The 112,293-nt window shown below is 69.1% G+C and carries 104 protein-coding genes, 1 tRNA gene, 1 pseudogene and 1 riboswitch (2 of these 107 only partly in view); of the genes and pseudogenes, 51 read left to right on the forward strand and 55 right to left on the reverse strand.

Annotation, left to right across the window (positions count from 1 at the left end; translation table 11 throughout):
- Positions 1-836, forward strand: the 3' portion of a protein-coding gene (locus MWN33_RS10485) for a glycoside hydrolase family 17 protein (protein ID WP_247200449.1). 790 nt of this gene lie to the left of the window's left edge; 836 of the gene's 1,626 nt are visible here — the last part of the coding sequence; the start codon falls outside the window, past its left edge; the stop codon is at positions 834-836.
- On the opposite strand, the gene MWN33_RS10490 is transcribed toward MWN33_RS10485, so the two are convergent.
- Positions 796-1,176, reverse strand: a complete 381-nt coding sequence (locus tag MWN33_RS10490) for a hypothetical protein (RefSeq protein ID WP_247200450.1) — start codon at positions 1,174-1,176, stop codon at positions 796-798. The two genes, MWN33_RS10485 and MWN33_RS10490, sit on opposite strands and share 41 nt — an antisense overlap.
- A gap of 60 nt (positions 1,177-1,236) precedes the next feature.
- Positions 1,237-2,187 carry a DMT family transporter gene (locus MWN33_RS10495; RefSeq protein ID WP_247200451.1) on the reverse strand — a complete coding sequence of 317 codons (951 nt, stop codon included), beginning with the start codon at positions 2,185-2,187 and terminating at the stop codon, positions 1,237-1,239.
- 171 nt (positions 2,188-2,358) lie between these two features.
- On the opposite strand from MWN33_RS10495, the gene glmU reads away from it, so the two are divergent.
- Together glmU and glmS are read left to right on the forward strand one after the other, a co-directional pair.
- Positions 2,359-3,708 carry a bifunctional UDP-N-acetylglucosamine diphosphorylase/glucosamine-1-phosphate N-acetyltransferase GlmU gene (gene glmU, locus MWN33_RS10500; RefSeq protein WP_247200452.1) on the forward strand — a complete coding sequence of 450 codons (1,350 nt, stop codon included), beginning with the start codon at positions 2,359-2,361 and terminating at the stop codon, positions 3,706-3,708.
- A gap of 129 nt (positions 3,709-3,837) precedes the next feature.
- On the forward strand, positions 3,838-5,661 hold the full coding sequence (gene glmS / locus MWN33_RS10505; RefSeq protein ID WP_247200453.1) for a glutamine--fructose-6-phosphate transaminase (isomerizing): 1,824 nt from the start codon (positions 3,838-3,840) through the stop codon (positions 5,659-5,661).
- Between the two features lie 140 nt (positions 5,662-5,801).
- On the opposite strand, the gene queF is transcribed toward glmS, so the two are convergent.
- A complete protein-coding gene (gene queF, locus MWN33_RS10510; protein ID WP_247200454.1) occupies positions 5,802-6,260 on the reverse strand; it encodes a preQ(1) synthase in 459 nt (152 codons plus the stop codon).
- 149 nt (positions 6,261-6,409) lie between these two features.
- On the opposite strand from queF, the gene eno reads away from it, so the two are divergent.
- The 10 genes from eno (at position 6,410) to MWN33_RS10560 (ending at position 16,089) form a co-directional block, all read left to right on the forward strand.
- On the forward strand, positions 6,410-7,693 hold the full coding sequence (eno, locus tag MWN33_RS10515) for a phosphopyruvate hydratase (protein ID WP_247200455.1): 1,284 nt from the start codon (positions 6,410-6,412) through the stop codon (positions 7,691-7,693).
- Positions 7,694-7,878: 185 nt separating this feature from the next.
- Positions 7,879-8,211 (forward strand): FtsB family cell division protein, encoded by a 333-nt coding sequence (locus MWN33_RS10520; protein WP_247200456.1) that lies wholly within the window; start codon positions 7,879-7,881, stop codon positions 8,209-8,211.
- A gap of 244 nt (positions 8,212-8,455) precedes the next feature.
- Entirely contained in the window at positions 8,456-9,529 is a 1,074-nt protein-coding gene (gene pdhA, locus MWN33_RS10525) for a pyruvate dehydrogenase (acetyl-transferring) E1 component subunit alpha (RefSeq protein ID WP_281493732.1), read from the forward strand.
- 17 nt (positions 9,530-9,546) lie between these two features.
- On the forward strand, positions 9,547-9,843 hold the full coding sequence (locus MWN33_RS10530) for a hypothetical protein (RefSeq protein WP_247200457.1): 297 nt from the start codon (positions 9,547-9,549) through the stop codon (positions 9,841-9,843).
- A 40-nt stretch (positions 9,844-9,883) separates the two neighbouring features.
- On the forward strand, positions 9,884-11,299 hold the full coding sequence (locus MWN33_RS10535) for a pyruvate dehydrogenase complex E1 component subunit beta (RefSeq protein ID WP_247200458.1): 1,416 nt from the start codon (positions 9,884-9,886) through the stop codon (positions 11,297-11,299).
- A gap of 15 nt (positions 11,300-11,314) precedes the next feature.
- Positions 11,315-12,700: a pyruvate dehydrogenase complex dihydrolipoamide acetyltransferase gene (locus MWN33_RS10540; RefSeq protein WP_247200459.1), complete on the forward strand. Its 1,386-nt coding sequence runs from the start codon at positions 11,315-11,317 to the stop codon at positions 12,698-12,700.
- Between the two features lie 9 nt (positions 12,701-12,709).
- A complete protein-coding gene (gene lpdA / locus MWN33_RS10545; protein ID WP_247200460.1) occupies positions 12,710-14,125 on the forward strand; it encodes a dihydrolipoyl dehydrogenase in 1,416 nt (471 codons plus the stop codon).
- An 86-nt stretch (positions 14,126-14,211) separates the two neighbouring features.
- Positions 14,212-14,460 (forward strand): GlsB/YeaQ/YmgE family stress response membrane protein, encoded by a 249-nt coding sequence (locus MWN33_RS10550; protein ID WP_247200461.1) that lies wholly within the window; start codon positions 14,212-14,214, stop codon positions 14,458-14,460.
- A 144-nt stretch (positions 14,461-14,604) separates the two neighbouring features.
- A complete protein-coding gene (gene lipA / locus MWN33_RS10555) occupies positions 14,605-15,606 on the forward strand; it encodes a lipoyl synthase (RefSeq protein WP_247200462.1) in 1,002 nt (333 codons plus the stop codon).
- Positions 15,607-15,609: 3 nt separating this feature from the next.
- Positions 15,610-16,089 carry a type II toxin-antitoxin system RatA family toxin gene (locus MWN33_RS10560; RefSeq protein WP_247200463.1) on the forward strand — a complete coding sequence of 160 codons (480 nt, stop codon included), beginning with the start codon at positions 15,610-15,612 and terminating at the stop codon, positions 16,087-16,089.
- Between the two features lie 172 nt (positions 16,090-16,261).
- On the opposite strand, the pseudogene MWN33_RS10565 reads toward MWN33_RS10560, so the two are convergent.
- A pseudogene (locus MWN33_RS10565) lies at positions 16,262-16,759 on the reverse strand (CinA family protein); the annotation flags it as partial.
- A 15-nt stretch (positions 16,760-16,774) separates the two neighbouring features.
- Complete coding sequence (locus MWN33_RS10570; RefSeq protein WP_247200465.1) at positions 16,775-17,956, reverse strand: bifunctional 2-C-methyl-D-erythritol 4-phosphate cytidylyltransferase/2-C-methyl-D-erythritol 2,4-cyclodiphosphate synthase; 1,182 nt, start codon at positions 17,954-17,956, stop codon at positions 16,775-16,777.
- Between the two features lie 188 nt (positions 17,957-18,144).
- On the opposite strand from MWN33_RS10570, the gene dusB reads away from it, so the two are divergent.
- From dusB to hflX, 10 genes are all read left to right on the forward strand, one after another.
- Complete coding sequence (gene dusB, locus MWN33_RS10575; RefSeq protein WP_247200466.1) at positions 18,145-19,176, forward strand: tRNA dihydrouridine synthase DusB; 1,032 nt, start codon at positions 18,145-18,147, stop codon at positions 19,174-19,176.
- Positions 19,173-20,303 carry a two-component system sensor histidine kinase NtrB gene (locus MWN33_RS10580; protein ID WP_247200467.1) on the forward strand — a complete coding sequence of 377 codons (1,131 nt, stop codon included), beginning with the start codon at positions 19,173-19,175 and terminating at the stop codon, positions 20,301-20,303. The genes dusB and MWN33_RS10580 overlap by 4 nt, the downstream gene beginning before the upstream one ends.
- A gap of 8 nt (positions 20,304-20,311) precedes the next feature.
- On the forward strand, positions 20,312-21,757 hold the full coding sequence (ntrC, locus tag MWN33_RS10585) for a nitrogen regulation protein NR(I) (RefSeq protein ID WP_247200468.1): 1,446 nt from the start codon (positions 20,312-20,314) through the stop codon (positions 21,755-21,757).
- 147 nt (positions 21,758-21,904) lie between these two features.
- The gene (locus MWN33_RS10590; protein ID WP_247200469.1) at positions 21,905-24,187 is read left to right on the forward strand and encodes a sensor histidine kinase NtrY-like; all 2,283 of its coding nucleotides are present in this window, start codon (positions 21,905-21,907) and stop codon (positions 24,185-24,187) included.
- A gap of 14 nt (positions 24,188-24,201) precedes the next feature.
- The gene (gene ntrX / locus MWN33_RS10595; protein ID WP_247200470.1) at positions 24,202-25,569 is read left to right on the forward strand and encodes a nitrogen assimilation response regulator NtrX; all 1,368 of its coding nucleotides are present in this window, start codon (positions 24,202-24,204) and stop codon (positions 25,567-25,569) included.
- Between the two features lie 135 nt (positions 25,570-25,704).
- Positions 25,705-27,081, forward strand: coding sequence for a Trk system potassium transporter TrkA (gene trkA / locus MWN33_RS10600; RefSeq protein ID WP_247200471.1), 1,377 nt, complete (start codon positions 25,705-25,707; stop codon positions 27,079-27,081).
- A 13-nt stretch (positions 27,082-27,094) separates the two neighbouring features.
- Positions 27,095-28,546, forward strand: a complete 1,452-nt coding sequence (locus tag MWN33_RS10605; protein ID WP_247200472.1) for a TrkH family potassium uptake protein — start codon at positions 27,095-27,097, stop codon at positions 28,544-28,546.
- A 21-nt stretch (positions 28,547-28,567) separates the two neighbouring features.
- Positions 28,568-29,428: a D-amino-acid transaminase gene (locus tag MWN33_RS10610; protein ID WP_247200473.1), complete on the forward strand. Its 861-nt coding sequence runs from the start codon at positions 28,568-28,570 to the stop codon at positions 29,426-29,428.
- 221 nt (positions 29,429-29,649) lie between these two features.
- Positions 29,650-29,901 (forward strand): RNA chaperone Hfq, encoded by a 252-nt coding sequence (hfq, locus tag MWN33_RS10615; protein WP_013166585.1) that lies wholly within the window; start codon positions 29,650-29,652, stop codon positions 29,899-29,901.
- The gene (gene hflX, locus MWN33_RS10620) at positions 29,898-31,286 is read left to right on the forward strand and encodes a GTPase HflX (RefSeq protein ID WP_247200775.1); all 1,389 of its coding nucleotides are present in this window, start codon (positions 29,898-29,900) and stop codon (positions 31,284-31,286) included. Before hfq ends, hflX begins: the two co-directional genes overlap by 4 nt.
- A gap of 142 nt (positions 31,287-31,428) precedes the next feature.
- Here hflX and mazG read toward each other — a convergent pair whose 3' ends face one another.
- The 12 genes from mazG to MWN33_RS10680 form a co-directional block, all read right to left on the reverse strand.
- Positions 31,429-32,265, reverse strand: coding sequence for a nucleoside triphosphate pyrophosphohydrolase (gene mazG, locus MWN33_RS10625; RefSeq protein WP_247200474.1), 837 nt, complete (start codon positions 32,263-32,265; stop codon positions 31,429-31,431).
- A 95-nt stretch (positions 32,266-32,360) separates the two neighbouring features.
- A complete protein-coding gene (locus MWN33_RS10630; protein ID WP_247200475.1) occupies positions 32,361-33,161 on the reverse strand; it encodes an MBL fold metallo-hydrolase in 801 nt (266 codons plus the stop codon).
- A 17-nt stretch (positions 33,162-33,178) separates the two neighbouring features.
- The gene (locus tag MWN33_RS10635) at positions 33,179-33,952 is read right to left on the reverse strand and encodes a TatD family hydrolase (protein ID WP_247200476.1); all 774 of its coding nucleotides are present in this window, start codon (positions 33,950-33,952) and stop codon (positions 33,179-33,181) included.
- Positions 33,949-35,505: a methionine--tRNA ligase gene (gene metG, locus MWN33_RS10640; protein WP_247200477.1), complete on the reverse strand. Its 1,557-nt coding sequence runs from the start codon at positions 35,503-35,505 to the stop codon at positions 33,949-33,951. Before metG ends, MWN33_RS10635 begins: the two co-directional genes overlap by 4 nt.
- 36 nt (positions 35,506-35,541) lie before the next feature.
- The gene (locus MWN33_RS10645; RefSeq protein ID WP_247200478.1) at positions 35,542-36,576 is read right to left on the reverse strand and encodes a DNA polymerase III subunit delta'; all 1,035 of its coding nucleotides are present in this window, start codon (positions 36,574-36,576) and stop codon (positions 35,542-35,544) included.
- Positions 36,573-37,295 (reverse strand): dTMP kinase, encoded by a 723-nt coding sequence (gene tmk, locus MWN33_RS10650; RefSeq protein WP_247200479.1) that lies wholly within the window; start codon positions 37,293-37,295, stop codon positions 36,573-36,575. Before tmk ends, MWN33_RS10645 begins: the two co-directional genes overlap by 4 nt.
- A 2-nt stretch (positions 37,296-37,297) precedes the next feature.
- A complete protein-coding gene (locus MWN33_RS10655) occupies positions 37,298-38,518 on the reverse strand; it encodes a D-alanyl-D-alanine carboxypeptidase family protein (protein WP_247200480.1) in 1,221 nt (406 codons plus the stop codon).
- 124 nt (positions 38,519-38,642) lie between these two features.
- Positions 38,643-39,704 (reverse strand): septal ring lytic transglycosylase RlpA family protein, encoded by a 1,062-nt coding sequence (locus MWN33_RS10660; RefSeq protein ID WP_247200481.1) that lies wholly within the window; start codon positions 39,702-39,704, stop codon positions 38,643-38,645.
- 308 nt (positions 39,705-40,012) lie between these two features.
- Entirely contained in the window at positions 40,013-40,690 is a 678-nt protein-coding gene (locus tag MWN33_RS10665; RefSeq protein ID WP_247200482.1) for an energy-coupling factor ABC transporter permease, read from the reverse strand.
- A gap of 36 nt (positions 40,691-40,726) precedes the next feature.
- Positions 40,727-40,958: riboswitch (cobalamin riboswitch) on the reverse strand.
- A 78-nt stretch (positions 40,959-41,036) separates the two neighbouring features.
- Entirely contained in the window at positions 41,037-41,699 is a 663-nt protein-coding gene (locus tag MWN33_RS10670; RefSeq protein WP_247200483.1) for a response regulator transcription factor, read from the reverse strand.
- Positions 41,696-43,156: an ATP-binding protein gene (locus tag MWN33_RS10675; protein ID WP_247200484.1), complete on the reverse strand. Its 1,461-nt coding sequence runs from the start codon at positions 43,154-43,156 to the stop codon at positions 41,696-41,698. The genes MWN33_RS10670 and MWN33_RS10675 overlap by 4 nt, the downstream gene beginning before the upstream one ends.
- The gene (locus tag MWN33_RS10680; protein WP_247200485.1) at positions 43,153-43,707 is read right to left on the reverse strand and encodes a hypothetical protein; all 555 of its coding nucleotides are present in this window, start codon (positions 43,705-43,707) and stop codon (positions 43,153-43,155) included. The genes MWN33_RS10675 and MWN33_RS10680 overlap by 4 nt, the downstream gene beginning before the upstream one ends.
- A 452-nt stretch (positions 43,708-44,159) precedes the next feature.
- Between MWN33_RS10680 and MWN33_RS10685 the strand changes: the two genes are divergently transcribed.
- The 12 genes from MWN33_RS10685 (at position 44,160) to MWN33_RS10740 (ending at position 55,476) form a co-directional block, all read left to right on the forward strand.
- Entirely contained in the window at positions 44,160-46,064 is a 1,905-nt protein-coding gene (locus MWN33_RS10685) for a methanol/ethanol family PQQ-dependent dehydrogenase (protein WP_247200486.1), read from the forward strand.
- A 160-nt stretch (positions 46,065-46,224) separates the two neighbouring features.
- On the forward strand, positions 46,225-47,172 hold the full coding sequence (gene moxJ / locus MWN33_RS10690) for a methanol oxidation system protein MoxJ (protein ID WP_247200487.1): 948 nt from the start codon (positions 46,225-46,227) through the stop codon (positions 47,170-47,172).
- An 84-nt stretch (positions 47,173-47,256) separates the two neighbouring features.
- Complete coding sequence (gene moxG / locus MWN33_RS10695; RefSeq protein ID WP_247200488.1) at positions 47,257-47,850, forward strand: cytochrome c(L), periplasmic; 594 nt, start codon at positions 47,257-47,259, stop codon at positions 47,848-47,850.
- Positions 47,851-47,894: 44 nt separating this feature from the next.
- Positions 47,895-48,212 (forward strand): methanol dehydrogenase [cytochrome c] subunit, encoded by a 318-nt coding sequence (locus MWN33_RS10700; RefSeq protein WP_425531991.1) that lies wholly within the window; start codon positions 47,895-47,897, stop codon positions 48,210-48,212.
- A gap of 266 nt (positions 48,213-48,478) precedes the next feature.
- On the forward strand, positions 48,479-49,510 hold the full coding sequence (locus tag MWN33_RS10705; RefSeq protein WP_247200489.1) for an AAA family ATPase: 1,032 nt from the start codon (positions 48,479-48,481) through the stop codon (positions 49,508-49,510).
- Entirely contained in the window at positions 49,507-50,373 is an 867-nt protein-coding gene (locus tag MWN33_RS10710) for a DUF58 domain-containing protein (protein WP_247200490.1), read from the forward strand. Before MWN33_RS10705 ends, MWN33_RS10710 begins: the two co-directional genes overlap by 4 nt.
- Positions 50,374-51,291: a nonribosomal peptide synthetase MxaA gene (locus tag MWN33_RS10715; RefSeq protein ID WP_247200491.1), complete on the forward strand. Its 918-nt coding sequence runs from the start codon at positions 50,374-50,376 to the stop codon at positions 51,289-51,291.
- On the forward strand, positions 51,288-52,376 hold the full coding sequence (locus MWN33_RS10720) for a vWA domain-containing protein (protein ID WP_247200492.1): 1,089 nt from the start codon (positions 51,288-51,290) through the stop codon (positions 52,374-52,376). The genes MWN33_RS10715 and MWN33_RS10720 overlap by 4 nt, the downstream gene beginning before the upstream one ends.
- Positions 52,373-52,933 (forward strand): hypothetical protein, encoded by a 561-nt coding sequence (locus MWN33_RS10725; protein ID WP_247200493.1) that lies wholly within the window; start codon positions 52,373-52,375, stop codon positions 52,931-52,933. The genes MWN33_RS10720 and MWN33_RS10725 overlap by 4 nt, the downstream gene beginning before the upstream one ends.
- Positions 52,930-53,943 (forward strand): VWA domain-containing protein, encoded by a 1,014-nt coding sequence (locus MWN33_RS10730; protein ID WP_247200494.1) that lies wholly within the window; start codon positions 52,930-52,932, stop codon positions 53,941-53,943. The genes MWN33_RS10725 and MWN33_RS10730 overlap by 4 nt, the downstream gene beginning before the upstream one ends.
- 13 nt (positions 53,944-53,956) lie before the next feature.
- Complete coding sequence (locus MWN33_RS10735) at positions 53,957-54,496, forward strand: SRPBCC family protein (RefSeq protein WP_247200495.1); 540 nt, start codon at positions 53,957-53,959, stop codon at positions 54,494-54,496.
- The gene (locus MWN33_RS10740) at positions 54,493-55,476 is read left to right on the forward strand and encodes a YncE family protein (RefSeq protein ID WP_247200496.1); all 984 of its coding nucleotides are present in this window, start codon (positions 54,493-54,495) and stop codon (positions 55,474-55,476) included. Before MWN33_RS10735 ends, MWN33_RS10740 begins: the two co-directional genes overlap by 4 nt.
- 15 nt (positions 55,477-55,491) lie before the next feature.
- Here the strand turns inward: MWN33_RS10740 and MWN33_RS10745 are convergent, their stop codons facing one another.
- Positions 55,492-56,406: an SRPBCC family protein gene (locus MWN33_RS10745; protein WP_247200497.1), complete on the reverse strand. Its 915-nt coding sequence runs from the start codon at positions 56,404-56,406 to the stop codon at positions 55,492-55,494.
- Positions 56,403-56,744, reverse strand: coding sequence for an ArsR/SmtB family transcription factor (locus MWN33_RS10750; protein WP_247200498.1), 342 nt, complete (start codon positions 56,742-56,744; stop codon positions 56,403-56,405). The genes MWN33_RS10745 and MWN33_RS10750 overlap by 4 nt, the downstream gene beginning before the upstream one ends.
- 209 nt (positions 56,745-56,953) lie before the next feature.
- On the opposite strand from MWN33_RS10750, the gene MWN33_RS10755 reads away from it, so the two are divergent.
- Together MWN33_RS10755 and MWN33_RS10760 are read left to right on the forward strand one after the other, a co-directional pair.
- A complete protein-coding gene (locus MWN33_RS10755) occupies positions 56,954-57,664 on the forward strand; it encodes a L,D-transpeptidase (RefSeq protein WP_247200499.1) in 711 nt (236 codons plus the stop codon).
- Between the two features lie 51 nt (positions 57,665-57,715).
- Positions 57,716-58,312, forward strand: a complete 597-nt coding sequence (locus MWN33_RS10760) for an IMPACT family protein (RefSeq protein WP_247200500.1) — start codon at positions 57,716-57,718, stop codon at positions 58,310-58,312.
- A 59-nt stretch (positions 58,313-58,371) separates the two neighbouring features.
- On the opposite strand, the gene MWN33_RS10765 is transcribed toward MWN33_RS10760, so the two are convergent.
- The 8 genes from MWN33_RS10765 to MWN33_RS10800 all read right to left on the reverse strand — a co-directional run bounded on the left by MWN33_RS10765 (position 58,372) and on the right by MWN33_RS10800 (position 64,798).
- Positions 58,372-58,461: transfer RNA gene (locus MWN33_RS10765), tRNA-Ser, on the reverse strand.
- Positions 58,462-58,564: 103 nt separating this feature from the next.
- On the reverse strand, positions 58,565-59,617 hold the full coding sequence (arsB, locus tag MWN33_RS10770; RefSeq protein ID WP_247200501.1) for an ACR3 family arsenite efflux transporter: 1,053 nt from the start codon (positions 59,615-59,617) through the stop codon (positions 58,565-58,567).
- Positions 59,618-59,625: 8 nt separating this feature from the next.
- Positions 59,626-60,453, reverse strand: a complete 828-nt coding sequence (gene arsC / locus MWN33_RS10775; protein ID WP_247200785.1) for an arsenate reductase (glutaredoxin) — start codon at positions 60,451-60,453, stop codon at positions 59,626-59,628.
- Positions 60,454-60,458: 5 nt separating this feature from the next.
- Positions 60,459-61,001 (reverse strand): arsenate reductase ArsC, encoded by a 543-nt coding sequence (locus MWN33_RS10780; RefSeq protein WP_247200502.1) that lies wholly within the window; start codon positions 60,999-61,001, stop codon positions 60,459-60,461.
- The gene (locus tag MWN33_RS10785; RefSeq protein WP_247200503.1) at positions 60,994-61,359 is read right to left on the reverse strand and encodes an ArsR/SmtB family transcription factor; all 366 of its coding nucleotides are present in this window, start codon (positions 61,357-61,359) and stop codon (positions 60,994-60,996) included. The genes MWN33_RS10780 and MWN33_RS10785 overlap by 8 nt, the downstream gene beginning before the upstream one ends.
- Positions 61,360-61,418: 59 nt before the next feature.
- On the reverse strand, positions 61,419-62,654 hold the full coding sequence (locus MWN33_RS10790; RefSeq protein WP_247200504.1) for an SAM-dependent methyltransferase: 1,236 nt from the start codon (positions 62,652-62,654) through the stop codon (positions 61,419-61,421).
- Positions 62,655-62,666: 12 nt separating this feature from the next.
- Positions 62,667-63,452, reverse strand: coding sequence for a DUF1365 domain-containing protein (locus MWN33_RS10795; protein ID WP_247200505.1), 786 nt, complete (start codon positions 63,450-63,452; stop codon positions 62,667-62,669).
- Positions 63,449-64,798: an NAD(P)/FAD-dependent oxidoreductase gene (locus MWN33_RS10800; RefSeq protein WP_247200506.1), complete on the reverse strand. Its 1,350-nt coding sequence runs from the start codon at positions 64,796-64,798 to the stop codon at positions 63,449-63,451. The genes MWN33_RS10795 and MWN33_RS10800 overlap by 4 nt, the downstream gene beginning before the upstream one ends.
- Before the next feature lie 209 nt (positions 64,799-65,007).
- Here MWN33_RS10800 and MWN33_RS10805 point away from each other — a divergent pair, with 209 nt between their 5' ends.
- From MWN33_RS10805 to MWN33_RS10815, 3 genes are read left to right on the forward strand one after another with little or no spacing between them, the layout of a single operon-like run.
- Positions 65,008-65,574 carry a sigma-70 family RNA polymerase sigma factor gene (locus MWN33_RS10805; RefSeq protein ID WP_247200507.1) on the forward strand — a complete coding sequence of 189 codons (567 nt, stop codon included), beginning with the start codon at positions 65,008-65,010 and terminating at the stop codon, positions 65,572-65,574.
- Positions 65,571-66,233: a ChrR family anti-sigma-E factor gene (locus MWN33_RS10810; RefSeq protein WP_247200508.1), complete on the forward strand. Its 663-nt coding sequence runs from the start codon at positions 65,571-65,573 to the stop codon at positions 66,231-66,233. Before MWN33_RS10805 ends, MWN33_RS10810 begins: the two co-directional genes overlap by 4 nt.
- A gap of 7 nt (positions 66,234-66,240) precedes the next feature.
- Complete coding sequence (locus MWN33_RS10815) at positions 66,241-67,050, forward strand: DUF1295 domain-containing protein (RefSeq protein WP_247200509.1); 810 nt, start codon at positions 66,241-66,243, stop codon at positions 67,048-67,050.
- Positions 67,051-67,054: 4 nt separating this feature from the next.
- On the opposite strand, the gene MWN33_RS10820 is transcribed toward MWN33_RS10815, so the two are convergent.
- From MWN33_RS10820 to MWN33_RS10845, 6 genes are all read right to left on the reverse strand, one after another.
- Positions 67,055-67,465 carry a DUF2177 family protein gene (locus MWN33_RS10820; protein WP_247200510.1) on the reverse strand — a complete coding sequence of 137 codons (411 nt, stop codon included), beginning with the start codon at positions 67,463-67,465 and terminating at the stop codon, positions 67,055-67,057.
- Positions 67,466-67,544: 79 nt separating this feature from the next.
- Positions 67,545-69,800 (reverse strand): GSCFA domain-containing protein, encoded by a 2,256-nt coding sequence (locus MWN33_RS10825; RefSeq protein ID WP_247200511.1) that lies wholly within the window; start codon positions 69,798-69,800, stop codon positions 67,545-67,547.
- A gap of 3 nt (positions 69,801-69,803) precedes the next feature.
- Positions 69,804-70,553, reverse strand: a complete 750-nt coding sequence (locus MWN33_RS10830; RefSeq protein WP_247200512.1) for a hypothetical protein — start codon at positions 70,551-70,553, stop codon at positions 69,804-69,806.
- On the reverse strand, positions 70,550-72,748 hold the full coding sequence (locus MWN33_RS10835) for a glycosyltransferase family protein (RefSeq protein ID WP_247200513.1): 2,199 nt from the start codon (positions 72,746-72,748) through the stop codon (positions 70,550-70,552). Before MWN33_RS10835 ends, MWN33_RS10830 begins: the two co-directional genes overlap by 4 nt.
- Entirely contained in the window at positions 72,748-74,262 is a 1,515-nt protein-coding gene (locus MWN33_RS10840; RefSeq protein WP_247200514.1) for a hypothetical protein, read from the reverse strand. The genes MWN33_RS10835 and MWN33_RS10840 overlap by 1 nt, the downstream gene beginning before the upstream one ends.
- Positions 74,259-76,694 carry a hypothetical protein gene (locus MWN33_RS10845; protein ID WP_247200515.1) on the reverse strand — a complete coding sequence of 812 codons (2,436 nt, stop codon included), beginning with the start codon at positions 76,692-76,694 and terminating at the stop codon, positions 74,259-74,261. The genes MWN33_RS10840 and MWN33_RS10845 overlap by 4 nt, the downstream gene beginning before the upstream one ends.
- A gap of 219 nt (positions 76,695-76,913) precedes the next feature.
- Here MWN33_RS10845 and MWN33_RS10850 point away from each other — a divergent pair, with 219 nt between their 5' ends.
- Positions 76,914-77,621, forward strand: a complete 708-nt coding sequence (locus tag MWN33_RS10850) for a glycosyltransferase (RefSeq protein WP_247200516.1) — start codon at positions 76,914-76,916, stop codon at positions 77,619-77,621.
- Between the two features lie 24 nt (positions 77,622-77,645).
- Entirely contained in the window at positions 77,646-77,999 is a 354-nt protein-coding gene (locus MWN33_RS10855) for a hypothetical protein (protein WP_247200517.1), read from the forward strand.
- A gap of 229 nt (positions 78,000-78,228) precedes the next feature.
- On the opposite strand, the gene MWN33_RS10860 is transcribed toward MWN33_RS10855, so the two are convergent.
- From MWN33_RS10860 to MWN33_RS10870, 3 genes are all read right to left on the reverse strand, one after another.
- Positions 78,229-78,954, reverse strand: a complete 726-nt coding sequence (locus MWN33_RS10860) for an endonuclease/exonuclease/phosphatase family protein (RefSeq protein ID WP_247200518.1) — start codon at positions 78,952-78,954, stop codon at positions 78,229-78,231.
- Positions 78,951-81,122 (reverse strand): VTT domain-containing protein, encoded by a 2,172-nt coding sequence (locus MWN33_RS10865; protein WP_247200519.1) that lies wholly within the window; start codon positions 81,120-81,122, stop codon positions 78,951-78,953. The genes MWN33_RS10860 and MWN33_RS10865 overlap by 4 nt, the downstream gene beginning before the upstream one ends.
- Positions 81,123-81,225: 103 nt before the next feature.
- Positions 81,226-81,534: a hypothetical protein gene (locus MWN33_RS10870; protein ID WP_247200520.1), complete on the reverse strand. Its 309-nt coding sequence runs from the start codon at positions 81,532-81,534 to the stop codon at positions 81,226-81,228.
- Between the two features lie 139 nt (positions 81,535-81,673).
- Between MWN33_RS10870 and ku (MWN33_RS10875) the strand changes: the two genes are divergently transcribed.
- Positions 81,674-82,486 (forward strand): non-homologous end joining protein Ku, encoded by an 813-nt coding sequence (gene ku / locus MWN33_RS10875; protein WP_247200521.1) that lies wholly within the window; start codon positions 81,674-81,676, stop codon positions 82,484-82,486.
- A 9-nt stretch (positions 82,487-82,495) separates the two neighbouring features.
- Here ku (MWN33_RS10875) and MWN33_RS10880 read toward each other — a convergent pair whose 3' ends face one another.
- The 4 genes from MWN33_RS10880 to MWN33_RS10895 all read right to left on the reverse strand — a co-directional run bounded on the left by MWN33_RS10880 (position 82,496) and on the right by MWN33_RS10895 (position 87,250).
- Entirely contained in the window at positions 82,496-83,032 is a 537-nt protein-coding gene (locus tag MWN33_RS10880; RefSeq protein WP_247200522.1) for an MgtC/SapB family protein, read from the reverse strand.
- 6 nt (positions 83,033-83,038) lie between these two features.
- Complete coding sequence (gene ligD, locus MWN33_RS10885; protein ID WP_247200523.1) at positions 83,039-85,636, reverse strand: DNA ligase D; 2,598 nt, start codon at positions 85,634-85,636, stop codon at positions 83,039-83,041.
- A 3-nt stretch (positions 85,637-85,639) separates the two neighbouring features.
- Positions 85,640-86,551 (reverse strand): non-homologous end joining protein Ku, encoded by a 912-nt coding sequence (ku, locus tag MWN33_RS10890; protein WP_247200524.1) that lies wholly within the window; start codon positions 86,549-86,551, stop codon positions 85,640-85,642.
- A 135-nt stretch (positions 86,552-86,686) separates the two neighbouring features.
- Entirely contained in the window at positions 86,687-87,250 is a 564-nt protein-coding gene (locus MWN33_RS10895; RefSeq protein ID WP_247200525.1) for a type 1 glutamine amidotransferase domain-containing protein, read from the reverse strand.
- A 359-nt stretch (positions 87,251-87,609) separates the two neighbouring features.
- On the opposite strand from MWN33_RS10895, the gene MWN33_RS10900 reads away from it, so the two are divergent.
- Positions 87,610-88,398 (forward strand): alpha/beta hydrolase, encoded by a 789-nt coding sequence (locus tag MWN33_RS10900; protein WP_425531992.1) that lies wholly within the window; start codon positions 87,610-87,612, stop codon positions 88,396-88,398.
- Positions 88,399-88,440: 42 nt separating this feature from the next.
- Here the strand turns inward: MWN33_RS10900 and cydC are convergent, their stop codons facing one another.
- From cydC to MWN33_RS10920, 4 genes are all read right to left on the reverse strand, one after another.
- Positions 88,441-90,129: a thiol reductant ABC exporter subunit CydC gene (cydC, locus tag MWN33_RS10905; RefSeq protein ID WP_247200526.1), complete on the reverse strand. Its 1,689-nt coding sequence runs from the start codon at positions 90,127-90,129 to the stop codon at positions 88,441-88,443.
- A complete protein-coding gene (gene cydD / locus MWN33_RS10910; protein ID WP_247200527.1) occupies positions 90,126-91,826 on the reverse strand; it encodes a thiol reductant ABC exporter subunit CydD in 1,701 nt (566 codons plus the stop codon). The genes cydC and cydD overlap by 4 nt, the downstream gene beginning before the upstream one ends.
- A gap of 111 nt (positions 91,827-91,937) precedes the next feature.
- Entirely contained in the window at positions 91,938-92,705 is a 768-nt protein-coding gene (locus MWN33_RS10915; RefSeq protein WP_247200528.1) for a hypothetical protein, read from the reverse strand.
- Positions 92,706-92,823: 118 nt separating this feature from the next.
- On the reverse strand, positions 92,824-93,099 hold the full coding sequence (locus tag MWN33_RS10920) for a hypothetical protein (protein ID WP_247200529.1): 276 nt from the start codon (positions 93,097-93,099) through the stop codon (positions 92,824-92,826).
- A 552-nt stretch (positions 93,100-93,651) separates the two neighbouring features.
- On the opposite strand from MWN33_RS10920, the gene MWN33_RS10925 reads away from it, so the two are divergent.
- The 3 genes from MWN33_RS10925 to rimO all read left to right on the forward strand — a co-directional run bounded on the left by MWN33_RS10925 (position 93,652) and on the right by rimO (position 96,170).
- A complete protein-coding gene (locus MWN33_RS10925) occupies positions 93,652-94,221 on the forward strand; it encodes a hypothetical protein (protein WP_247200530.1) in 570 nt (189 codons plus the stop codon).
- Between the two features lie 149 nt (positions 94,222-94,370).
- Positions 94,371-94,700, forward strand: coding sequence for a heme-degrading protein HmuQ (hmuQ, locus tag MWN33_RS10930; RefSeq protein ID WP_247200531.1), 330 nt, complete (start codon positions 94,371-94,373; stop codon positions 94,698-94,700).
- A 111-nt stretch (positions 94,701-94,811) separates the two neighbouring features.
- The gene (gene rimO / locus MWN33_RS10935) at positions 94,812-96,170 is read left to right on the forward strand and encodes a 30S ribosomal protein S12 methylthiotransferase RimO (RefSeq protein ID WP_247200532.1); all 1,359 of its coding nucleotides are present in this window, start codon (positions 94,812-94,814) and stop codon (positions 96,168-96,170) included.
- A gap of 225 nt (positions 96,171-96,395) precedes the next feature.
- Here rimO and MWN33_RS10940 read toward each other — a convergent pair whose 3' ends face one another.
- The 8 genes from MWN33_RS10940 to MWN33_RS10975 form a co-directional block, all read right to left on the reverse strand.
- Positions 96,396-97,613: an ArgE/DapE family deacylase gene (locus tag MWN33_RS10940; RefSeq protein ID WP_247200533.1), complete on the reverse strand. Its 1,218-nt coding sequence runs from the start codon at positions 97,611-97,613 to the stop codon at positions 96,396-96,398.
- Complete coding sequence (locus MWN33_RS10945; RefSeq protein WP_247200534.1) at positions 97,610-98,890, reverse strand: allantoate amidohydrolase; 1,281 nt, start codon at positions 98,888-98,890, stop codon at positions 97,610-97,612. The genes MWN33_RS10940 and MWN33_RS10945 overlap by 4 nt, the downstream gene beginning before the upstream one ends.
- Before the next feature lie 147 nt (positions 98,891-99,037).
- Positions 99,038-100,120, reverse strand: a complete 1,083-nt coding sequence (locus MWN33_RS10950; RefSeq protein ID WP_247200535.1) for a BMP family ABC transporter substrate-binding protein — start codon at positions 100,118-100,120, stop codon at positions 99,038-99,040.
- A 96-nt stretch (positions 100,121-100,216) separates the two neighbouring features.
- Entirely contained in the window at positions 100,217-101,140 is a 924-nt protein-coding gene (locus tag MWN33_RS10955; protein WP_247200536.1) for an ABC transporter permease, read from the reverse strand.
- Positions 101,133-102,209, reverse strand: coding sequence for an ABC transporter permease (locus MWN33_RS10960; RefSeq protein ID WP_247200537.1), 1,077 nt, complete (start codon positions 102,207-102,209; stop codon positions 101,133-101,135). Before MWN33_RS10960 ends, MWN33_RS10955 begins: the two co-directional genes overlap by 8 nt.
- Positions 102,199-103,797: an ABC transporter ATP-binding protein gene (locus tag MWN33_RS10965; protein WP_247200538.1), complete on the reverse strand. Its 1,599-nt coding sequence runs from the start codon at positions 103,795-103,797 to the stop codon at positions 102,199-102,201. Before MWN33_RS10965 ends, MWN33_RS10960 begins: the two co-directional genes overlap by 11 nt.
- A 217-nt stretch (positions 103,798-104,014) precedes the next feature.
- Entirely contained in the window at positions 104,015-104,992 is a 978-nt protein-coding gene (locus MWN33_RS10970) for a quinone oxidoreductase family protein (protein ID WP_247200539.1), read from the reverse strand.
- A 22-nt stretch (positions 104,993-105,014) separates the two neighbouring features.
- A complete protein-coding gene (locus MWN33_RS10975; RefSeq protein WP_247200540.1) occupies positions 105,015-105,749 on the reverse strand; it encodes a CDP-alcohol phosphatidyltransferase family protein in 735 nt (244 codons plus the stop codon).
- Positions 105,750-105,916: 167 nt separating this feature from the next.
- On the opposite strand from MWN33_RS10975, the gene MWN33_RS10980 reads away from it, so the two are divergent.
- A complete protein-coding gene (locus MWN33_RS10980; RefSeq protein ID WP_247200541.1) occupies positions 105,917-107,149 on the forward strand; it encodes a UbiH/UbiF family hydroxylase in 1,233 nt (410 codons plus the stop codon).
- A gap of 3 nt (positions 107,150-107,152) precedes the next feature.
- Here MWN33_RS10980 and MWN33_RS10985 read toward each other — a convergent pair whose 3' ends face one another.
- On the reverse strand, positions 107,153-108,115 hold the full coding sequence (locus tag MWN33_RS10985; RefSeq protein ID WP_247200542.1) for an AEC family transporter: 963 nt from the start codon (positions 108,113-108,115) through the stop codon (positions 107,153-107,155).
- Positions 108,116-108,291: 176 nt separating this feature from the next.
- Here MWN33_RS10985 and hspQ point away from each other — a divergent pair, with 176 nt between their 5' ends.
- A complete protein-coding gene (gene hspQ / locus MWN33_RS10990) occupies positions 108,292-108,624 on the forward strand; it encodes a heat shock protein HspQ (RefSeq protein ID WP_247200543.1) in 333 nt (110 codons plus the stop codon).
- Between the two features lie 78 nt (positions 108,625-108,702).
- On the opposite strand, the gene MWN33_RS10995 is transcribed toward hspQ, so the two are convergent.
- Entirely contained in the window at positions 108,703-109,455 is a 753-nt protein-coding gene (locus MWN33_RS10995; protein WP_247200544.1) for an invasion associated locus B family protein, read from the reverse strand.
- Between the two features lie 350 nt (positions 109,456-109,805).
- Here MWN33_RS10995 and MWN33_RS11000 point away from each other — a divergent pair, with 350 nt between their 5' ends.
- Positions 109,806-111,506, forward strand: coding sequence for an extracellular solute-binding protein (locus tag MWN33_RS11000; protein ID WP_247200545.1), 1,701 nt, complete (start codon positions 109,806-109,808; stop codon positions 111,504-111,506).
- 149 nt (positions 111,507-111,655) lie between these two features.
- The gene (locus tag MWN33_RS11005) at positions 111,656-111,967 is read left to right on the forward strand and encodes a hypothetical protein (RefSeq protein ID WP_247200546.1); all 312 of its coding nucleotides are present in this window, start codon (positions 111,656-111,658) and stop codon (positions 111,965-111,967) included.
- A 24-nt stretch (positions 111,968-111,991) separates the two neighbouring features.
- Here the strand turns inward: MWN33_RS11005 and mfd are convergent, their stop codons facing one another.
- On the reverse strand, positions 111,992-112,293 hold the final stretch of the coding sequence (gene mfd, locus MWN33_RS11010; RefSeq protein WP_247200547.1) for a transcription-repair coupling factor. The gene runs 3,211 nt beyond the window's last position; 302 of the gene's 3,513 nt are visible here — the last part of the coding sequence; its start codon lies beyond the right edge, outside the window — the gene reads right to left on this strand; it ends in the stop codon at positions 111,992-111,994.

Genomic DNA, 112,293 nt, shown 5'->3' on the forward strand with positions numbered 1-112,293 from the left:
CGCTCGCCAAGGAGAAGGGTTACCGCCTCAACGTCATCGAGGCCTTCGACCAGCCGTGGAAGCGCCAGCTCGAAGGCACGGTGGGTGGGCACTGGGGCTTCCTCGACGCCTATACCCGCGAATTCAAGTTCGCCTGGGGCGAGGCGGTCTCCGACCATCCGCTGTGGAAATGGCAGGCGGGCATCGGCGCGGTTTTCGCCGGCCTCGTCTTCGCCGCCGCCGGGCTCGCCGGTCGCCGGGCGGGGACGCCTCCGGCCGGCGGGCGCGACTGGGCGGCGGTGGCCGGCGTCGCGCTGGCTTCAGGGCTGATGTACGGGCGGATGCTTGCCAGCGTGCCGGTGGAGAGCCTCGGCGTCGGCGGCTGGATCCGTGGCGGCTCCCTGATCGCTCTGGCGACGGCGGTGCCGCTCGCGAGCGCGGTCGCCATCGGCGCGCGGGCGCGGCTGGTGACGCTGACGCTGGCGCTCAACCCCGCCTCGACGCCGGGCGCGACGCGGCTGGAGCGCTTCTACGCCTTGCTGCTCGCCCTGTCGGTGGTGCTGGCGGCACAGGTCGCGCTCGGGCTCGTCTTCGATCCCCGCTACAAGGATTTCCAGTTCGCCGGCCTGACACCCATCGTCGCCGGCTTCGCCTTTCAGTCGCTGGTGGCGGCGGCGTGGCGCGCGCGCACCGACCGGCATGCCGAGGCCATCGCGGCGGCGGTGTTCCTCGCCAGCGGTCTCTATGTCGTCGTCAACGAGACGCTGGCGAACTGGCAGGGGCTGTGGACCGGCACGCTGTTCGTCGTGCTCGGCCTCACTCTGTGGCGCCTCGCCACGGCCGGGCGAAAGATATGAGCAGCAGCCCGCCGGCAAGTCCCGCGAGATTGTTGTTGTAAAAGACAAGACCCATGCCGGTCGCCATCAGGGCGAGGGTGAACAGGACGAGCGAGGGCCGCAGCACCTGCAGCGCCGCCGTCGCCACCGCCACGATGCCGAAGATCGACTGGCCGAACAGGGTGATGACCAGCGCCCGCGTCTCGCAGGTGGCGGTCTCAACGCCCCGGCAGGCGAGGCCGACCGCCGACTGCTCCAGCAGCGCGTAGCGCACATAGATCGCCCAGCCGAGCGCGAAGGCGCCGAGCGCGATGATAACGTTGGCGGCGCGGGCGCCGGGCAGGAAGCTGCGTCTGGCCAAGGAGACTGTCCCCGTTTCGGCGGTGGTCGGCGCCATCCATGCCATGGCGCTCCGGGTTCATCAATGCGCGGGGCGCGGGCGGCGTTCCGGCCGGGTCGCGAGGATGACGCCGCCGAGGATCAGCACGAAGCCGACGAAATGGTAGAGGTGCAGCTCCTCGCCGAGCAGGACGACGGCCATCAGCACGCCGTAGACCGGCATGATGTAGAGAAAGGTCGCCGTCACCGGCGCGCCCGCCACCTTCACGCAGTACTGGTAGAGCCCGAAAGCCAGCACCGAGGGCGAGATGGCCAGGAAGACGATGGCGCTCCACGCCTGCCAGCCGGTGGGAAAGGCCGCGCCGGAAGCCGTCTCCCACAGGGCGAGCGGCGCCAGCAGCGCCGTGCCGGCCACCGCATTGGCGGCGAAGGTCGGCAGCGGGCCCATCTGGTTCAGCGGCCCGTCGCGCAGCATCAGCGAATAGGCCGCCCATGAGGTGGCGGCGACGAGGATGCCGAGGTCGCCGCTGTTGAAATGCAGGCCGAGCAGCCGGCCCGGCTCGCCATGCACCGTGATGAGAGCGATGCCGGCGAAGCCCGCCACCGTGCCGACCAGCCGGATCGCCGGCAGCCGGCGACGTGCCAGCAGCGCGTCGAACACCACGATCATGATGGTCGATGTGGTGTAGATCAGCGTCGCATTGGTGGCGGAGGTGCTTTCCAGCGCGACGTAGACATTACCGCCGCACAGCACCATGCCGAGCGTGCCGAGCAGCAGGATGCGGCGCCATTCCTGCTTCAGCAGCCGGCGGAAACGGATGAGCGTCGCCAGCGTGAAAGGCAGCAGGATCGCCACCGCGATGAACCAGCGCCAGAAGGCCAGCGACCAGGGCGGCACCACGCCGGCGACCGCCCGCCCGATGATGAGGTTGGTCGAGAAGAACAGCGGCATCGACAGCAGTGCCGCCAGCGCGCGCGGGTCGCGGGCGAGGGAGAGCGGCGCGGGGGGAGTCGTGGGGGCGGGGGCGTCCATGGCCGCTTTCTGATACACGCTTCGCGCATGGCCGTCGCCGGGCTCCGACGCACTCTTTCGTCGATCCCCGAGGCAGGCTAGATACCGCCGGGCGCGGCCAGCGCGCCTCTGCCGCAATCCGGCCGAATCCGCCGTTTCTGCTGCCTCTACCGCCGAGCCCGGAGTTTCTTCATGCGCCAGCTTCTCGTCATCGTCCTCGCGGCCGGCGAGGGCACCCGCATGCTGTCCGACCTGCCCAAGGTGCTGCATCAGGTCGCCGGCCGCCCCATGGTCTCCCATGTCCTCGATGCCGCGAGGGGGGCCGGCGCGGCGCAGATCGCCGTGGTCATCGGGCCCGACCACGAGCAAGTGGCGGCCGAGGTGAAGCGGGTGGCGCCAGGCGCAGAGGTGTTCGTGCAGGAGCAGCGGCGCGGCACCGCCCACGCCGTGCTGAGCGCGCGGGAGGCGCTGGCGCGCGGCTATGACGATGTGGTGGTGATGTATGGCGATACCCCGCTGGTGCGCGCCGAGACGCTCGACAGGCTGCGCGCGCCGCTCGCCGAGGGCGCGGCGGTCTCCGTGCTCGGCTTCCGCCCGGAGAGTCCGGCGGGTTACGGCCGGCTGCTGACCGAAGGCGGCGAACTCGTCGCGATCCGCGAGGAGAAGGAGGCGAGTGCTGCCGAGCGGGAGATCGGCCTGTGCAATGGCGGGCTGATGGCGCTCGACGGGAAGGCCGCACTCGACCTGCTCGACCGCATCGGCGACGCCAATGCCAAGCGCGAATTCTATCTCACCGATGCGGTGGAGATCGCCCGTGCGCTCGGCCGGACGGCTGCCGCCTGCGAGGCACCGACGGAGGAGGTGGTCGGCGTCAACAGCCGCGCGCAGCTCGCCGAGGCCGAGGCGATCCTGCAGCAGCGCCTGCGCCAGCGCGCCCTGGACGCGGGCGTGACACTGGTCGCCCCGCAGACCGTCTTCCTCTCGTCCGACACGAGATTCGGCCGCGATGTCGTTGTGGAACCAAATGTTTTCTTCGGTCCTAAAGTCCGCGTCGAGGACGGCGCCACCATCCGCGCCTTCAGCCATGTCGAGGGGGCCCATGTCGGGCCGGGCGCCATCGTCGGCCCCTTCGCGCGGCTGCGGCCGGGTGCCGAGCTCGGGCAGGGCGTGCATGTCGGCAACTTCGTGGAGATCAAGGCCTCCGACCTCGCGGCGGGGGTGAAGGTGAACCACCTCACCTATGTCGGGGATTCGAGCGTCGGCGCGAACACCAATATCGGTGCCGGTACCATCACCTGCAATTACGACGGCTACCGCAAGCACCGCACCACCATCGGCGCCAATGCCTTCGTGGGCACCAACAGCCTGCTGGTGGCGCCGGTGACCGTCGGCGATGGCGCCTATCTCGCCACCGGCTCGGTCATCACCGAGGACGTGCCGGCGGACGCGCTCGCCATCGGCCGCGCGCGGCAGGTCAACAAGCCGGGCCTTGCCGCGCGGTTGCGGGCGCGCCTTTCCGCCGGCGTTACGCCGAAGAAGTAGCCGCCCCGAAAATGACCCGTTTGGGCCGATACGAAGCGACATCCGAATTGATTTCGGTACGAAGGTGACGCCCGGTTAAACCGGCAGTCGTAGCCTTGCGGATCGTCGCTTCACGGAAGGGCCCGGCTCATGTGTGGAATCATTGGCATCGTCGGCACCGCGCCGGTGGCCGACCGGCTGGTCGAGTCGCTGCGCCGGCTGGAATATCGCGGCTATGATTCCGCCGGCATCGCCACGCTGGAAGACGGGCATCTGGCGCGCCGCCGCGCGCAGGGCAAGCTGCGCAACCTCGAAGCCGTGCTGCGCGAGGCCCCGCTCTGCGGGCACAGCGGCATCGGCCACACGCGCTGGGCGACGCATGGCCGCCCCAGCGTCGCCAACGCCCATCCTCACGCCACCACCGAGGTGGCGGTGGTCCATAACGGCATCATCGAGAATTTCCGCGAGCTGCGCGACGAGCTGCTGGAAGGCGGCGCCAATTTCGAGAGCGAGACCGACACCGAAGTGGTCGCCCATCTCGTCACCCGCGAGATGCGCGGCGGGCTCGGCCCGGTCGATGCGGTGGCGGCGACGCTGCCCCGTCTTCAGGGCGCCTTCGCGCTCGCCTTCCTGTTCGACGGCGAAGAGAACCTGCTGATCGGCGCCCGCAAGGGCTCGCCTCTCGCCATCGGTTACGGCCATGGCGAGATGTATCTCGGCTCCGACGCCATCGCGCTCGCCCCCTTCACCGACACCATCGCCTATCTCGACGATGGCGACTGGGCGGTGCTGAACCGTGCTGGCGCGCAGATCCGCAACTCGGCGAACGCGCTGGTCGAACGCGCCGCGCAGAAGACCACGGCGTCCACCTTCCTGGTCGAGAAGGGCAATTTCCGCCACTTCATGGCCAAGGAGATGCATGAGCAGCCCGAGGTCGTCGCCCACACGCTGGCGCATTACCTCGACATGGCGAGCGAGACGGTGCAGCTCCCCGCGCTGCCCTTCGATTTTGCGAAGCTCGACCGCATCTCCATCGCCGCCTGCGGCACCGCCTATTATGCCGGCCTCGTCGCCAAATACTGGTTCGAGCGCTATGCCGGCCTGTCGGTGGAGATCGACGTCGCCTCCGAGTTCCGCTACCGCGAGGCGCCGATGCCGGCCAACGGGCTCGCCATCGTCATCTCGCAGTCCGGCGAGACCGCCGACACGCTGGCCTCGCTGCGCTATGCGGGCGAGCAGAAGCAGCATCTCCTCGCCGTGGTGAACGTGCCCACCTCCACCATCGCCCGCGAGGCCGAGGTGGTGCTGCCGACGCTGGCCGGCCCGGAGATCGGCGTCGCCTCCACCAAGGCGTTCACCTGCCAGCTCGCCACGCTTGCCGCTATCGCGGTCGCCGCCGGGCGGGCGCGCGGCGTGCTCTCGGCGGAGCAGGAGCGCGCGCTGGTCCATGCGCTGGTCGAGGTGCCGCGCCTGATGAACCAGGCGCTGGCGCACGGGCCGGAGATCGAGCAACTCGCCCGCTCCATCGCCAAGACTCAGGACGTGCTCTATCTCGGCCGCGGTACGTCCTATCCGCTGGCGCTGGAAGGCGCGCTCAAGCTGAAGGAAATCTCCTACATCCATGCCGAGGGCTACGCCGCCGGCGAGCTCAAGCACGGCCCCATCGCGCTCATCGACGAAAAGATGCCGGTGGTGGTGATCGCCCCGCACGACGCGGTGTTCGAGAAGACCATGTCCAACATGCAGGAAGTCGCCGCGCGCGGCGGCCGCATCATCCTGCTGACCGACGAGACGGGCGCGAAGAGCGCGGCGCTGGAGACCGAGGCGACGCTGGTGCTGCCGGACATGAACCCCTTCGTCGCGCCGCTCGTCTACGCGATCCCGGTGCAGCTCCTCGCCTATCACACGGCGGTGGTGATGGGCACCGACGTCGACCAGCCGCGCAACCTCGCCAAATCCGTCACGGTGGAGTAGGGCGCCAAGCGAGGCGTCATCATCAAGCGCTGTCATCCTGGCCGCAGCAAAGCGAAGAGCCGGGATCGCGTGCTAATCTCGTTCCGGAAAGCGATCCCGGATCGATGCTGCCGGCCCGTCCGGGATGACAGCGACAGTGCTCACCCTCGCCCGCGATAGGTCGGCACGCCCTGGTCGGGCAGCCAGATGCCGTCGGGCGGCGAGCCGCTCTGCCAGAACACGTCGATGGGAATGCCGCCGCGCGGATACCAGTAGCCGCCGATGCGCAGCCAGTGCGGCTCCAGCAGCGCATGCAGCCGCCGTCCGATGGCCACCGTGCAGTCCTCGTGGAAGGCGCCGTGGTTGCGGAAGCTGCCGAGATAGAGTTTCAGCGACTTCGATTCGACCAGCCAGCCTTTCGGCACGTAGTCGATCACCAGATGGGCGAAGTCCGGCTGGCCGGTCTCGGGGCACAGCGAGGTGAATTCGGGCGCCGTGAATCGCGCGACGTAGAGCGTGTCGTCGTGAGGGTTGGGCACGCGGTCGAGCACCGCCTCCTCCGGCGAGGCGGGAAGGCGGGCGGCGCGGCCGAGCTGGAGCGGGCCGTCGGTGTGGTTCATGCGCGGTCTCCTAGCTAAGTCCGCCTCTGTCGCATCTTCGGCGTGCCGGCGGGGAGGGCGTTATGTCGCTGGCACCTCTTTCGCATGTCACATGGCCGGAGTAGAAGCGCCTCCGACCATCCTGGCCGAGTAGAGCATTGGGGAAACGTATGACCGCCATCGTCGATATCATCGGGCGTGAAATCCTGGACAGCCGCGGCAACCCGACCGTCGAGGTCGAGGTCGTGCTGGAAGACGGCTCCAAGGGCCGTGCGGCCGTTCCCTCGGGCGCCTCGACCGGCGCGCATGAGGCCGTGGAGCTGCGCGACGGCGACAAGAGCCGCTATCTCGGCAAGGGCGTGCTGAAGGCGATCGATGCGGTGAACGGCGAGATATTCGACGCCATCGGCGGCGTCGACGCCGAGGACCAGGCGGCCATCGACCAGATCCTCATCGAGCTCGACGGCACCCCCAACAAGGCCCGCCTCGGCGCCAACGCCATCCTCGGCGTTTCGCTGGCGCTCGCCAAGGCCGCCGCCGCCGCCCGCGACCTGCCGCTCTACAAATATGTCGGCGGCGTCAATGCCCGCGTGCTGCCGGTGCCGATGATGAACATCGTCAATGGCGGCGCCCATGCCGACAACCCGATCGACTTCCAGGAATTCATGATCCTGCCGATCGGCGCCCCGACCTTCGCGGAAGCCCTGCGCACCGGCGCGGAGATCTTCCACACGCTGAAGAAGGCGCTCAAGGACGCCGGCCACAACACCAATGTGGGCGACGAGGGCGGCTTCGCCCCCAACCTGCCTTCCGCCGACGCTTCGCTCGCCTTCGTGGTGAAGGCCATCGAGGCGGCCGGCTACAAGCCCGGCGAGGATGTCGCCATCGGCCTCGACTGCGCCTCTACCGAGTTCTTCAAGAACGGCAAGTACGACTATGAGGGCGAGGGCGTCGTTCGCGACATCGAGACCCAGGTGAAGTACCTCGCCGATCTCGTCGCCCGCTATCCCATCGTCACCATCGAGGACGGCATGGCCGAGGACGACTGGGAGGGCTGGAAGCTGCTCACCGACACCATCGGCTCGAAGTGCCAGCTCGTCGGCGACGACCTGTTCGTGACCAATGTCACGCGCCTGTCGGCCGGCATCAAGCAGGGCGTGGCGAACTCGATCCTCGTCAAGGTGAACCAGATCGGCTCGCTGACCGAGACGCTCAACGCCGTCGAACTCGCCCACAAGGCCGGCTACACCGCCGTCATGTCGCACCGTTCGGGCGAGACCGAGGATTCGACCATCGCCGACCTCGCGGTGGCGACGAATTGCGGGCAGATCAAGACCGGCTCGCTGGCCCGCTCGGACCGCACCGCCAAGTACAACCAGCTTCTGCGCATCGAGCAGGAACTCGGCCCGCAGGCGATCTACGCCGGCCGCGCGGCGCTGAAGGCGCTCGGCTGAGGCTTCGCACGCACCTCGCACGCGCGGCGCTGCCGTCCATCGTCGATCCCCGGGCTGGTCCCGGGGATTTTCGTTTCAAGCCTCCGGTGGTGCAGCGCAAAATCTTTCCAGCGTCGGGCAAAATTTCCGTCCGCGCCAAACACGGTTAACCGGGCCTCAACCGGGCGGCCTCTAGTCTCGCGGGCATGATCATTCGCACCCGCTGGCGCTCCATCCTCCAGACCGTCACCCTGCATCTCGGGGCGGCGGCGCTCATCGGCTATTTCGCCTTCCAGGGCTATAACGGCCAGTACGGCCTGCTCGCCCGGCGCTCCTTCGAGCAGCAGCACGCGGAGTTGACGCAGGAGCGCGACAAGCTGCGCGCCCAGCGCGTGGCTCTGGAATCGAAGGTGAAGCTCCTCTCGCCCGAGCTGATCGACGCCGATATGCTCGACGAGCAGGCCCGCGCGCTGCTGAACCTCGTCAATCCCAAGGATTTGGTGCTGCTGCGCGTGCCTGCGGCGCCGCAGGCGCAGTGACGCGCAAAAATCGCCGTGATCGTGAATCTCTGGCATGCCAGAGCCGTGCGGATCGGAAATGACGGTATTCCAGACGCTTAACTGATTTTAAGTTAAACAATGCTTTGAACCGAAAACAAGTTCAGAAGCAGAAACCATTGCGCTGACAACATGTTGTGCGGCGCAGCATTGCGTTCCGTGCGTAGCGCGATGCCCCAAGGTGCGTTATGAAGCTCGGCATAAAGTCCCGAGCTGAGGATGCGCCATGGTAGTAGCCGCGAAGAAACCGGCCGTCGCAAAAGCCGCCACCCCGAAGGCTCCCGTGAAGGCCGCGGCCAAGAGCCCTGCGCGCCGTTCGGAGAAGACGGGCGCGGTTGCCGAGTTCTCCAAGGAGGAGGAGCTCGACGCCTACCGCAAGATGCTGGAGATTCGCCGCTTCGAGGAAAAGGCCGGTCAGCTCTACGGCATGGGCCTGATCGGCGGCTTCTGCCACCTCTATATCGGCCAGGAAGCCGTCGTCGTCGGCATGCAGGCCGCGCTGCGCGAAGGCGATCAGGTCATCACCGGCTATCGCGACCACGGCCACATGCTGGCCACCGGCATGGACCCCAAGGGCGTCATGGCCGAGCTCACCGGCCGCCGCGGAGGCTACTCCAAGGGCAAGGGCGGCTCGATGCACATGTTCAGCACCGAGAAGGGCTTCTATGGCGGCCACGGCATCGTCGGCGCGCAGGTCTCGCTCGGCACCGGCCTCGCCTTCGCCAACCGCTACCGCGACAACGGCAATGTTTCGCTGACCTATTTCGGCGACGGCGCGGCCAATCAGGGCCAGGTCTATGAGAGCTTCAACATGGCGGAGCTGTGGAAGCTGCCCGTCGTGTTCATCATCGAGAACAACAAATACGCGATGGGCACCGCGGTGAACCGCGCCTCGGCCCAGACCGACTTCTCCAAGCGTGGCGCCTCGTTCAACATTCCGGGCGAGCAGGTCGACGGCATGGATGTGCGGGCGGTGACGGCGGCGGGCGCACGTGCCGTCGAGTTCGCACGCTCGGGCAAGGGTCCGTACATCCTCGAAATGCTCACCTACCGCTATCGCGGGCACTCCATGTCGGACCCGGCCAAGTACCGGTCCAAGGAGGAGGTGCAGAAGATGCGTACCGAGCACGATCCCATCGAGCAGGTGCGCGCCCGTCTTCTGGAGAAGAAGTGGGCGAGCGAGGACGAGCTGAAGGCGATCGACGCCGAAATCCGCGACCGGATGAACGCGGCGGCCGACTTCGCCAGCGCCGACCCGGAACCCGACGTCGCCGAGCTCTACACCGACGTGCTGCGCTGAGCGGCGGGGCGCGGGACATGCTCGTCGAGTTCTTCTGGGTCGCGATCGTCGCCGGTGGTTCGGCGGCGGTCGTGCTGTGGGTGCTCGCGGCCCGGCTTGCGCTCGGCGTGGTCCGCGCCCGCGGCGGCGGCCTGCTCGACGGGGTGCGCGTGCTGCTGTGGCCCTTCGGGGCGCGTCAGGCCGGCGCCTCCACGGAAACGGCGATCCTCCTCAACAAGATGATGGTCGCCTGCTTCATTGCCCTTCTCATCGCCATCGCCTCGATGGCCGTCTACAGCAACCTGACATTCGTGCCCCCGGTACGGGTGCAGTGACGCGCGATTTTTGACGCACGTTTCTTTGGGGAACGCCGCCATGCCGACCGAAGTTCTGATGCCTGCCCTGTCTCCGACCATGGAGAAGGGCAACCTCGCCAAGTGGCTCAAGAAAGAGGGCGACCAGGTCAAGTCCGGCGACGTCATCGCCGAGATCGAGACCGACAAGGCGACGATGGAGGTCGAGGCCATCGACGAGGGCACCCTCGGCAAGATCCTCGTGCCCGAGGGCACGCAGGACGTTGCGGTGAACACGCCGATAGCCGTCATTCTCGCCGATGGCGAGGACGCGAGCGCGGCTGCCGCGCCGAGCCCGAAGGCCGCCGAATCCGCCCCGCCGGCTGCCGCCGCCCCGGTCGAGCCTTCGCCGGTCACGGCCTCCGCCCCGGCGACCCCGGCGGTGATCAATTCCGCCGTCGCCAATCCGCCGCAGCCGGAGGTGATGCCCGAGGCCGACGTTCCCGAAGGCACCGAATTCGTCAACCAGACCATGCGCGAGGCGCTGCGCGACGCCATGGCCGAGGAGATGCGCCGCGACGGCGATGTCTTCGTCATGGGCGAGGAAGTCGCGGAGTATCAGGGCGCCTACAAGATCACGCAGGGCCTGCTGCAGGAATTCGGCGCGCGCCGCGTGATCGACACGCCGATCACCGAGCACGGCTTCGCCGGTGTCGGCGTCGGCGCGGCCTTCACCGGCCTCAAGCCCATCGTCGAGTTCATGACCTTCAACTTCGCCATGCAGGCGATTGACCAGATCATCAACTCGGCCGCCAAGACGCTCTACATGTCGGGCGGGCAGGTGCACTCCTCCATCGTGTTCCGCGGGCCCAACGGCGCCGCCGCGCGCGTGGCCGCCCAGCACAGCCAGGACTTCACCGCCTGGTACAGCCACATCCCCGGCCTCAAGGTCGTCGCGCCCTATACGGCGGCCGACGCCAAGGGCCTGCTGAAGTCCGCCATCCGCGACCCCAACCCGATCATCTTCCTTGAGAACGAGATCCTGTACGGGCACGCCTCCCCGGTGCCGAAGCTCGACGACTACACGGTGCCGATCGGCAAGGCGAAGATCGCCCGGCCGGGCAAGGACGTGACCATCGTCGCGTGGTCCATCGGCATGAACTACGCGCTGAAGGGCGCCGAGGAACTCGCCAAGCTCGGCATCGAGGCGGAGGTGATCGACCTGCGCACCATCCGTCCGCTCGATATCGAGACGGTCATCGCGTCGGTGAAGAAGACCGGCCGTGCGGTCACGGTGGAGGAGGGCTGGAGCCAGTCCGGCGTCGGCGCCGAGATCGTCGCCCAGCTCGTCGAGAAGGCGTTCGACTATCTCGACGCCCCGGTGCTGCGGGTGACCGGCAAGGACGTGCCGATGCCCTACGCCGCCAACCTCGAAAAGCTGGCCTTGCCGTCGGTGCAGGACGTCGTCGACGCCGCACGGGCCGTGACCTATCGCTGAGGCCGGAGAAGCGCCATGTCCATCGAGATCCTGATGCCGGCCCTGTCTCCGACCATGGAGAAGGGCAACCTCGCCAAGTGGCTGAAGAAGGAGGGCGACAAGGTCGCCCCCGGCGACGTCATCGCCGAAATCGAGACCGACAAGGCGACGATGGAGGTCGAGGCCATCGACGAGGGCACGCTGGCGAAGATCGTGGTGCCGGAAGGCACCGCTGACGTGCCGGTGAACCAGATCATCGCCGTGCTCGCCACCGATGGCGAGGACGTGAAGGCGGTGGCCTCCGGTTCCGGCACCGCGCCCGCCAAGGCGGAGGCTCCGAAGTCGGAAGCTCCGAAGGCGGAGCCCGTTCCCGCTCCGGCAGCCGCTCCCGCTCCCGCAGCGGCGCCCGTGGCCGCTCCGGCACCGGCGGCGCCTGCCGCCGCTCCCGCCGCGTCTCATGGCGCGCGCGTCTTCGCCTCGCCGCTCGCGCGCCGTCTCGCCCGGGACAAGGGCGTCGACCTCGCCTCGGTGAAGGGTTCCGGCCCGCATGGCCGCGTCGTTGCCGCCGATGTCGAGGCGGCTCCTGCCGGTGGCGCCGCCAGGGCGCCGGCCGCGACGGCCTCGGCTCCCGCCGCAGCGCCCGTCGTTGCTGCCGCTGCGCCCGCTCCCTCCGCCGGCGCGGTGCTGGAACAGGCTAGGGCCTTCTACGAGCCGGGCACCTACGAGGAGGTCCCGCTCGACGCCATGCGCCGCGTGATCGCCCAGCGCATGACCGAGGCCCGGCAGACCGTGCCGACCTTCTACCTCACCGTCGACTGCGACGTGGATGCCCTGCTCAAGCTGCGCGAGGAGCTGAACAAGGCCGCGCCCGAGAAGGACGGCAAGCCCATCTATAAGCTCTCGGTGAACGACTTCGTCATCAAGGCCTATGCGCTGGCCTTCCAGCAGGTGCCGGACGCCAACATGGTGTGGGGCGGAGACCGCTACCTCAAGCTGAAGCACTCCGACATCGGTGTCGCGGTGGCCATTGACGGCGGCAAGGGCCTTCTGACCCCGATCATCCGCAAGGCCGAGACCAAGACGCTGTCGGCGATCTCCAACGAGACCCGCGACTTCGCCGCTCGGGCCCGCAACAAGAAGCTGATGCCGCACGAGTACCAGGGCGGCTCCTCGGCGATCTCGAATCTGGGCATGTTCGGCATCAAGGACTTCACGGCGATCATCAACCCGCCGCACGCCACCATCCTTGCGGTGGGCACCAGCGAGCCGCGCGCGGTGGTGAAGAAGGGCGAGCTGGTGGTCGCCACCATCATGACCGTCACCATCTCCTGCGACCACCGGGTGATGGACGGCGCCATGGGCGCGCAGCTCATCGGCGCCTTCAAGGCGATCATCGAAAAGCCGATGTCGATGCTGGTCTGAGGAACGGTCATGGCGAACGAATACGACGTCCTCATCATTGGCTCGGGTCCCGGCGGCTATGTCGGGGCGATCCGCGCCGCCCAGCTCGGCCTCAAGGTCGGCGTCATCGAGCGTTCCTATGTCGGCGGCATCTGCCCGAACTGGGGCTGCATCCCGGCCAAGGCGCTGCTGCGCTCGGCCGAGATCATCCACTATATCGAGCACGCCAAGGATTACGGCCTGATCGCCGAGAAGACCGGCGTCGACATCGCCGGCGTGGTGAAGCGCTCGCGCGGCATCGCGGCGCAGATGAGCAACGGCGTCGGCTTTCTGCTGAAGAAGAACAAGGTCGACGTGATCTGGGGGCAGGCGACCATCACCGCGCCCGGCAAGGTCTCGGTCGCCGCCAGCGAGGGCGCGCCCAAGGGCGCGCTGCCGGCCGGCGAGTACACCGCCAAGAACATCGTCATTGCCACCGGCGCCCGCCCGCGCGCGCTGCCCGGCATCGAGCCGGACAAGAAGCTCATCTGGACCTATTTCGAGGCGCTGGCGCCCGCCAGCGTGCCGAAGTCGCTGCTCATCATGGGATCGGGTGCCATCGGCGTCGAGTTCGCCTCCTTCTACAAGGCGATGGGCTCGGACGTGACGATCATCGAGCTGCTGCCGCAGATCCTCCCCGTCGAGGACGAGGAGATCGCCGATCACGCCCGCAAGCGCTTCGAGAAGCAGGGCATCAAGATCCTCACCGGCGCCAAGGTCTCCAAGGTCGTGAAGGGCGCCGACAACGTGACCGCGATGGTGGAGACGGCGGACGGCAAGAGCCAGACGCTGACCGCCGACCGGCTCATCTCGGCTGTGGGCGTTGTCGGCAACATCGAGAATCTAGGCCTGGAGAAGCTCGGCGTGAAGACCGATCGCGGCTGCGTCGTCATCGACGGGCTGTGCCGCACCAACGTGCCGGGCATCTGGGCCATCGGCGACGTCGCCGGCCCGCCGATGCTTGCCCACAAGGCCGAGCACGAGGGCGTCATCGCCGCCGAGGCTATCGCCGGCAAGCATGCCCACCCGATGGACAAGCTGATGATCCCCGGCTGCACCTATTGCATGCCGCAGGTCGCCTCCGTCGGCCTCACCGAGAAGAAGGCGAAGGAAGCCGGCTACGAGATCAAGGTCGGCCGCTTCCCCTTCATCGGCAACGGCAAGGCGGTGGCGCTGGGCGAGGCCGAGGGCATGGTGAAAACCATCTTCGATGCCAAGACCGGCCGCCTGCTCGGCGCGCATCTGGTCGGTGCGGAAGTCACCGAGCTGATTCAGGGCTTCGTGCTGGCGATGAATCTGGAAACCACCGAGGAAGAGCTGATCAACGCCGTCTTCCCGCATCCCACGGTTTCTGAGACGATGCATGAAAGCGTGCTGGCGGCCTACGGGCGCGCCATCCACATCTGAGGCCGGCGGCTGCGCGCGCCCCGGCCTTGCCGGTCGGGGCGGGGCTCGCCACATCTGTGCGGCGATCCTTTTTCGGGGGAAATGGCATGACGGGCGTCGGGTTTTTCGCAGCGATCATCATCGGCATCCTCGCCGGCTGGATCGCCGAGCGCACCATGGGGCGCAGCCACGGGCTGCTCACCAATCTCATCGTCGGCGTGATCGGCTCCTTCCTCGGCGCGGCGCTGTTCTCCACGCTCGGCATCAGCGTTCAGGCCGGCTGGATCGGCAGCCTGATCGTCTCCTCCGTCGGCGCCATCGTGCTGCTGTTCCTGCTCGGCCTGTTCCGTCGCTGACGCAGGGGCGCCCTGCGCCGGCGCCGGTCGACGGCGCTCGCAGGCTCGACTAGGTAAGGAACGGTCGTCAGGGGGCTGACGGGCAGGGCGGCCGCTCTCGCGGGTTCTGCCGCATCGAGGGGCCTCGGCCCGGGAAAGTCGTCAATGGTCGTCGTTCTCAACACGCTTAATCGCGCGCTCGAAAAGCCCCGCCACCCGGAAAAGGTGAAGCGGGCGGAAACGCCCGTGCTGAAGAAGCCGGACTGGATCCGCGTGCGCGCCCCAGGCACGCCGGGCTGGCAGGAAACCGCCGATATCGTGCGCGCCAACGGCCTCGTTACCGTGTGCGAGGAGGCGAGCTGCCCGAACATTGGCGAGTGCTGGCAGAAGAAGCACGCGACCTTCATGATCATGGGCGACACCTGCACGCGCGCCTGTGCTTTCTGCAATGTGCGCACCGGCATGCCCGGCCCGCTCGATAGGAACGAGCCGCAAAAGGTCGCCGACGCGGTGGCGAAGCTGGGGCTGGAGCACGTCGTCGTCACCTCGGTCGACCGCGACGATCTCGCCGACGGCGGCGCCGAGCATTTCGCGCGCACCATCCGCGCCATCCGGGCGACCAGCCCGAAGACCACCATCGAGATCCTGACGCCGGACTTCCTGCGCAAGGAAGGCGCGCTCGAAGTGGTCGTGGAGGCGCGGCCGGACGTGTTCAACCACAATCTGGAATGCGTGCCCTCGCTGTATCTCAAGGTCCGCCCGGGTGCGCGCTACTTCCATTCGCTGCGCCTGCTGCAGCGGGTGAAGGAGCTCGACCCCACCATCTTCACCAAGTCCGGAATCATGGTCGGGCTCGGCGAGGAGCGGAACGAGGTGCTCCAGCTCATGGACGACCTCCGCTCGGCGGAGATCGACTTCATGACCATCGGCCAGTACCTGCAGCCGACACGCAAGCACCATCCCGTGATGGCCTTCGTCACGCCGGAGGAGTTCAAGTCCTACGAGACCATCGCTTATGCCAAGGGCTTCCTGATGGTCTCGTCGAGCCCGCTGACGCGCTCTTCGCACCATGCCGGCGAGGACTTCGCCCGGCTGCGGGCGGCACGCGAGGCGAAGCTGGGCACCGGCACCGGCACCGGGCCGGCGGCCGCCGCGCTAATCGCCTGAGCGATGCCGTCCTTCCGCAGCAAGCGGCGCGTCCGGCACTCGGCGGCGCAGATGTTCGACCTGGTGGCGGATGTCGAGCGCTACCCGGAATTCGTGCCGCTCTGCGAGAGCCTGAACGTGCGCCGGCGCGTCGCCAGCGGGGAGGGGGTGGACATCCTCGTCGCCGATATGAGCGTCGCCTACAAGATGTTCCGCGAGAGCTTCACCAGCCGGGTGACGCTGGACCGGCCGCGCCTTGGCATCGTGGTCGAATATCTCGACGGGCCGTTCAGCCGGCTGGAGAACCGCTGGAACTTCCGCCGGCTGGACGAGGCGTCCTGCGAGGTCGAGTTCTTCATCTCCTACGAATTCCGCTCGCGCACGCTCGGCCTCCTGATGGGCGCGATGTTCGACGCCGCCTTCCGCCGCTTCGCCGAAGCCTTCGAGAAGCGGGCGGACGAGGTCTACGGCACGGGCGAGTACCCGCTCGCGCCGGCGGGGTGAGGGCGCGCGTCCCGGACCAGCGACGCCGTAGGCGGAGCGCCGATCCGGGACCCAGGGAGAGAATCCGCCGGAGGCGCTTCAAGGAACATATCCGGTGGCTTCGCCGAGTCTTGCGCCGGGTCCCGGCTCGGCGCTGCGTCTGCACGCAGCTTGTCCGGGACACGGAGGGCTATCCGGCCGCCAGTTCGGCCAGCATGGCCAGCGCCGTGAGCACGGAAAGCCGGCGGACGCCCGCACGATCCTGACCGGCGAAGACTTCGCGGCGCACGATGATTTTCCCGGACGCGGCTGCGGCGGCGAAATGCACGAGGCCCACCGGCTTCGACGCCGAGCCGCCGCCGGGCCCGGCGATGCCGGTGATCGCGACGCCCAGCGAGGTGCCGGCGACGCGCAGCAGGCCGGCCGCCATCTCACGGGCTGTCTCCTCGCTCACCGCGCCATGCGTGTCGAGCGTCGCCGCCGCGACGCCGAGCATCTCGCGCTTGGCGGCGTTGGAATAGGTGACGAAGCCGCGATCCAGCACGTCGGAGGAGCCGGCGATGTCGGTCAGCGCGCCGGCGACGAGGCCGCCGGTGCAGGATTCGGCGGTCGCGACGGTGAGGCCGCGCGCGCGGCACAGGTCCAGCACGCGGATGGCCTGAAGGTCGATGGCGTCGGCATGCTCGCTCATCGCGATTCTCCCGTGTCAGTCGATCCAGGGCAGGCGGACGGTGGCGGCGGCGAGCGCCGCGATGCCCTCGCGCCGGCCGGTGAAGCCGAGCCGCTCGCTGGTCGTCGCCTTGACGCTGATGCGCGCCATTGGAAGCTCGACGATTTCGGCGAGCCTCGCGCGCATCGCCTCGCGGTGCGGGCCGATCTTCGGCGCCTCGCAGACCACGGTGGCGTCGAGATGGGCGATGCGCCCGCCGGCCGCCCGCACAAGGCCTGCCGCATGGGCGAGGAAACGGTCGGAAGAGGCGCCCTTCCATTGCGGGTCGGAGGGCGGGAAATGGAAGCCGATATCGGCGCTGCCGATGGTGCCGAGCAGCGCATCGGTCAGCGCGTGCAGAACCACGTCGGCATCGGAATGCCCGGCGAGACCTTGCTCAAAAGGGATTTTCACGCCGCCGAGCATCACATGGTCGCCTGGCCCGAAGGCATGCACGTCGTAGCCGGTGGCGGTCCGCACATCGGCGAGTTCGGCCAGCAGGGCGGCGGTGCGTTCGGCGGTCACGAAATCCTCCGGCGTGGTCAGCTTGATGTTGGCGGGATCGCCGGGAAAGCTCGCCACGCGGTGCCCGGCGGCCTCGGCGACAGCCGCGTCGTCGGTCAGCTCTCCGTGCGCCTGCGCGCGATGGGCGGCGAGGATGAGCTCGTAGCGGAACGACTGCGGCGTCTGCACGCCGCGTATGCGGTCGCGGTCCGGTCCGCTGCCGAGGAATCCGGGCTCCGTGACCTCCTTGAGCGTGTCGACCAGCGCCAGCGCGGGGATCGCCGCGCCATGCGCGGCGGCGGCGGCGATGGCGTCGGCAACGAGGCGCGCGCTGACGAAGGGGCGGGCGGCGTCGTGGATCAGCACGAGATCGGGCGGATCGCCGGCCAGCGCCTCCAGCCCCGCCCGCACCGAGGCCTGCCGGCTCGCGCCGCCGGCAACCGGTGTCAGCACGCCCGCCAGCCCTTGGATGGCGCAGGCACAGAGTTCGGCGTGCTCGGGGGAGATCACCGGCTGCACGAAACGTATGCCGGGTTGGCCGAGGAAGCGCTCCAGCGTGCGGCGCAGCACGGTCTGCCCGCCTATGCTACGGTACTGCTTGGGCCGGCCCTCGCCGGCCCTCTGGCCCCGCCCTGCCGCGACCACGATCACATCCGTGCGCATCTGCGTCCGCATCCGCTCCTCTGCCTGATTGCCGCTTGCGCAACGCAGGCTTGCCCCGCGGCCCCGTTTAGCGCAAAAGCGGAGCCCTATTGCAAAAGATTTGGCATAAGCCATTCGGAAGGGTTGCTGACGGTCGCGGCGTGGCTATTATATAGGCACAGCCGGTCGGGCTCATTTAATGTGCATCGAGTGATCACCGCTTGACCCTTTCTTCCGCCTCACCTGCCAGCCTCCGCATCGGCGCCGTCACGGTGCCCGGCACGGTCGTGCTCGCACCGATGGCCGGCATTACCGATGCACCGCTGCGGCGCATGGCGCTGCGCTATGGGGCGGCGCTCGCCGTCTCCGAAATGGTGGCCTCCGACGCGCTGGCGCGCGGCCATGAGGAGACCGTGCTGCGCGCGGAAGGCGAGGGGGTGGCGATCCACGCCGTCCAGCTTGCCGGCAACCAGCCCGCCTCGATGGCGCGCGCGGCAAAGATGGCCGAAACCGCCGGCGCCCACATCATCGACATCAATATGGGTTGCCCCGCCAAGCGGGTGACGACGGGCCTTGCCGGCTCGGCGCTGCTGCGCGACCTGGACCTTGCCACTGCCATCGTCGAATCGGTGGTGGGCGCGGTCTCCGTGCCGGTGACGCTGAAGACCCGGCTCGGCTGGGACGATGCGGCGACCGTGGCGCCGGAACTCGCCCGCCGCGCCGAGGCGATCGGCGTACAGCTCGTCACCATCCACGGCCGCACGCGCTGCCAGTTCTACACCGGCCGCGCCGACTGGGCGGCGATCCGCGCGGTGAAGCAGGCGGTGCGCATCCCCGTGCTCGCCAATGGCGATCTGGTGGAGGCGGAGGACGCCCCCGCCATGCTCGCCGCTTCCGGCGCCGACGGGCTGATGATCGGGCGCGGCGCGCAGGGTCGGCCGTGGTTTCCCGGACAGGTGCAGGCGCGCCTCGCGGGCGGGCTCACCCCGGCCGATCCGCCGCTCGACGAACAGCGCGACGTACTGCTCGAACTCTATGGGGGCTGGCTTGGCCATTACGGGCGTGAGCTCGGCATGCGCTGCGCCCGCAAGCATATCGGCTGGTCGTTGGCCGCTGCGGCGGTGACGGCTGGGCGCCCGCCAGAGGACGCGAGGGGCTGGCGCCAGCGCCTCCTCACCCTCGACGAGCCCGCTCAGGTCGCGCGGGGCATCCGCGACGCATTCGACGAATTCGCATGGAGAGCCGCGGCATGAACTCCGTCCCCTCGCAACGTCCCGGTCCGCGCGACAGCAGCGCGACCGCCGAGGCCGTGGTGAACGCGCTGCCGCATCCGGTCATCACGGTGGCGGGCGACGACCGCATGGTCGACGCCAATGTCGCCGCCGAAGCCTTCTTCGAGGCCTCGCTCGCGGTGCTGACGCGCCATCGCTTGCAGGAGTTCGTGCCCTTCGGCAGCCCGATCCTTTCGCTCGTCGAGCAGGTGCGCACGCGCGGCGCGGCGGTCAACGAGTATCGCGTCGACTTAGGCACGCCGCGCAATGGCGGCGAGCGCATCGTGGACATCCACGTGGCGCCGCTGTCGGAAGCGCCCGGCCATGTCGTGATCATGCTTCAGGAGCGCACCATCGCCGACAAGATGGACCGCCAGCTCACCCATCGCGGCGCGGCGCGCTCGGTGACGGCGCTGGCCTCCATGCTGGCGCACGAGATTAAGAACCCGCTCTCCGGCATTCGCGGCGCGGCGCAGCTCCTCGAACTCTCCGCCAGCGACGACGACCGCTCGCTTACCCGGCTGATCACCGAGGAGGCGGACCGCATCGTCAAGCTGGTCGACCGCATGGAGGTGTTCTCCGACGAGCGGCCCATCGAGCGCGAGCCGGTGAACATCCATGCCGTGCTGGAGCATGTGCGCACGCTCGCCTCCACGGGCTTCGCGCGCAACATCCGCTTCGTCGAGGAATATGACCCCTCGCTGCCGCCGGTGCTCGCCAATCGCGACCAGCTCATCCAGGTGTTCCTCAACCTCGTGAAGAACGCCGCCGAGGCGGTCGGCGATTCGCCGGACGGCGAGATCCAGCTCACCACCGCCTTCCGCCCGGGCGTGCGCCTGATGGTGCCGGGCGCACCGGCGCGGGTGAGCCTGCCGCTGGAATTCTGCGTGAAGGACAACGGTCCCGGCGTGCCCGAGGACCTGATGCCCCATCTGTTCGATCCCTTCGTCACCACCAAGCCGACCGGCACCGGCCTCGGCCTCGCGCTGGTCGCGAAGATCGTCGGCGACCACGGCGGCATCATCGAATGCGACAGCCAGCCCCGCCGCACGACCTTCCGTGTCCTCATGCCCATGTATCGCGCCAACCGCGGTAACGAGAAGAGTTGAGAGCCGCCATGCCGACGGGAAGCATTCTGGTCGCCGATGACGATGCCGCCATCCGCACCGTACTCAATCAGGCGCTGTCACGGGCGGGCTACGAGGTGCGCTCCTGCGGCAACGCGGCCACCCTCTGGCGCTGGGTGAGCCAGGGCGACGGCGATCTCGTCATCACCGACGTGGTGATGCCGGACGAGAACGCCTTCGACCTGCTGCCGCGCATCAAGAAGGTGCGCCCGGACCTGCCGGTCATCGTCATGAGCGCGCAGAACACCTTCATGACGGCGATCCGCGCCTCGGAGAAGGGCGCCTACGAGTATCTGCCCAAGCCCTTCGACCTGAAGGAGCTGATCTCCATCGTCGGGCGGGCCCTGTCCGAGCCGAAGAAGCCGGAGAACGCGCTCAAGACGCTCGGCGAGGACGGCGACAACATTCCCCTCGTCGGCCGCTCGCCGGCGATGCAGGACATCTACCGCGTGCTGGCGCGGCTGATGCAGACCGACCTCACCGTGATGATCGCCGGCGAGAGCGGCACCGGCAAGGAGCTGGTCGCCCGCGCGCTGCACGACTACGGCAAGCGCCGCAACGGGCCGTTCGTCGCCATCAACATGGCGGCGATCCCGCGCGACCTCATCGAATCCGAGCTGTTCGGCCATGAGAAGGGCGCCTTCACCGGCGCCAATGCCCGCTCGGCCGGCCGCTTCGAGCAGGCCGAGGGCGGCACGCTGTTCCTCGACGAGATCGGCGACATGCCGATGGAGGCGCAGACCCGCCTGCTGCGCGTGCTCCAGCAGGGCGAATACACCACGGTCGGCGGGCGCACCGCCATCAAGACCGACGTGCGCATCGTCGCCGCCACCAACAAGGACCTGCGCATCCTCATCCAGCAGGGCCTGTTCCGCGAGGACCTGTTCTTCCGCCTCAACGTCGTGCCGCTGCGCCTGCCGCCGCTGCGCGAGCGCACCGAGGACGTGCCGGACCTCGCCCGGCACTTCTTCCTGCAGGCCGAGCGCGAGGGGCTGCCGCGCAAGCAGATCGACGCCGCCGCTCTTGACCGGCTCAAGCGCTACCGTTGGCCGGGCAATGTGCGCGAGCTGGAGAACCTGATCCGCCGCCTCGCCGCGCTCTACCCGCAGGAGGTGATCACCGCCTCCATCATTGAGGCGGAACTGTCCACGCCGGTCGCCACCAATGCGCCGGAGGAGACGGGTCAGGACGAAACGCTGTCGTCGTCGGTGGAGCGGCATCTCAACGCCTATTTCGGTGGCTTCGGCGAGAACCTGCCGCCGCCCGGCCTCTACCACCGCATCCTGAAGGATGTGGAATACCCGCTGCTCTCCGCCGCGCTGGCGGCCACGCGCGGCAACCAGATCAAGGCGGCGGAGCTGCTCGGCCTCAATCGCAATACGCTGCGCAAGAAGATCCGCGACCTCGATATCCAGATCATCCGCACCAGCCGCTGAGGCGGGCGCCGGTGCACGGGTGACGGGCGGAAGCGGGAGTCCTCGCGAATAAAGGCGGGGGCGGCTCGCCAATGTCACATTTTTGCACCAGTGTCATATCACTGCATCAGAAGGCGCGCCGATTCCCGGCCGCCGTCACGGTGACGGATGAGCGACGCTTCCACCCCCGATACCACGCGGACCGCCGGCAGGGACGATACGGTCGACCTCGGCGCGATGGGCTTTCGCTTCTCGCTGTGGGGGCTGGCGCCGCTCGCGGTGCTGCTGGCGCTGCTCATGGCGCTGGCCAGCTTCATCATCCTGATCGGCATCACCCCGCTGGTGCCCTCGCAGGACGTCGTGGTCGTCGTCCTGTGCCTCAACGGCGTGATGTCGCTGGTGCTCGTCGGCATCATCGGCCGCGAGGTCTGGCGCATCGTCAAGGCGCGGCGGCGGGGCAGGGCGGCGGCGCGGCTGCATGTGCGAATCGTCGGGCTGTTCGGCATCGTCGCGGTGGTGCCGGCGCTGCTGGTCGCCGTGCTCGCCAGCATCACGCTCGACAAGGGCCTCGACCGCTGGTTCTCGGTGCGCACCCGCGCCATCGTGGACAACGCCGTCTCGGTCGCCCAGACCTATGTGCGCGAGCACGCCTATTCGATCCGCGGCGACATTCTCGGCATGTCGCGCGACCTCCAGCGTATTCGCCCGCTCTGGGACCAGGACCGCAGCCGCTTCCGTCAGGCGATGACCGCGCAGGCGGTGGTGCGCGGCCTTCCGGCGGCGATGATCATCGACCGCGACCTCAAGATCATCGACCGCTCGACCGTGCGGGTCGGGCGCGAATTCGTGGTGCCGGCCAATCTGGCGCTGAAGGACGCGACCGACGAGCAGCCGCTGATCTACCTGCCGGGCGACGCCGATTACGTCGGCGCTGTCATTCCCCTGAAGGATTTCGGCGACCTCTACCTCTATGTCGCGCGCTCGGTCGATCCGCGCGTCATCGAGTATCTGAAGGAGACTCAGGCCGCCGTCGTCGACTACCGCAATCTGGAACAGCAGCGCGTCGGCGTTCAGGTCGCCTTTGCCGTGCTCTACGCGGTGATCTCGCTCACCGTGCTGCTGTGCGCGGTCTGGCTCGGCATCCATTTCGCCAACCGGCTGGTTGCCCCTATCCGCCGGCTGATCGGCGCGGCCGATCTCGTCGCCGCCGGCAATCTCTTCGTCGAGGTGCCGGTGCGCCGTTCCGAGGGCGACCTGTCGAGCCTTGCCGAGACCTTCAACAAGATGACGCAGGAGCTGCGCACCCAGCGCGACGACCTCGTGCAGGCGCGCGACCAGATCGACACCCGCCGCCGCTTCACCGAGGCGGTGCTGTCGGGCGTCGGCGCCGGCGTGGTCGGCCTCGATTCGCTCGGGCGTATCTCCATCATCAACCGCCCGGCCGAGCGCCTGCTCGGGGTGAGCGAGGCGGAGGTGCACGGCAGCGAATTCGGTACCGTGGTGCCGGAAGTCGCGCCGCTGCTGGCGCAAGCGATGGAGGCCGGCGAGCGCAGCGTGCAGGCCAACACCACGCTGAGCCGCAACGGTCGCGACCGGGTGATCGCGGTGCGCGTCACCACCGAGCAGTCGCGCGAGGCCGAGCACGGCTGGGTGGTGACGCTGGACGACATCACCGAGCTGGTCGTCGCCCAGCGCACCTCGGCCTGGGCGGACGTGGCGCGGCGTATCGCGCATGAGATCAAGAACCCGCTCACCCCGATCCAGCTTTCCGCCGAGCGCCTGCGCCGCCGCTACGGCAAGGTCATCGAGAACGACCGCGAGGTGTTCGACCAGTGCACGGAGACGATCATCCGGCAGGTCGGCGACATCGGGCGGATGGTGGACGAGTTCTCCTCCTTCGCTCGCATGCCCAAGCCCGTTTCCGAGGCGCAGGACATCGGCGAGACGGTGCGGCAGGTCGTCTTCCTCATGCGGGTCGGCAATCCCGACATCGCCATCGCCTTCGAGGTGCCGGAGGCGCCGCTGGTCGCCCGCTTCGACCGGCGCCTCATCTCGCAGGCGCTGACCAACATCATCAAGAACGCCACCGAGGCGCTCGGTGCGGTGCCGCCCGAGGAACGCGCCGAGCCGCCGCGCATCCGCGTCGCGGTGACGGCGGACGAGCGCATGGTGACGATCGACGTCATCGACAACGGCAAGGGCCTGCCCACCGAGAACCGGGCGCGGCTGCTGGAGCCCTATGTCACGACCCGCGAGAAGGGCACCGGGCTCGGCCTCGCGATTGTCGGAAAGATCATGGAAGAGCACGGCGGCGGGATAGAGCTCGACGACGCGCCCGATGGGCGCGGCGCGTGGATCCGCCTGCGCTTCGCGCGCGACGGCGGCCCCACCGCCACCAATGACGGCAAAGGCAGCGGCAACGGCGATGCCGTCGTCCGCCAGGTCGGCTGAAGGAGAACAGAACGATGGCGACCGACATCCTGATCGTCGACGACGAGGCCGATATTCGCGGCCTTGTGGCCGGCATATTGGAGGATGAGGGCTACGGCGCCCGCACCGCCAAGGACAGCGACGAGGCGCGCGCCGCCATCGAGGCGCGCCGGCCGCATCTGGTCTTCCTCGACATCTGGCTGGAGCGTTCCAAGCTCGACGGGCTGCAGCTCCTGGAAATCATCAAGCGCGACCACCCGGACGTGCCTGTCGTGATGATCTCCGGCCACGGCACCATCGAGACGGCGGTCGCCGCCATCAAGCAGGGCGCCTACGACTTCATCGAGAAGCCCTTCAACTCCGACCGGCTGATCCTTGTTGCTGAGCGGGCACTGGAGACGCTGCGCCTCAAGCGCGAGGTCCGCGACCTCAAGCAGCGCGCGCCGGTGGCGCAGGCACTGGTCGGACGCTCCTCGGTGATGAACCAGCTGCGCCAGTCTGTCGAACGCGTGGCGCCGACCAACAGTCGCATCATGATCGTGGGACCCTCGGGCTCCGGCAAGGAACTGACGGCGCGGATGATCCACGGCGCCTCGGCCCGCGCCAACGGCCCCTTCGTCGTCATCAACGCCGCCGCCATCACGCCCGAGCGCATGGAGGTCGAGCTGTTCGGCGTCGAAAGCGCGGACGGGCAGGGCGGGCAGGTCGGCGCGCTGGAGGAGGCGCATGGCGGCACGCTCTTCATCGACGAGATCGCCGACATGCCGCGCGAGACCCAGAACCGCATCCTGCGCGTGCTGGTCGACCAGAACTTCCTGCGGGTGGGCGGGGCGACCCGCGTCTCGGTGGACGTGCGCATCATCTCCTCGACCGCGCGCAATCTGGAGAAGGAGATCGCCGAGGGACGCTTCCGCGAGGACCTGTACCACCGCCTCGGCGTGGTGCCGATCCGGGTGCCGCCGCTCGCCGAGCGCCGTGAGGACGTGCCGGAACTGGTGGAGTTCTTCCTCGACCATATCTCGCAGGCGACGGGCCTCGCCCGCCGGCGCATCGCCGACGACGCGCTCGCGGTGCTGCAGTCGCACGACTGGCCGGGCAATGTCCGCCAGCTCCGCAACAATATCGAGCGCCTGCTCATCCTCGCCTCCGGCGAGGCGGACGTGCCGGTGACGGCGGACATGCTGCCGCCGGACGTCGGCTCGCTGGTGCCCAGTCTGCCGAGCGGCAATGGCGGCGAGCATCTGATGGGCCTGCCGCTGCGCGACGCGCGCGAGGTGTTCGAGCGCGAATATCTGGTGGCGCAGATCAGCCGTTTCGGCGGCAACATCTCGCGCACCGCCGAGTTCGTCGGCATGGAACGCTCGGCGCTGCACCGCAAGCTGAAGGCGCTCGGCATCGGCTGAGCGCCCGCGCAGGAAGATGTGTGGCGCGGGCGGGCCGGGCCGCTGCGGCGCGCCGGGAACCTGCTATAGAGTGACTCGGCATCACAGAAGCGGGGCGGCGCGGCCCCGTGCCGGGCGGGTTCGAGCGGGGTCGTCATGAAGGTCGTGATTTGCGGGGCGGGTCAGGTGGGCTTCGGCATTGCCGAGCGGCTTGCCGCCGAGCAGAACGACGTTTCCATCATCGACACTTCGCCGCGCCTCATCCAGGCCGTGACCGACACGCTGGACGTGCGCGGCTTCGTCGGCCACGGCTCGCATCCCGACGTGCTGGCCCGGGCGGGGCTGGAGGCGGCGGACATGCTGATCGCCGTCACCCTGCACGACGAGGTCAACATGGTGGCCTGCCAGGTCGGCCATGCGCTGTTCGACGTGCCGACCAAGATCGCGCGCGTGCGGGCGCAGAGCTACCTCCAGGGCCACTGGCGGGACATGTTCTCGCGCGACCACCTGCCGATCGACGTGGTGATCTCGCCGGAGCTGGAAGTCGGCGAGATGGTGCTGCGCCGCCTCTCCCTGCCGGGCGCGGTCGACACGGTGAGTTTCGCCGACAGCAATGTCGTTGTCGTGGGCGTGCGCTGCCAGGAGGACTGCCCGGTCCTCGATACGCCGCTGCGCCAGCTCACCGACCTGTTCCCCGACCTTCAGGCCGTAGTCGTCGCGGTGAACCGCAAGGGTCGCACCTTCGTGCCGCGCTCGACGGATTCGCTCATCGCCGGCGACCTCGCCTATTTCGTTGCCCATAACGATCAGGTGAGCCGCACGCTGACCATCTTCGGCCATGACGAGCCGCCGGCGCAGCGCATCGTCATCGGCGGCGGCGGCAATATCGGCCTTTATGTCGCCCGCGAGCTGGAGCAGCGCAACCCGAAGGCGCGGGTGAAGCTGATCGAGGACAATGCGGCCCGCGCCGAGGAGATCGCGCAGGAACTCTCGCGCACTGTGGTGCTGCGCGGCAGCGCGCTCGACCGTGGCATATTGGAGGAGGCGGCCGTCGGCGATGCCGACACGGTGATCGCCGTCACCAATGACGACCGGGTGAACATCCTCTCCTGCCTGCTGTCGCGCGAGCTCGGCGCCAAGCGCATGCTCTCGCTGCTCAACGACCCCGCCTATCCCGCCTTCGCACGGGGACTGGGCATCGACGCTTATGTGAACCCACGCCAGATCACCGTTTCCAAGATCCTGCAATATGTCCGCAAGGGCCGTATACGCGGCGTGCACTCGCTGCTGAACGGCGCCGGCGAAGTGATCGAGGCGGAAGCGCTGGAGACCTCGCCGCTGGTCGGTAAGCCGCTGAAGCAGCTCGACCTTTTCGACGGCATGCGCATCGGCGCGGTGATCCGGGCGGGCAGGGTGCTGCTGCCGCGCGGCGACACCGTGATCCAGGCCCGCGACCGGGTGGTGATGTTCGCGCTCGCCGACAAGGTGAAGCGGGTCGAGCAGCTCTTCCGCGTGAGCCTCGAATTCTTCTGAGGGGCGCGCACAGATGATAGCGGTCGCCCGCCACAGTGCGATCACCGCCGGCCTGATGGCGTTCTTCCTTCTGATCGCCTCGCTGGTGGCGCTGTTCCGCAACGAGGCGGGCGCCGATGTCTTTTTCGCCACGGCGCTGATGACGGTGTTCGGCGCGGGCGCCGTGCATCTGGCGGTGCGCAATCGGGGAGGGCGGCTGGAGCGCCGCGCCGCCTATGGGCTGCTTGTCGTCATCTGGTTCGGCGTGCCGACCATCGCCGCCTTCCCGATCGCCGCCACCACCACGCTCGGGCCGATGAATGCCTGGCTGGAGGCGGTCTCCGCCTTCACCACGACCGGCGCGGTGCAGATCCATGACCTGGAGACGGTGCCCCGCGCGACGCTCGGCTGGCTGCTGACGTTGCAATGGGGCGGTGGCCTGCTGACACTGGTCGGCTTCATCGCCGTGCTGGGCCCGGCCGGGATCGGTGGCCTGCCGGATCGCTCCGCCCGCGCCAACCTGCTCGGCGTGACCGAGCAGACCGCGCTCGACGACGGGCTGCGGCTGGCGCTGCCGGTCTATCTCGGCGCGACGCTTGTGTGCACGGCATTGCTCTTCGCGCTCGGCGTCAGGATGTTCGACGCGCTCGGGCTGGCCGGTGCGGCGCTCTCCACCGGCGGGCTGCTGCCCGACCCGGACGGCATCGCCGCCTATGGCCATTTCGCCGTCAAGGCGGTGCTGATCGTCTTCATGCTGGTCGGCGGCACCAGCATATTGTGGCACCGCATGCTGCTCGGCCGCCGCTTCCGCATGGCGTTCGGCCAGTATGAGAACTTCGCGCTGGTCGCGCTGAGCCTCGTGCTCGGCATCGCCGCGGCGGCCATCGGCTTCCGCACGCCGCACAGCACCCTCTCGCTGCCGCTGGCGCTGGAGGACGGGCTGTTCACCGCCGTCTCGCTTGTCACCACCACCGGCATCGAGCCGCATGGCGGCGCCTTCGCCAGCCTGCCGCTGACGGCGGTGATCGCTATCGTCTTCATCGGCGGCGCCAGCTTCTCCACCGCCGGCGGCATCAAGATCTATCGCGCGGGAACGATGGTGCTGCAGAGCTATCTGGAGCTGGAGCGGCTCGTGCACCCCCACGCGGTGCACCCGCGCCGGCTCGGCCAGCAGAGCGTGACGCTGCAGATGATGAAGGCGATCTGGATCATGTTCGGCGTCGCCTGCTCGACCATCGCCGGACTGACGGTCGCCATCGCACCGGCGATGCCGAGCTTCGAGGCCGCCTTCGTCGCCATCGTCGCGGCGCTGAGTAATGTCGGGCCGGTCTATGCCGCCGCGTGGCAGCCGGAGGCGGCGGCGTGGCCGGACTGGGGCACGCTGCCGGCCTATGCCCAGCTTATACTCGCGGTGGCCATGATTCTCGGCCGGCTGGAGATCCTCGTGATGCTGGGTCTGGCCAATTTCGCGCTATGGCGGCGGTGACGCCGCAGGAACGGACCCGACATGTCGCGCATCGCCTATGTGAACGGACTTTATGTGCCGCATGCCGACGCCGTCGTGCATGTGGAGGATCGCGGCTACCAGTTCGCCGACGGCGTGTATGAGGTCTGCGAGGTGCGGGGCGGCCATATGGTCGACGAGCGCCGCCACATGGAGCGTCTCGTGCGCTCGCTCGACGCCATCCACATTGCCATGCCGATGTCGCTTGCCGCGCTCGGCTTCGTGCTGCGCGAAACGATCCGGCGCAACCGCGTGCGCAACGGCTTCGTCTATTTGCAGATCACGCGCGGCGTGGCGCGGCGCGACCATTATTTCCCGGTGCCGGAAGTGCCGCCCTCTATCGTCGTGACCGCCCGCGCCGCCGACCCGGCCAAGGGCGAGGCGGTGGCGGCGCAGGGCATCGCCGTCATCACCGTGCCGGACAATCGCTGGGAACGGGTCGACATCAAGACTACGGGCCTGCTGCCCAACGTGCTGGCCAAGGAAGCCGCGAAGCAGGCCGGCGCGCGTGAGGCGTGGTTCGTCGACGCTTCCGGCCATGTCACCGAGGGCGGCTCGACCAATGCGTGGATCGTGACGGGGGAGGGCAGGCTCGTCACTCGCCCGGCGGAGAGCGGCATCCTGCGCGGCATCACCCGCACGGTGATGCTGGAGGTTGCGCAGAAGCTGCAGCTGCGGGTCGAGGAGCGGGCCTTCACCGTCGCCGAGGCGCTGGCCGCGCGCGAGGCCTTCGTGACCTCGGCGACCAATTTCGCCACCCCCGTGGTACGAATCGACGGCCAAGCGATCGGCGACGGCACGCCCGGCCCGGTGGCGCGCGCCTTGCGCGAGAACTACCACAAGAGCGCCGAGATCGCCCGCTGAGGCGTGCCGTTCGCCGGTCGCCGCCTCCCGCACGCGGCGGCCGGCCGACGAGAATGCGCTTGCCAAGCCGGGCCAAGTCCGCGAAAGCATCTTGCGCGACCGGCATGGTGTGACATGCTTGTGTTGCACGTCTTCAACGAAGCCGCCTCCCGGACGGAGCGCAGAGATGAAGGCGACCGCGCCGACGACGAGCAACAACAAACAAACGGATCAAAAAAACCATGGCCGCGGAACGTTCGCAGAACCTCCAGGACACCTTTCTCAACCACGTCCGCAAGAACAAGACGCCGCTCACCATCTTTCTGGTCAACGGCGTGAAGCTCCAGGGAGTTGTCACCTGGTTCGATAATTTCTGCGTGCTGCTGCGCCGGGACGGCCATTCGCAGCTCGTCTACAAGCATGCCATTTCGACCATCATGCCCGGCCATCCGGTTCAACTGTTCGAACCGGACGAGACCGGCGAGAAGGGCTGAGCTTGGAGCTCAAGGGTTCCCGGCGCGCGCCGGCCGGCAGGGACGCCGGCCTGCCGCCGGAGAGAGACACGCGCGGCGATGCCACCCGCGTCGTGGTGATCGTGCCGCATCTGACGCGCCGTGCGGCCGAGGAGGGCGTTCACCGATCGCCCGAGGCACGGCTCGACGAGGCGGTCGGGCTGGCGCTTGCCATCGATCTGAAGGTCGTCGGCCAGATGCTGGTCGGCCTCAGCCAGGTGCGGCCCGCCACCTATCTCGGCAGCGGCAAGGTCGAGGAGATCGCCGGCATCGTGAAGGCGGAGGAGGCGGGGCTGGTCTTCGTCGATGCCCCGCTCAGCCCGGTGCAGCAGCGCAACCTCGAAAAAGCGTTTTCAGCCAAAGTTATAGACCGAACGGCTCTCATTCTGGAGATCTTCGGCCAGCGCGCGCGCACCAAGGAAGGTGTGCTTCAGGTTGAACTCGCTCACCTGAATTATCAGCGCAGCCGGCTGGTGCGGTCCTGGACCCATCTGGAGCGCCAGCGCGGCGGTTTCGGCTTTCTCGGCGGCCCCGGCGAGACGCAGATCGAGGCCGACCGGCGGCTGATCGGCGAGCGCATCGTGAAGATCGAGCGCGAGCTGGAGCAGGTGAAGCGCACCCGCGCGCTGCACCGCGCCAGCCGCAAGAAGGTGCCTTATCCGGTGGTTGCGCTGGTCGGCTACACCAATGCCGGCAAGTCGACGCTGTTCAACCGGCTGACCCGCGCCGAGGTGATGGCGCAGGACCTTCTGTTCGCCACGCTAGACCCCACGCTGCGCGCCGTGCAGCTTCCCAGCGGCGAGCGGGTGATCCTCTCCGACACGGTGGGCTTCATCTCCGACCTGCCGACGCAGCTTGTCGCTGCCTTCCGCGCGACACTGGAAGAGGTGATCGAGGCCGACCTGATCCTGCATGTACGGGACATGTCGCACGAGGATGCCGAGGCGCAGGCCCACGACGTGGAAAGCGTGCTCGCCGATCTCGACATAGACCCGACTGACGACCACCGGCTTATCGAAGTGTGGAACAAGATCGACCGGCTCGACGAGGACGGGCGGACGCGCCTGTTCAACACAGCGGCGCGCCGTGAGGGCGATGCGCGGCCGATCCCGGTCTCGGCGCTGACCGGGGAGGGGATGGATACGCTGCTGGCCGCCATCTCGCGGCGGCTCGCGCAGGAGCGTGTCAGCCTCGCGGTCGATCTCGACGCGACGAATGGCGAGGGGCTGAGCTGGCTCTACCGCCATACCGAGGTGATGGAGCGCCGCGAGGACAGCGAGGGCCGGCTGCATCTGGCAGTGCGGGTGCCGCCCGACCGTGCCGAGCATATCGAGCGCCGGTTCGGGGCGAGGCGGATCAAGAATTAGGGCGATTCCGTTCGTCGTCGTTTCGGGCGACCAGCGGCCGATCCGCGATCGCGTCGAGAATGGGGAGCGATCCCGGCTCGGCGCTGCGCTTCGGCCGGGATGGTAAACTGACGGAATGTGGGGGGCAGGGCACCTCACAGCCCTACTCCATGGGCGCCGCCGTCTTGGCCGCCTGCCAGAGTTCTTCCATCTCGTCGAGGCTCGCCTGCGCCGGCGCGCGGCCCTGCTCGGCCAGCCGGTCCTCGATATAGGCGAAGCGGCGCACGAATTTCTCGTTGGTGCCGCGCAGCGCGGCTTCCGGATCGACGCCGAGATGGCGGGCCAGATTGGCCATGGCGAAGAGCAGGTCGCCGACCTCGCCGGCAGCGGCGTCGCGGTCGCCGGCGGCGATCTCGGTCTCCACCTCGTCGATCTCCTCGCGGATCTTGTCGAGCACCGGGCGCACGTCCGGCCAGTCGAAGCCAACCTTGGCCGCCTTGTTCTGCAGCTTGACGGCGCGGGCGAGGGCGGGCGCGCCGACCGGCACGCCGTCCAGCGTGCGGCCCTGCTCCGGCTCGGGCGGCAGGCCGCGGCGGGTGCGGCGCTCGGCCTTCTCCTCGGCCTTGATGGCGTCCCAGGCGGCGTTGACCGCCGCCACGTCGCGCCCGCGTGCGTCGCCGAACACGTGCGGGTGGCGGCGGATCATCTTGGCGGTGACGGCGAGCACGACGTCGCCGAAATCGAAGGCGCCTTGCTCGGGCGCAAGCTCCTGCGCCATGCGGGCGTGAAACACGACCTGAAGCAGCAGGTCGCCCAGCTCGTCGCGCAGGTCGTCGAGGTCGTCGCGCGCGATGGCGTCGGCCACCTCATAGGCTTCCTCGATGGTGTAGGGCGCGATTGTCGCGAAGTCCTGCTCAAGGTCCCACGGGCAGCCGGTGCCCGGCGTGCGCAGGGCGGCCATGATGTCGAGCAGGACAGAGATGTCGCGGGAGGCCTTCAAATCCGCACCTCAACGAGTCGCAGAAGACATATTATGGAAAACATCGATATTGTCCAGGATGCCAAGACACATCAAGATATGCACCGAACCGACTGTTAGAGAACGATTTTGAGGCCGTCATACGCCGCCGTCACGCCGGCCGGTAGCTCGCGCTCCAGCGTGCGGTAGTCGAGGTCCGTGTGCAGGTTGGTCAGCACGGCGCGGCGCGGCTTCATGCGCTCGATCCAGGCCAGCGCCTCGCTCAGCGAGAAATGGGTCGGGTGCGGTGTGATGCGCAGCGCGTCGACGATCCACAGGTCCAGACCTTCGAGATAAGGCAGGCTTTCATCCGGCAAATCGTGCAGGTCGCTCGAATAGGCCAGCCCGCCGATGCGGAAGCCGTAAGAGATGATGCTGCCGTGATACTGCCGGAACGCCAGCGCCTCGACCGGGCCGGCCGGTCCGTCGATCCGCACGGTCTCGCCGGCATGGAAGCGGTGCTCGTTGAGGATCGGCGGGTAGTCGCTGCCCGGCGGCGTCTCGAAGCAGTAGCCGAAACGCTGGTGCAGCATGGCCGAGGTCTCGGCGTCGACATGCACGTCGATGCGTCGGCGGTGCATGATGGTCAGCGGGCGCAGGTCGTCGATGCCGTGCGTGTGGTCGGCGTGCTCATGGGTGTAGATCACGCCGTCAAGCCGGTCGACGCCAGCGTCGATGAGTTGCTCGCGCAAATCCGGCGAGGTATCGATCAGCACCCGCGTCGGCTGGGCGAAGCCCGGCTCGAAACGCTCCACCAGCAGCGAGCAGCGCCGGCGCCGGTTGCGCGGCTCGTTCGGGTCGCAGGCGCCCCACCCCTGCCCGACGCGCGGCACCCCGCCGGAGGAGCCGCAGCCGAGGATGGTGAAGGTGAACGCCATGGCGAAACGCGGAGCCCTCAGGAAGCGCGGGAGAACAGGCGGAAGAAATTGGCCGTCGTGAGCGCCGCGATCTCATCGGGCGACACGCCGCGCGTCTCGGCCAGTATACGGGCGGTCTCGACCACATAGGAAGGCTCGTTGCGCTTGCCGCGCCACGGATTGGGCGCGAGATAGGGCGCGTCGGTCTCCACCAGCAGCCGGTCGGCGGGTAGGTCGCGGGCGATCTCGCGCAGCGGCGCGCCGGTCTTGAAGGTCAGTATGCCCGAGAAGGACACGTAGCCGCCCAGCGCCACCGCGCGGCGGGCGAGGTCCGGCCCGGCGGTGAAGCAGTGCAAAACGAAGGCGAAGGCGCCCTTCCCGCTCTCCTCCTCCAGTATCGCGGCGACGTCGTCGTCGGCCTCGCGGGCATGGATGACGAGCGGCAGGCCCGTGCGCCGCGCCGCCTCGATGTGCAGCCGGAAGCCGGCGTGCTGCGCCTCGCGCGGGGCGGTGTCGTAATGATAGTCGAGCCCGGCCTCGCCGATGGCGACCACCTTGGGATGGTCGGCTGCCGCCAGCAGCTCGTCCAGCGTCACGTCGGCCTCCTCGCCCGCATTGTGCGGGTGGGTGCCGACCGAGCAGAACACATCGTCGAAACGCTCGGCGATCGCCCTCACCTCGCCCGCGCGGCGCACGCGGGTGCCGATGGTCACGAGGCGGCCGACGCCGACCGCACGCGCCCGCGCGACGACCTGGTCGAGCTCCGCGGCGAAGTCCGGGAAGTCGAGATGGCAGTGGCTGTCGACGATCATGCCGGGGCCGAGGCCTCCGGTTCGACATAGCGCGGGAACACCGGCACGGGCGCCGGCAGTACGGTTCCGCCCGCAAGCCGGCCGGCGGCGCCGAGGCTGGCGAAGCCGCGCGCGCCGGCGTCGAGCGCCAGCAGGTCCAGCAGCTTGCCGGCGCTGACCGGAATGAAGGGCTGGGCGAGGATCGCCACCTGCCGGATCACCTCGGCGGTCGTCCACAGCACAGTGCCGAAGCGCTCGGGATCGGTCTTGCGCAACTCCCACGGCGCCGCGCCGGCGAAATAGCGGTTGGCGTCGGCCACCACCGCCCAGATGGCTGCGAGCGCCTGATGAATCTGCTGCACCTCCATCGCCTCGCGGACCTTCGCGCTCATGGCGTCGGCGCTCGCGAGGATGGCGGCATCGTCGTCCGACAGCGGGCCGGGCGCCGGCAGCGTGCCGCCGAGATTCTTGGCGATCATCGAGAGCGAACGCTGGGCGAGGTTGCCGAGGTCGTTGGCGAGGTCCGCGTTGGTGCGCGCGACGATGGCCTCGTGGCTGTAGGAGCCGTCCTGCCCGAACGGGATTTCGCGGAGCAGGAAATAGCGCAGCGCATCGACGCCATAGGCCTTGGCAAGGTCGAACGGGTCGATCACGTTGCCGACCGACTTCGACATCTTCTCCCCGCGATTGTGGATGAAGCCGTGCGCGAAGACGGTCTTCGGCGGCTCCAGCCCGGCGGAGATCAGGAAGGCCGGCCAGTACACCGCGTGGAAGCGGATGATGTCCTTGCCGATGACATGCAGGTCGGCCGGCCAGAAGCGCTTGAACGAGGCGCTGTCGGTGTCGGGATAGCCCACGCCGGTGATGTAGTTGGTCAGCGCGTCGACCCACACATACATCACATGCGCCGGATCGTCCGGCACGGGTATGCCCCAGGTGAAGGTGGTGCGGCTGATCGAGAGGTCCTGCAGCCCGCCGCGCACGAAGCTCGTCACCTCGTTGCGGCGCACCTCCGGGCGGATGAAGTCCGGGTGGGCGTCGTAATAGTCGAGCAGCTTCTGCTGGTAGGCCGAGAGGCGGAAGAAATAGCTCTTCTCCTCGGTCCACTCGACCGGTGTGCCCTGCGGGCCGAGGCGCACACCGTCCGGGTTCACCGTGGTCTCGTCCTCGGCGTAATAGGCCTCGTCGCGCACCGAGTACCAGCCGGAATAGGCGCCGAGATAGATGTCGCCGCTCTCCACCATCTTGCGCCAGATGGCCTGCGAGGAGATGGTGTGGTCCTCGTCCGTGGTGCGGATGAAGCGGTCGTAGTCGACGCCGAGCAGCGCATCCATCTCCTTGAAGCGCGTGGCGTTCTTCGTCGCCCAGTCGATCGGCGCCAGCCCCTGCTTCTCCGCCGTCTGCGCCATCTTCAGCCCGTGCTCGTCGGTGCCGGTGAGGAAGAACACATCGTAGCCGTCGAGCTTCTTGAAGCGCGCAAGGGCGTCGGAGGCGATCTTCTCATAGGCGTGGCCGATATGGGGCGAGCCGTTGGGATAGTCGATGGCCGTCGTGATGTAGAAGGCGGGTTTCAAGGTCGTTACCTGCGGAACGGCCGGTCCCCCGCGCGGTCAGGGGCGCACGGCCTCGTTGAGCGACGCGAAGATCCTGAGAACGAGGGTCTTGCGATCGAGATTATAGACATCGGCGTCGACCGCGGCGCGGCGAACCTTGTCCCACACCTCCGGCAGGCGCGCAAGGCGAACACCAGCCGACTGGCGACGCCCGGTGGCGTGGTCGCTGAGCCATTCTTCGACCGTTCCGACGAAGCTCTCGAACGCCCCTCCCCGGTCGCCCTGCAGCTTTTCTCCCAGCGCGTGCAAGGCTCTGGCGTCGACCTGCGGCAGCGCGTCGAGCAGCACGGTGGTTGCGTTGCGCACGGCCAGCCCGTCGCCGGCGAGCAGCGCCAGCGCCTCGCGCACGCTGCCGCCGGAGGCCGCCGCCGCCTCGCCGAACCGGCTCCGGTCGAGGTCGGGCATGGAGCCGGCGAACCCCTCCAGCGCCTCGACGACCTGATCGGTTCCGAGCGGGCGAAGCGGCACGCTGCGGCAGCGCGAGCGTATGGTGGGCAGCAGCCGGCCGGGCGCGTTGCTCACCAGCAGGAACAACGAACGGGCCGGCGGCTCCTCCAGCGTCTTCAGCAGCGCATTGGCGCCCTGCGCGTTCATCTCATCCAGCGTGTCGACGACGCAGACGCGCCAGCCGCCGAGCGCGGCGGTGGAGCCGAAGAAGCTGCGCACGCGGCGCACCGTCTCGGCCGGGATCATCGCCGGCAGCTTTCCGGCGTCGTTCGGCGTGCGGCGCAGCACCAGAAGGTCGGGATGCGACAGCGCGGCGATCTGCCGGGCCGCAGGGTGGTCCGGGTCGACGACGATGGAATGGCCGGGCGTCGCACCGCCGGACAGCACGAATCGGGCGATGGCATAGGCGAGCGTCGCCTTGCCGATGCCCTCCGCGCCGCCGAGCAGCAGCGCGTGCGGAAGGCGGCCGGCGTCCCACGCCGTGCGCACCATGGCCTGCGCCTCCTCATGGCCGATGAGGTGGCGGTTCTCGCGCGGGGCGGGCGCACTGCCGAAGCGGTCACCCTCGGGGGCTGCCTCGCTCATGAGGCGGCCCCGTCGGTACGGCCCGGACGCAGCCGCGCCTCGACGGCGTTCCACACGGCTTCCGCCACGGTGTCGGCGTCGGCGCGGGCGTCGATCAGCACGCAGCGTTCCGGCTCGCGTTCCGCCAGTTCGCGGAAGGCGTCACGCAGGCGGCGGTGAAAGCTCAGCCCTTCCCTCTCGAAGCGGTCGGCGCCGGCGCCGGAGCGCGCGGCAGCGCGGGTCAGCCCCTCCTCCGCCGGCAGGTCGAGCACGAGGGTCAGGTCGGGCCGGGTGTCGCCGACGGTGACGGCCTCCAGCGCCTCGATCAGGCGCAGGTCGAGGTCGCCGAGCACGCCCTGATAGACCCGCGTCGAATCGGCGAAGCGGTCGCACACCACCCAGGCGCCGCGCGACAGCGCCGGGCGGATGGTGGCGTCGAGATGGTCGGCGCGGGCGGCCGCGAACAGCGCGGCCTCGGCGAGGGGGCCGAGCGGCTTGGCGGCGCCCGACAGGATGAGGTGGCGCACGATCTCCGCCCCCGTCGAGCCGCCCGGCTCGCGCGTCATCAGGGCGTCGAGACCCATGCCGGCGAGGCGGTCGCGCAGGCGGCGCACCTGCGTCGACTTGCCCGCGCCCTCCCCGCCCTCGAAGGTTATGAAACGTCCAGGCGCCGGCGCGTGCGGTTCCGGCCCGACGGGCGGGTGAACCTGCGCGATGCGGCCCCTGGACCTCGCGCTCATGCTCAGCCCGTCAGCTTGGCGTAGCCCTGGCGCAGCAGGCTCACCACAAGCTCGTAGGCGCCATCCATGGCGCGGCGCCAGAGGGGTCCTTCCGGCACGCTCTCGGCCGCCACCAGCGGCACGTCGAGCGCGATCTGCTCGCCGCGATAGACGAACAGCCGGGCGATTTCGGCGCCTTTCTCCACCGGCGCGCGGATCGGCCCCTCGAAGCGGATGCGGGCGACCAGCTTGTCGTCGCCGTTGCGGGCGATCAGCACGCGCACGGGCGTCGTGCTGGTCAGCGGCGCGCCGCCGCGTTCGCCACCATAGAGCGTCGCCTCGCCGACGATCTGGCCGGGCTCGAACAGCAGCTTCGATTCGAAGGAGCGGAAGCCCCATTCGAGCAGCTTGCGCGCATCCTCCGCCCTCTCCTTCTCGCTCTTCGAGCCCATGATGACGACGATCAGCCGCTGGCCGTTCTGGATCGCCGAGCCGACGAGGTTGAAGCCGCCTTCCTTCTGGTAGCCGGTGACGAATCCGTCCGCGCCGAGGCTCATGCCGAGCAGCGGGTTGCGATTGCTCTGGCGGATCTTGTTCCAGAGGAAGTCCGGTTCGCTGTAGATGCGGTAGAGCTCGGGATAGTCGGCGATGATATGCATGGCGGTCTTCGCCATGTCGCGCGGAGTGGTCTTCTGGTCGGGATCGGCGAGGCCGCTCGCATTGACGAAGGTCGAGCCGCTCAGCCCAAGGCGCTTGGCTTCGGCGTTCATCTTAACGGTGAAGGCGAGCTCGTTGCCGGAAATGCCTTCCGCCAGCACGATGGCGGCGTCGTTGCCCGAGGGCACGATGGCGCCGCGCAACAGGTCCGACACCTTGATCTGGCTGTTGACGGCCGCGAACATGGTAGCGCCGCCGGAGGGCGCGCCACCGCGCCGCCAGGCATATTCGCTGACCTTGAATTCCTGGTCCTGCGACAGCCGTCCTTCCGAAATCTCGCGGAACACCACGGCCATGGTCATCAGCTTGGCGATGCTGGCGGGCGGGCTGGACGTGTCGGCGGCACGCTCGAACAGCACCGAGCCGCTCTCGAAATCCATCAGGATCGCCTGCGGCGCCGCGATGTCGGGCTGGGTCTGCGCGGCGAGCGGACCAGCAGCGAGTAGCACGAAGGTCGCGGCCAGCAGCGGCGCGTACGCGCGGCGAACGGCGAAAGCGTTCAGGTACGGGCGAATGATGCGCAACATGCTCGACAACCCCTCCCCCGTCCGAGGGCAGAGTTAGCAGCCGTTGCCGGTGGCGGCAATGCGCCCGTCGTCGCGGAGAGGACGGCGGGCGTTCCTTTCCGCCATGGCGGGAACGGCCGGGTGCTCAGTAGAGGCCGCGACCCGCGTCAGCGCCTTCAGCGCCGGTCGGGGCATAGCCCATGACCGGCTGCGCACCGACCATCCAGCCGGTGGGTGCGGCGGCCGGCGCCGGGGCGGGCGCGCGGGCGGTACCCTGAAGGCTGGCGACCTGGACCGGTTTGGCCGGCGCGGTGCGCGCGACCGGGGCGGGCAACGGCGCGGAAGCGACCTGGGCGCGGGGCGCCGGAGCGGCGGCCACGGTATTGGCGCGCGGCTTGCTGGCGACGCGGACAGGAGCGACGACCGGGGCAGCCATTTCGGGCGCCTGTGCCACCGTCTCGCCCGGCTCGTCGCCGAGATCGTAGGGGCGGCTCGGCGGCAGCGGCACGGCGGCCATGGTGCCGCGCACCGGGCCGGCGGAGGCGACCATGACGGTCGGCATCTCGGCGGGCTTGCCGTTCTGGCGCAGCGTCGAGGCGAGCTGGATGTCGTCGGAGCCCTCCAGCGGGGCGCGGCCGACATATTCGACGCGCACGCGGGCGGTGCCGCGATTCTTGAAACCGAGCAGGTCGGCGGCGCGCTGGGAGACGTCGATCACGCGGTTGCCGTGATACGGGCCGCGATCATTGACGCGCACCACCATGGAGCGGCCATTGTCGGTGTTGGTGACGCGCACATAGGACGGCATCGGCAGCGTGGGATGCGCCGCGGCGATCGAGTGCATGTCGAAGACTTCGCCATTGGCGGTGAGCCGGCCGTGGAAATCGTCGCCGTACCAGGAGGCGAGGCCCTCAGCGCGATAGCTCTTCGGCTCGGTGGGGACGTAGGTCTTGCCGGCGACCACATAGGGCTTGCCGACGCGATAGGCGCCGCCGCCCTTGGGAACCGGCTGGCCGGGCTCCACGACACGCGGGCTGGCCGCGACGCCGTAGCGGGGGTCGATCTTGCTGGAGAGCTTCGAGCCGCCGGTGCAATTGGCGACCAGAAGGCCGATGCCGCACAGTGCGACGACGCGGCCGATCCGCAGGGCGGTCGAACCCGCCACGCCCGTATCGGCGGCACGCGCAAGAGCTGGTTTCGTCCCCATCAACCCCGAACCGTTTCGAGCACCCAGCCCCTTGCCGTGTCGCGACGACACGAATCGGAACCGGCGCACCTCACCCCAGATCGTCGCAAAGATAACGCCGATCCCACGATATGTCGCTCAAGAGGCTGTCCGAGTGAGGCGAAAATGCGGCGCATCTCTCGGCATGGTGAACGAAGCGTAAGTGACGAAGGGGAATAGGCAATCGGGTACGGGGCCGCAGTGGCGGGCGGCAAAACGCCGCGAAATCGCCCGGAAATGGTGTGCGGGCGCCGGCGGAGCGTGGGGCTCGCCGACGCTCGCGGAGCAGGTCAGGCGGCGTTGTAGAGACGGCGCTCCAGCAGCGGGCTGCCCTTCAGCCCGCGCAGCGCCTTGGCGGCGCCGAGCACGGCGAGATCGACCAGCGGTTCGACGAGGATCACCAGCATGTAGGCCGCGCCGAAGGAGAAGATCGAGGCGGCGTTCTCCACGGTGAAGCCGTGGCCGTAAAAGGCCCAGAACGCCACCCAGGCGACGATGCCGGCCTGATAGGCGGTCGAGAGCGCCAGCGCCTGCCGGTACTTCAGCTCCACATAGGGGGTGTTCGGCGCGATGATCCGCCCGGCCAGCGTGGTGAGCGCGAACAGCGGCACCAGCAGGGTGGTGACGTTCATGCCGTATTGCGGCAGGTCGAAGGGCGCGAAGAAAATCCCCTGCAGCGCGAGCCCGGCGGCGAGGCCGATGGCGGCCGGGGCGACGCCGAAGATGAGGAACAGCGTCGAGCCGAGAATGAGGTGGACCTCGGACACGCCGACCGGATGATGCGGCAGCACCTCGAAGAAGGCGAAGACCAGTGCGGTCGTCGCCAGGCTGCGGACGACGAGCGAGGCGATGCCGCGCTCGCGCACCGCGCCTGCCGCGAGCTTGAGCGCGTAGCCGCCGGCCCCGGCGGCGGTGACGTAGCTCAGCCAGATCTTTCCTTCGGCCACGAGGCCGGGCTCGATATGCATGATGTTCTCCTGTGCCGTCTCACCCGACGGCGTGCGGTTGGACCAGTGCCCATGGCCGGTCTCCTGACTCGCGGGTCACGGCAAGCCTTCCGCCTTCCCGGCACGTCCCTTTCGGGCCGAAACCAGTGGCGTTTTGGAAGGCCGCTCGCCGCTCACAGTCGCGGGGGCGGTCGGGGCTTCGGGTGCGGACCTCGACGGCCGCGCCCTTCCCCGTTCCCGTTTCACCCGGACAGTCGCCCGCCCGGGCACCATGTGGCGCTTCCAAAACGCTCTTTCGGCCCTGATCTGTCAAGTTGCCGGCGGGACTTATCCGCGCCGCCGCGCCGCCCTTGCCGCCCCTTGCCCCTCAGAGCATCCGCGCGCGTCCGGGACTGGTGGCGGGGGAGGAGGAGAGGAACTGGATGGAGCGCCGCACCAGCTCCGGCAGGCTGTTGGCGCCGAGCTTGGCCTTCAGCGCCGAGCAGGTGTTGGCGACCGTCTTGTAGCTGATGCCCAGCTCATGGGCGATCAGCGTGTAGTCCTTGCCCTCGGCGAGAAGCGAGAGCGTCTGCAATTCGCGCGGCGTGATGTCGGCGAGGGTCGCGCTCTTGCGGGTGCCGAGCATCGCGACCTGCATGGCGAGGTCGTGGCTCATATAGGGCTGGCCGCGCCGCACCTTCTCGAAGGCTTCCAGCAGCGCGCCGGACGAGGTGTCCTTCAGCACATAGCCGTTGGCGCCGGCCTCCAGCGCGCGGCTGGCGATCACCGGGTCGCCGTGCATGGAGAAGACGAGGATCGGCGTGCGCGCGTCGTGCATGCGCAGCCGGCGCACCAGCACCAGCCCGCTGAGCCCGTTGCCCTGCAGCGCGAGATCGACGATCACCACATCCGGCTTCTCGCGGCGGAACGTGCGGTAGCCGGCCAGCACGGTGCTGGCTTCCAGCACGCGCTCGACCCCAGCGTCTTCCAGCAGGCGCCGGCAGCCCTGCAGCACGATGGGGTGGTCGTCTATGACGAGCACGCTGGTCATGTCGTCGTGGTCCTTTCGATCACCCGATTTCCTGTCCGCACGCCGCCCTCCCCCCGCAGCGGCACGCTCATTTCCACGCGTGTGCCGCTCGGCGCGGCCGGCATCAGGCGCCAGCTTCCGCCGAGCGCGCCGACGCGTTCCTCGATGCCGAGCAGCCCGTAGCCACGCGGCGCGCCGGCCGGAACGCCGAGCCCGTCATCCTCGACAACCAGATGGAGCCGGCCCGCCTCCATATCGGCATGCAGGGCGACGGCGATCCTTCGCGCCCCGCCATGGCGCAGCGCGTTGGTCACCGCTTCCTGGATGCAGCGATAGACGGTGATGTCCACGCTGTCGCCAAAGCGTTCGGCGAGACCGTCGGCCGAAAGGGTGAAGCTGCGCCCCGGCGAATGGCGCTCGAATTCCGCCAGCAGGTCGGCGATCAGCGCCGCCAGCGGCACATGGCCGAGCGCCATCGGGCGAATCTTGCGCAGCAGGCGCCGGTTGAGGTCCTGCACGCGGTCGAGAATGTCGGCCATGGTGCCGGCCCGCTCGCTGACGCGCCGGCCGAGCTCCGGCTCCGCGCGGGCGGCCAGCCGCTCGATCGATTCGAGGTTGGCGCGCAGGCCGAACAGGCAGGGGCCGAGCTCGTCATGCAGGTCGGCCGCGATCTGCCGGCGCTCCTCGTCCTGAATGTGGATGATGTCCTCATTCAGCCGCGCATTGTCCTCGCGGGCGCCGGCCAGCGCCGCGCCGAGCGCATTGAAGCGGTCGGCGATCATCGCCAGTTCGCGCACCTTCGGCAGCGGCAGGCGATGCTCGAAGCGGCCGGCCTCCAGCTCGGACAGGCCGGAGGAGAGCGTGCGCAGCGGCATCAGCAGCCGCCCGAGCACCACATAGAGCGCGCCCAGCACCGCGATGTTGACCGCGAGCGCCAGCAAGGCGAGGTCGGAGGTGTCGTTCCACACCTCGGCGATCTCGTCGGAAGCCTCGCCCATCAGCCGGACATGGCCGATGGCCTGGCCATTCTCGATCACCGGAATGTCGCGCTCGGTGCCCTCGACGGCGATCAAAGCCGCAAACCAGCCGGGAACCTCGCCCTCGTGCTCGTTCTCATCGCTGTCGCCGGAGGGGGCGAGGTCGACCGCATTGCCCTGCGCGTCCTCGATGCGGATGCGCACGTGGCGCAGGCCGCTGACATGAAGCGGAAGCTGCTTGAGCGAGGTTGCCGCGTCCTGCGTGCCGGCGAGGCGCTCGACGGTCTCCTCGACGAAACGCTCGGCGACCACCAGCGAGGCGTTCATCTCGACCTCGGTGGCGCGGCGGGCATTGGCGATGATCACCATCAGCGCGACCAGCGCCGCGCACAGATTGATGGCGATCACCGCCGCCATCATCTGCCAGCGCAGCGAGCGCCGGTGCCAGAAGCTGAAGCCGGCCGGCGGGGAGGCCGGCAGATTGGGCACGAAGGCGCTCATGGCGATCCCTCCCCGCTCCCGGCGGAGGCCGGCGTGCCCGCCCGCTCGCGCAGCCTTTCGAGCGCCTCGGCGCGGCCGACGCCCTGGGCGCGCAGATTGTAATAGTGCTGGCACAGGTCGCTGAAGCCCGCCCGCGCGCCCTTCGGGGCCAGCTTGGCGAAGTCCGCAAGGATCTGCTTCGCGCCTTCCTCGATGCGGATCTCCCGCAGCATGGTTTCGAGCTGCACCGCGCGGTTGGCGATCATGCGGTCCGTCTCGCCGAAACGTGCGCCGGCGTCGGCCAGCGCGTCATGCCAGCCCGCGACGGCGGGGTCCTTCGCGCCGATGTCGCGCCCGGCCTCCCGGCTCGCCAGCCACAGGTCCGGCGGGCTGTCGTCAGTCGGGCTCAGCCATTTGCGCCGGGCGAGGTCGTCCGTGACGGGCGCCGCGACACGCTCGCGCGGCTCCTGCGCTCGCCCATCGCTCCGTTCCTCGGAACAGCCCGCCAGCGCGGCGGCCGCGACGGCGGCGCCGATCAGTGCGCGTGAGAGAGGATGCCAGGCGATCGTCATCTATACTTATGAGCTTCTTATAATGCTTGCGCCGCGTCGGCGCTTCCATGTGTCGAAGCGGGAGCATGACGCTGGCCGCCCCGCACCCGGCGCGGGTCGAACAGGCGCGCGACGCCCATCAACACGCTGACAGGAAACCAGTTTTAGTCTCGCATGACAAGGTTTCCGGGCGCCGTCCGCGACTTCTCTCGTCCGACGGGGAAAAGTTCCCGACCATAATTTCCATCTTGCCTACAGACATATCCTGTATGTGAAGCGAACAATATTCGCGCAAATAACTACAGTCTTAAAGAAACATAAGAAATCTTCTCGGCGAACCCAAATAAAGCCATCGGCGACGCCATTCCCCGGTGAAGGGTCACGGGAAGAACGAAGAAGTCCGCGCCTCCTGCGGTGTGACGCCGGGGGACGACGTGGAACGTCCTGGGATTAGGAAACGCGAGGAACGTCCAATGAGCCGACTGCACACTTCGGTGTCTGCGCTCACCGTCGCCGCCGCCGTGGCGACCCTGGCAGGCCTCGGCGCCACCGCGCCGGCGCTTGCCAACGACAAGCTCGTCGAGCTGTCGAAGAGCACCGACAACTGGCCGATGACCGGCAAGAACTACAGCGCCAACAACTACAGCGAAGCCGACCAGATCACGAAGCAGAACGTCAAGCAGCTGCGTCCGGCCTGGTCCTTCTCCACGGGCGTTCTCAGCGGCCACGAGGGCACGCCCCTCGTCGTCGACGGCGTGATGTACATCCACTCGCCGTATCCCAACACGACCTTCGCGGTCGGGCTGGACGATCCCGGCAAGATCCTGTGGCAGCACAAGCCGAAGCAGAACCCGACCGCCCGCGCGGTGGCCTGCTGCGACGTGGTGAACCGCGGCCTCGCCTACTGGCCCGGCAACGGCACGGTCGGCCCGCTGATCATCAAGACCCAGCTCGACGGCCACGTCGTCGCCCTCAACGCCAAGAGCGGCGAGGAATACTGGAAGCTTGAGAACTCCGACATCAAGGTCGGCTCGACGCTCACCATCGCTCCCTACGTGGTCAAGGACACGGTGCTGATCGGCTCCTCGGGTGCCGAGCTGGGCGTGCGCGGCTACGTCACCGCCTATGACATCTCCTCCGGCGAGCAGAAGTGGCGCGCCTATGCCACCGGCCCGGACGAGGAAGTGCGCCTCGCCGACGACTTCAACAGCGCCAACCCGCAATATGGCCAGAAGGGTCTCGGCAAGGCGACGTGGGAAGGCGAAGCCTGGAAGATCGGCGGCGGCACCAACTGGGGCTGGTACGCCTTCGACCCCGGCACCAACCTGTTCTACTACGGCTCGGGCAACCCGGCGCCGTGGAACGAGACGATGCGCCCGGGCGACAACAAGTGGACCATGACCATCTGGGGCCGCGACATCGACACGGGTAACGCCAAGTTCGGCTACCAGAAGACCCCGCATGACGAATGGGACTATGCCGGCGTCAACGTCATGATGCTCTCCGAGCAGCAGGACAAGGAAGGGAAGATGCGCAAGCTTCTGACCCATCCCGACCGTAACGGCATCGTCTACACGCTCGATCGCGAGAACGGCGACCTCGTCTCGGCCGACAAGATCGACGACACGGTCAACTGGGTGAAAAAGGTCGACCTGAAGTCCGGCCTGCCCCAGCGTGACCCGGAATACGGGACCCGCATGGACCATAAGGGCCGTGACATCTGCCCGTCGGCCATGGGCTACCACAACCAGGGCCACGACAGCTACGACCCGCAGCGCAAGTCCTTCTTCATGGGCATCAACCACATCTGCATGGACTGGGAGCCCTTCATGCTTCCCTACCGTGCCGGCCAGTTCTTCGTCGGCGCGACCCTGTGGATGTATCCGGGCCCGAAGGGCGACCGCCAGACCTATGAGGGTCTCGGTCAGGTGAAGGCCTATGACGCCATCAACAACAAGTTCAAGTGGCAGGTGATGGAGCGCTTCGCGGCCTGGGGCGGCACGCTCGCCACCGCCGGCGGCGTGATGTTCTACGGGACGCTGGACGGCTTCATCAAGGCGCGCGACAGCGACACCGGCGAGCTGCTGTGGAAGTTCAAGCTTCCCTCCGGCGTCATCGGCCACCCGATGACCTACACCCATAACGGCAAGCAGTACGTCGCCATCTATTACGGCGTCGGTGGCTGGCCGGGTGTCGGCCTGGTGTTCGATCTCAACGACCCGACCGCCGGCCTCGGCTCGGTGGGTGCCTTCAAGCAGCTCCAGCACTACACCCAGATGGGTGGCGGCGTGATGGTGTTCTCGCTCAATGGCGACGGCCCCTACAGCGACCCGAACGTTGGCGAGTACTCGACCAACGTGATCCAGGGCGGCGGCTGACCACCGCCCGGCTGACAGCCGCCCGCCGCGCCCCTCCTGACGCGGCGGGCGGTCCCGTCACCGAAATCGACGACGACGGCGCCGCGGCGCCGCCGCTTCCCCGACCTCATCTCCCGCCCGGCCCCACGCGGTCCGGTGTCTTCCGGTCCAGGAGGATCCCATGTCGAACGTCCAGTCGCCGAACGTCCAGTCGCCGAACGTCCAGTCGCCGAAGGCGCATTACACGAGCCGGTCCGCGGCACGCCGCTCCGGCCTTTTCGCCGGCCTCGCGCTGTCCGCGCTCGTGCTCGGCCTCGGCTCCCTCGCCCATGCCGCGACGGTCGAGGCCGACAAGGCCGGTGGTCGCAACCCGAACGCGCTGCGCATCTGCGCTTCCAATGTCGAGGCGCCTTTCTCGGCCGCCGATTCCACCGGCTTCGAGGACCGCATCGCCACGGTGCTGGCGCAGGCCATGGGCCGCAAGCCGGTCTTCGTGCGTACCGACCAGCCGGGTATCTATCTGGTGCGCGACCAGCTCGACAAGAACAACTGCGACGTCGTGATGGGCGTGGATGTCGGCGACGACCGCCTGCTCACCTCCAAGCCCTATTACCGCACGGGCTACGTGCTGGTGACCAAGGCCGACCGCAACATCACCACCGGCGACTGGGAGGACCAGTCGGTCAAGGACCAGACCCGCTTCGCGGTGCGCTTCTACTCGCCGGCCGAGACCATGCTCAAGCGCATCGGCCGCTTCGAGGACAATGCCGCCTACATGTACTCTCTGGTCAATTTCAAGTCGCGCCGCAACCAGTGGGTGCAGGTGCCCGGCGACCGTATCGTCACCGAGGTGGCGAATGGCGAGGCCGATGTCGGCATCGCCTTCGCGCCCGAAGTCGCGCGCTACGTGAAGTCCTCCTCGACGCCGCTGCGCATGACGGTGATCAGCAAGGACATCGACCGGCCGAACGACCAGCCGATCCCCATGCACTACGACCAAGCCGTCGGCGTACGCAAGAACGACCCGGCGCTGCGCGACGAGATCAACGCCGCGCTCGACAAGGCGAAGGTGCAGATCGAGCAGATCCTGACGCAGGAAGGCATTCCGCTGCTCGACCCCAACACATGAGCCGGCTGCCGATCCCCGACGCGGACCGCCGGCGCGCCCCTGCCGCCGGCACCGCTCCCGACCTCGCGATGTGAACAGGGTTCGATGACGAAGACGATTCTCACCAGGAAAGCCGCCGCCCTGCTGCTGGCCGGCGTCCTCGGGGCCGGCGCTGCAGGGCTCGGTGCCCGTGCGGCCATCATGCTGACCAACACCGTCACCGGCCAGCCGCTCGACCTCGCGGAAGCGCCGGAGGAAGGGCGCGACACCAAGGCGGTGAAGACGTTCCTCGAGACCGGCCGGAACATCTACAACGAAGATCCGGTCTGCCTGCCCAAGGCGCACGAGCTGTTCCTTTCGATGTGCTCGGGCTGCCACGGGCACTACGCCGAGGGGAAGATCGGCCCGGGCCTCAACGATTCCTACTGGACCTATCCGAAGAACGAGACCGACCAGGGCCTGTTCGAGACCATCTTCGGCGGTGCCAACGGCCAGATGGGTCCGATGTACGGCGCACTCAACATGAACGAGATGCTGCTCGTCATGTCCTGGGTCCGCCATCTCTACAAGGACGATCCGAAGGGAGCGGTGTGGCTGAACGACAGCCAGCGCGCCGCCTTCACGCCCTTCGATGCGAACGCCAAGCACATCGAGCCAGCCGAAGAGCTGCCCGAGGCTTGCGGCGGGCCGGCGGGCTGAACCGCACCGGCCGAAGACGGGTGGAAACGACGAGGAGACGCAAGATGAGCATGATCGACCGCAGCCTGAAGACCGCTCTCGCTCTCGCCGGCGCGGGGGCTCTCGGCCTCGCCATGATCGGTGGCGCCAGCGCCTATGACGGCACCAACTGCAAGGCCCCCGGCAATTGCTGGGAGCCCAAGCCCGGCTATCCCGACAAGGTCGCCGGCTCCAAATACGACCCCAAGCACGACCCCAAGGAGATCAACAAGCAGTCGGAGTCGATCAAGGCCATGGAGGCGCGCAACGCCCAGCGCGTCGCCAACTTCAAGAAGACCGGCACGTTCGTCTACGACGTGAGCAAGATCCCCGCCGCCAACTGACGGTTCCGCCGGCCCCCGCGCGCGGCCCCCTGCGGGCGGGCGCGGGGAAGGCCGGGCATCCGGAACCCACCCCTTTCACGAACCCACTTGCGGGCGGACGACATTCTCCTGTCCGCCCCGCGATCCTCCGGGCTAGCCGTCCGGTTTGTGGGCAACTGGCGCGGCCGGCGCCCCGGAGGTGCTCCCTCCGGGCGCGGGCCGCGCCCTTTCCGGGCATCGGCCGCAACGGCCGCCCGGCTAAGCGCACATCAGGCAAGGGACACCGCATGCATCTCGCGCGCGACACCGATCTCGCCCTCTCCGACTGGCGAGCCCAGGCCCTGCGCTTCGAGCGCGAGATCGGCAAGGTGGTACTGGGGCAGGAGCGCGTCATCCGGCTGCTGACCATCGCCACCTTCGCGCGCGGCCATGTGCTGCTGGAAGGCGATGTGGGCGTCGGCAAGACGACGCTGCTGCGGGCCATGGCCCGCGCCATCGGTGGCGCCTTCGAGCGCATCGAGGGCACCATCGACCTGATGCCGGCCGATCTGATCTATCACGCGCATCTGGGCGAGGACGGGCGCCCGCGCATCGACCCCGGCCCGCTGCTGCGGCAGGGCGAGGAACTCGCCATCTTCTTCTTCAACGAGATCAACCGCGCCCGCCCGCAGGTGCACTCGCTGCTGCTGCGCCTGATGGCGGAGCGCTCGGTCTCCGCCTTCAACCGCGAGTACCATTTCCCCCATGTGCAGGTCTTCGCCGACCGCAACCGGGTCGAGCGCGAGGAGACCTTCGAGCTGCCTGCCGCCGCGCGCGACCGCTTCCTCATGGAGGTGCAGGTCGCCATGCCGGCGGAAAGTGAGGCGCGCCGCGCGCTTGTCTTCGATCCGCGCTTCCACGACGTCGACGCGCTGCTGATGGAGGTCGAGCCCGGCGTGCTCGATCCGCAGGCGCTCGGCATGGTGGCGCGGGCGATCCAGATCGGCGTGCGCACCAGCCCGGCGCTTGAGGACTATACGCTCGCGCTGTGGGCGGGCCTGCGCGCGCCCGCCTCGCTCGGCATCGACATAGAGGGCGTCGACACCGGCCGGCTGGTGCAGGGCGGTGCCAGCCCGCGCGGTGTCAGCTATCTCGTTCGCGCCGCCCGCGTGCGCGCCTTCCTCGAAGGGCGCGACATGGTGGTGCCGGAGGATCTGCGCGCCGTGTTTCCCGAGGTGATGGCGCACCGCATCTTCATCGACCCGGTCTACGAGTTGCGCCGCGAGCGCATCGTCGGCGCCCTCATGGCCGGCGTGTTCGAAAAGGTGCCGGCGCCATGACGGAGCCCGCCGGTCCCCCGCCTCCGGACCGTCAGCCGATCCCCTACCGGCTGCGCTGGCGGCCGGAGGGCATCGTTCCCGGCGCGCATCCCGGCCATGGCGAGGGGGCGGAAGGCCAGTTCCGCCGTCATGTGCCGCTGCTGCGCCAACCGGACCCCCGCCGGATCGATCTGCGTATCTCGCTGCGCGATCCCTTCGGCGAGCTCCATGTGCGCCAGTTCGCGCCACGCCGGACGGTGCCGGTGGCGGTTCTGGTCGACCTGTCTGGCTCCATGCGCTTCGGCGGCGCCGTGGCGGGGCGGGTGGCGGATCTGTGCGCGCTGCTGGCGCTGTCGGCGGTGCGGGCGGGCGACAGCTTCGCCCTGTACGGCGCCGACGCGCGGCTACGCGAGGAGGTGACGCTCCCCCTCGCCCGCCGGCGCGGGCTGGAGGAGGAAGTGCGCGAGCGCCTGCTGGCCGCCCGCCCCGGCGGCACGGGTGCCGATGGCCTGATGGAGGCCGCCGCGCGCCTGCCGGGACGCCGTTCGCTCGTTTTCCTCGTCTCCGATTTCCTGATGCCGCTTGAGACGACCGAGCGCCTGCTCGACGCGCTGTGGCGGCACGACGTGGTGCCGGTCGTGCTCAGCGACGGCGCGGTGGAAGAGCGTCTGCCGCGCTGGGGGCTGATCGAGCTTGGCGACCTCGAAACCGGCCGCGCCCGCCTCGTCTTCCTGCGGCCCGGTTTCCGCGCCCGCTGGATTGCCGCCGCCCGCGCCCGGCGCGCGGCGCTCGCCGACCTCTTCGCGCGGCGCGGGCTGCGCCCGGTTCCGCTCGCCGACGCGCTCGATACCGACGCGCTGACCGAACGGCTGATGGAGGGGTGAATGAGTCTCCGGGCGTTCGCCGGCCTTCTCGCCGTTGCGCTCCTGCTGGTGCCTCTTCCGGCCGGCGCCCAGGTACGGAGCGTCGAGCTCTACGCGCCGCGCGCCTTCGGCTACGTCATCGGCGACACGCTGTCGCTCAGCGCCGACATTGTTCTGGACGCTCCATTCACGCTGGATGCCGCCACGCTGCCGACGCCGCGCGCGCTCGACTACTGGCTCGACCTGCGCGACGTTCGGCTGGTCGACAGGGGTGAGCGTGAGGGTGTCCGCCATTACACGCTCGATCTCGTCTACCAGACCTTCTACGCGCCGCTAGAGCCGCGCCGGATGGCGCTGCCGGGCCTGTCGCTGTCGGCGGTGGCGGACGGGCGGCGGGTGGCGGTGGAGGTGCCCGGCTGGTCGTTCCTGATGTCGCCGCTGCGCGAGATCGTCGCCACCGGACCCGGCCCGGCCATGGCGCTGAGGCCGGACATCCCGCCCATGCCGATCCCGACAGGAGAGACCTTTCGCCGGCTCATCGCCGCACTCGGCCTCGCGCTCGCCGCTCTGCTTGCCCTCGCCTGGCAGATGGGCTGGGGGCCCTTCGGCCGGCGCGCCGGCCGTCCCTTCGCGCGGGCGGCGCGGGCCATGCCGCCGGGGCTGGAGGGGTCGCCGGCGGCCTATGGCGGCGCGCTGCGCGTCCTGCACCGGGCCTTCGATGCCACCGCCGGCAAAGGCGTGTTCGCCGAGGACCTGCCCGATTTCTTCACCGCGCATCCCGCCTTCCGCGCCGTGGAGGCGGAGGTGGCCCGGCTGTTCGAGGCGTCGCGTCGCGCCTTCTTCGGCGACGATTTCGATGGCGCCCGCCGCGAATTGCCGCCGGCCGAACTCGTCGCCCTGTCGCGGCGCCTGCGGGCGGTGGAGCGGGGGAGCGCATGAACGGGCCCGGCCTGCTCGACGCGCTGACGCACGACTGGGGCGTCGACCACCCGGCCGTGCTCGCGCTCGCCGCCCTCGCTCTGCTGCCGCTCGTGGCGGGCATCTTCCGCCGTCGCGGCCTGCCGGCGCTGGAACTGGTGCCGGCCGATCCGCTCTCGCGCGGTCTCGCGGCAGCGCTGCGCGTGACGGGAGCCATCGCGGTGCTGGCCTTGGTGCTGGGCCTTGCCGGTCTTCACCGGCGCGAACAGGGCATCGAGCGCGAGGGCACCGGCGCGCATCTGGTGCTGCTGCTGGACCGCTCGTCGAGCATGGACAACAGCTTCGCCGACCGCGCCCCGACCGGCGACCAGGAATCGAAATCCGCCGCCGCCCGCCGTCTGCTGACGGAATTCGTCGGCCGCCGGCCGCATGACCGCATCGCGGTGGCCGCCTTCTCGACCTCGCCCATGCCGGTGCTGCCGCTGACCGACCATCACGCGGTGGTAGAGGCGGCGATCCGCGCCATCGACCGGCCGGGCCTCGCCTTCACCGATGTCGGGCGCGGGCTTGCGCTGGCCTTCTCCTATTTCGCGGGCGACATCGACGAAACCTCCCGCGCTGTGCTGCTGGTCTCGGACGGGGCGGCACTGGTCGACCGGCGGGTGCAGGACGCGCTTCGCGACGCGGCCGCCCGCACGCCGGTGCATCTCTACTGGCTGTTCCTGCGCTCGCGCGGCGCCAAGGGAATCTTCGAGGTGCCGCCACCCGGGGAGGATACGCCGCAGGCCAACCCTGAGCGGCATCTGCACCTGTTCCTGCAGACGCTCGGCGTGCCCTACCGCGCCTTCGAGGCGACCAGCCCGCAGGCGGTTGCGGACGCCATCGCCGAGATCGACCGGCAGGAGACGCGGCCGATCCGCTATGTCGAGCGCATCCCGCGCCGCGATTTCGCGCGGCCGGCATTCGCCGTGGCGGGCGGTGCGCTGGCGCTGCTGATGGCGGCCAAGCTCGTCGAGCGCCGGCTCGCGCCGGCGGGGAGCACCGCTGGAATGGCAGCATCGGCACGCGCGGTTCGTGACGACGCGCCGCGCAGGAGGGTGGCATGAGGACAGAGCGTCTTGTCATTCTCGCCGCCGCAGCGATCCTCGCGGCAAGCCTTGTCGTAGCCGGCTGGTTCGGAACGCGCCTCCTCGTCGCGCGCCACGACAACGCGCTGATCGCCTCGCTGGCCGCTGGCCACGACCTCGCGACCGGTGCCGATGACCCGCCTGCCCTCACCTTTGCACGGTTGCATTTCCTGTCGACGCGCGACCGGCTCGACGAGGCGCAGCCGCTCGCCAACCGCCTCGCCGCCGGGCCCGATCGGCGCATCGCCGTCGCCGCGCTCTACGACATGGCGAATGCCCGGCTGCGTCTCGCCCTCGACCATCTCGGCTCGAACCGGATCGACCCGGCGGTGCCGCTCGTCCGGCTCGCCAAGGAAGGCTATCGCCGCGCGTTGGTGCTCGACCCCGGTTTCTGGGACGCGAAGTACAATCTCGACATCGCCATGCGGCTGGTGCGCGATTTCCCCCAGCTCGACATCGAGGGCGAGGAGATGCCGCCCGAGGCGGCGAAGAAGCTCTGGACCGATCTGCCTGGCATTCCGCAGGGACTGCCATGAGGCGGGCGGCGGTGCAGGCGATTGCCGAGGATGCCGGCGGGCCGCTGATCCCCGCCCGCGACTGGCGCTTCTGGCTGCTCACCACGGCAATGCTCGCGGTGCTGGCGGCGCTCGTCGCCCCGCGTGTCGCTGTCACCCGCCCGGCGCGCGACATCCTGCTCGTGGTGGACGTCACCGGCAGCATGAATGTGCGCGACGCGCCCGTCGAGGGCCACCCGGCGACGCGGCTTGCCGCCGCCCGGCAAGGCGCGCGCGACCTGCTCGCCGCCCTGCCCTGCGGCTCCCGGGTCGGGCTCGGCATCTTCACCGAGCGGCGCAGCTTCCTGCTCTTCGAGCCGGCGGAGCTGTGCGAGAACTTCGCTGCCATGGACGGCGCCGTCGCCGCGCTCGACTGGCGCATGGCGTGGGAGGGCGACAGCTATGTCGCGCGCGGCGTGCATTCGGCGCTCGCTCTCGCGGCCGACCTCGGCGCCGATCTGATCTTCATGACCGACGGCCATGAGGCGCCCCCGCTTGCCGGCGGTGCCCTGCCCGCCTTCGAGGGCGAGTCCGGCAAGGTGGCGGGCCTCCTCGTCGGCGTGGGCGGTCTCGATCCCGCGCCGATCCCGAAATTCGACGCCGACGGGCGCGAGACCGGCTTCTACGACGAAACGGACGTGCCGCAGGAGAACCGCCTCGGGCCGCCGCCGGAGGACGCGCCCTCGCGGGCCGGCTGGAACCCGCGCAATGCCCCGTGGGGCGGCGAGCCGGCGAGCGGCACCGAGCATCTCAGCGCCATGCGCGAGGGGCATCTGCGCGCGCTCGCCGCGCAGGTCGGGCTCGGCTTCGCGCCGCTCACCCCGGCCTCCGGCTTTCTCGCCGCCGTGGAGGCCGACACCCGCGTGCGCCCGGTCGAGACCCGCGTCGACACCTCCGCCGTGCCGGCGGCCCTCGCTCTCGTCTGCCTCTCCCTGCTGTTCGGCATCGGCGCCTTCTCAGGCCGCCGGCCCGAGCGGCTTCCTGCCCGATAAGGAAACCGAGACCATGCTTCGACGCCTGCTGATCGCTTCCGGCCTGCTGCTCGCGAGCCTCCTCTCCTGCCTGCTCCCCGCCGCCGCGCACGGCCCCACGCCGCAGCGGGCGGATGAGACGATCGTCATCGAGGCGCCGGCCGATCAGGTGTGGAAGCTGGTGTCCGCTTTCGGCTCCATCGGCGACTGGCACCCGCTGGTGAAGAAGGTCGCGGTGACCGGTGGCGATGCCGCCGGTGGCGAGCGCACCCTGACCCTCGCCAAAGGTGACGTCACCGAAGGGCTGGATGAGGTGGACCCCGGCGCGCGCCGCATCTCCTACCGCCTGCTGAAGGAGAATGTGGAGGCGATCCCAGTCAGCTTCTACACCGCCACCATCGAGGTGAAGCCGACGGGCGCCGGCAGCGAGGTGACCTGGAGCGCGCGCTTCTACCGCGCCGACACCACCAACGAGCCGCCAGAGGAACTGAACGACGCCGCCGCCATCGCCGCGATGACCGACTTCATCAAGCAGGGCCTCGCAGGGCTGAAGGCGAAGGCGGCCGGCAAATGAGCGTGGCGCTCCGTCAGCGGCTGGCGCGGCGTGCCGTTCTGCTCGCGGGTGTTCTGCTCTGCGGCGGTTTTGCGCCCGGCTGGGCATATGAGACGGATGTTGTCGCCGTCGTCTCGCAGCAGGCCGGCGTCGTCACGCTCGTGGATGCCGTCGCGGCCAGCGTGCTCGCGGCCATCAACGTTCCGCGTGTGCCCGCCGCCATCGCCGCCGACCCCGCCGGGCGCCGTCTCTACGTGACGCATCCCGACCTCGGCCTCGTCAGCCGCATCGACGTCGCCGGGCGCCGCGTGGAAGCGAGCTTTTCCGTGGGCAAGGAACCCTTCGGCATTACCGTGATCGAAGGCGGACGAACCCTTCTCGTCAGCGACTGGAGCGACGATGCGCTGATCCGGGTCAATGCCGCCACCGGCCGCGAGACCGGGCGGGTCGCCGTCGGCAAGTCGCCGGCTGGGCTCGTGGTCGACGAAAGCGCGGGCCGCGCCTATGTCGCAGACCGCGAGAGCGATCAGGTCAGCGTGGTCGATATCGCGACCCTGCGGCGCGTGGCGACCGTCGCCACCGGCCGCGCCCCCTTCGCCCTCGCGCTGTCGCCGGACGGGCGCGAGCTCTATGTCGCCAATGTGCAGAGCAACGAGCTGTCGATCATCGACACGGCGACGGACCGGGAAGCCGCGCGTATCCGCATCGGCCTGATGCCCTACGGCGTGGCGGTGACGGGTGACGGCGCGCGGGTGGCGGTCACCAGCCAGCAGAGCGGCAAGGTCGCTGTGCTCGACCGTGCGTCGCGGCAGGTCGTCGCCGGCATGAAGGTGGGCGAATATCCCGAAGGCGCCCTCATCACCGCCTCGGGCCGCCTCGTCGTCGCCAGCTGGGCCGATGACAGCCTGTGCATCGCGGAGCTGCGGGCCTCTCCGCCGGCGTGCGACGCGCAGGTGATGGTGCCGGCCGGGCCCCGGATGATGGCGCCGCTCGCCCCCTGATCGGCCCGCCGCACCTCATCGCGACAGGGCGAAGCGCTCCAGCTTGCCCAGCGTCTGCTGGCCCAGTTCGACAGCGCCGAACCCCTTGGCGTTCTGAAACTCGGCCTCGGTGCTGAACACCATGCCGAGCGTCACCTTCGTCGCCTCGCCCTCGTCCTCGAACGAGGCCCAGGCATCCGCGTGCTTCGGTCCGTTCTCCCCCCACAGCAGCGCGTAGCCGATCCTCTCACCGGACCGGACCTCAGTGTAGCGATGATGGTTCGGAAACACCGTGCCATCGGGGCCGATCATGTCGAAAACCCACTCGCCGCCGCTGCGCAGGTCGATCCTTGTCGTTCGGCAGCTATAGCCCTCCGGTCCCCACCATTGCGGCAGCGTCTGCGGGTTCATCCATGTGTCCCACACGAGGGCGCGGGGCGCGCGTATCACCCGTTGCAGCACCATGGTCCGCCGCGCGGCGCCGGCGAGATTGTCCAGACCCGCGCCGAAGCCCTCGCGATAGCCATCCGCCATATCCTCGCCCAGCGAAGAGATCTGTACCGTCACCACCAGACGGCTCCGCTCATCCGTGCCGGAGAGATCGGCTGTCACCAGCGCCGCCGACCGGGTGACGCTCGCTGATGAGACAACCTCGTAGTTCACGCTGCGCTCCTCCGGCACGAGGTCGAGCCAGCCGCACTCGCAGCGCATGTCGGGCGCGCCGGCGACCTTGCAGAGCGAGACCTCGCGCCCACCCACCCGTGTGTCGGCCTCCAGAAACTCGACCGTGACCGAAGGGCTGGGCGCCGACCACACCGCCCGCGCGGCGGGAGCGGTCCAGACCTGCCACAGCACGGACAGTGGCACGGCCACTTCCTTCTCGAAGGTCAGCGTCGCGAAGCGGCTCTGCACGGCCTCGCCCGCCGTCGCCGGGTTGGTGTTCGATGTCATCGGTCGCGCTCCTTCATCGCTTTCATCGCCATGGCTTCCAGTCGGCCGAGCCGGGCCTCCCAGAGGGAGCGCTGCTCGTCGAGCCAGGTCCGCGCCGGCGCCAGAGCCTCGGGCACGATGGCACAGGTGCGCACCCGGCCATCCTTCGCGGTGGCGATCAGCCCGACCTCCTCCAGCACCGACAGATGCCGCATGACCGTCGGCAGGCGCAGGCCCGTGGGTTCCGACAGTTCCGTCACCCGCGCGGGGCCTTCCGCCAGCCGCGTCAGGATCGCACGGCGCGTCGGGTCGGACAGGGCGTGGAAGAGCTGCGAGAGCGCGGGATCATGCTTAGCCATGTCGCTAACTAATATCCGGCGCGCTGGCGAGACAAGCGAAAACTTCGCTGATGTGCTAAGTTTTCCTGCGCTTGGCCGCACGACGGTGGAAGGCGTCCGCTGCGGGGCGCTTGCCAGCCGCGCCGGGCACGGGGTATTTCAGCACTCGGGGACGCTGGGCGGGTGGCTGACGGATCGCAATCTGGTCGGAGAGCAAGGCGTGGAAAATCATGATCGTGGACCGCGGTAATGCTGAAGCCGGCCCGTTGGACGGGCGCGCCGCGTCCGGGCGGCAGGCGGGACTCCTCGACCGCCGATCGTTTCTGGTCGGCTCGGCCCTCGGGCTCGGCACGCTGGGGCTCGCGGGCTGCGCGACGCCGGACGGCATGAGTCTGACCGAGGCCCAGAAAGTCTATGGGCCCCTCCCCGACGAGAAGTTCCCGATCCCGGCGGTGGACGTGACCAAGGTGGACCGGAAATATTACCGCCGGACGGTGCGCTACGAGACGGACGAAGCGCCCGGCACGATCATTGTCGATCCCGCCAACTACTATGTCTACCGGATCGAGGGCGACGGAAACGCCACGCGCTATGGCGCGAATGTCGGGCGCGACGGGTTCCGGTGGAGCGGCGACGCCTATGTCGGGCGCAAGAGCGAATGGGCAACGTGGACGCCGCCCAAGGAGATGATCAAGCGCCAGCCCGAGGCGGCGAAATATGCGCGCGGCATGCCCGGCGGCCTCGACAATCCGCTCGGCGCGCGCACGCTGCATCTCTACCAGAACGGCGTCTACACGCTCTACACCATCTATGCGACCAGCGACCCGTCGACCATCGGTTCGGGCATCACCAGCGGCTGCGTCGGCTTGCTGAGCCAGGACATGATCGACCTCTACGACCGCACGCCGGTGAAGACCAAGGTCGTCGTCCTCCCGGCATAGCTGCGGCCTGCTGGCCCTCCATCGGGCACGAGCGCGGAGTGGCGTGAAGACATGGCCGCGCGCCTTACCCTCGTGGATCGCAGCCTGCACCAGCAGGAGATCCGGAAGAGCCGCTTCCGTGCGGCCGCTGGTCCCGTCGCGGACGAGGCAGCAGCGAAGGCGTTCATCGCCGCGCAGTCCGACCCGGCCGCCAATCATAATTGCTGGGCGTGGCGCGTGGGCCAGAGCTACCGCTTCAACGATGACGGGGAGCCCGGCGGAACCGCCGGCACGCCGATCCTCGCCGCCATCGACGGACAGGGCCTCGATGGCGTCGCCGTGGTCGTGACGCGCTGGTTCGGCGGCATCCTTCTGGGGAGCGGCGGCCTGATCCGCGCCTATGGCGGCACGGCGGCGCTCTGCCTGCGCGAGGCGGAGAAGGTGGCGCTCGTCGAGACCGTCTCCGGCACGGTCGCATGCGACTTCGGCGATCTGACGCTGGTGCAGGCCCGGCTCGGCGCGCTGGCCGGCGTGAAGGTGGAGGTCGACGTCTTCACGGACAGCGGCGCGGTTCTGTCGATCGCCGTGCCGAAATCCGACGCGGGCGCCGTGGAGCGGCTGCTGGCGGACCTCACCAGCGGACGTTCGCTCTGCCGGTGGAACAAATAGGGAATAGTTTCGTTCGGTCGAAATTCGTGTTGGACATCAAAAGGATATCGAAGCAATTCTGGCGGAAGGGGTGGGATTCGAACCCACGGTGGGCTTGCACCCACGGCGGTTTTCAAGACCGCTGCCTTAAACCACTCGGCCACCCTTCCGGCTGGTGCCCTTGTTTCGAAACTCGGCGGGTTTGGCAAGCGGGTTTGGTGAGCGGGGGTGAGGGCGGCGTTCGCCGCGCGGCCGCTCCAGCGACCGGCCGCGTCACGGTAGCGGAGCGGCGCGCTCGGCGGCAGGGCGGCGCTCGTACCAGTCCTTCGAGCGGTTCACGATCCACACCACGGTCAGCATGACGGGCACCTCGATCAGCACGCCGACCACGGTGGCGAGTGCCGCGCCCGATTGCAGGCCGAACAGGCTGATCGCCGCCGCCACCGCCAGCTCGAAGAAATTGGACGCGCCGATCAGCGCCGAGGGGCCGGCGACGCAGTGCTGCTCGCCGCTGAGGCGGTTGAGGAGATAGGCGAGCCCCGCGTTGAAATAGACCTGTATGAGGATCGGCACCGCCAGCAGGGCGATCACCAGCGGCTGCGCCAGGATCTGGCCGCCCTGGAAGCCGAACAGCAGCACCAGCGTCGCCAGCAGCGCGGCCAGCGAAAGCGGCTGGAGCCGGGCGAGCAGGCTCGCCAGCGCCGCCTCCCCGCCGCGCGCCAGAAGGCGATGGCGCAAAGCCTGCGCGAGGATCACCGGCACGAGGATGTAGAGCACGACCGAGAGCAGCAGCGTGTCCCACGGCACGGTGATGGCGGAGAGGCCGAGCAGCAGGCCGACCAACGGCGCGAAGGCGAACACCATGATGGCGTCGTTCAGCGCCACCTGCGAGAGCGTGAAATGCGGCTCGCCCCGCGTCAGGTTCGACCAGACGAACACCATCGCGGTGCAGGGCGCGGCGGCGAGGATGATGAGGCCGGCAATGTAGCTGTCGATCTGGTCGGCCGGCAGATAGGGCCGGAACAGCCAGCCGATGAAAAGCCACCCCAGCGCCGCCATGGAGAACGGCTTCACCGCCCAGTTGACGAACAGCGTCACGCCGATGCCGCGCCAGTGTTGGGCGACCTGCCCGAGCGCCGAGAAGTCGATGCGCAGCAGCATGGGCACGATCATCAGCCAGATGAGGGCCGCCACCGGCAGGTTGACGCGGGCGACCTCCGCCGCCCCCACCGCTGCGAACACATGCGGAAACAGGTGGCCCAGACCTATGCCGGCGACGATGCAGAGCGCAACCCAGACGGTGAGATAGCGTTCGAATGTCGTCATGAGGACCTTCAGAGCGCGATGCGACGGGTAAACAGCGACGCGGAAGCGGGACAGAGTGCGAGCGCCTGCGCCGAATTCGCTATGGCGGGCGGGGCGGACTCGCGGTGGGTCGGGGTGAAGCCGAGCCGCTCGAAGAATGCCGTCGCCGAGGTCGTGAACAGCCAGGCCCGCCGGCCGCCGGCATCGAAGGCGCGACTCATCAGCAGCAAAGCGAGGTTGCGCCCCGCGCCCCTGCCCCGCAGGCCCTCCTTTACGAGGATGGAGCGCAGCAGCACCTCCTCGCCGTCAAGCTCGAAGCCGCCATAGCCGACCAGCGTGCCGCCGAGCGTGCGGTAGCTGAAGAACCGGCCGCTGGAGCCGCGCAGGTCCTGCGTCGGCAGGCCGGCTTCCCGCAGCGCCCGCGCGAGGCGCGGATCGCCCGCCGCCACCTGTTCGTCCCGCAGGAAGGGGCTGCCATCGTCGCGGTCGAGATCGGCGCTCGGGATGATGGGCAGAAGGTCCAGCATGGTCTCGGCCGGGCGGCACAGCTTCACGCCGAGCGGCGTTACGACGATGGGCCGGTTGAGCAGGATGGGGTGCGCCGCGATGGCGGCGAGGCGCGCCGCGTCGTCCACCCCTGCCCCGCCAAGCCCGAGTTCAGCAAAGGGCGTGCCGCGTTCGCGCAGCAGGTCGCGCAGCGGCCAGCCCATGCGCTGCGCAAGTTGAAGCAGCAGCGCCGGCGCCGGCGGGGATTTCAGGTACTCGACCACATGCGGCTCGATGCCGGCGTGGCGCAGCAGCGCCAGCGTGTTGCGCGAGGTGCCGCAATCGGGGTTGTGATAGACGACGACATCCATGGCGCTCACGCGACGTCCGGGCGGCGCAGGCTGGCGCCGTCGAGTTGGCCGATCGCCCGCAGCTTCGTGCTGAGCGCCACGCCGTCGAGGCTGCGCAGCGGCAGAGCGGTGAAGACGGCGATCCGGTTCTTCAGATAATGGAACGCGTCGGCGAAGGCGGCTTCTTTCTGGATGTCCATGCCGGCCACCGCCGCTGGATCCTCTATGCCCCAATGGGCGGTCATCGGCTGGCCCGGCCAGATCGGGCAAGTCTCGCCGGCGGCGGCGTCGCAGACGGTGAACACGAAATCCATCACCGGCGCGTCCGGCGTGGCGAACTCGCTCCAGGATTTGGAGCGGAAACCTTCCGAGGGATAGCCGAGGCTCGCCAGCGTCTTGAGGGCGAGCGGATGCACCTCGCCCCTCGGCTGGCTACCGGCCGAGAAGGCGCGGAACCGGCCCGTGCCAAGCCTCGTCAGAATGCTCTCGGCGAGGATCGAACGGGCTGAGTTACCGGTGCAGAGGAACAGCACGTTGTAGACGCGGCCGGAGCCGATCGTGTCAATCATGGACAGGCTCGCACGACGTTGCTGGAGGGCAGCAGGGCGACAGTTCGGCGATCAGAGGCGCGCAGACCTCGGGCCGGCCGCCGCAGCAGTTCTGCAGGAGAAAACGCGCCAGTTCGCCCACCTCCGGCAGGTTCGCGCGATAGATGATGGCGCGGCTCTGCCGTTCCGATGCAATGAGGCCGGTGCGCGCGAGCACTGCCAGATGCGTCGACATGGTGTTGTGCGGCACCGCCAGCCGGCGCGCGACCTCGCCGGCCGGCAGGCCGTGCGGCTCCTGCTCGACCAGCAGACGGAACACGTCGAGGCGCGTCGACTGGGCGAGCGCGGCGAAGGCGAGGATGGCCTGTTCTGAGTCCATATGTCGACGATAGCCGACGAATGGACGCGTGGCAAGTTCCCTATTCCCGCCGTCCGGTGCTAGCCGCGCAGCCGGTAGAGGCCGACGTCGATGGCGCCGGCGCGGAAGCCGCCCTCGCAATAGGCGAGGTAATAGTTCCACAGCCGGTGGAAGTCGGCCCCGAAACCGAGCGGCTCGATCCGTGCGCGCGCGGCATTATAGCGCCGGCGCCATTCCGCAAGCGTCTGCGCGTAGCCGGCGCCGAAATGCGCGGCGTCGGCCAGCTCCAGCCCGGCGGCCCTCGCCTGTTCGGCGATATGGGTGCGGGTGGGCAGCATGCCGCCGGGAAAGATGTGGCGCTGGATGAAGTCGGTGTTGCGCCGGTAGCCCTCGAAGCGGTCCTCGGCGATGGTGATCACCTGCAGCAGCGCGACGCCGCCGGGCGCGAGGCATTCGCGCAGTTTGGCGAAATAGACCGGCCAATAAGCCTCGCCCACCGCCTCCAGCATCTCGATGGAGACGATGCGCTCATACTGCCCGTCGACGTCGCGATAGTCCTGCAGGCGCAGGTCGACGCGCGCCGCCAGCGCCGGGTCCGCCGCGAGGCTCGCCTGCGCGTAGGCGAGTTGCTCGCGCGACAGGGTGAGGCCCGTCACCTGCGCGCCGCGCCGCGCCATCGCCCCGGCCAGCGCGCCCCAGCCGCAGCCGATCTCCAGCACCCGGTCGCCGTGCACGAGGTCCAGCCGGTCGAGGATGTGTTCCATGCGCTCGGCCTGCGCGTTCTCGAGGCTCTGGCCGGGCGCGATGGCGATGGCGGAGGAGTAGCTCATCGTCTCATCCAGCCAGTGCCGGTAGAACTCGTTGCCAAGATCGTAGTGGAACGAGATGTTGCGCCGGCTGCCTGTGCGCGAATTGCGCCGCAGCGCGTGGCGCAGCCGGTTCCAGGCGCGCACCGGCGGCAGGGCGGCGAAGCGGGCAGAGAGCTGCGGCAGGTTGTGCGCGGCGAGCTCAATGAGCGCCGGCAGGTCCGGGCTCGACCAGTCGCCGTCGATGAAGGCCTCTGAGAAAGCGAGGTCGCCGCCGACGATGAGCCGGCGCAGGGCGCGCCAGCGATGCAGCACAAGCGTCGCCTCCGGTCCCGCCGCGGTGCCGCGCGCCGACACGCGGCGGCCTTCCGGCGTCACGACGGTCAGCCGGCCCATGGAGAGCTGGCCGAGCAGCCGCGCCAGCGTCGCCTCCCGCAGGCTCCGACGGGGAGCATCGGCGGCGTCGATGTCGCGGGGAAGCTCGGTGAGACGATCGGCGTCGATAGGCATCGGAATCTGTCCTCAGGAACGATGCGGGGGCAAGACGGAGACCGGGCTTTCCGGTGCCGGCGGGCGTGGGCGCAGGCCGATGCCCTTCGCCCAGATCCAGAGCGCCTCCCAGTGAATGCCGGCGATGACCTTCAGCGTCAGCATCGGGTGGGTGACGAGCACGCGGGCGATGCCGCCATCGGTCAGCGGCCGGCGCCGCGCGGACTGCACGGCGCTGAGCACGGGCCCGTCACCGTCGCGGGCGAGGATGGCGATGCGCAGCCCCTCCCCCGGCGGGTCCACCCGGAACGAATAGACGAGGTCCATGTCCATGAAGGGCGAGACATAGAAGCGCTTGTTCGCCGTCTGGCGGTAGGGCGCGCTCTGGCCGGACTCGACCGGTATCAGGTAGGAATGGCGTTGCCCGAAGGTGTTGTTCACCTCGTAGAGAATTGCCAGCAGCGAACCGTCGCGCCGGTGGCAGAAATAGACGCTGAGCGGGTTGAAGGCGTAGCCGAGAACGCGCGGCATGGTGAGCAGCCGCACCGCCCCGCCATCGGGCGCGAGGCCGGCGGCGGCGAGCTGGCGCTCGACATAGGCCTTCAGCGGGCCCGGCTCACCCGCGCCATGGTCGCGCTCGTGCAGGCTCAGGACGTTGAAGCGGTTGAGCGAGAACAGCCGCAGCCGGCGGTCGAGCGCGCCGAGCTCGTCGAGATCGACCAGCAGCGAGAACAGCCGGTAGGACAGCCGCCGCCGGTGCGGCTTCAGCCGCACATGGATCACCGAGCCGACATAGAGCGCCGACGAGCCGCACGTCATCGCACGCGCTCGGTCTGGCGCGGGACGGTGCCGGCGGTCGAAAGCGCGATGCGGCCGGATTCGTCGGCCACCCGCCAGGGGCGGCGCACCCCGCCGAGTTCTTCCGCCACGGCCAACCCCGCCTGCAGCCCGTCCTCATGGAAACCGGCGCCGAAATAGGCGCCGCAATACCAGACGCCGCCCTGCCCCTGCAGCGACCACAGCCGCTTCTGTGCCGCCATGGCGCGGCCGTCGAAGGTCGGGTGCTCGTAGGTGGCGCGATAATGAACGCTTTCGGCCGCCGGCGGCACGACCGGATTGAGGGTGACGAAAAGCGGTCTGTCTTCGGGCAGGTGCTGCAGCCGGTTCATCCAGTAGGTGACGCACAGGCGAGGCTCGTCGCGCCGGTCCGCGAGGTAGTTCCAGGCCGACCACGCGGCGCGCCGGCGCGGCATCAGGCGGTCATCGCTATGCAGCACCGCTTCGTTTCGGCTGTAGAGGAAGGCACCGAGCAGCTCGCGCTCGGCCGCTGTCGGCTGTTCCAGCAGCGCCAGCGCCTGATCGGCATGGGTGGCGACGACCACCTCGTCGAACAGATGCTCCACGCCATCGCTCGCCACCACCGTGACGCCGCCGTCAAACCGTCGGACGGCGCGCACGCGGCAGCCGGAAACGATCCGGCCATGAAAACGCCGGCGCAGCGCCTCGACATAGCGCCGGCTGCCGCCGGTCACCGTCCGCCACGCCGGGCGGTCGGAGATCTGCAGCAGGCCGTGATTCTCGCAGAAGCGCACGAAGGCGGCGGCCGGGTAGCGCCCGACATCCGTCGCCGGCGTCGACCAGATCGCCGCTGCCATCGGATAGAGATGATCCTGCCGGAAGGGCTCGCCATAGCTTTCGGCGTCGAGATAGCTGTCGAGGCTGTCGAGGCCGAGCCTTGCGAGGTCGCGCGGCGCGTTGCGGTAGAAGCGCAGAAGGTCCTTCAGCATAGAGGCGAAGCGCGGCGAAACGAGGTTGCGCGGCTGCGCGAACAGGCCGCGCAGGTCCGAGCCTGAATATTCGAGCCGCCCGCCGTCGAGCGACACACCGAACGACATGTCCGTCTCGCGCGTCGCGACGCCGAGATGGTCGAACAGCGCGGTGAGGTTGGGATAGGTCTTCTCGTTGTAGACGATGAAGCCGGTATCCACCGCGAGGCCGGCCGCATCCACCGTGTTGGAGTGACCGCCCAGCCGGTCATCCGCCTCGAACAGCGACACCAGATGGCGCTGCGAGAGCAGCCAGGCGGCCGATAGGCCCGAGATGCCCGCTCCGATGACGGCGATACGTCGTGTTGCGCCCGGCTTGAAGCTCTGCATAACGGACATGATGTGAGGCTTCCTCTGCGGTGGAGCGAAGACGCCACCTTGGCTAGTCTCTACGCAGCGTCTTCGGTGCCGGATCACCCGAACGGGATATGATCCGGTTCCCGCAGGCGTTCGTACAAGGGCTCATGAATGCGCTGCTCGACACTCCCCGCACGGGCTCGTCCCGTGGCTCCGCATCGGCACGTCGAGGCTCGTCGGTGACGCGCCTGATGCACGACGACGCGGTGCCGGACGGCGATACGCTCGCCCGCCTGATCCGGCAGGTCGCGACCGAGCGCGACCGGCAAGCCTATGCGCGCCTCTACAGCTTCTTCGCGCCACGCGTGAACGCCTTCCTGCGCAGGTCCGGCCTGCCGCCCGGCGCAGCCGAGGAGGTCGCGCAGGAGACGATGCTCAGCGTGTGGCGCAAGGCGTCCTATTTCGATCCCGCGCGCGCCGGCGCCTCGACATGGATCTTCACCATCGCCCGCAACCAGCGCATCGACCACCTGCGCCGGATGAGGACGGCGAACGTTGCGGAAAGCGCGGTTCCCGTCGAGGACGAGCTGGAGCCGTCCGGCGAGGCGCTGATGCTGTGCGCCGAGCGCGAATCGAGCGTGCGCGCCGCGCTGAAGGCGCTTTCGGAGGAGCAGGCGACGGTGGTTCGCCTCTCCTTCTTCAGCGACAAACCCCATTCGGAAATCGCACGTGAGCTCGGCCTGCCGCTGGGCACCGTCAAATCGCGCGTGCGCCTCGCCCTCGGGCGGCTGCGCGCGCTGCTGGAAGCTTCGTCATGACCATCCATCATCATGCAACGGACGAGACGCTGATGCGCGTCGCCGCCGGGCGGCTGCCGGCGGGGCCGGCGCGCGTGGTCGGCGTCCACCTCGCCGGTTGCCCCGCCTGCCGCGAACGTCTCTGCACCTTCGAGGCTGTCGGCGGAACGCTACTTGAGACGATCGAGCCGGTGCCGATGGCGGCCGGCGCTTTCGCCGCCGCGCTCGCGGCCCTCGATGCCGAAGCCGCCCCTACGGTGGTGAGCGGGCGTGCCGCCCTCCCCGTCCCGGCGATGATGCTGCCGGGCATCCCGCTGCCCGAAACGCTGCGCGATTGCGAGATGAGCCCATGGCGCTGGATCGGCGTCGGTGTGCGCGCCAGCGCTCTCCGGCTGCCGGAAGATCCCTCGGCGCGGCTTACCCTGCTGCGCGTCGGTCCGGGCCGCAAGCTGCCCGAGCACGGCCATGTCGGCACCGAGTTCACGCAGGTGCTGGCCGGCTCCTTCTCCGACGGCTATGGCCGGTATGGGCCCGGCGACCTCAGCGAGATGGGTCACGAGATCGAGCATCAGCCGATCGTCGACCCCGACGGAGAGTGCATCTGCCTCGCCGCCCTGGAAGGCGGCATGCGGCTCACGGGCATGCTCGGGCGGCTGATCCAGCCCTTCGTCCGGCTCTGAGGCCGATATGGGCGTCGTCGTCGCCGCGGCGCTTCTGGCGCTCGGGCTCGCCCTCGCCATGGCGGCGGCCTGGGTGGCGGCGGAGCGCAGCGGCAACCATGGCTGGATCGACACGATCTGGTCCTTCGCGACCGGCCTTGCCGGCGTCGCCGGGGCTCTGGCGCCGCTCGGGGAAAGCTGGGCCGCGCGCCAGACGCTGGTCGCGGGGCTCGCCGCCCTGTGGTCGCTGCGCCTCGGCACGCACATCCTCCGGCGCACGCTCAAGGGCGGGGACGATCCGCGCTACGCCGCGCTGCACCGGGAGTGGGGCGCGAACGCCTCGCGGCGCCTGTTCCTGTTCCTCCAGATTCAGGCGCTCGCCGGCCTCGTCCTCGCCCTCGCGGTAATGGCGGCGGCGCACATGCCCGGGCCGTTCTGGCGCTGGAGCGACGGTCTGGGCGTGCTGCTCGCGCTGGTCGCCGTGGCGGGCGAAGGCGTCGCTGACCGGCAGCTCGCGCGCTTCCGCGCCGATCCGGCCAACAGGGGCTGCATCTGTGATGCCGGACTGTGGGGGCTTTCGCGCCATCCCAATTATTTCTTCGAATGGCTGGGGTGGCTGGCCTATCCCGCCATCGGCATCGATCTCTCCGGGGCTTACCCTTGGGGCGCCGTCTCCCTGCTCGCCCCGCTGCTCATCTATGTGCTGCTCGTCCACGCCTCCGGCATCCCGCCCACCGAGGCCCACATGCTGCGCACGCGCGGCGACGCGTTCCGCGCGTATCAGCGGCGGGTGAACGCCTTCTGGCCGGGTCCCTCGCGCGGGCGGCGCGGAGATTGAGCCGTCAGCCCGCGCTGCCGACGAAATACCGGGTGATCAGCATGCCGGCAGTCGCCGCCACGCCGGTCAGCAGCGTGCCCCAGGCCAGATCGATGACGGTGATCAGCGCCGGCCAGTCGCGCAGCGTGGCCTGGTTGGTGAGATCGTAGGTGCCGTAGGCGACGAGCCCGAGGAACGCGCCGAGCATGAGTGCGCTAGTCCAGCGTCCCGTGTCGAGCGCCGGCTGCACGGCGAACACCACGATGCCGGCGACATAGAGGAGGTAGAAGAGCACGGCGGCCGGCATGTTCGGCTGCTCGGCCATCAACCCGCCGATCATCGGGCGATAGAGCCGGCTCGTCATCGTGCCGAGCCAGAGGGCGTCGAGGACGAGCATGACCAGAGCGGTCGAGACATAGCTGACGACGAAGGACATGGAGGGGCCGCCTCTGCTGGTGATGCAGAGGTTACGCTCCGCCGGACGGCCTGGATCAGATCGCCGGCATATCGGGGCGTCACGTCCTCGGCAACCGCGACAGAATCGAGATGAGCGCGACCATCGCGCTGATGAGAACGGCAATCAGCAGCCAAAGCTGGGCGCGCCTCGATCGCTCCAGCGCGGGCCGCAGCAGCAGGGCGGGTTTCTCGATGAGGTGCAGCGAGGCGATGGCGAGCGCGTAGGAACCGGCGAAATACACCGCGCCCGGCACGATCCAGCCCGTGCCGACGCGGGTGAGTGTCAGCCAGGAGATGAAGAAATGGATGAGATAGAGCCCGTAGCAGAGCCGGCCGGTGAAGGCGAGGAATGACGAGCGCAGCAGCGGGCGCCAATGGACGGTGAGGTACACCGCCGCGAAAAGCGCGAAGGTGACGCCCCACCAGATAGAGCGGAACTCGGCGAGGGCGTGTGCGCCGGTCTTCAACGCAAACAGGCCGACGAAGGCAGCGATGGCGGCGAGCGCCGCGTAGAGCCCTTGCCGGCCGAGCGCCACCGCCGCGCCGAGGGTGATGTACTGCATGCAGCCATAGGTCGTCCGTGAGAGCGGCATCGGCCACGGCGTCGTCAGCAGGCCGGCGTCGAAGCAGAAGCCGGCGAGGATGATCCCGAACAGCGCCAGCGGCAGGAAGCGCAGGCCGAGGGCGAGCAGCACCAGCGGCCAGAGCAGGTAGAACTGTTCCTCGATGGCCAGCGACCACATCACGTCGGTGCGGAACACCGGCTCGATGCCGAGACCCAGCGCGTAATTGTTGACCAGAAGGAGGTTGAAGGCGACCGAATGGGCGAATTGCGGCATCGCCACCGCGCCGACGGCCAGCACGACGAGCATCAGCGGCCAGATGCGCAGCGTCCGCCGGACGAAGAAATGCGCCAGCGGCTCGCCGGACCGGATCTGTCCGATCAGGATGCGGGTGATCAGGTAGCCGCTCACCATGAAGAACAGCACGACGCCGTGCATGCCCCAGCCCATGATGGCGAGGGGCAGCCAGTCGAACAGCACGCCGCCATGGCACAGCATGACCCATAGCGTCGCCAGCCCGCGCAGTTCGTCGAGCCCGCCGATGCGGGCCTTGAGCGAGGTGGAGTCGATGCGTGTGCGGTCGAGGAAGCCCACCATCGCGCCACGCCATCCGCCAGGCGATGGTGGAGGCGGTGGCGCGGCGCCCTCTCCATCGACGCGGCGTTCGCCGGCCGGACGGTCCAGCGCCTCCTCGTCACATTCCACCGCCACGATGCGGGCCGAGAGGCGCTCCGACGGGTCGGGCTCCTCCATTGCGGGGCGCGGCGGCGCGGCCTTCGCCTCGGCATCGGTGACGCCGGCGGCGTGGGCGAGGAACAGGCGCATGACGTGCGTCACGCTCTCCTCGCTCACGCTGCGCAGGTCCGCCCCGAAGGCGCGGCCGCGATTATGCGCGCCGGTGACGATCTCGTAGGAGGGGAAGTAATGGACATGGCGGTAGCGCCGCCGCACTGTCTCCGCCGCGACCCTCAGCACCGCCTTCGCATGGGTGGTGGCGGCCAGCACGTGGCTGTCGGGCTCCGCCGTCGCCACCAGCGGCACGGGTGAGACGGTCAGCACGATCTGCGCGGCCGGGTTGACCGCCTTGAGCCGCTCGACGAAAGCGGTCAGGTCGGCTTCCACCTCGGCGGCGGTCTGGTTGTGGAAGGCATGGCGTACCGGGTCGAACCCGCCGCCCTCGACGCCGGGACAGACGGGGAATACCGCGCCATCGGCGCGCGACAGCCAGCATTCGGTTAGGCCGAGCGTGAAGACGAAGACGTCACAGCTCTCGAACAGGCGCCGCACGCTCGCCAGATGCTGCGCCCGGTCCCTTTCCATTTCGGCGATCGAGACGAAACCGCCGGGCTGCACGGTCGGGCGGAACGGGTCGAGTACCCGTCCGTCCGGCTCGATCCAGGCCCTTTCCTCCGGCGTGAACTCGCCATAGGCGCGCTGCATCAGCTGCATGAGCTGGCGGGCGGTGTAGATGTTGCCGTAACGGGCGGAATAGAGCCCGTAACCCTGCGCCTGCCGCACCGCCTGCGTCAGCACCGGGTGCCCGTCTTCGACGATGTAGTGGCAGAAGCCCGCCTGCTGGAGATGGCGGGCGATGTGCTGCGCGAAGCAGCTGCCGGCTGTCGCCACGCGGCTCTCCCGCGTGATCGTCAGCCCGAAGCCGACCACGGGGTCGACATCGCCGGGCGGCGGGGCGGCGACCGCGCGCCGCCAATAGGCGGTATCGGGAAGTTCCTTGTAGGGATGGCTCGGCACGCCTCAGCCCCTCCCCGCTTCGGCGGGCGCCGTCCGTCGACGGCGCGCCTCGATCTGGCCGAGCACCTCTCGCCCATAGGCGGCGTTGGCATGCGTCGCGTCGGCGGCATAGAAATCCGGCGCGAGGAAACCGTTCGGCGTCAGGGCGGCAAGCGGGTTGGGAACCAGCTCGACGCCGATCTCGCCGCAAAGTTCGCCGGTGACGAGAAGCTGGAGCCGCCACAGCCTGAGGCGCAGGCCCGCCTCGCTCAGCCCCGTCTCGTCAAATCCCATATCGCGGAACACCGTGTCGATATGGCGCCGGACGAAGTCCTCGTCGGCCTTGGGCGGGGGCGGCGCGAGCTGTACCACTTCGCCCGGCGCGGTCTCGCGGATCGCCCGGAGTTTTGCGAAGTCTCCGCCGCGCAGACCGCGCTCGAACAGCGCGCGCATCGCCTGGAACGGCACGATCTCCGCGCTGTCGTCGTCGGGAAGGCTTTCGCCCGGCAGCGCGAAATCGAAGCGCCGCCTGTGCTGGACGAGGCCGATGGACTGGTGCTGGTTGCCCCCGATGGCGCAGACCACCAGCGCATCCCTGGGCAGCGTGCGGATGCGCCGGAGCGCGTCATCGAACGGAAGTTCGCCGAAGGGCTTGCCGTTCTTCATCTTGGCAAGCCGAAAAGCCTCGATGCCCGCAGGCGCGCCGTTTGCCGCGAGAGCCGATTTGATGGCGTCGACATGGCTGTCTCCGACGATGAGAACCGGGCGTGTCATGCCGTCCCTTCCCGCTCGCCGGCCGCCGTCGCCGCCCGTTCGAATACATCCAGTACCTGGCGCCGCAGCGCCTCGGGCGAATACTCTGCCGTCAATCGCTGCTGCGCGCGCCGGACCTGTGCGACGCGCTCTTCCGGATGGTCCAGCAGGTACTCCAGCGCCGCCAGCCACTCCTCCGGCGTGCCGGCGAGCCGGCCGCATCCATCGTCGCAGCATTCGTCGTAAAGCGTGCCCCGGCTGGCGATCACGGCGATGCCGGCTGCGGTGTAGTCCACCCATTTCAGGTTGGTCTTGCCGCGGTTGAACGGAATGTCGAGAAGCGGTGCGATGCCGATGCCCCAGCGGAGCGCCGCGAAGGCCTCCGCGAAGCCGGAAAGATCTTCCAGCGGCGGCGTCACCACGATCCGCGTACCGAACTCCTCCCATGCCGGCGGCTTCGGCGTGCTGCCGAAGAGGTGGAACTCGATCCCGGGCCGGCGGCGGAGCAGCTCGGCGATGACCGGCACCAGCGGTTCGAGATCGTGGGCGTGCGACATGCCCATATAGCCGATGCGCGTGCAGGGGCCCTCGTCCGGCGGCCGGGACACCATACCGGCCCCGGCGATGCGCCCGACATGGGTCGGGCGGCCCCCGCGCAGCGGTTCGAGCCGCTCGCGCAGTTCGGGATTGACGCAGTAGAGCAGGTCGGCATTCGCCACGAGGTGGCGGATCGCCTGCGTGCGGCGCGGTTCGCTGTGGTGCCAGAACTTCCCCTCCCCCAGTTCCGGCGGCACCGCGAGAAGATCGTCGTCGATATGGAAGACGCTGGGCACGCGTTGTTCGCGCGCCCATTGCAGGAGCGGCTCGGCATGCGGTCCGCTGTACCGGCAGAACACGACGAGGTCGGGCGCGGCGTCGTCCAGCCGCGCCATCAACCAGTCGCGCGCTTCGGCCGCGTGTGAGTCGGCGCCGAAGCGTCGATTCAGCTCGTCCTCGGTCAGCAGGTCCATGTCGATGGACCCTGTGGCGAGGTCATGCGCAAGCGGGCCGCGAAAGCAGATTTCCAGCGTCGGAACATTTCCGTTGGCGACGAACATGATCTTCCGGCCACTTGGTTTTCCGCTGCGTACGGAGATGGCGGGCGTGAAGCGCGCCGCACCCGTCATGAGCCCGGCGAAAGCACGATAGGCCGCAACCGGATCGCACTGGAGAGCCTGCGCCGCCAGGAAGGCTTTCTGACGTTCGCGGAACGGCGCGGGGTCGGCGGTGGCGGCGCGCGCGAAGGCCAGCCATTCCTCGTGCGTACCGACGCGTGTCAGCCCGGCATAGTTATCCGCGTCCATGCCGCCGTCCTGATCGCTCCACACGGCGGTGGGGATACCGGCGAGAATCATGTCCACAAGGATCGAGGACGGCGCGGAGATGCCATAGGCGTATTTCGACAGGTCGACCTTGTAGATCGGATTGTTGTTGAGCACGACGTTCGGCGGCAGCGGGACGTTCTGGCGCAGCACATATTGCCCGCCCGGATGCGGGCGAAGCACGACCGAAGCCTTCTCGTCCGCCAGTGCTGCGCAGAACGCGCCGAACACCGATACGAAATCGTCGCGCACATGCGCGGCGGCCGAGAAACGCACCGAATGCAGGTTCTCGCAGACGATGCCGCGCCCGCTCGCGGCTCCTCTCGGAGGCTGCTGGAGCAGCGCGCTTGGCCCCGTCACGAGCAGCTTGCCGCGCTGCGAGGGGGCGAGCGCGGTCAGGCGCTCCGGCGCGGACCAGCCGCACACCACGTCCGCCGCGAAGGTCACCTCGCTGCCGTGCACCCGCGTGTGCTCGCGCGACTGGAGGAAGCCGACGCATTCGAAACCGTGCTGCAGCGTCGCCGTGACATAGGACCGTGGCGCGATGCGCATCACCTCATGGGTGTTGGCGTGGGCGGCGAGGTTGGATTCGCTCCCGGCAAACAGGATGCCCCGGCCGCGCAGCGCTTCATACGCCGCCGCCGGGTCGCGGAACGGATGCAGCCGCGCACCGCTGGCGCGGATGATTTCGTCGATCTCGGCCTGCCACGTCCCGCCCTGATCGCGCGACAGGAGGTCGTCCGACATCAGAAGGCGCGGCGTCAGCCCGAGGCGACGCGCCAGGAAGACCAGTGGCCGCAATATGTTCACGTCCTGCAGCAGGTTCAGCAGGAAGACCGCCTCCGGCTTCTCCATCAGGCCGCGCTCGTGAATGACGTGAGGGCCGACATGGCCGGCGCCGGGCCCGCGTCAGTGACGATGAGCGCGACGCCCGGCAGCAACCGGTCGAGTTCCGCGACGATGTAGGACAGCAGCAGCCGATGGGCGCTGGCCTGCGCCGACGGCAGCGGCAGGCGGGCGAGCGCGATTCCCGGCGTGGTGGCGGTGTCATCGCGCTCCTCGCGCAGATAGCCGCGCCGGCCCGCGCGCACCAGCCGGCCGGCGGCGGGTGCGACCAGCCTCGCCACCCGCCGGTGGACGAGAAGGTCGAGGCCGTTGCCGGCGGCGTTGATCTGGAACGTGAGGTCGTAGTCACCTGCGGGCGCAAATGGTGTTCCCACCGACAGGACGCCGTAGCGGCGGGCCAGATCGTGGCTGAGTTCGCTCGTGTGGAGACCGTGGACAAGCGCGGCGCAGGGCGGTTCCCCGCTGGTCCGGCTGTCGGGTGCCTTGCCCGCGCCCGGCGACAGGGAGCCGATCAACCCGACCAGTCCCTGTGCTTCACGTTCGGGATTGGCGATCTCGTCAAGCCGGACGGCGAGGTCTGCGAGGCTCGCGTCGCGCAGCCGCGCGGTGCCTGCGCGTGCGTCGTCCACCAGTTCACCCGCCTCGCGGTACACGAACGGCGCCAGCGGCTCATAGAGAGGGTATCCGGCGGAGAGCGCCTGCGCGCCGGCGCATAGCGCGGTGACGGCCCGGTTGAGCGATTTCGCGACGCTGAACGGCTGTGCGTTGACCGGCAGGAAGGCGGCGTAGCTCTCGTCCAGCAGCGCGCGTTCCTCGCCCTCGCCCCATTCGTGCAGCGTGTAGGGGACCGGCAGGTGCCGCAGCCCGGCCAGCACGTCCACCGTCGCCGCGCTGCGGTTGGTGAGGACGCGCAGATGGACGTCCAGCCCACGCCCCTGCAGGTCCGCCAGCCTGTCGCCGAACGCCGCGAGGTCGCGCAGGCCCACCGGGAAATGCGGATTGTCGCCGATGCCGAACCAGGCGATCTGGAGCCGGCCGGAGGAGCGCAACCGCGCGCTCTTGGCAGCAAGACGCGCTTCCAGCCCGGCTGCGTCGAAACGGTCGAACGGGTCGTTCAGCACGTGCACGGGCAGGTGCGGAGCGTAGAGGCGAGCGATCTCGCACATGGCCGGGGTTGAGCAGAGGACGAAATCGGCAAGGCGCGTCGCCGCCGCCAGCCAGGCCCGCAGATGGGCGAAGCGGGGATCGTTCATCTGGCTGAAATAATCGTCGAACAGGTCGATGCCCACCCGCCGCCCACGCATGCGGGCCGCCTGCGCGAGCACCAGGGCGGCCGGGTCGTGGCATTTGCTCAGCAGGTAGACGTCGGCGTCCAGCCTGTCCGCATCAGCGAACCCCGCCACCGGCTGCAGCGCCAGTTCGACACCGAGGCGCTGCAACGGCTCCCGCAGCCGACCATAGCGGATGCGCGCGCCGGCGCGGCGCTCATACTCGGCATGCGGCGTGACGACGAGGATCTTCACGCGGCGATCCTGCGCACGGTCATCGCCACCTGCGGAGCCGCTGACTGGAACGTAGGCGCCGGCAGCCGGCCGGCGGGGTCGGCAATCGTTGCCGTCAGTGCGGTCGTCGCCAGATGAAGGCGTCCGGCCGCAGCCGTCGCTTCCCAGAAGCGGGTCGCAAGAGCGCCGCCCTCGTCGCCGGGCTCGAAACCGCCATACGCCGCCCAGTCGCACCGTCGGGCCAGGAACATCGCCGTGGTGTTGGCCGGCACCGGCCAGGCCGTCGGCGGCAGCCCCGCCAGACTCTCCTGCAGATAGCGGTGCGATGAGTTCGTCCGCAGCACAGCTTCCTGCGAGGTGTAACAGCCCGTGCCGAACAGGTGCATCGCCTCGCCGCCTGGCCCCGGAGCGGGCGCTATCAACGTGCATGCGGCCGAGGCAATCTGCGTTGGCACAAGCATGCCGGCCAGACTGGCCAGCGTGCGGTGATCGTGCAGCAGGACCGGACTGCCAAGTACGAGCAGCAACTCGCCCTCCGCTTGTGCGGCGGCCCTGTCGAGGCACGCTTCCAGCGATTCCCCGGCCCCGTACGCCGCCACGCGGCCGACTCCGGGGAAAGCGTTCCGCACCTGCGGACCGACCGCAACGGCGACGGCCGCCTCGGCGACCACGTTGATGTCGGACCAGGTCACGTCAGCCTGGTTCGCCAGTGCCTCCAGCAGCCCTGCCGCGAGCGCGGGATCGTCCGGCATGCGCAGCAACGCCGACAGGCGCGGGGGCGCCTCTCTCCGGAGCAGGCCGATCGGCCGGGACAGCGCGACCGGAGCGATGAGGGTTTTCGGATCGCGAGGCCGCGACCCGGCGAGGCGCAACGCCGCCGGTGCCGAGCCTTCCGGCGCGCTGGCACCCGGCCCGGCGAAACGCGGAAAAGGCTGGTGGCGTCCCGGATAACGGGCTTCTCTCGGCAGGTCCGTGCCGGGCGGCGCAATCAGCCAGGCGGGCGTCGCGTCGGGACCGTGGCACAGCACGAAGGGCGCGGGACCCGTGCCGCATTCCCGCGCGCCGAACACAGCGTGAAGCGTCGGCACCGAATCGGCGGCAAGGTGCAGCACGCGCGGCGTGCCGTTCTTGCGTTCGGCGTCAAGAAAAAGGGCGTCGCCCAACCAGGCCGCGCCGCTGCCCGCATGGCCGGCGCCGTCCCTCCCGGCCTCCTCACGGTCCTCGTCCGCCTCGACCGCGCGCGGGCGGATGCCGACGCCCGCCACGTCGGCGAGCCATGCGCGCAGGTCCCGCGAGAACAGCCGCTCCGCGCCGGTGGCGCCGGTGAGATCGACGTCGATCCAGTCGATCCGCGGGTGCAGCCCATCCGGGCCAAGGCCCGCCAGCAGCGAGGCGCCGGCGTGCCGGACGGCATCGAGCCCGGCGCGACCGTCCCCGACAGCAAGGGCCTCGCCGTCATGCAGGCCGCCACGGCAGAGCGAGGGAAAGGGCAGCAGCGTGGATGCCCGTATCCGGCCCGACGGCGTCGTCAGCACGAGCAGGAGCGGCAGCAGGGGATTGGCCAGCCGTATGTCGAGGAAATCCGCGCCCGCGCCGGCAAGGAGGGTCGCGGATCGCTCGTGCCGGCCATCCGGCGCCCACTGCAGGGCGGTGACGGTGCCCTGCTCTCGGGGCATCTCGCCGGCGTCGAGCCGCAGTCGCAGCACGCGCGCACCGGCAAACCAGGCGTCAGCGATCCGGGGCGCGCCGGGCGAGGCAAAAGCCAGCGTCGCAGCCTCGTTCGGTTGCGGAGATCTGAAGGGCGTGTCTTCAGAAGGCCCGCACCAGTCGAACCGTGCGGCCTCGTCGTCGATCCGGTGGCACAGAGCGCCGGTGGGTTGTCCGCTCAGTTCCAGCAAAAGGTCGATCTGGCGGCGCAGCTCCCTGACCGCCGGGTCATCCGGTCTCCCGCGCCCGAGATTTGCCGTACCGAGGACGAAATGGCTCATTCCGTCGTCGGCGGCATCAGCTCCGCCAGTACCCACGACGTGCGGCCCGCTGGCGTCGAGGGCGATCTCCAGCAGCGCGGCGACATCGGCCGGCTCGCGCGGCAGCTTCCGTTCGGTTCCGATACCGCCCGGCTCGCCCCGCAGGATATGGTCGAGCAGCGGGTTCACGCCCGCGAGGCCGGCATGGAGCGCCAGATACTTCTTGCTGCTGAACCTCGGACCCGGATTGCGTCCCTCGCGCCAGCCATGAAGCAGGTAGTGCCGGGCCGGGTCCAGTGAGGCGGCCGCGACATCCGGGTATTTTGCGAGATACCAGTCGCCGTCGAACAGATCGCTCGCCCGAATCAGCGCGATGGCCCGCTCCTGTTCGCGACGCCTGGTCCTTTCGGACGAGCGCCCGCCCAGGCGCTGTGCGAGGAGCGAGAGAAACCGCGCCAAGGACTCCATGTGCTTCGATCGCGTCATCCTTGACCCACCGCACCGCCCCTTTTGCGACCTGCGCGCGAGTCTAGTCGGCCCCTGTCCCGCCGACCTGTTTCGGGCAGGCATCATCCCTTGATCGGGAGCGGGTATCGTTTAGCAATGTCTATACTCAGCGTATTATCTATTGTAAATACCGATCATTCGACCGAACGCCCGCAAAATCCAAATGATCGTTACCACAGGCGCGGATTGCGAAGTGATATGACTGATAAGTTGAAGGTATATATCGGGTATGACAGCCGAGAGGATGTTGCGTGGCAAGTCGCTCGCCATTCTCTTCTGCGGCACTCCGGCAACGATCTGGATGTGTTTCCAATCAAACAATCGACGTTACGAGAGATCGGGTTGTACAGCCGGGTGATCGATGCGGCGGCCGCAACGGAATTCTCGCTCACACGATTCCTCACGCCATACCTTGCCAGCCACGACGGATGGTCGCTGTTCTGCGATTGCGATTTCCTGTTCACGGACGACATCCGCACCGTGCTCGACGGACTCGACCGGACGAAGGCCGTGCATGTCGTGCAGCATGACTATGTTCCCTCGCAGTCCGTAAAGATGGATGGCAAGGCGCAGGCCATCTATCCCCGGAAGAACTGGTCGTCTTTCATTCTGTTCAATGGCGCCCATCCGGCCGTCAGGGCGCTCACGCCGCAGGTCGTGAACACGCAGACCCCCGCCTTCCTGCATCGCCTGCAGTGGGTCGAGGATACGGATATCGGGGCCCTGCCGCTCACCTGGAACTTCCTCGAAGGCGAATACCCCAGGCCCGCGCAGACGCCGAAGGTCATCCACTACACCAATGGCGGACCCTGGTTCGAGAATTGGCAGCATGTCGACTATGCCGATCTCTGGCTGGCCGAACGGGCTCTCTACGAGGCCTCGCTCACGCGGGCGGCGGCTGGCTAGGCCCCTTCCGGTCGAGGGCGTCCCGTGAACCTGTTCGACATGATCCGGCGGAAAGACGCCAATCTGGTCGTCACTTCCGGCGTCGAGATGGCCAAGGGGCGGGTGGCAGGAGAACTCTGGCGCGGCGTGCATCTTGCCTCGGGCAACGGCGTGCGCGTCGCCGGAGCCCGACGCTTCCATTCGCTGCGTGGCCAGCCTGACCATTGCGGCTGGCGCGTCTCGGTGCCGGAGGACCTGCAGTTCGAGATCGGCTTGCGGAGCCGACGACCGGGGCGCTGCTGTCGAATTGGCGGCAGGGGCCGACACTGGGACCGGAACCGGTGCGCCTGCCCTGGCCGAGGCACGCCGCGCAAGCCTGCGACCTCATCATCACGGTGACAGGCGAAGGAACCGGCAAGGTCTTTCTCGCGGTTCATCGCGCGCTGTCGCGCGACGGGCTATACGCCGAGGGTAACGGCGGGTGCGCCGGGCACTGGCCGAGCGCTTCTCGATCCACGCGCATTTCTCACCAACACCAATTCTCAGGAATTGCTGGCCTTCGCGTGCGATCGGCTCGGCTACGCCTCCTTCGACGTTGAATGGACGGCGAACAGCAAGGTTTTTCACTTCATCCTACGGGCCTGACCATCCTCCCGGGCAAGGCGATATCGGCGATGATCGGCAGGTGGTCCGAGGCGTGGCGGGCTTCGCGGTCCGTGAAGGTGTCGAGCAGCATGCCGGGCGCGCTGCAATAGATGCGGTCGAGCCGCAGGGTCGGCCGGCAGGCGGGAAAGCTCTTCAGGCTTGAGCGCTCCGGCAGCACGCGCGCCAGCGTTCGCCGCACCAGCCCGAAGGAGAACCAGTCGTTGAAGTCTCCCATCATTACGGTCGGCCCGCCGGCGCAGGCGCGCGCAAGGCCCGCGAGGGTGATCGCCTGCCGCCGCCGCTCCAGCGGCTCCAGCCCGAGATGGGCGGCAACGAGGTGCAATTCGCCGGCCGGCGTAGCGATACGGGTCTCGATCGCCATGCGCGGCTCGCGCCTGCGCACGGAGAGGTCGTGCAGCACGACGTCGCGGATCGGCCAGCGCGAGAACAGCACGTGGCCGTAATGGCCGTCCGGCACGGCGATAGTGCGCGCCTCGGCGAGATGGCCGATGCCCAGCCCCTCCAGCGGCGCGAGGCAGCCTACCCCGCGCCCGCGTGTGTCGATTTCCTGAAGCGCCAGAATGTCGGGCCGATGGCGCACGATGAGGGCGGCGATGCGCCCGAGGTCGAACGCCCCGTCCGGCCCGACCCCGCCATGGATGTTCCACGTCATCAGCCGCAGCCGCGCGGGCGGCGCGGCCTCGCTCATGCCGGCCTCCGCAGGCGGGTGACGAGAAGCTGCAACCCTATCGAGCAGCCGATCCACAGCAGTACGAAGCCGATCAGCAGCGAGATGCGCAGCAGCGAGGGCTCGGCGACCAGCTCCATGATCTGGTGGCCCAGCGCGCTCAGCACGATCAGCCCCGGCAGCAGTCCGAGCGCCGTGCCGAGCACGAAGTCGAGAAGGCCGAGCCCGGCCGCCCCGGCGACGAGGTTGATGAAGGTGTAGGGCGCTGCCGGCACCATGCGCATGGTCGCCACCGTCAGCACGCCGCGCTCGGCCAGCCCGCGCCGGATGCGGTTGATGCGCGGTCCGATGAAGCGGCGGATCACCCCCGCGCCGAGTTGTCGGCCGATGAAGAAGGTGACGATGGCGCTTGCGAGGGCGCCGATGCCGGCGAGAAGCGCGCCGGTCCAGCCGCCATAGACCGCGACCGTGGCGACGATCAGCACGGAGACGGGAAAGACCACCAGCCCGCTCAGCACATAGATCGCCACCACCACGGCGGCGCCCCACGGGCGATCCGCCATGCCGTCGAGCGCGCTAACGATGCGCTCGGGATCGGCGAAGGGCGAGTTGGCCCAGGCGATCACCAGCGCCGCCAGTACGCCGACGCCGATCAATATGGCGCTGATACGCCAGTTGCGGCCGGATTTCGCCGGTGAGCGGTCGTCATAGATCGGCTCCAGCGGATCGGCGAGCGCGTTGATCTGCGGCAGCGCCAGTTCGGCGGGCGGTACCGGCGGCAGGTCGGCAAGCTGCCGCCCCTCCTCGCCGGCTCTTGAAGCGGCGATCAGCCCGTCGCGCGCAACGATCTCCGCCACCGCCTCCGGAGCGAGGCCGACATGCTCGCCGACCAGCCTGTCGCGAATGGCGGCGATGGTTGAGTGCTCGCTGTCGTCGCGCGCCTCGATCACGAGGTCGCATTCGCTGTCGAAACCCATTGAACGGTTGCATATATTGGCCGAGCCGACGCGCAGCAGCCGGTCGTCGACGATCAGCATCTTGGAATGGACGAACACCGAGGCCGGCTCTCCCGCCGCGTCCTCGCCCTCAACCGCCGGAAAGACGAGGCGGGCACGTTCCGACAGGCCTTCCTCGGCGAGACGGCTGCGCAGCCGGTCGCGCGGTACGCCCATCACCTGATATTCGATCCAGGAGCGGTAGGTCCTCGGCGTGACGATGAGCGCCTCAAGCTCCGGGCGCGCCTTCATCCGCTCGATGAGGCGCTCCGTGAAGCGCTCGCAGGTCACGAACTGGTTCTCGACATAGATGGTGCGCTCGGCAGCGTCGATCATGTCGAACAGCAGCGTCTCGACCTCGCGGGCGCTGCGCTCGCCGCCATAGTCGGGCAGCGTGCGGGCGATGCCGATATCGACATTGCGGAAATCGGGTTCCAGTTCCTTCGGCCAGCGGGTGCGGGCGCGCCGGGTCGGCGCCAGCCGCTCGGAGGCGGCGCGCTTCCAGCGCTCGCGGAACAATGCGCCGAGGGCGGAGGCCGCCTCGCCGTCGACCGCCATCTGTACGTCGTGGAATGGCTCGTAGGCGCCGCCCTGCGGGTCGATGCGCAGTGGATCGTCGGGCCGGTGCGCCGGCGTGTCCCAGCGCCGGCCGGTCAGGTCCAGCCCGCCGGAGAAAGCGAGCGAGTCGTCCATCACCACGATCTTCTGATGGTGCGAGGCGCCGAGCGGCAGGGCGTCGTCGAGGCAGAGCTCGATCTGCTTCGGGGTCGCCCAGAGGAAGGAGTAGATCGGCGCCAGCTCGCGCTCCAGCGCGAACATCACCGAATAGTCCCACAGCAGCAGACGGATACGCAGGCGAGGGTTGCGCTCGACAAGGGCGGAGAGGAAGGCCGCCAGCGTCTCCGGCAGCCCGTCATCGGCGGTGCCGCTCTCGCCCACCAGCTTCATGCGGCTGTCGAGGTCCCAGCCGGCGATATGGATGGTCTCGCGCGCCTGCAGCATCGCGGCGCGCAGGGCGCCGAAATACGCAGCACCGTCCACCAGCACCCGCGCATGCTCAGCATTGGCGACGCGCCAGACATTGCGGCCCTGCTTCAGCACGGCACCTTCGCCGCGCTGGGGAGGCGGAGCCAAAGGCTCCGGGGCGGGCTGGACGGCGATCGCGCTTTCGAGAAGGTCGTGGTTCCGGGACATCTATGGCGCTTCTCGTCTGGATTGGGTTGGTCTTGCTTGGTCTGTATTCGCGTTCGTCACGGCGCTAACCCTTGGCCCGTGGCGCCGGTTCCCCGGTGCCGGGTCAGCTCAGAAAGGCGGCGGCGAGCGCACCTGCGCCGATGATGCCCACCAGCAGCCCGACGATGGCGGTCATGAATGAGACGCCCGGCAAGCTCGTGCCGCGGTCGTCATAGGGCCGGCCCCGCTCGTCCGTTCCGCTTCCGGTGGTGCCCGGCTCCGCATCAGCGGCCCTTGGCGCCACGCCGGCAGGACGGGCACCGGCCGCCTCGTCATCCGTGCCGAGGGGCGCGGCGGCGGGGTCGGAAAATGGAACCTTGTCGCGGGTCTTGCCTGCGTCGATCTGCGCACGCAGGCGCTCGGCATCCGACATGGGTCTCTCCTTGGGTATCGCCTCGGGCTGTCGGGAACCAACGCGGCGGAATGCCGGCGGTTCAACCGTCCGGTAAAACGGGAACCGGGTGCCGCTCCGCCGGATTAAGGATGCAAACCACCGTCGAGGGGAACGAGCCGTGGCGCCGCGCGGATTCTGGAAAGGCTATCTCAAGCTGTCGCTGGTCACGTGTCCGGTGGCGATGCTGCCGGCGATCAGCGGCGCCGAGAAGATCCGCTTCCACACGCTCAACCGGGCGACCGGCAACCGTGTCGAGGGGATTTACGTCGACACTGAGACCGACAAGACAGTCGAGAGCGAGGATCAGGCGCGCGGCTATGAGCGCGAGCCCGGCAGCTATGTCGTTCTCGACGACGACGAGCTGCAGGCGGTGGCACTGGAGAGCAACCGCACCATCGACATCGACACCTTCGTCCCGGCCGACAGCGTCGGATGGATCTGGTACGACACGCCCCATTTCCTCCTGCCGGACGACCCGGTCGGCGAAGAAGCCTTCGCCGTCATCCGCGAGGCGATGGCGGCCACCGGTACGGTCGGCCTGTCGCGCGTCGTGCTGCACCGGCGCGAGCGCCCGGTGATGCTGGAGCCGCGCGGGCGCGGCATCGTTCTCTGGACGCTGCACTATTCGGACGAGCTGCGCCGGCCCGAGGGCTATTTCGACGACATCGATGCCAAGGCCGATGCGGACCTCGTGACGCTGGTGGGCCGCCTGATCGACCGGCGCACCCGCGACTGGGACACAGCCCTCGTGCACGATCCGCTGCAGGAAAACTTGAAGAAGCTCATCGCGTCGAAGAAGAAGCGCGGGCGCCCGAAGCGCAGCGCCTCCCGCGAGCCGGCCGCCGAGGCGCCGACCAACGTCGTCAACATCATGGACGCGCTGAAGAAGAGCCTCGCTGCCGAGACCAAGCGCGGCGGCCGCGCGAAATAGCCCCGCGCCTCAGCGGGGCGGCTCCTCGTCGGCATTGTCGGAAAGCGGCGCCGAGCGGCGCTCGGGCGGCGGCGCGACCCGTTCCAGCACCCGCTCAAGCGGCAGCATCAGTGCCAGCAGCACGAAGGTGGTCGCCAGCGCGAGGAAGACGAGGTGCCAGGAGGCGATGGCGCAGGCGACGCCGAGCGCCGCCGTCACCCACACCGTCGCGGCGGTCGTCAGGCCATGCACTTCGAGCTTGTGGCGGTCGCGCAGCACCACGCCGGCGCCGAGGAAGCCGATGCCGGTCATCACGCCCTGCACGATGCCCTGCACGACGCGGCTTGTGGCGTCGGGATGGCCGTTGATGCCTTCGACCCGCATCGCGGAGAGCGAGACGAGCGCCGCGCCCAGCCCGACCAGCCCGAGCGTGCGCATGCCGGTCGGCTTGCCGCGCAGGTCGCGGTTGATGCCGATGATCATGCCGCATCCGGCCGCCGCCAGCAGGCGCAGCAGTGCCTCGATCTCGTCGGGGGTGAGCCACCAGTCCTGCGGGAGATTCTCCATGGCAGGTCAGCCTTTCCGACGCGCGGTTCGCCGGCGGCCGGCCGGCGCTTCCGGCAACGGCACGGCGGCAGCGCGGAAGTCCGCCCAGGGATCGGCGGCGAGGTTGGCGAGGCGTGCGGGCGCGTCGGCGAGGGTGAACTGCGCCGCGCCGGCGATCTCATCCAGCTCCTCCCACGCGATGGGCATGGAGATGCCCGCTCCGGCGCGGGCACGCGGGCAATAGGTGGCGACGGCGGTGGCGCCTCGCCCGTTGCGCAGATAGTCGATGAAGATGCGCCCGGTGCGTCGCGCCTTGGTGGCGACCGCGATGTAGCGGTCGGGCTCGTCGGCGGCCATGTCCTCGGCGAGGCCCTTGGCGAAGGCCTTGGCCGCGTCCCAGCGCGCGGCGGGTTTCAACGGGACGACGACATGCAGTCCCTTGCCGCCCGAGGTCTTGAGGAAGGCCGGCAGGCCCTGCGCCTCCAGCCGCTCCCGCACGGCGCGGGCACCCGCCACCACCGCCGGCCAGCCGACGCCCTCGGCGGGATCGAGGTCGAAGATCAGCGTGTCGGGCCGCTCGATATCGGCCAGCGTCGCGCCCCAGGGGTGGATTTCGAGCGCCCCGGACTGCACCAGCGCGATCAGCCCGTCGAGGTCGTCGATGTGGAGGAGTTCCTCACCGTCCGTGTCGTTCGAGACCTTGATGGCCTTGTTCATCCCGCGCCACGAATGCTTCTGGAAGAAGCAGGCCTCCACGATGCCGTCCGGGCAGCGCAGCAGGGCGAGCGGCCGGGCGACGACGAAGGGCGCGATGAAGCGCCAGACCTCGGCGTAATAGTCGGCCAGCCCCTGCTTGGTGATGCCGTCCTCGGGCCAGTAGATGCGGTCGGGGTGCGTCAGCTTCACCCGCGAGCGCGGCGCGGTCGCCATGTCACTGCCCTCCGGCCCGTTTTCGTCCCGTGTGACCTCGCGGACGATCTCGCGCGCCGGCTTGTCCTCGCGCAACCCGCGAAAGGCAGCGTGGCGCAGGTGCTGGTCGCCCGTCCAGCCGCGAAATTCGACCTCGGCGACGAGTTCGGGCGCCACGAAGACGGCGCCGCGCCGCTCCTCCGCGCTCAACGTGCCGGCGAAAGGGCTGCGTTCGCGCCGCAGCGCATCGAGCCGCTCATACAGCTCCCTGGCGACACGCTGCGAGAAGCCGGTGCCGACCCGGCCGACATGGCGCAGCCGGCGCTCCTCGTAAACGCCGAGCAGGAGCGAGCCGACGGCGCTGCGGTTGGCCGTCGAGGGCACATAGCCGCCGATGACGAATTCCTGTCGGAAGGCGCATTTCGACTTCACCCAGTCCCGCCCGCGCCCGGCGTGGTAGGGCGCGCCGGCACGCTTCGACACCAGCCCTTCGAGGCTGAGCCGGCAGGCATGGCGCAGCATGGTGGCGCCGTCGACGGTGAAATGCTCGCTGTAGCGCACGATTCCGGCGGCGTCCTTCAGCCGCGCTTCCAGAAGCTCCTTGCGTGCCAGCAACTTTTCGCCGGTGAGGTCGCGCCCGTCGAGATGGAGCAGATCGAAGGCATAGTAGGTGAAGCGGTCGGCGCGGTCCTCGGCGAGATCCTGCTGGAGCAGGCTGAAGTTGGAGATGCCGGCGCCGCTCTCCACCACCAGTTCGCCGTCGATGAGCGCGTTCTCGAACGGCAGCGCCTCCAGCGCGCGCGCCAGATCGGTGCCGAAGCGCCCGGTCCAGTCGAGGCCGGAGCGCGTCAGAAGGCGCACGCGCCGCTTGCCCGTGGCGGCCTTGTCGATGCGGGCCTGCAGCCTGTAGCCGTCGAACTTGATCTCGTGAATCCAGTCTTTGCCGGCCGGCGCCTTCGCGACGAGGGTGGCGAGTTCCGGCTGGACGAAATCCGGCAGCGGCGCGCCGACGCCGATGACCGCCTTTCGCGAGGCCGCCTTGTGCGAGGCCCCTTTGGCGGACGACGGCTTGGCGGATGGATTGGCGGATGGTGCGGATGCGCGCCTCGCCGCCTTCTTCGGCGGGTCGGCGGCGGCCGCATGGGCCGGGGCGCCCTGCGTGATCTCGTCCAGCGTGCGCCCGGTCTTCACCGAATCCGGCGCGGCTTCCAGAATGTCGGGCGCGTCGTCGGGACGGGCCGCCTCGTCCTCGCCCTTGATCAGCAGCCAGTTGTCGGCCTTCTCGCCCTTGCGCGGCGCCATCCTCACCAGATGCCAGCGCCCGCTGAGCTTCGTTCCGTGCAGCTCGAAGTCCAGATGGCCCTTGCGATAGCCCTTCGCCGCGTCGCCGATGGGCGCCCAGCTTCCGGTGTCCCACAGCATGACGGTGCCGCCGCCATACTGACCCTTCGGAATGGTCCCCTCGAAGCTGCCATAGTCGAGCGGATGGTCCTCGACATGCACGGCGAGGCGCTTCTCGCCGGGCACCAGGCTGGGACCGCGCGTCACCGCCCAGCTCTTGAGCACGCCATCCATCTCCAGCCGCAGGTCGTAATGCAGGCGCCGGGCGGCGTGCTTCTGGATGAGGTAGGCGTGGCCGGCCTGCGCCGTCTCACTGCCGGCGGGCTCGGCCGTCTTGGTGAAGTCGCGCTTGCGGCGATAGAGGTCGAGCGCCATCGCTCAGCCCGCCTTGCGCGTCGGCGTGCGACCGGCGGCGGCCGTCGCCGACGCCTTGCGGGCCGGGGACTTCCCGGAAGCGGCTTTCGTGGTCGGGGCTTTCTTCGCCGGGGCCTTCTTCGCGTCGGCCTTGCCAACCTTCCCGCCTATGCCGGCGCTTTCGCGGAGCGCGTCCATGAGGCTGACGACCTTGGCGGCCGGCTTCTTCGGCGCGCGGATCTTGCGGCCTTCCAGCTTGGCGCGCACCAGCTCGGCCAGCGCGTCGTCGTAGCGGTCCTCGAAGGCTTCGGGCCGGAAGTCGCCGGTCTTGGTCTTGATGATGTGCCGGGCGAGATCGAGCATCTCGCGCTCGATCTTCACCTCGCCAATCTCCTCGAAGGCCTCCGCCGCCGAACGCACCTCGTAGTCGTAATGCAGCGTGGTGGCGACGAGGCCTTCGTCATAGGCGCGGATCAGCAACGTGCGCGGCCGGCGGAACAGCACCGCTGTCGCGATAGCGACGACCTTTTTCGCGCGCAGGCCCTCGCGGATGACCGCGAAACTCGCCTGCGAGGCGTCGGCGGCGGGATGCAGATAATAGGGCCGCTCGAAATAGAGGTCGTCGACCTTCCCGCAGGGCACGAAGTTCTCGATGCTCAGCGTGCGGTCGCCCTGCGGCGTCACGGCGGCGACTTCTTCCGGCTCCAGCACGATGTATTCGTCGCTGGCGACCTCGTAGCCCTTCACCTGTTCGTCGCGCGGCACCTCGTCGCCGGTCTGCGGGTCGATGAAGCGGCGCGACAGCCGGTTGCCGGTGCGGCGGTTCACCATGTGCAGCGCCACGCGCTCCGAGGCACTGACGCCGGTGTAGAGCGCCACGGCGCTGACCAGTTCACCGAGCTTGAGATAGCCCTTCCACGTCGCCCGCGCGACCATCCCCCACCTCCGCTGCCGGTATGCCGGCGCCATCGGTCTAACGCGCGTTGCCGCCCGGCGTTCCAGCACCGGCATCGCCGACGACCGGCGGGCACGCTGGCGCCCGCCGGTCGCGTGCTTTCAGGTCGCTGGCCCTCAGGCGACCTTGCGCCGCTCGTGCCGCCCTTCGCCGATCTCCTCGACGATCTTGCCGACGAAGGCCTTCAGGTCGGCCGGCGAGCGCGAGGTGATGATGCCCTGATCGGCGGCGACATCGCGGTCGACCCATTTGCCGCCGGCATTGATCACATCGGTGCGGATCGAGGCGTAGGAGGTCACGGTGCGCCCGCGCACCGCGTCTGCCTCCACCAGCAGCCACGGGCCGTGGCAGATGGCGGCGACGACCTTGCCGCCGTCGAGGAAAGCCCGGACGATCGCCATCGCGTCCTTGTCCGCGCGCAGCACGTCCGGGTTCATCTGCCCGCCGGGGATGACGAGCGCGTCGTAGTTCTCCGGGCGCACGGAGGCCAGGGCGGCGTCGGCCTCAAGCGTCTCGCCCCAGTTCTTGTCCTTCCAGCCGCGGATCGCCTTGCCGTCCGGGCTGGCCACCTCGACGCGGGCGCCGGCGGCACGCAGCTCCTTGAGCGGCACCATGAGTTCGGACTGCTCGAAGCCGTCGGCGGCGATGATGAGGACGCGAGCGTCAGTGATGGTCGGCATGGGATTCTCCGTCTGTACGTGCCCCCCGGAGCCGGCCGAGACTGAAGCCTCGCCCGCGCCCTGCCCCAGGAACGAACGCGCCGTTCCGGCCGATGTTCCCGCTGCGCCCGACCGACGCTCCCTCCTCGCACGCGTGTGCGGCGGGCGCCGGGACGCGCCGCTCGGCCAATACTTCCGATCCGCACGCATGCGCGGCCGTTCGACGCCGAAAGACCTCAGGACGAGGCGTGCCCTAGAGTTAAGCCACGGTCGCCGATGCACTCGGCGAGGTCTTTTACCGGCGGACGGACGGCTTGGTGGCCGACTTCCACGGCGTCTTCACCGTCATCAACGACAACCGACTTCCAAGAGGTGCTGCCATGACTGCCCATCGTCTGCGCGCTGCGGCGCTGCTCGCCTGCCTGTCCGCTTTCGCCATGCCGGCGCACGCCGCCGACGCCGCGCCGGTCAAGAACATCGTGCTGGTGCACGGTGCCTGGGTCGACGCCTCCGGCTGGAAGCCGGTCTACGACATCCTGATCCGCGACGGCTTCAACGTCTCGATGGTGCAGGAGCCCGAAACCTCCTTCGCGGACGACGTGACCGCCGCCAAGCGTGTCATCGACATGCAGGATGGTCCGACCCTGCTGGTCGGCCATTCCTATGGTGGCTCGATCATCACGCAGGCCGGCGTCGACCCGAAGGTCGCGGGCCTCGTCTATGTTGCCGCCCATGCGCCGGATGTCGGCGAGGACGAGGGCGAACTCGGCCGGAAGATGCCGAGCGTGCTGGCGAAGACCCCGGGAGCCGTCGAGGTGACGGCGGACGGCTTCACCTATCTCAAGCCGGAGCTGTTCCCCAAGCTGTTCGCGCCGGACATGCCGTCGGCACAGGCCACCTTCGAGGCGCGCTCGCAGGTGCTGGCCGCCAAGGGCGTGTTCGGCACCCCCCTGACGGCGGCGGCATGGAAGACCAAGCCAAGCTGGGGCATCGTCGCCGGCGACGACCAGATCATCAATCCGGACCTCGAACGCTTCTATTACGAGCGCGCCAAGGCGCCCTTCATCGTGGTGCCCGGCGCCAGCCACTCAGTTTACGAGACGCACCCCGAACAGGTCGCCGCCGTCATCGAGAGCGCCGCGCGCAGTCTCGGCTCCGCGTCCGAGTGACGTTCCGTCCAAACGACTGATGCCGCCCGGCATAGGGCGGCGTCAGCGCGCCCGCAGGCTTGCCAGCAGGCCGGCGAAGTCCGGTTCGCCGCGCGCCACCACCCGCTCAAGACGGCCGTCGCGCAGCACCGCGAGACGGTCGACGCCGGCGGCCTCGCGCTCCAGATGGGTGGCGAGGATCACCGTTCGCCCGGCCGCCCGCGCCCACAGGCGGCCCATCACCTCGTCCGCCGTCACCGCGTCGAGGCCCTCGGTCGGTTCGTCGAGCAGCCAGAGCGGCGCGTCGCTCAGCAGCAGACGCGCGAGGGCAAGGCGCCGGGCCTGCCCGCCCGACAGGCCGAGGCCGCCCTCGCCGAGCCTCGTCGCCAGACCCTCCGGCAGCCGCGCTAAGAATTCGCCGAGCCCTGCGGCGGCGAGCGCGGCAAGCAGCTGGGCGTCATCGGCGTGCGGCGCGGCGATCCGCAGATTGTCGGCAAGGCTGTCCTGGAACAGCTCGGTGCGCTGGGTGAGCTGCGCCGCTGGCAGCGCCTCCAGCGCTCCCCCCGTGGCGGCGACCTCCCCCGCCAGCGCGGCGATAAGCGTCGACTTGCCCGCCCCGCTGGCGCCGACCAGCCCGATACGCTCGCCGGCCGCTACCGTCAGATCGAGGCCGCTCAGGGCCGGCCGCGCCGCGCCTTCCGGGCGCACCTCCGCCCCTTCGAGCCGCACCGCGAGGCCGGCCGGCGGCGGGTTCACCGCGATTCCCGGAACGGCCTCCGCAAGGCGCGGGGCGAGGCGGCGCGCGGCGATAAGCGCCCGCTCCAGCTCCACCGCTCCCCGCCGGAGCAGGCCGAACGGATCGAGCGCAGTCAGCACCACCAGCAGCACGAGGGCGGCGATGGCGGGTTCAACCGATCCCGCCTCGCTCAAGGCGGCAACCGCGAGGACGCCGAGCGCCAGCACCAGCCAGCCGAGGATCGCGAGGGCGGCGCCGGCGCGCGTCTCGATTCGGTTGAGCGCGTCATCGGCCTGCGCCAGCCGGGCCTCCGCCTGCATCAGCCGTTCACGCTGGGTGCCGAGCCGGCCAGCCATCAGCAGTTCGGTTTGCCCGGCGACGAGATCGACCGCCCGGCTGCGCAGCACCTCCAGCGCATGCGCCCGTCTCCGGGCGAGGCGTCGTGCCGCCCGCGCGGTCCAGAGCGGGATGGCAAAGCCGCCGGTGAGGACGAGGAGCGCGAAGCCGAGGCCGAGCCGGATATCGACCAGAGCCAGCACGAAGGCGGCGCCCAGCGTCACGATCAGCGCCGCGCCGGCCGGCACGATGACGCGCAGATAGAGCGAGTCCAGCGCGTCGATGTCGAGGGTCAGCCGGAACAGCAGCGCCGTCGGCCGGCTGGCGAGCCGTCCGGCGGCCCCCGCCGCCGCCCAGCCGCGAAACAGCCGCTCGCGCAGCGCCGCCAGCACGGCGAGCGTGGCGTCGTGCGTCACCACCCGCTCGGCATAGCGGGTCGCCGTGCGCGACAGGGCGAAGAAGCGGATGCCCGCCGAGGGTGCGAACAGGTCGAAGGCGAGCGCGCTGGCGGCGCTCGCGCCGGCAATGGCGGTCGCGGTGATGAACCAGCCGGCGAGGCCGAGCAGCGCGATGCCGGAGGCGAAGGCGAGCGCCGCCAGCACGATGCCGGACAGCAGCGCCCGCCGGCGGCCGGCGAAGAACAGGCGCATTATGGCGCGCAGCGCCGCAAGATCGCTCACGCTGCGCCCTCCCCGTCCAGCCGCACGATTCGGTCCATCCGCGCCGCCAGCGCCGGATCGTGGGTGGCGACGATGAGCGTGCGACCGCGCGCCAGCGACATCAGCGCGTCGCTCACTTCGTGCGCGGTCAGTGCGTCGAGATGGGCGGTCGGCTCGTCGGCCAGCAGCAGATCGGCGCCCTCCGCGAGCGCGAGGCGGGCGAGCGCGAGGCGCAGCGCCTCGCCGCCGGACATGCCGCGCCCCGCCTCGCCGACCGGTGCGGGCCCGCGCACCATGGCCACATGTTCCAGCCTGGCCGTGGCGAAAGCGCCTGCGAGCGCGGCGCCCCCGATTCCCGGCCGGCCAAGGCTGGCATTGCCCTTCAGCGTGCCGGCGAAGATGTGCGGCGACTGGCCGACATGGGCCATCCGCGCACGCAGCCGGCCGGCGCTGGCGGCGTCGAGCGCCTCGCCGCCGATCCGCACCGTGCCGGCGTCGGGAGCGGCGAGGCCGGCGATGAGCGCCAGCAGCGTCGACTTGCCCGCCCCGCTCGGCGCGAAGAGCGCGACATGCTCGCCCGGCGCCACATCGAGGCTGAAATCCTCGAACAAGGCCGCCGGCGCACCGGGATGGCGGAAGGCGACGCCCTCGAAAGCGATGGCCGGGGGACCCAGGCGCCGGATATCCGCCTCCGCCGGCGGGGTGTCGCCGCCGACGAGGGTCGCCCCGTCGCGCGCCAGCGCCCGCAGCGCCTCCAGACCCGCGCGTCCGGCAGCGCGGTCGTGCCAGATGGCGGCGAGTTCGCGCAGCGGCTCGTAGAAGGCCGGCGCCAGTAGCAGGACGAACAGACCGTGCTCCAGCCCGAGCGGCACGCCCCAGCTTCCGAACGTCAGCGCGCCGAGAAGGTGCAGGCCGACATAGGCGGCGACCATGGCGACGCCGGCGGCGGCGAACAGTTCCAGCACGGCCGAGGACAGGAAGGCGATGCGCAGCACCTTCATGGTGCGGCGGCGCAGGTTCTCGGCATCCGTGCGCAGCCGCCGCGCCGTGTCGTCCACCGCCTTGTGCGCGCGGAGGGTGGCGAGGCCGCGCAGCCGGTCGAGCAGGAAGGCGTTCATGCCGCCGAGGGCGACGAGCTGTTCCTCGCTCGCCGCCTGCGCCCGCAGGCCGATCAGCGCCATGAAGAAAGGGATGAAAGGGGCGGTCAGCGCGAGTACCAGCGCGGCTGCCCAGGAGAACCACAGCACGACGGCAAACAGCACCAGCGGCACCAGCGCGGCGCGTAGCCGCGCCGGGCCGAAGCGGGCGAGATAGGGCAGCACCGCCTCGGCCTGTTCCGCCAGCGTGCTGGCGGCACGGCCGGAGGGCGCGCGCGCGATATCGAGCGGCGAACCGTGCGCCAGCGTCCGGGCGGCCTCGTAGCGCAGGCGCGAGAGTTCCGATCGCGCGGCGCGAAAGGCAAGCCGGCCGGCACATGCCTCAAGCAGTGTCCGTCCGATGCCGAGCGCCGCGATGGCGAGGGCCGGCAGCAGCGCGGTGCTCGCGCTGCCGGAACCGGCGGCGATGTCGTCGGCGACGACACGGCTCAGAAGGGCCGCCTGCCCGATCCACAGCAGTGGCGCGACGGCATGGACCAGCCCGGCGCGGCGAAGGGTCCGCGCCGATGCGTCGGCCGCGTCGGCGGCGAAGTCGGTGCTCGCGGTCATATCGGCCGGCATGTGCTGCGCCCTGTCCGGTTGCGGCCGGAACGTCAGGCCGGCGGAAGCGCAAGCTACGTCGCCGGACGAGGCTTCGAAACAGGACATGGCGTCCCGGTGCGTGCCGCCCGTTCAGCCGCCGCGGCCGGTCACGCCCGGCACGGTCCAGCCGGGAACCTGCCAGTTGGGCACGCTCCAGCCGGGAAGGCTCCAGCTCTGCGAAGGCGCGGGCGCCGGTGCGGATGCGGCAGGGGCCTGAGCCGTCGATGGTGGCGCGGGCTTCTTGCCCGGCTTGCCGGCCGCCGCGTTCGCCGCGACGAGCGCGGCACGGCGGGAGGCCATCCACGCGCCGGTCTCCTTCAGGATGAGCTGGCGCACGGCCGGGTGGGTCGGTAGCTGGGCGTGGCTGGTGAAGCGCGCGCCGGAGGCCCAGGCGCTGATATTGGTGGCCCCGCGCACCTGCGCGAATCCGGGGCCGGCGATGTTGATGCAGCGCGGCACGGCGCAGGCGGGAGGTGCCGGCGCGGCGTCCACGGTGATGACGAGCGGGGCGGGGTACCCGGCCCGCGCGAGGCTGCGGGAATAGCGCAGCGCGGTCTCGCCGCCCATGGAATGGCCGATGATGATGTCCGGCACCAGCCCTTGCGTCTTGGTCATCAGGTGCGAATCGGTTCGCGTGCGGAAGCCCTGCTCCTGCAGCGGGCGGGCGAGCGCGGACACGCCGATATAGTCATTCTCGATATAGACGCCGAGCCCGTCGAGCAGCAGCACCAGCGGCGGCTCGGGCGCCGGGGCCGGCTCTTCGGCGGTGGCGGAGTTCGGCGTGCCCGAGGGCGCCTGCGCCACCGCGGGTGCCATCCCCGCCAGCAGCAGGGCGATGGCGATCAGTTTGGTCTTCAAGGCGATAGCTCGTCCGGCAGAAGGTCGTCCCCTGCACAGGTCTATCGCAAGGCCCGGCGGGCCGCCAACCACATTTCCGGCGGGGAGAGCGGTATCCCCCTCCCCGCGTGCCGGCCGTTCAGGCGGCGTGGCTCCAGTGGCGCTCGTCGTTGCGGAGCTGGCAGGCGTCGGCCCAGGTCTCGAAGGCGACCCACGCCTTCTCGCGCTGTTCCGGCAGGCGTGCTGATTCCATCTGGGCGAGAAGCATCTCGGCGAAATGGCCGAGACGGTCGTGGCGGAGCGATCGGATGAGGTCGATGGCGCCGTCGAGCGAGGCGATCTCGATGTCCTCCTGTCCGATGCGGACGTGGATCGGCTGGCGCCGAAGCTCCCTGCTGCCGGTGGTGTTCATCATCTCGTATCTCCCTGTGCTCGGCTCTTGTGTCGTGCCGCCGGGGGCGAGACCGTTCCCTCGTCGGTCGTGTCGTCTTGTTGCATGGCAATTTGGCGCAGCAATGACGCGGTCAAGGACGGACTACCGTAAAAGCCGCAAAGAGCCGCTTTTCATGGACACGTTCCGGTGATGCTGAAGTCTTTCATGAAGAATATGGCGCATCGTACATGGAATGTGGCATGCCACCGTCCGTTCAATGTTTAGTCGAGCAAATAAACAAACCGGAAATGCTTAAGGGTGCACCGGTCGGGCGCTCAGACCCTGTGTCGCATCGAGCGACACTGTTCCGCAGCGGCTTTGGCGCCGTCACGTCGAATACTTACCTGAAATCGCTTTCGTGCGCCCGACTTAAGCAATGTGAATACTAAAAACCTCACAAATATTTCGCGTTGGCGAGATGAATGCATTATTTTTGCTGCTGCGCAGCGTCGAATAGCTCTTGCGAGGTCGACGTTACACCATGCTAGGGTGGCAGCGGACGGCATAAAGACCGTCCGTGAGGAGGAAACACAAATGAACATCCGCCACAGGTTCAGCATGCTCGCCGCGGCCGCGAGCATCCTCGTCGCCGCTCCCGCCTTCGCGCAGGAAGAGGCCCCGCATGTGAAGCCGGCGACGGCCTATGTGCAGAAGAACATCCAGCCCTGGCTGAGCGACCCGCTGGTCATCGCCGCCATCATCGAGTCCAACAAGGCCCACAAACGCCTGATGCAGGAAGACATCGCCGCGCTCGACAAGGCGTGGGTGGCGAAGGATCCGGCAGTTGTCGATCCGGTCCGCAAGAACAAGCTGTCCGAATTCCTCATCGTGAAGCGGGACGCGTCTGGCGGCGTGATCACGGAAGCCTTCGTGATGGACAATCGCGGCCTCAATGTCGGCCAGACCGACGGCACGTCGGACCTGTGGCAGGCTGACGAGGCCAAGTGGCAGAAGACCTACGGTGTGGGTCCGGGCACGATCTTCGTCGACAAGGTCGAGGAAGAGGACGGCAAGAAGATCGCTCAGGTGAGCGTGACCATCTCCGACAAGGATGTCGCCATCGGCGCCGTCACCTTCGGCATCGACGTCGACAAGCTGAAGTAGACCCGAGACCGGATGTCTCTCCCGGATATCGGCGGGCGGCGAAAGCCGCCCTTCTTTTTTGCCGCCGTCCGGCCTGCCGCGCTCCCGGAATCGACCCCGGCGCCGCGTTGGGTTAAGTCTCCTGCGCCGGTGGAGATAAGGAGAGTGCCATGTTCCTCGCCATGAACCGCTTCAAGGTCAGGCTCGGCTCGGAGGCGGATTTCGAGGCCGTCTGGCGCCAGCGCGACAGCTATCTCGCCCGCGTGCCCGGCTTCGTCTCGTTCGATCTGCTGCGGGGCGCCACGAAGGACGACCACACGCTCTACGCCTCGCATTCGGTCTGGAGCTCGCGCGCCGACTTCGAGGCCTGGACGCGCTCGGAGGAGTTCCGCAACGCCCATCGCAGCGCCGGCGCCAACAAGCCCCTCTATCTCGGCCATCCCGAACTGGAGCTGTTCGACAGCGTTCTCGCCCAGCAGGCGGGCGGCAAGGCGGCCTGACAGGGCTCACATGACGGCGAGGCGCGGCTGGCGCGCGCCGGACGCGGTTGACGGATCGGGGCGCGTGGCTTAACCGCTCGCGATCCAGAAAATCCGGGTGCCGCACCGATCATGGCCGCTATCGCGTCGACCGACGCCTCTCCTTCCGCGCGCGGTGACGCGCCCCGCATCTCCTTCGTCTCGCTCGGCTGCCCGAAGGCGCTGGTCGACAGCGAGCGCATCATCACCAGCCTGCGCTCGGAAGGCTACGAGCTGTCGCGCCACCACGAGGGCGCCGACCTCGTCATCGTCAACACCTGCGGCTTCCTCGACAGCGCCAAGGCCGAAAGCCTCGCCGCCATCGGCGACGCGCTGAAGGAGAACGGCAAGGTCATCGTCACCGGCTGCATGGGCGCCGAGCCCGAGCAGATCCGCGACGTGCATCCCGGCGTGCTCGCCGTCACCGGCCCGCAGCAATATGAGAGCGTGCTGGCGGCGGTGCATCAGGCGGTGCCACCGACGCACGATCCCTTCGTCGATCTGGTGCCGCCGCAGGGCATCAAGCTCACCCCGCGCCACTACGCGTATCTCAAGATTTCAGAGGGTTGCAACAATCGCTGCACCTTCTGCATCATCCCCAAGCTGCGCGGCGATCTGGTCAGTCGTCCCGCCGCCGACGTGCTGCGTGAGGCCGAGCGTCTGGTCGGCGCCGGGGTGAAGGAACTGCTCGTCATCTCGCAGGACACCTCGGCCTACGGGGTCGACGTGAAGTACGCGACGAGCCAGTGGAAAGACCGGGAGGTGCGCGCGCGCTTCCTCGACCTGGCGCGTGAGCTCGGTTCGCTCGGCGCTTGGGTGCGCATGCACTATGTCTACCCCTACCCTCACGTCGACGAGGTGATCGGGCTGATGTCGGATGGGGTGATCCTTCCCTATCTCGACATTCCCTTCCAGCATGCCTCGCCCAGCGTGCTCAAGCGCATGAAGCGGCCGGCGGCTCAGGAGAAGACCCTCGCCCGCATCCAGGCCTGGCGCGCCGCCTGCCCCGACCTCACCTTGCGCTCGACCTTCATCGTCGGCTTCCCCGGCGAGACGGAAGCCGAGTTCGAGGAACTCATCGACTTCCTCGACGAGGCCGAGCTCGACCGCGTGGGCTGTTTCAAATACGAGCCCGTCGCCGGTGCCCCGGCCAATGATCTCGGCGCGGCGATCCCCGAGGAGGTGAAGGAAGCCCGCTGGAAGCGCTTCATGGAGGTGCAGCAGCGCGTCTCCGCCCGACGCCTCAGGCGCAAGGTCGGCACCCGCCAGCAGGTCATCATCGATTCCGTGGGCCCGACCGTCGCTATCGGCCGTTCCAAGGCGGATGCGCCGGAAATCGACGGCCACGTCCACGTCGCCGCGCGGCGCCCGCTGCGCGTCGGCGAGATCGTCACGGTGAAGATCGAGCGCGCCGACGCCTACGACCTGCACGGCACGGCTGTCGGGTTCTGAGCGCCTTCCTTCGTCCGAGTAACGATCCCGGAACGGCCGACAGGCCGTATCCCGGCTCTTCGCCCTGCGGGCTGCGGCCGGGATGAAGGGCTGGAATAGAGCATCGTCATAGCCTGGCCTGACCCGGCCATCCACGTCTTCACTCGCGACCGAAAGTCGTGGATCCCCGGGTCAAGCCCGGGGATGACGGGCGAAATGCGGATACCGATGATGCCGCAATGCGCCCTACACCTTCAGCAGATCGCGCAGCGAGGCTTCGATTACCTGCGTCGCCGCCTTCAGGTCGCTGACGCGCACATGCTCATCCGCTGCGTGGGCGTTGGCTTCGAGGATGGAGCGCGGCCCGGCGCCGTAGAGCACTGTCGGCACACCGGCCGCCGTGTAGTGGCGCGCGTCGGTGTAAAGCGGCACGGCGGTCGCCGGCGGCGTCTCGCCCAGCACCTCGGCCGCGTGCTTCTGGATCGTCTCGACCAGCTTCTCCGTGCCCGGCAGGGTGCGCAGCGGCTCGGCGAGGATGATGCGGCGGCACTCGATCTCGATGCCCGGCCGGCCGGCGACGGCGGCCTCGACCAGCGCGTTCAGCTCCTTCTCGACGCTCGCTCCGTCCTCCTCCGGCGTCAGCCGGCGGTCGACGCGCAGCGTGATGCGGTCGGGCACCACATTGGTGTTGATGCCGCCCGAGATGAGGCCGACCGTGATCTTGGGCGAACCGATACCGGGCGTCGCGCTGGTGATGCCGTAGAGCCGCTGGCGCTCGGCATAGATGGCGGTGAGGATGACGGTCGCGGCCTCCAGCGCGTCGGCGCCGGTCTCCGGCAGCGCGGCATGCGCCTGCTTGCCCCGCACCACGATCTCAAGGTGCAGCGCGCCATTGTGTGAGACGACGATGGCATAGGAGAAGCCGGCCGAGACGGCGAGGTCGGGCTTGGAGATGCCGTGCTCCAGCAGCCATTTCGGGCCGACGAAGCCGCCGGCTTCCTCGTCATAGGTGAAATGCAGCTCGACCGTCCCATCGAGCCCTTCCGGCCGCTCCTTCAGCCCCAGCAGGGCGAAGGTGTAGGTGGCGAAGTCTGATTTCGAGACGGCGGCACCGCGCCCGTAGATCGCCCCGCTCTTCTCCTCTGCGCCATAGGGGTCGAAGGTCCAGCCTTCGCCCGGCGGCACCACGTCGCCATGGGCGTTGAGCGCGATCACCGGCCCCTTGCCGCTGCCGAAGCTCTCGCGCACCACGAGGTTGACCACCGACTTCATGCCGTTCGCCTTCACGAAGGGCTCGGGCACTACATGGCGCTCGACGGTGAAGCCGAGTTCCTCCAGCAGCCGGCCGGCCACTTCCGCGTGCGGCGCGCAGTCGCCGGGCGGGTTGTCGCTCGGCACGCGCACCAGCTCTTTCAGGAAATCGACCTCGCGGGCCAGCGCCTGCGTCTCGTCGGGGTTGCTCACGTCTGTGCTCCGTTTGGGCCGCCGTCGAGTTGCGGGAGCTGGAAGCGTTCGATGAAACGGATCAGGGCGGCGGCTGCCAGCCCCATATCCTCGGGCGAGGTGTATTCCGCCGGGTTATGGCTGATGCCGCCGCGGCAGCGTACGAACAGCATACCGACCGGGCACAGCTTCGACATCGCCTGCCCATCGTGCCCGGCACCGGAGGCGAGCGAGGGAGTGCGATGGCCGAGGTCGGCGGCGGCGTTGCGCAGGCGCAGCTGCAGGTCGCGATAGCACGGCACCGTCGCCACCTCGTGGAAGGCGGAAATGACGACGCCCAGCCCGCGCCGGTCGGCGATGCGGTGCGCCTCGCGCTCGAAGCGGGTCAGCGCCTCGCGCCGCGAATCATCGGAGCCGGACCGCAGGTCGACGGTGAAGACGACGCGCGAGGGGATGACGTTCACCGAGCCGGGCTCGACGTGCATGCGCCCGACGGTCGCCACCATGCCGTGGCGGTCGGCGCGCGCGATGCGCTCCACCTCCAGCGCCATCTCGGCGGCGCCGGGCAGCGCGTCGTGTCGCATGCGCATAGGCACGGTGCCGGCATGGCCCGCTTCGCCCGTCACGGTCACCGAGAGGCGGGAGGCGCCGGCAATGGCGGTGACGACGCCGAGCGGCTCGCCCTCGGCTTCCAGTACCGGCCCCTGCTCGATATGCGCCTCAACATAGGCGATGACCTTGGAGGGATCGTAGGCGGCGGAAGGAATGTCGTCGGGGTTCTTGCCATAGGCCAGGAGCGCCTCGCGCAGGCTCACCCCGTCGCCATCGACGCCGGCGAGGCTGGCCGGCGGAAAGATGCCGGCGGCGGCTGCAGACGAGGACAGCGTGGTCGGAAAGCGCGTGCCTTCCTCATCGCCGAAGGCCAGCACGTCGATGCCGTAGGAGGGGGCGAGCCCCGCGCGGGCGATCTCCGCGACCGCGAGAATGCCGAGGATGACGCCCATGGCGCCATCATACTTGCCGGCGTTGACCACCGTGTCGATATGCGAGCCGATCAGCAGGCGGGGAGCATCGGGTCCGGCCGGGTGCCAGCCGCCGCGCACCGTGCCGAGCGCGTCCTCATCAACGACGAGCCCGGCCTCGCTCATCCAGCGGGCGACGAGATCGGCGGCGCGCCGGTGCTCGGGCGTCAGGAAAAGGCGGGTGAGATTGTCCGGGCTGGCGGAGATCGCGCCGAGTTCTTCGATCATCGCGGCGGCGCGGCTGCCAAGCGCGGCGATGTCCACGGGTATTCTCATGTCGTCGACGCTGCGCCTCTCGCCCGGCGGCGGGCATCGTCGCTGCCGCCATCCGCCTGTGACGGCAATCGCATATGGCGGGGCCTTTGGCAACGAGGGCGGCGCGGCCGGAGCGGCGCCACCCTCCGATTCAGGGAACCGCCGGGCCTACTGGCCGGGCACCTTGTCGTCGATGCCCTTCACGTACCAGTTCATCGAAAGGATATCCTTGTCCGGCAGGGCCTCGCCTTCCTTCACCACCATCTCGCCCTTCTGGTTGTAGATCGGGCCCTTGAAGGGGTTGAGCGTGCCGGCGGTGATGGCGGCCTGCGTCTCCTCGGCCAGCTTCTTCACGTCGTCGGGCATGTTGGTGTAGGGCGCCATGACGACCTCGCCGTCCTTCATGCCGGCCCAGGTGTCGGTGGAGGTCCAGGTGCCGTCCAGCGCCTGCTTGACGCGCTTGATGTAGTACGGCGCCCAGTTGTCGACGATGGAGGTGAGCTGCGCCTTCGGGCCGAAGGAGATCATGTCGGAGGCCTGGCCGAAGGCCTTGGCGCCACCGGCCTCCGCGGCCTGCATGGCGGCGGGGCTGTCGGTGTGCTGGGAGATCACGTCGGCGCCCTGGTCGATCAGCGCCTTGGCGGCGTCGGCTTCCTTGGCCGGGTCGAACCACGAATTCACCCAGACGATCTTGATCTTCATGTCGGGGTTGATCGACTGCGCGCCGAGCATCAGCGAGTTGATGCCGGAGATGACTTCCGGGATCGGGAAGGAGGCGATGTAGCCGACCGTGCCGGTCTTCGACATCTTGGCGGCGATCTGGCCGAGGACGTAGCGGCCCTCATGGAACTTGGCGTTGTAGGTCGCCATGTTCTTGTCGCGCTTGTAGCCGGTGGCGTGCTCGAAGAACACCTTGGGGTGGCGCTTGGCCACCTTCAGCGTCGGCTCCATGTAGCCGAAGGACGTGGTGAAGATGATCTTGTTGCCGGCGCGGGCGAGCTGTTCGATCACGCGCTCGGCGTCCGGGCCCTCGGGCACGTTCTCGACATAGGTGGTCTCCACCTTGTCGCCAAGTTCCTTCTCCACCGCCTTGCGGCCCTGATCGTGCTGGTAGGTCCAGCCGAAATCCCCGACGGGGCCGATATAGACCCAGGCGGCCTTCAGCTTCTCCGCCGCCTTCGCCTCCGGCAGTCCGCCCATGAGGGCGAAGCCCGTGGCGGCGGCGACCGCCATGGAGAGAATCTTGCGCATGAACGTCTCCGCTCCAACAGACGCGGCCTCGATTGTCACCGGCGACGCGTGGCCGCATCGCACGCCGGGAGGCCGCCCGAGCGGCCGGTAGATCCGTCAGCGGTCGGGCACGAAGGGCACGCCCAGCGAGGCGGGCGCGCCCTGCCCGTGCTTCAGCGCCGAGATGACGACCAGTGCCCCGATCGTCGCGAGATAAGGCAGCGACGAGAGGAACTGCGAGGGTATGCCGAGGCCGAAGCCCTGAACGTGGAGCTGCAAGATCGATACCGCGCCGAACAGATAGGCGCCGGCCAGCAGCCAGAGCGGGCGCCAGGCGGAGAACACCACAAGGGCCAGCGCGATCCAGCCGCGCCCGGCGGTCATGTCGCTGGCCCAGAACGGGGTATAGGCGAGGGAGAGATGCGCGCCCGCCAGCCCTGCGCAGGCGCCGCCGAACATTATCGCCAGCGTGCGGATCTTCCGCACGGGATGGCCGAGCGCGTGGGCGGCGGCATGGTTCTCGCCGACCGCCCGCAGCACGAGGCCGACGCGGGTGCGCGCCAGCCCGTAGGTGACGGCGATCAGCAGCAGCACGGAGGCGTAGACGAAGGCGTCCTGCCCGAACACCGCCTCGCCGATGATCGGCAGGCCGGTGAGCACCGGCAGGTGCAGCGCGGGCGCGGCGTCGATGCGGGTGCCGACGAAGGAGGAGCCGATCAGCCCCGCGACGCCGAGGCCGAGAATCGTGGTGGCAAGACCCGAGGCGACCTGGTTGGCGGCGAGCCACACCGCCAGTCCGGCGAAGACGAGCGAGACAACGACGCCGGCCAGAACGGCGGCGAGCGTGCCGAGCAGCAGGCTGCCGGAGGAATAGGCCGTGGCATAGCCGACCGCCGCGCCGACGATCATCATGCCCTCGACGCCGAGATTGAGCGTGCCGGCGCGCTCGGCCACCAGTTCGCCGAGCGAGGCGAGCAGCAGCGTCGTCGCCGCCGCCACCACGCTGGCGAGCACCGCCCCGATGATCGCGGCATCAAGCATGGCTCGTTCCCTCCACCCGGCGGATGCGGTAGCGCACCAGCACGTCGGCCGCGAGAATGGCAATCAGCAGCGTGCCCTGGAACACGCGGGTGACGTCGAAGGGCATGCGCATGCTGATCTGCGCCGCCTCGCCGCCGATATAGGTCAGCGCCAGCACGAGACTTGCTACCAAGATGCCGACCGGGTGCAGACGGCCGAGCATCGCGGCGATGATGGCGGTGAAGCCGTAGCCCGGCGAGATGGTCGGCTGCATCTGACCGATGGGGCCGGCCACCTCGATGATGCCCGCGAGGCCGGCGAGCGCGCCGGAGACGGCGAACACGCCATAGGTCACGCGCCTCTCGTCGAAGCCGGCGAAGGCCGCCGCGCGCGGCGCCGAGCCGCCGATCTCGATGGAGAAGCCGACCAGCGTGCGCCCGAGCACGAAGGTCGCCGCGGCCGCGGCCACCAGCGCGACGATGATGCCGCCATGCAGCCGCCCTTCCTCGAACAGCAGCGGCATCAGCGCCACGTCGTCGAAGGTCACGCTCTGGGGAAAGTTGAAGCCGGCCGGGTCGCGCCAAGGCCCGCGCACGAGATAGTCGAGCCCGAGCTGGGCGACATAGACCAGCATCAGGCTGGTCAGGATTTCGCTGGAGCCGAAGCGCACGCGCAGGAAGGCGGGGATAAGCCCCCACAGCGCGCCGCCGACGGCGCCCAGCACCAGCATGGCGGGCATCACCCAGGGGCCGGCGTCGGTGCCGTGCGTTGCCAGCGCCAGCCAGGAGCCGAGCACGGCGCCGGCCACATACTGCCCCTCGGCGCCGATGTTCCAGCGGTTGGCGCGGTAGCAGAAGGCGAGGCCGATGCCGATCAGCAGCAGCGGGCAGGCCTTCACCACCAGCTCCTGCAGGGTCCAGGGATCGCCGAGCGGCTCGATGAAATAGATGGTGAAGGCGCGCACCGGGTCCTGACCCAGCGCGATGAACATGATGGCACCGACCACCAGCGTCACCAGCAGAGCGACGACGGGCGCTGCCGCGAGTCGCAGGGTGGAGACGTTCTCCTGCCGCTCCAGCTTAAGAGGCATCGGCGCCCTCCCCGGCAGGCGTCTGCGCCGCCCCGTCACGACCCACGTCATGCGCCCCGTGCGCGCCGCCCATGGCGAGGCCGATCGCCTCGCGCGAGGTCTCGGCCACCGGCACCGGCGCCGTCAGGTGCCCTTCGCTCATGACGGCGATGCGGTCGGCAAATTCCAGGAGTTCGTCGAGGTCCTGGCTGATCACCAGCACGGCGCAGCCTTCGGCCGCCTTCTCGCGCAGCGTGGTGCGGATGAAGGCTGCCGCAGCGGCGTCCACGCCCCAGGTCGGCTGGTCGACGACCAGCAGCACGGGCTTGCGCAGCACCTCGCGGCCGATGACGAATTTCTGCAGGTTGCCGCCCGAGAGGCGCCGCGCCTTCGGGTCGCGGCCGCCGAAGCGCACGTCGAAACCCTTAACGATGCGCTGGAAATAATCCTTCACCGCGCCGCGCCGGATCACGCCATAGCTGACGATGCCGGCATCGCCATGGGTGGTCAGCAGCACGTTGTCGGAAAGGGGCAGGTCGGGCGCGGCGGCGTGGCCGAGCCGCTCTTCCGGTACGAAGCCGGCACGCAGCGCGCGGCGCTCGGTCGGGCCGAGGGCGCCGGCCGGCACCTTGTCGATGACGATGCTTTCGGGGTCCTCGGCGAGCTTCTCGCCGGACAGCACCTCGAACAGTGTCGTCTGGCCGTTGCCGGCGACGCCCGCGATGCCGACGATCTCGCCGGCACGGATTTCGAGGTCGATCTCGTGCAGCGCCGAGCCCCGGCTGCCGTCGCCCGCCACGTCGAGCTTGCGCACCAGCAGGCGCGGCTCGCCGATCTCGTGGGTGACGAGGCGCGGCGTACGCGGCACGTCGGCGCCGACCATCAGCCGGGCGAGGCCGGCGGAGGATTCCTGCTTGGGGTCAACCTCGGCGATGAACTTGCCGCCGCGCAGCACGGTGGCGCGGTGGCAGAGCCGGCGCACCTCGTCGAGCTTGTGGCTGATGAACAGCACCGCCCGCCCCTCGCCGGTCAAAAGGTCGACGGTGCGGAACAGGTTCTCCGATTCGTCCGGCGTCAGGACGGAGGTCGGCTCGTCCAGGATCAGCACACGCGGATCGCCCAGCAGGCAGCGCACGATCTCGACGCGCTGGCGCTCGCCGACCGAGAGTTCGCCCACCCGCCGCCAGGGCTCGACCGCGAGACCGTAGCGGTGCACGCACTCCTCGATGCGTGCGGCGAGCGCCGGCAGCGGCTCGTGGCCGGGCAGGCCGAGCGCGACGTTCTCCACCACGGTCAGCGCGTCGAACAGGGCGAAATGCTGGAACACCACGCCGACGCCGCGGGCGCGCGAACTGGCCGGATCGGGGAAGAAGGCGGGTGCCCCGTCATAGAGCAGCTCGCCCGAATCGGGTTGAAGTAACCCGCACATCATCTTGACGAGGGTGGATTTTCCCGCACCGTTCTCGCCAAGCAGCGCGTGCGTTTCGCCGGCCCGGATGGCGAGGCTCACATGGTCGTTGGCGACCAGCGCGCCGAACCGCTTGGTGAGGCCGACGGCCTCGAGAATCGATGCCGGAAGGTCTGTCGCCGCGTCCACGCCCACCGTCATGAGCCTACCCGCGCGGGCGCCGAACAGCGTCGGCGCAGGCAAGTGGGTGACGCGTGTGGCAGGATCCAGGCGGCGTTTCGCGGGTCATTCACACTTCGAAAGCGACGGTGGGAATACCGTCAGCATGGCATGCCGGTTGAGTGGAGCAAGCCTAAAGTCTGGTCCGTCCGGTCCGGATTCTGACGCGAATTGCGCCAGAATCCGAAAGGTCCACCGTTCAGGGCAGCAGCACGGTGGAGCCGGTGGTGCGGCGCCCTTCGAGGTCGCGATGCGCCTCGGCGGCATCGGCCAGCCGGTAGCGCTGGTTGACCGGAATGCGCACGACGCCCGAACCCACCACGTCGAACAGGTCGGCGGCGTTTTCCATCAGGGCCTCGCGCGTTGCCACATGCGTGTAGAGCGTCGGGCGCGTGGCGTAGAGCGAGCCGCGCTGCGAGAGGGCCAGCAGGCTGAAGTTCTGGATCGCGCCGGAGGCGTTGCCGAAGCTCACGAACAGGCCGCGCGGCTTGATGGCGTCGAGCGAGGCGGGATAGGTCGCCTGCCCCACGCCGTCATAGACCACATCGCACAGAGCCCCGTCGGTGATGTCGCGCACACGCTCGACGAAATTCTCGTCATTGTAGTTGATGACGTAGGCGGCGCCGTTGGCGCGGGCGAGCTCGGTCTTCTCGGGCGAGCCGGCGGTGCCGATGACGGTGGCGCCCAGATGCGAGGCCCACTGGCACAGGATCAGCCCGACGCCGCCGGCGGCGGCATGCACGAGGATCGTGTCGCCAGCCTTCACCTTGTAGGTCTGGCGCAGCAGGTAGCGGGCCGTCATGCCCTTGAGCATCATCGCCGCGGCCGCCTCGTCGCGGATGCTGTCGGGCAGCTTCAGGAGCTGCCCCGCCGGAATCAGCCGCTCGGTGGCATAGGCGCCGAGCGAGGAGCCATAGGCCACGCGGTCGCCCGGCTTGAACTCGCTCACCCCTTCTCCGACCGCGACGACGACGCCCGCCGCCTCGTTGCCGGGAATCAGCGGCAGCCCCTGCGGCGCCGGGTAGAGGCCGGTGCGGAAATAGGTGTCGAGGAAGTTCAGGCCGATCGCCGTGTGGCGCAGCCGCACCTCGCCGGGGCCGGGCGCGCCTACCTCGATCTCCTCGTAGCGCAGAACTTCCGGACCGCCGATCTCGTGGATACGAATCGCCGAGGCCATGATGCAACTCTCCTGGCTGTTCTCAGTCCTGCGCGCCGCCGGCCCGCCGCGACGGGAAGAGGCCGAACACGCTGAAATAGGCCGCGCTCAAACACAGGCCGACCGTGACCCAGAGGTCCGGCTTCATGTCGTCCAGCACCGCCACGATCGCCAACACCGCCCACACCGCCAACAGCGCAATCGTGAGAAAACGCAGCCGAACCACCCGGAACGGGTGCACGAACTTGATCGGCAGGAAGGTGCCCACCGACAGCAGCACCACCACGGCGAAAATCACCCACGGATTGAGCGGCAGCAGGAAGAAGTAGAACACCACGATGTTCCACACCGCCGGAAAACCCTGGAAATACAGGTCCTCGGTCTTCATCGAGGTGTCGGCGAAATAGAGCGCGCTCGTCACAAGAATGGCGACACTGGCGGGCACGGCCATCCAGAACGGCATCATGCCGCTGGAGGCGACCGCGAAGGCGGGCACGAGGCAATAGGTGAGGTAGTCGACGACGAGATCGAGCTGCTCGCCCGACCAGCGCGGCAGCACCTCGCCCACCCGCGCGCGGCGCGCCATGCTGCCGTCGATGCCGTCGACGAACAGCGCGGCGCCAAGCCAGGCGAACATGATGGCCCAGTGGCCTTCGACCGCCGCCATCAGCGCCATCAGGCCGCAGACGGCACCGGACGCCGTGAATACGTGGACGGCGAAAGCGAGCGTGCGCCGGCTGGCCGGACGCTCGCTGAGCGACTTGGATGTGATCGCCACCGGGTCTCCTCCCCCGACTGCCGGACCGGGCCGGTCGCCGCCTGCTTCTTCTACGTTACGCATATAGCATTTGCCCGCATTGATCTGCATTGTCAGATCAGGCTGTCCTGCTTATCCCACACTCGCGGGCGGGCCGACAGTCCCGCCGATGCCGTATGGAGGCCCGGATGCCCTCGAACCTCCCCCCGCACCCCTCGCCCGAACGGGCCGCGTCCGGTGTCGCCGTCATCGGAGGCGGTGCCAGCGGCCTGTTCGCCGCGCTCGCCCTTGCCTCCGGCGGGCTCCCGGTCACGCTGATCGCCCCGCCGCGTGCGCCCGATCCCCGCACCACGGCGCTGATGGACGGGTCGGTGCGGGCGCTCGACGCGCTCGGCCTGTGGGAGCGGCTGCGCGCCCATGCCGCGCCGCTGCGGGTCATGCGACTGATCGACGACACCGGCAGGCTGCTGCGCGCGCCCGAGGTCGAGTTCCGCTCCGGCGAGTTGGGGCTGGAGGGCTTCGCGTGGAATCTGGAGAACGAGGTCCTGCTCGCCGCTCTGGACGACGCCATTGCCGAAGCGCCGGGAATCGAGCGCCGGAATGCAACCGTCCGGCAGGTCGTGGACGGACCTCAGGTGGCACGGATCGAGCTCGACCACGGCACCTCCCTGGAGACGTCGCTGGTCGCTGCCGCCGATGGGCGCAACTCGCCGAGCCGGCACGCGGCCGGCATCGGCATGCGCGTGCGCGAATACCCGCAGGTCGCCGTCACCGCGACGCTGGCGCACAGCCGGCCGCATGGCGATGTCTCGACCGAGTTCCACACCCGCACCGGCCCCTTCACGCTCGTGCCGCTGCCGGGCGATCGCTCCAGCGTCGTCTGCGTCGTCTCGCCTGCCGAGGCCGAGCAACTCGGTACGCTTGCCCCGGAAGCCTTCGCGCGCGCCATGGAGCGCAAGGCACATTCCATCCTCGGCCGCATGAGCCTCGTCTCGCCGCGCGGCAGCTTCCCGCTCAGCCAGCGCACCGCCGAGCATTTCGCGCGCGGACGCATCGCGCTCATCGGCGAGGCGGCGCACATCATCCCGCCGATCGGCGCGCAGGGGCTCAATCTCGGCATACGCGATGCGGCGACGCTGGCGGAGCTGGCGAGCGACGCCGCGCGGGCCGGCGCCGACATTGGCGGGGCGGGCGTGACCGACGCCTATGAGCGCCGCCGCCGCGCGGATGTGGCGAGCCGGGGCTTCGCAGTCGACCTGTTCAACCGCTCTCTGCTCTCCGACCTGCTGCCAGTGGCGGGCTTGCGCGGCTTCGGCATCTGGATGCTCGGCCAATTTCCCGGCCTGCGCCGTACCGTGATGCGAGAGGGTGTCGGCCCCACGCGCGACGTGCCGCGCCTGCTCGCCGGTACGCCACTGTAGCGGTCAGTGTAGCAGGCCGTGCGGCAGCATGTCGTGCTGCACGGCGTAGAGCATGGCGGTGACGGTGGCGACCGAGACCACCGTGCCGATCAGCACGCCTCCCGAGGCGCCGGCGACGTAGGTGTCGTACTGCTTGGCCATGATGAAGGCGTTCAGCGCCGGCGGCAGGCTCGCCATGAGCACGGCTGTGGCGATCCAGACGGGATCGAAGCCGCCGACCGTCGTCAGCACGAGCCAGACCAGCGCCGGGTGGATCACCAGCTTGATAAGCAGCAGCCACGGCACCTCGCCCTGCATGCGCCCCATCGGCCGCAGCGCCACCGAGACGCCGAGCGTGAAGAGGGCGCACGGCGCGGCGGCATTGCGCAGGAATTCCAGCGTCTTCTCGACCGCCACCGGTGGGTGGAACTCGAAATAGGCCGCCGCCACGCCGAGGAACGTGGCGACGTTGAACGGGTGCGTCATCACGCGGCGTACCACCAGCAGCAGCGTCTGGCTGAAGCGGTGGTTGTCGCGGCCGGACACCGCCATCAGGACGGGCACGATGGTGAAGAAGAACAGGCTGTCGAAGACGAAGATCAGCGCAGTCGGCACCGAGGCGCCCGCTCCCAGCGCACCGAGGGTGAGGCCGGGGCCCATATAGCCAACGTTCGAATAGGAGCCGACGATGGCGGCGATGGAGGCTTCAGGCAGGTTGCCCCGGCGCAGCCACAGCCCGACCAGCAGCGACAGCGTGAAGCACAGCGCGGTGGTCGCGGTCGTCGCGGCGATGAAGGTGCCGTTGGTCAGCTCGTGGAACGGGGTGCGCGCCACCAGCGAGAAGAACAGCGGCGGCAGCGCGACGTAGATGATGAAGAAGCTCAGCCAGGCGAGACCGCTTTCCGGGATGCGCGCGAGCCGGCCGCAGGCCAGCCCGAGGAAGATCACACCGAAGAAGGGGAGAGCGAGCGCGAGAACCTCGGACATATCAGCGAACTATCGGCTCGCCGCACGCCGGTCAATCGGGCTTTAAGGCGGTGCCTCGGGGCTTCCCGGCACGCGGGCCGAGGCACGTACATTGCATCGGAAAAGTTGAATCGGGCAAGTTGACACGGCGCGGCGCGGGCCGTTACGGGTCGCCCTTCAGGCAGGCGTGCGGATTCATGATGAAAGAGCGGAACGCGAAATATCGCATCGGGCAGATCGTCCGCCACCGCTATTACCCGTTCCGCGGCGTGGTCTTCGACGTCGATCCTGAGTTCTCCAACACGGACGAATGGTGGGAATCGATCCCGGAGAATATCCGGCCGACCAAGGACCAGCCCTTCTACCACCTGCTGGCCGAGAACGCGGAGACGGAATACGTCGCCTACGTCTCCGAGCAGAATCTCGAACCGGACAATTCGGGCGAGCCGGTACGCCATCCGCAGGTCGAGGAGATGCTCTCCGCCGACGGCGACGGCGGCTGGCGGGTGCGCAGCGAGCGGCTGCAATAATCCTGACGCCTTTCCCTCCGGTACAAACGAAAACGCCCGGCTCTCGCCGGGCGTTCGCGTATCGGGCTCAGGCCGCGCTCACTGGGCGGGCTGGGCGTTCTTCAGCTTCTCGGCGCCGAGCTTCTCCAGACCCGCCTTGGTCTGCTGCTCGCGCGCCGCCGCCTCGCTCTTGAGCTGCTCCTGGCGGGCCTTGACCTGGTCCTGGATCTTCTTGATCTGCTCGTCGAACACCTTGGGATCGGTCGGGGCGCCGTCATAGACCTTGGCGAAGTCGCCGAGGCCGATCGGGTAGCTGACGATGCGGCCGACCGCGTTGGCCACCTGCAGCGTGAGGCCGGGGGCCTTCTTCATCCGGTCGATGAAGGCCTGGTCGACCTGCAGGTCGCCGCGGCAGACGCGCTCGTCGCACATCACGAAGGTGCCGAGGATCGGCTGCTCGTTGGCGAGCGCGACGCGGAAGCCGTTGCGCAGCAGCAGGCCGGTCGGGAAGGCGACGGTGAAGGCCTTCTTGGGGTCGTCCTTCACCTCGAACACGCCGAAGCGCACGAGGAACTGCCCGGTATCGGTGATGATGGACTGCTCCATCTCACAGATTTCCTTGTTGATGGTCGGGTCCTGCCGGCACTGCTTCACCCACGGAATCGGGATCGCCGGAATCTGCTGGGACTGCTGCGCGCCGGCCGGAGCCTGCTGCGGCTGCTGCTGGGCATTGGCCGCAGGCTTGGCGGCCGGCTTGGCCGGCTGCGACTGCGCAAGCACGGCGCCGCCGGAAAGGGCGAGCGCGAGGGCCGCACCGGCGAGGCTGCGCGCGAGAGTGAAGCGTTTGGTCATATCGAGTTCCTGTCGTGCGAACCGCAACGTGAGCGAAGGCAGCAGACGCCTCGGCGCCATCGGAGATCGAGGGGCTGTCTCCCGTTCAAATGAGGCGAGACAGTGACCCCACGGAATTTCGGTGTCCTGTTCATGCTAGAACTCTGCCGCGAGTACCAGCCGAATCTTCGACGATGGGAGCCGAAAGCGTGACCGATATCACCCGGCGTGGCCTCGGGCGCAATGTCTTAATTGCTGCGGGCTCAATGGCAATCGGATACCTGCCGCTGCGTCCGGCCCGGGCTCAATCCGGTTCCGGCGGTGCGGAGCCCACCGCAGCGTCTCCGGGCGCCCCGGCGCACGGCATCGCCATGCATGGAGCGCCGCAGTATCCGGCCGGGTTCGCCCATTACCGCAGCGTGAATCCGGACGCGCCGAAGGGCGGAAGGCTGACGCAGGCGGCGGTCGGCGGCTTCGACAGCCTCAATCCCTTCATCGTGCGCGGCACAGCGCCGCCCTTCATCCGCTGGAACCTCGTCGAAAGCCTGATGGCGCGCAGTCCCGACGAGGCCTTCACCTGCTACGGCCTGCTGGCGCAGACGGTGGAAACCGACGATGCGCGCTCCTATGTCGCGTTCAATCTCGACCCCCGCGCCCGCTTCGCCGACGGCGTGCCGGTGACCGCCGAGGACGTGCTGTTCTCCTTCGAACTGCTGCGCAGCCGGGGCCGGCCGAACCACCGCTCCTATTACGGCAAGGTCGCCAAGGCGGAGGTCACAGGGCCGCTGTCGATCCGATTCACCTTCGGCGTGGTGGACCGTGAACTGCCGCTGATCCTCGCGCTCATGCCGGTTCTGGCGAAGCATGCGGTGAACCCGGAGACTTTCGAGCAGACCAGCTTCACCGCGCCGCTCGGCAGCGGACCCTATGCGGTCGCCGAGGTGAAGCCGGGCGAAAGCGTCATCCTGAACCGGCGCGCCGACTACTGGGGCGCGGCGCTGCCGGTCAATCGCGGCAACTACAATTTCGACAGCCTGCGCTACGACTTCTACCGCGACGTGAATTCGCAGTTCGAGGCGTTCAAGCGCGGGCTCTCGGACATACGCTTCGAGACCGATCCCGGCCGCTGGAAGACCGGCTACGACATCCCGGCCGTGCGCGACGGGCGCATCGTGACCGAACAGATCGCCACCGGCACGCCCAAGCCCTATTCGGCGCTGATCTTCAACATGCGCCGCCCGCTCTTCGCGGATGTGCGGGTGCGGCAGGCGATGGTCGAGTTGTTCGATTTCGAGTGGGCGAACGAGAATCTCTATTTCGGTCTCTACCGCCGCAATGGCAGCTTCTACGACGATTCCGAGCTCTCCAGCCTCGGCCGCCCGGCCGATGCACGCGAGCGCGCCCTGCTTTCCGGATTCCCCGACGCGGTGCTGCCGCAAGTGATGGACGGCACATGGCGTGTGCCCGTCGCGGACGGGTCGGGACGCGACCGCGAGCGGCTGCGCCGGGCGCTCGACCTGTTCGGCGAGGCCGGCTGGCAACTCAAGGGCGGCGCGCTCGTCTCAAAGGCGGGTGGCGAGCGTTTCGCGCCGGAACTGATCGTCGGCACCAAGGACCAGGAGCGCCTTGCCCTCGCCTACCAGAACATGCTGCGCCGCGCCGGTGTGACGCTGAACATCCGCCTCGTCGACAATGTGCAGTTCGAGGCGCGCAAGCAGACCTACGACTACGACATGGTGCCCTATATCTGGGACCAGTCGCTCTCGCCCGGCAACGAGCAGGCCTTCTATTTCGGTTCGGCCGCCGCCGACACGCCGGGCACCCGCAACTTCATGGGGCTGAAGAGCCCGGCGGCGGACGCGATGATCGAGGCGCTGCTGGCCGCCCGCGAGCGGGGAGATTTCGTCTCCGCCGTGCGCGCGCTCGACCGCGTGCTGATCTCGGCGCGCTTCTCGCTGCCGCTGTTCTACACGCCCGGCCAATGGGTGGCGCGCTGGCGGAAGGTGGAGCGGCCGCAGACGCTCGCGCTTCAGGGCACGCTCGCCGAAAGCTGGTGGCAGGGGCCGGGCTGAGGAGGCCGGCCAGGCCTTCTATGCGGCCGAATTCCGCGCCGCCATCCGCACGAAGCTCTGGACAGAACCGTCGGAAAACGGTCCTTAGAGGAGGACGCAGACCGGCTACAGCCGGTGGGCGTCGCAAGTGGATGTGCTGGAGCTGGACCATGCGTAACGTCGCCGTCGCCCTCGCCGCAATCCTGCTCGCGGGCGTGATCCCCGCCGCAGCGCAGCAGCCGATCACCGTCCGGCCCAGCCAGAAGATCAGCGGCGGCGGGCTGGAGATCAGCATCCCGCCGGTCAACAACCCGAACTATCTCGACTACGGCCCGCTGCCGGACAAGCCGGGCTCCGACCACAGCATGGACTATGTGAACCAGGCCGGCGGCAACTACATGGACTTCAGCGGTCCCGGCTCGGACGTCGACGCCGACGTCATGCCGGACAATGACGGCGCCTACGGCACCCCGCTGGAGTGAGAGAGCAGCCTTTTCTGCCGTCCCTCAGGCCGCCTTCGCGCCCTGCTCGGCGATCTTCGCCAGTTCCTTGAGGATGCCGGCGCTGCCCTTGAGCCGCGCCGTCGCGTCCGGCCAGTCTTCCGAGAACACCACCTTGCCGTCCGGACGCATCTTCGCCACCACATGCGGCTTGCCGACATAGGCGATGAAGCCGGCCGGGTTGGGGAAGCGTCCGTCGCGGAAGGTGAGCACCATGCCGCGCGGGCCGGCATCCACCTTCTCGACATTGGCCCGCCGGCACAGCGCCTTGATCGACACCAGACGGAGCAACTGCTCGACCTCCTCGG

This window comes from Ancylobacter koreensis, assembly GCF_023016525.1.
GTDB classification, from domain to species: Bacteria; Pseudomonadota; Alphaproteobacteria; order Rhizobiales; family Xanthobacteraceae; genus Ancylobacter; species Ancylobacter koreensis.

Excerpts from the sequence above, each read along its gene's own strand:
- MWN33_RS10920 (WP_247200529.1), bottom strand. The coding sequence starts at position 93,099 with ATGATGAACACCACCGGCAGCAGGGAGCTTCGGCGCCAGCCGATCCAC.
- hfq (WP_013166585.1), top strand. The coding sequence starts at position 29,650 with ATGGCCGCGGAACGTTCGCAGAACCTCCAGGACACCTTTCTCAACCAC.
- moxJ (WP_247200487.1), top strand. The coding sequence starts at position 46,225 with ATGTCGAACGTCCAGTCGCCGAACGTCCAGTCGCCGAACGTCCAGTCG.
- MWN33_RS10680 (WP_247200485.1), bottom strand. The coding sequence starts at position 43,707 with ATGACGATCGCCTGGCATCCTCTCTCACGCGCACTGATCGGCGCCGCC.
- eno (WP_247200455.1), top strand. The coding sequence starts at position 6,410 with ATGACCGCCATCGTCGATATCATCGGGCGTGAAATCCTGGACAGCCGC.
- MWN33_RS10960 (WP_247200537.1), bottom strand. The coding sequence starts at position 102,209 with ATGCCTCTTAAGCTGGAGCGGCAGGAGAACGTCTCCACCCTGCGACTC.
- MWN33_RS10745 (WP_247200497.1), bottom strand. The coding sequence starts at position 56,406 with ATGACATCGAACACCAACCCGGCGACGGCGGGCGAGGCCGTGCAGAGC.
- moxG (WP_247200488.1), top strand. The coding sequence starts at position 47,257 with ATGACGAAGACGATTCTCACCAGGAAAGCCGCCGCCCTGCTGCTGGCC.
- MWN33_RS10970 (WP_247200539.1), bottom strand. The coding sequence starts at position 104,992 with ATGGCCTCGGCGATTCGTATCCACGAGATCGGCGGTCCGGAAGTTCTG.
- MWN33_RS10725 (WP_247200493.1), top strand. The coding sequence starts at position 52,373 with ATGAGGACAGAGCGTCTTGTCATTCTCGCCGCCGCAGCGATCCTCGCG.
- MWN33_RS10795 (WP_247200505.1), bottom strand. The coding sequence starts at position 63,452 with ATGACGTGCGGCTCGTCGGCGCTCTATGTCGGCTCGGTGATCCATGTG.
- MWN33_RS11005 (WP_247200546.1), top strand. The coding sequence starts at position 111,656 with ATGCGTAACGTCGCCGTCGCCCTCGCCGCAATCCTGCTCGCGGGCGTG.
- MWN33_RS10980 (WP_247200541.1), top strand. The coding sequence starts at position 105,917 with ATGCCCTCGAACCTCCCCCCGCACCCCTCGCCCGAACGGGCCGCGTCC.
- MWN33_RS10675 (WP_247200484.1), bottom strand. The coding sequence starts at position 43,156 with ATGAGCGCCTTCGTGCCCAATCTGCCGGCCTCCCCGCCGGCCGGCTTC.
- MWN33_RS10830 (WP_247200512.1), bottom strand. The coding sequence starts at position 70,553 with ATGACACGCCCGGTTCTCATCGTCGGAGACAGCCATGTCGACGCCATC.
- MWN33_RS10880 (WP_247200522.1), bottom strand. The coding sequence starts at position 83,032 with ATGGAGAATCTCCCGCAGGACTGGTGGCTCACCCCCGACGAGATCGAG.
- MWN33_RS10950 (WP_247200535.1), bottom strand. The coding sequence starts at position 100,120 with ATGCGCAAGATTCTCTCCATGGCGGTCGCCGCCGCCACGGGCTTCGCC.
- MWN33_RS10495 (WP_247200451.1), bottom strand. The coding sequence starts at position 2,187 with ATGGACGCCCCCGCCCCCACGACTCCCCCCGCGCCGCTCTCCCTCGCC.
- MWN33_RS10580 (WP_247200467.1), top strand. The coding sequence starts at position 19,173 with ATGAACTCCGTCCCCTCGCAACGTCCCGGTCCGCGCGACAGCAGCGCG.
- queF (WP_247200454.1), bottom strand. The coding sequence starts at position 6,260 with ATGAACCACACCGACGGCCCGCTCCAGCTCGGCCGCGCCGCCCGCCTT.
- MWN33_RS10720 (WP_247200492.1), top strand. The coding sequence starts at position 51,288 with ATGAACGGGCCCGGCCTGCTCGACGCGCTGACGCACGACTGGGGCGTC.
- MWN33_RS10815 (WP_247200509.1), top strand. The coding sequence starts at position 66,241 with ATGGGCGTCGTCGTCGCCGCGGCGCTTCTGGCGCTCGGGCTCGCCCTC.
- MWN33_RS10560 (WP_247200463.1), top strand. The coding sequence starts at position 15,610 with ATGCCGTCCTTCCGCAGCAAGCGGCGCGTCCGGCACTCGGCGGCGCAG.
- MWN33_RS10715 (WP_247200491.1), top strand. The coding sequence starts at position 50,374 with ATGAGTCTCCGGGCGTTCGCCGGCCTTCTCGCCGTTGCGCTCCTGCTG.
- MWN33_RS10835 (WP_247200513.1), bottom strand. The coding sequence starts at position 72,748 with ATGGAGAAGCCGGAGGCGGTCTTCCTGCTGAACCTGCTGCAGGACGTG.
- MWN33_RS10800 (WP_247200506.1), bottom strand. The coding sequence starts at position 64,798 with ATGTCCGTTATGCAGAGCTTCAAGCCGGGCGCAACACGACGTATCGCC.
- MWN33_RS10955 (WP_247200536.1), bottom strand. The coding sequence starts at position 101,140 with ATGCTTGATGCCGCGATCATCGGGGCGGTGCTCGCCAGCGTGGTGGCG.
- MWN33_RS10730 (WP_247200494.1), top strand. The coding sequence starts at position 52,930 with ATGAGGCGGGCGGCGGTGCAGGCGATTGCCGAGGATGCCGGCGGGCCG.
- MWN33_RS10685 (WP_247200486.1), top strand. The coding sequence starts at position 44,160 with ATGAGCCGACTGCACACTTCGGTGTCTGCGCTCACCGTCGCCGCCGCC.
- pdhA (WP_281493732.1), top strand. The coding sequence starts at position 8,456 with ATGGTAGTAGCCGCGAAGAAACCGGCCGTCGCAAAAGCCGCCACCCCG.
- MWN33_RS10605 (WP_247200472.1), top strand. The coding sequence starts at position 27,095 with ATGATAGCGGTCGCCCGCCACAGTGCGATCACCGCCGGCCTGATGGCG.
- MWN33_RS10870 (WP_247200520.1), bottom strand. The coding sequence starts at position 81,534 with ATGTCGGATGCCGAGCGCCTGCGTGCGCAGATCGACGCAGGCAAGACC.
- lipA (WP_247200462.1), top strand. The coding sequence starts at position 14,605 with ATGGTCGTCGTTCTCAACACGCTTAATCGCGCGCTCGAAAAGCCCCGC.
- MWN33_RS10645 (WP_247200478.1), bottom strand. The coding sequence starts at position 36,576 with ATGAGCGAGGCAGCCCCCGAGGGTGACCGCTTCGGCAGTGCGCCCGCC.
- MWN33_RS10860 (WP_247200518.1), bottom strand. The coding sequence starts at position 78,954 with ATGAGCGAGGCCGCGCCGCCCGCGCGGCTGCGGCTGATGACGTGGAAC.
- MWN33_RS10750 (WP_247200498.1), bottom strand. The coding sequence starts at position 56,744 with ATGGCTAAGCATGATCCCGCGCTCTCGCAGCTCTTCCACGCCCTGTCC.
- rimO (WP_247200532.1), top strand. The coding sequence starts at position 94,812 with ATGGCCGCTATCGCGTCGACCGACGCCTCTCCTTCCGCGCGCGGTGAC.
- MWN33_RS10845 (WP_247200515.1), bottom strand. The coding sequence starts at position 76,694 with ATGACGCGATCGAAGCACATGGAGTCCTTGGCGCGGTTTCTCTCGCTC.
- MWN33_RS10820 (WP_247200510.1), bottom strand. The coding sequence starts at position 67,465 with ATGTCCTTCGTCGTCAGCTATGTCTCGACCGCTCTGGTCATGCTCGTC.
- MWN33_RS10760 (WP_247200500.1), top strand. The coding sequence starts at position 57,716 with ATGGCCGCGCGCCTTACCCTCGTGGATCGCAGCCTGCACCAGCAGGAG.
- MWN33_RS10660 (WP_247200481.1), bottom strand. The coding sequence starts at position 39,704 with ATGGGGACGAAACCAGCTCTTGCGCGTGCCGCCGATACGGGCGTGGCG.
- MWN33_RS10810 (WP_247200508.1), top strand. The coding sequence starts at position 65,571 with ATGACCATCCATCATCATGCAACGGACGAGACGCTGATGCGCGTCGCC.
- MWN33_RS10780 (WP_247200502.1), bottom strand. The coding sequence starts at position 61,001 with ATGATTGACACGATCGGCTCCGGCCGCGTCTACAACGTGCTGTTCCTC.
- MWN33_RS10850 (WP_247200516.1), top strand. The coding sequence starts at position 76,914 with ATGACTGATAAGTTGAAGGTATATATCGGGTATGACAGCCGAGAGGAT.
- MWN33_RS10550 (WP_247200461.1), top strand. The coding sequence starts at position 14,212 with ATGACGGGCGTCGGGTTTTTCGCAGCGATCATCATCGGCATCCTCGCC.
- MWN33_RS10665 (WP_247200482.1), bottom strand. The coding sequence starts at position 40,690 with ATGCATATCGAGCCCGGCCTCGTGGCCGAAGGAAAGATCTGGCTGAGC.
- glmS (WP_247200453.1), top strand. The coding sequence starts at position 3,838 with ATGTGTGGAATCATTGGCATCGTCGGCACCGCGCCGGTGGCCGACCGG.
- lpdA (WP_247200460.1), top strand. The coding sequence starts at position 12,710 with ATGGCGAACGAATACGACGTCCTCATCATTGGCTCGGGTCCCGGCGGC.
- MWN33_RS10805 (WP_247200507.1), top strand. The coding sequence starts at position 65,008 with ATGCACGACGACGCGGTGCCGGACGGCGATACGCTCGCCCGCCTGATC.
- MWN33_RS10590 (WP_247200469.1), top strand. The coding sequence starts at position 21,905 with ATGAGCGACGCTTCCACCCCCGATACCACGCGGACCGCCGGCAGGGAC.
- MWN33_RS10535 (WP_247200458.1), top strand. The coding sequence starts at position 9,884 with ATGCCGACCGAAGTTCTGATGCCTGCCCTGTCTCCGACCATGGAGAAG.
- MWN33_RS10570 (WP_247200465.1), bottom strand. The coding sequence starts at position 17,956 with ATGCGGACGCAGATGCGCACGGATGTGATCGTGGTCGCGGCAGGGCGG.
- MWN33_RS10895 (WP_247200525.1), bottom strand. The coding sequence starts at position 87,250 with ATGCCGACCATCACTGACGCTCGCGTCCTCATCATCGCCGCCGACGGC.
- ku (WP_247200524.1), bottom strand. The coding sequence starts at position 86,551 with ATGGTCGCGCGGGCGACGTGGAAGGGCTATCTCAAGCTCGGTGAACTG.
- MWN33_RS10865 (WP_247200519.1), bottom strand. The coding sequence starts at position 81,122 with ATGTCCCGGAACCACGACCTTCTCGAAAGCGCGATCGCCGTCCAGCCC.
- glmU (WP_247200452.1), top strand. The coding sequence starts at position 2,359 with ATGCGCCAGCTTCTCGTCATCGTCCTCGCGGCCGGCGAGGGCACCCGC.
- hspQ (WP_247200543.1), top strand. The coding sequence starts at position 108,292 with ATGATGAAAGAGCGGAACGCGAAATATCGCATCGGGCAGATCGTCCGC.
- MWN33_RS10530 (WP_247200457.1), top strand. The coding sequence starts at position 9,547 with ATGCTCGTCGAGTTCTTCTGGGTCGCGATCGTCGCCGGTGGTTCGGCG.
- MWN33_RS10670 (WP_247200483.1), bottom strand. The coding sequence starts at position 41,699 with ATGACCAGCGTGCTCGTCATAGACGACCACCCCATCGTGCTGCAGGGC.
- ligD (WP_247200523.1), bottom strand. The coding sequence starts at position 85,636 with ATGGCGCTCGACCTCTATCGCCGCAAGCGCGACTTCACCAAGACGGCC.
- ntrX (WP_247200470.1), top strand. The coding sequence starts at position 24,202 with ATGGCGACCGACATCCTGATCGTCGACGACGAGGCCGATATTCGCGGC.
- MWN33_RS10705 (WP_247200489.1), top strand. The coding sequence starts at position 48,479 with ATGCATCTCGCGCGCGACACCGATCTCGCCCTCTCCGACTGGCGAGCC.
- MWN33_RS10985 (WP_247200542.1), bottom strand. The coding sequence starts at position 108,115 with ATGTCCGAGGTTCTCGCGCTCGCTCTCCCCTTCTTCGGTGTGATCTTC.
- MWN33_RS10540 (WP_247200459.1), top strand. The coding sequence starts at position 11,315 with ATGTCCATCGAGATCCTGATGCCGGCCCTGTCTCCGACCATGGAGAAG.
- hmuQ (WP_247200531.1), top strand. The coding sequence starts at position 94,371 with ATGTTCCTCGCCATGAACCGCTTCAAGGTCAGGCTCGGCTCGGAGGCG.
- MWN33_RS10635 (WP_247200476.1), bottom strand. The coding sequence starts at position 33,952 with ATGATCGTCGACAGCCACTGCCATCTCGACTTCCCGGACTTCGCCGCG.
- MWN33_RS10700 (WP_425531991.1), top strand. The coding sequence starts at position 47,895 with ATGAGCATGATCGACCGCAGCCTGAAGACCGCTCTCGCTCTCGCCGGC.
- MWN33_RS10790 (WP_247200504.1), bottom strand. The coding sequence starts at position 62,654 with ATGCCTATCGACGCCGATCGTCTCACCGAGCTTCCCCGCGACATCGAC.
- MWN33_RS10785 (WP_247200503.1), bottom strand. The coding sequence starts at position 61,359 with ATGGACTCAGAACAGGCCATCCTCGCCTTCGCCGCGCTCGCCCAGTCG.
- MWN33_RS10900 (WP_425531992.1), top strand. The coding sequence starts at position 87,610 with ATGACTGCCCATCGTCTGCGCGCTGCGGCGCTGCTCGCCTGCCTGTCC.
- MWN33_RS11000 (WP_247200545.1), top strand. The coding sequence starts at position 109,806 with ATGCATGGAGCGCCGCAGTATCCGGCCGGGTTCGCCCATTACCGCAGC.
- MWN33_RS10925 (WP_247200530.1), top strand. The coding sequence starts at position 93,652 with ATGAACATCCGCCACAGGTTCAGCATGCTCGCCGCGGCCGCGAGCATC.
- MWN33_RS10710 (WP_247200490.1), top strand. The coding sequence starts at position 49,507 with ATGACGGAGCCCGCCGGTCCCCCGCCTCCGGACCGTCAGCCGATCCCC.
- arsC (WP_247200785.1), bottom strand. The coding sequence starts at position 60,453 with ATGGATGTCGTCGTCTATCACAACCCCGATTGCGGCACCTCGCGCAAC.
- MWN33_RS10755 (WP_247200499.1), top strand. The coding sequence starts at position 56,954 with ATGATCGTGGACCGCGGTAATGCTGAAGCCGGCCCGTTGGACGGGCGC.
- MWN33_RS10520 (WP_247200456.1), top strand. The coding sequence starts at position 7,879 with ATGATCATTCGCACCCGCTGGCGCTCCATCCTCCAGACCGTCACCCTG.
- arsB (WP_247200501.1), bottom strand. The coding sequence starts at position 59,617 with ATGACGACATTCGAACGCTATCTCACCGTCTGGGTTGCGCTCTGCATC.
- trkA (WP_247200471.1), top strand. The coding sequence starts at position 25,705 with ATGAAGGTCGTGATTTGCGGGGCGGGTCAGGTGGGCTTCGGCATTGCC.
- MWN33_RS10610 (WP_247200473.1), top strand. The coding sequence starts at position 28,568 with ATGTCGCGCATCGCCTATGTGAACGGACTTTATGTGCCGCATGCCGAC.
- MWN33_RS10995 (WP_247200544.1), bottom strand. The coding sequence starts at position 109,455 with ATGACCAAACGCTTCACTCTCGCGCGCAGCCTCGCCGGTGCGGCCCTC.
- cydD (WP_247200527.1), bottom strand. The coding sequence starts at position 91,826 with ATGCCGGCCGATATGACCGCGAGCACCGACTTCGCCGCCGACGCGGCC.
- MWN33_RS10945 (WP_247200534.1), bottom strand. The coding sequence starts at position 98,890 with ATGAGAATACCCGTGGACATCGCCGCGCTTGGCAGCCGCGCCGCCGCG.
- MWN33_RS10630 (WP_247200475.1), bottom strand. The coding sequence starts at position 33,161 with ATGGCGTTCACCTTCACCATCCTCGGCTGCGGCTCCTCCGGCGGGGTG.
- ntrC (WP_247200468.1), top strand. The coding sequence starts at position 20,312 with ATGCCGACGGGAAGCATTCTGGTCGCCGATGACGATGCCGCCATCCGC.
- MWN33_RS10735 (WP_247200495.1), top strand. The coding sequence starts at position 53,957 with ATGCTTCGACGCCTGCTGATCGCTTCCGGCCTGCTGCTCGCGAGCCTC.
- MWN33_RS10740 (WP_247200496.1), top strand. The coding sequence starts at position 54,493 with ATGAGCGTGGCGCTCCGTCAGCGGCTGGCGCGGCGTGCCGTTCTGCTC.
- MWN33_RS10965 (WP_247200538.1), bottom strand. The coding sequence starts at position 103,797 with ATGACGGTGGGCGTGGACGCGGCGACAGACCTTCCGGCATCGATTCTC.
- MWN33_RS10655 (WP_247200480.1), bottom strand. The coding sequence starts at position 38,518 with ATGTTGCGCATCATTCGCCCGTACCTGAACGCTTTCGCCGTTCGCCGC.
- tmk (WP_247200479.1), bottom strand. The coding sequence starts at position 37,295 with ATGAGCGCGAGGTCCAGGGGCCGCATCGCGCAGGTTCACCCGCCCGTC.